Annotated in this window: 104 protein-coding genes and 2 tRNA genes; 46 read left to right on the forward strand and 60 right to left on the reverse strand. The window is 39.4% G+C overall.

The window, feature by feature from the left end:
* Positions 1–119 precede the first annotated feature (119 nt).
* The 4 genes from CL181_RS12585 to CL181_RS12600 form a co-directional block, all read right to left on the reverse strand.
* Positions 120–452 carry a nucleotidyltransferase domain-containing protein gene (locus CL181_RS12585; RefSeq protein WP_097299663.1) on the reverse strand — a complete coding sequence of 111 codons (333 nt, stop codon included), beginning with the start codon at positions 450–452 and terminating at the stop codon, positions 120–122.
* The gene (locus CL181_RS12590) at positions 434–877 is read right to left on the reverse strand and encodes a HEPN domain-containing protein (protein ID WP_217993170.1); all 444 of its coding nucleotides are present in this window, start codon (positions 875–877) and stop codon (positions 434–436) included. The genes CL181_RS12585 and CL181_RS12590 overlap by 19 nt, the downstream gene beginning before the upstream one ends.
* 205 nt (positions 878–1,082) lie before the next feature.
* The gene (locus CL181_RS12595) at positions 1,083–1,430 is read right to left on the reverse strand and encodes a CrcB family protein (RefSeq protein ID WP_176505208.1); all 348 of its coding nucleotides are present in this window, start codon (positions 1,428–1,430) and stop codon (positions 1,083–1,085) included.
* Positions 1,427–1,783: a CrcB family protein gene (locus tag CL181_RS12600; protein ID WP_141398900.1), complete on the reverse strand. Its 357-nt coding sequence runs from the start codon at positions 1,781–1,783 to the stop codon at positions 1,427–1,429. Before CL181_RS12600 ends, CL181_RS12595 begins: the two co-directional genes overlap by 4 nt.
* Positions 1,784–2,173: 390 nt before the next feature.
* On the opposite strand from CL181_RS12600, the gene CL181_RS12605 reads away from it, so the two are divergent.
* The 4 genes from CL181_RS12605 to CL181_RS12620 all read left to right on the forward strand — a co-directional run bounded on the left by CL181_RS12605 (position 2,174) and on the right by CL181_RS12620 (position 9,699).
* Positions 2,174–5,635: a PAS domain S-box protein gene (locus CL181_RS12605; protein ID WP_097299665.1), complete on the forward strand. Its 3,462-nt coding sequence runs from the start codon at positions 2,174–2,176 to the stop codon at positions 5,633–5,635.
* Entirely contained in the window at positions 5,632–6,003 is a 372-nt protein-coding gene (locus CL181_RS12610) for a response regulator (protein ID WP_097299666.1), read from the forward strand. The genes CL181_RS12605 and CL181_RS12610 overlap by 4 nt, the downstream gene beginning before the upstream one ends.
* 119 nt (positions 6,004–6,122) lie before the next feature.
* Positions 6,123–8,975 (forward strand): PAS domain S-box protein, encoded by a 2,853-nt coding sequence (locus tag CL181_RS12615; RefSeq protein WP_097299667.1) that lies wholly within the window; start codon positions 6,123–6,125, stop codon positions 8,973–8,975.
* A gap of 13 nt (positions 8,976–8,988) precedes the next feature.
* Positions 8,989–9,699 carry a gas vesicle protein GvpD gene (locus CL181_RS12620; RefSeq protein WP_097299761.1) on the forward strand — a complete coding sequence of 237 codons (711 nt, stop codon included), beginning with the start codon at positions 8,989–8,991 and terminating at the stop codon, positions 9,697–9,699.
* Here the strand turns inward: CL181_RS12620 and CL181_RS12625 are convergent.
* From CL181_RS12625 to CL181_RS12640, 4 genes are all read right to left on the reverse strand, one after another.
* Entirely contained in the window at positions 9,688–10,362 is a 675-nt protein-coding gene (locus CL181_RS12625) for a hypothetical protein (RefSeq protein WP_097299668.1), read from the reverse strand. The two genes, CL181_RS12620 and CL181_RS12625, sit on opposite strands and share 12 nt — an antisense overlap.
* Positions 10,363–10,548: 186 nt before the next feature.
* The gene (locus CL181_RS12630; RefSeq protein ID WP_141398901.1) at positions 10,549–11,208 is read right to left on the reverse strand and encodes a hypothetical protein; all 660 of its coding nucleotides are present in this window, start codon (positions 11,206–11,208) and stop codon (positions 10,549–10,551) included.
* Between the two features lie 88 nt (positions 11,209–11,296).
* Positions 11,297–12,808, reverse strand: a complete 1,512-nt coding sequence (locus tag CL181_RS12635; RefSeq protein ID WP_097299670.1) for a cohesin domain-containing protein — start codon at positions 12,806–12,808, stop codon at positions 11,297–11,299.
* A gap of 21 nt (positions 12,809–12,829) precedes the next feature.
* Positions 12,830–17,527 (reverse strand): dockerin type I domain-containing protein, encoded by a 4,698-nt coding sequence (locus CL181_RS12640; RefSeq protein WP_097299671.1) that lies wholly within the window; start codon positions 17,525–17,527, stop codon positions 12,830–12,832.
* 313 nt (positions 17,528–17,840) lie between these two features.
* Between CL181_RS12640 and CL181_RS21560 the strand changes: the two genes are divergently transcribed.
* Positions 17,841–18,044: a helix-turn-helix domain-containing protein gene (locus CL181_RS21560; RefSeq protein WP_097299672.1), complete on the forward strand. Its 204-nt coding sequence runs from the start codon at positions 17,841–17,843 to the stop codon at positions 18,042–18,044.
* Here CL181_RS21560 and CL181_RS12650 read toward each other — a convergent pair.
* On the reverse strand, positions 18,027–18,332 hold the full coding sequence (locus tag CL181_RS12650) for a winged helix-turn-helix domain-containing protein (RefSeq protein WP_097299673.1): 306 nt from the start codon (positions 18,330–18,332) through the stop codon (positions 18,027–18,029). The two genes, CL181_RS21560 and CL181_RS12650, sit on opposite strands and share 18 nt — an antisense overlap.
* Before the next feature lie 454 nt (positions 18,333–18,786).
* Here CL181_RS12650 and CL181_RS12655 point away from each other — a divergent pair, with 454 nt between their 5' ends.
* From CL181_RS12655 to CL181_RS12685, 7 genes are all read left to right on the forward strand, one after another.
* The gene (locus tag CL181_RS12655) at positions 18,787–19,596 is read left to right on the forward strand and encodes a glycosyltransferase family 2 protein (RefSeq protein ID WP_097299674.1); all 810 of its coding nucleotides are present in this window, start codon (positions 18,787–18,789) and stop codon (positions 19,594–19,596) included.
* Positions 19,597–19,730: 134 nt separating this feature from the next.
* Positions 19,731–20,945, forward strand: coding sequence for a glycosyltransferase family 4 protein (locus CL181_RS12660; RefSeq protein ID WP_176505209.1), 1,215 nt, complete (start codon positions 19,731–19,733; stop codon positions 20,943–20,945).
* Positions 20,942–22,378 (forward strand): radical SAM protein, encoded by a 1,437-nt coding sequence (locus tag CL181_RS12665; RefSeq protein WP_097299676.1) that lies wholly within the window; start codon positions 20,942–20,944, stop codon positions 22,376–22,378. The genes CL181_RS12660 and CL181_RS12665 overlap by 4 nt, the downstream gene beginning before the upstream one ends.
* Positions 22,379–22,397: 19 nt before the next feature.
* Positions 22,398–23,273 carry a PIG-L family deacetylase gene (locus CL181_RS12670; RefSeq protein ID WP_097299677.1) on the forward strand — a complete coding sequence of 292 codons (876 nt, stop codon included), beginning with the start codon at positions 22,398–22,400 and terminating at the stop codon, positions 23,271–23,273.
* Positions 23,274–23,275: 2 nt separating this feature from the next.
* Complete coding sequence (locus CL181_RS12675) at positions 23,276–24,694, forward strand: radical SAM protein (protein ID WP_097299678.1); 1,419 nt, start codon at positions 23,276–23,278, stop codon at positions 24,692–24,694.
* A 22-nt stretch (positions 24,695–24,716) separates the two neighbouring features.
* The gene (locus tag CL181_RS12680; RefSeq protein ID WP_097299679.1) at positions 24,717–25,973 is read left to right on the forward strand and encodes a glycosyltransferase; all 1,257 of its coding nucleotides are present in this window, start codon (positions 24,717–24,719) and stop codon (positions 25,971–25,973) included.
* 6 nt (positions 25,974–25,979) lie between these two features.
* Positions 25,980–27,683, forward strand: coding sequence for a hypothetical protein (locus CL181_RS12685; protein ID WP_097299680.1), 1,704 nt, complete (start codon positions 25,980–25,982; stop codon positions 27,681–27,683).
* A gap of 17 nt (positions 27,684–27,700) precedes the next feature.
* On the opposite strand, the gene CL181_RS12690 is transcribed toward CL181_RS12685, so the two are convergent.
* From CL181_RS12690 to CL181_RS12730, 9 genes are all read right to left on the reverse strand, one after another.
* Positions 27,701–29,080: a right-handed parallel beta-helix repeat-containing protein gene (locus CL181_RS12690; protein ID WP_097299681.1), complete on the reverse strand. Its 1,380-nt coding sequence runs from the start codon at positions 29,078–29,080 to the stop codon at positions 27,701–27,703.
* Between the two features lie 186 nt (positions 29,081–29,266).
* Positions 29,267–29,797: a metal-dependent hydrolase gene (locus tag CL181_RS12695; protein ID WP_097299682.1), complete on the reverse strand. Its 531-nt coding sequence runs from the start codon at positions 29,795–29,797 to the stop codon at positions 29,267–29,269.
* Positions 29,798–29,803: 6 nt separating this feature from the next.
* Positions 29,804–31,084, reverse strand: a complete 1,281-nt coding sequence (locus tag CL181_RS12700; protein WP_097299683.1) for an oligosaccharide flippase family protein — start codon at positions 31,082–31,084, stop codon at positions 29,804–29,806.
* A gap of 43 nt (positions 31,085–31,127) precedes the next feature.
* The gene (locus tag CL181_RS12705) at positions 31,128–32,132 is read right to left on the reverse strand and encodes a radical SAM/SPASM domain-containing protein (RefSeq protein ID WP_176505212.1); all 1,005 of its coding nucleotides are present in this window, start codon (positions 32,130–32,132) and stop codon (positions 31,128–31,130) included.
* Positions 32,133–32,278: 146 nt separating this feature from the next.
* Positions 32,279–33,460 carry a GNAT family N-acetyltransferase gene (locus CL181_RS12710; RefSeq protein ID WP_097299685.1) on the reverse strand — a complete coding sequence of 394 codons (1,182 nt, stop codon included), beginning with the start codon at positions 33,458–33,460 and terminating at the stop codon, positions 32,279–32,281.
* Between the two features lie 529 nt (positions 33,461–33,989).
* Positions 33,990–36,557 (reverse strand): right-handed parallel beta-helix repeat-containing protein, encoded by a 2,568-nt coding sequence (locus CL181_RS20480; RefSeq protein WP_176505213.1) that lies wholly within the window; start codon positions 36,555–36,557, stop codon positions 33,990–33,992.
* A gap of 636 nt (positions 36,558–37,193) precedes the next feature.
* Complete coding sequence (locus CL181_RS12720; RefSeq protein ID WP_097299687.1) at positions 37,194–37,718, reverse strand: metal-dependent hydrolase; 525 nt, start codon at positions 37,716–37,718, stop codon at positions 37,194–37,196.
* A gap of 26 nt (positions 37,719–37,744) precedes the next feature.
* Positions 37,745–38,998, reverse strand: coding sequence for a lipopolysaccharide biosynthesis protein (locus CL181_RS12725; RefSeq protein WP_097299688.1), 1,254 nt, complete (start codon positions 38,996–38,998; stop codon positions 37,745–37,747).
* 27 nt (positions 38,999–39,025) lie between these two features.
* Positions 39,026–40,195: a GNAT family N-acetyltransferase gene (locus CL181_RS12730; protein ID WP_097299689.1), complete on the reverse strand. Its 1,170-nt coding sequence runs from the start codon at positions 40,193–40,195 to the stop codon at positions 39,026–39,028.
* A gap of 305 nt (positions 40,196–40,500) precedes the next feature.
* Here CL181_RS12730 and CL181_RS12735 point away from each other — a divergent pair, with 305 nt between their 5' ends.
* From CL181_RS12735 to CL181_RS12750, 4 genes are all read left to right on the forward strand, one after another.
* On the forward strand, positions 40,501–41,253 hold the full coding sequence (locus CL181_RS12735) for a CPBP family intramembrane glutamic endopeptidase (protein ID WP_097299690.1): 753 nt from the start codon (positions 40,501–40,503) through the stop codon (positions 41,251–41,253).
* An 11-nt stretch (positions 41,254–41,264) separates the two neighbouring features.
* Positions 41,265–41,474 (forward strand): hypothetical protein, encoded by a 210-nt coding sequence (locus CL181_RS12740; RefSeq protein ID WP_097299691.1) that lies wholly within the window; start codon positions 41,265–41,267, stop codon positions 41,472–41,474.
* Positions 41,475–41,557: 83 nt separating this feature from the next.
* Complete coding sequence (locus CL181_RS12745) at positions 41,558–42,598, forward strand: peptidase U32 family protein (RefSeq protein ID WP_097299692.1); 1,041 nt, start codon at positions 41,558–41,560, stop codon at positions 42,596–42,598.
* Entirely contained in the window at positions 42,595–42,978 is a 384-nt protein-coding gene (locus CL181_RS12750; protein WP_097299693.1) for a DUF5402 family protein, read from the forward strand. The genes CL181_RS12745 and CL181_RS12750 overlap by 4 nt, the downstream gene beginning before the upstream one ends.
* A 2-nt stretch (positions 42,979–42,980) precedes the next feature.
* Here CL181_RS12750 and CL181_RS12755 read toward each other — a convergent pair whose 3' ends face one another.
* The 3 genes from CL181_RS12755 to CL181_RS12765 all read right to left on the reverse strand — a co-directional run bounded on the left by CL181_RS12755 (position 42,981) and on the right by CL181_RS12765 (position 44,316).
* Positions 42,981–43,478, reverse strand: coding sequence for a hypothetical protein (locus CL181_RS12755; protein ID WP_141398902.1), 498 nt, complete (start codon positions 43,476–43,478; stop codon positions 42,981–42,983).
* Positions 43,479–43,666: 188 nt separating this feature from the next.
* Positions 43,667–44,002 (reverse strand): hypothetical protein, encoded by a 336-nt coding sequence (locus tag CL181_RS12760; protein ID WP_097299695.1) that lies wholly within the window; start codon positions 44,000–44,002, stop codon positions 43,667–43,669.
* A complete protein-coding gene (locus CL181_RS12765) occupies positions 43,999–44,316 on the reverse strand; it encodes a hypothetical protein (RefSeq protein WP_097299696.1) in 318 nt (105 codons plus the stop codon). The genes CL181_RS12760 and CL181_RS12765 overlap by 4 nt, the downstream gene beginning before the upstream one ends.
* A 185-nt stretch (positions 44,317–44,501) precedes the next feature.
* Between CL181_RS12765 and CL181_RS12770 the strand changes: the two genes are divergently transcribed.
* Positions 44,502–44,681 carry a hypothetical protein gene (locus CL181_RS12770; protein ID WP_217993171.1) on the forward strand — a complete coding sequence of 60 codons (180 nt, stop codon included), beginning with the start codon at positions 44,502–44,504 and terminating at the stop codon, positions 44,679–44,681.
* 101 nt (positions 44,682–44,782) lie between these two features.
* Complete coding sequence (locus tag CL181_RS12775; RefSeq protein WP_097299698.1) at positions 44,783–45,343, forward strand: TMEM165/GDT1 family protein; 561 nt, start codon at positions 44,783–44,785, stop codon at positions 45,341–45,343.
* Positions 45,344–45,366: 23 nt separating this feature from the next.
* Here the strand turns inward: CL181_RS12775 and CL181_RS12780 are convergent, their stop codons facing one another.
* Positions 45,367–45,981, reverse strand: a complete 615-nt coding sequence (locus tag CL181_RS12780) for a lactate utilization protein (protein WP_176505215.1) — start codon at positions 45,979–45,981, stop codon at positions 45,367–45,369.
* 198 nt (positions 45,982–46,179) lie between these two features.
* Here CL181_RS12780 and mch point away from each other — a divergent pair, with 198 nt between their 5' ends.
* On the forward strand, positions 46,180–47,130 hold the full coding sequence (gene mch, locus CL181_RS12785; protein WP_097299700.1) for a methenyltetrahydromethanopterin cyclohydrolase: 951 nt from the start codon (positions 46,180–46,182) through the stop codon (positions 47,128–47,130).
* Positions 47,131–47,189: 59 nt separating this feature from the next.
* Here the strand turns inward: mch and CL181_RS12790 are convergent, their stop codons facing one another.
* The 4 genes from CL181_RS12790 to CL181_RS12805 form a co-directional block, all read right to left on the reverse strand.
* The gene (locus CL181_RS12790) at positions 47,190–47,597 is read right to left on the reverse strand and encodes a hypothetical protein (RefSeq protein WP_097299701.1); all 408 of its coding nucleotides are present in this window, start codon (positions 47,595–47,597) and stop codon (positions 47,190–47,192) included.
* On the reverse strand, positions 47,598–48,008 hold the full coding sequence (locus tag CL181_RS12795) for a nucleoside 2-deoxyribosyltransferase (RefSeq protein WP_097299702.1): 411 nt from the start codon (positions 48,006–48,008) through the stop codon (positions 47,598–47,600).
* A gap of 137 nt (positions 48,009–48,145) precedes the next feature.
* Complete coding sequence (locus CL181_RS12800) at positions 48,146–48,916, reverse strand: helix-turn-helix domain-containing protein (protein WP_097299703.1); 771 nt, start codon at positions 48,914–48,916, stop codon at positions 48,146–48,148.
* 108 nt (positions 48,917–49,024) lie between these two features.
* The gene (locus CL181_RS12805; protein WP_097299704.1) at positions 49,025–49,387 is read right to left on the reverse strand and encodes a hypothetical protein; all 363 of its coding nucleotides are present in this window, start codon (positions 49,385–49,387) and stop codon (positions 49,025–49,027) included.
* A gap of 125 nt (positions 49,388–49,512) precedes the next feature.
* On the opposite strand from CL181_RS12805, the gene thiI reads away from it, so the two are divergent.
* Entirely contained in the window at positions 49,513–50,679 is a 1,167-nt protein-coding gene (gene thiI / locus CL181_RS12810; protein WP_097299705.1) for a tRNA uracil 4-sulfurtransferase ThiI, read from the forward strand.
* Here thiI and CL181_RS12815 read toward each other — a convergent pair.
* Positions 50,669–51,151, reverse strand: a complete 483-nt coding sequence (locus CL181_RS12815) for a thioredoxin domain-containing protein (protein ID WP_097299706.1) — start codon at positions 51,149–51,151, stop codon at positions 50,669–50,671. The genes thiI and CL181_RS12815 overlap by 11 nt on opposite strands.
* 104 nt (positions 51,152–51,255) lie before the next feature.
* Here CL181_RS12815 and CL181_RS20485 point away from each other — a divergent pair, with 104 nt between their 5' ends.
* Together CL181_RS20485 and CL181_RS12825 are read left to right on the forward strand one after the other, a co-directional pair.
* The gene (locus tag CL181_RS20485) at positions 51,256–52,224 is read left to right on the forward strand and encodes a hypothetical protein (RefSeq protein ID WP_217993172.1); all 969 of its coding nucleotides are present in this window, start codon (positions 51,256–51,258) and stop codon (positions 52,222–52,224) included.
* Between the two features lie 57 nt (positions 52,225–52,281).
* Positions 52,282–53,175, forward strand: coding sequence for a nitrous oxide reductase family maturation protein NosD (locus CL181_RS12825; RefSeq protein WP_097299707.1), 894 nt, complete (start codon positions 52,282–52,284; stop codon positions 53,173–53,175).
* 42 nt (positions 53,176–53,217) lie between these two features.
* Here the strand turns inward: CL181_RS12825 and CL181_RS12830 are convergent, their stop codons facing one another.
* On the reverse strand, positions 53,218–54,048 hold the full coding sequence (locus tag CL181_RS12830; protein ID WP_097299708.1) for a sugar phosphate isomerase/epimerase: 831 nt from the start codon (positions 54,046–54,048) through the stop codon (positions 53,218–53,220).
* A gap of 119 nt (positions 54,049–54,167) precedes the next feature.
* On the opposite strand from CL181_RS12830, the gene CL181_RS20490 reads away from it, so the two are divergent.
* Positions 54,168–54,308, forward strand: coding sequence for a hypothetical protein (locus CL181_RS20490; protein ID WP_176505217.1), 141 nt, complete (start codon positions 54,168–54,170; stop codon positions 54,306–54,308).
* 97 nt (positions 54,309–54,405) lie between these two features.
* On the opposite strand, the gene CL181_RS12840 is transcribed toward CL181_RS20490, so the two are convergent.
* The 4 genes from CL181_RS12840 to CL181_RS12855 all read right to left on the reverse strand — a co-directional run bounded on the left by CL181_RS12840 (position 54,406) and on the right by CL181_RS12855 (position 57,134).
* Positions 54,406–54,693: a winged helix-turn-helix domain-containing protein gene (locus tag CL181_RS12840; RefSeq protein WP_097299710.1), complete on the reverse strand. Its 288-nt coding sequence runs from the start codon at positions 54,691–54,693 to the stop codon at positions 54,406–54,408.
* A gap of 83 nt (positions 54,694–54,776) precedes the next feature.
* A complete protein-coding gene (locus CL181_RS12845) occupies positions 54,777–55,400 on the reverse strand; it encodes a TatD family nuclease-associated radical SAM protein (RefSeq protein WP_097299711.1) in 624 nt (207 codons plus the stop codon).
* 43 nt (positions 55,401–55,443) lie between these two features.
* On the reverse strand, positions 55,444–56,283 hold the full coding sequence (map, locus tag CL181_RS12850; protein WP_097299712.1) for a type II methionyl aminopeptidase: 840 nt from the start codon (positions 56,281–56,283) through the stop codon (positions 55,444–55,446).
* Positions 56,280–57,134: a DMT family transporter gene (locus CL181_RS12855; RefSeq protein WP_097299713.1), complete on the reverse strand. Its 855-nt coding sequence runs from the start codon at positions 57,132–57,134 to the stop codon at positions 56,280–56,282. Before CL181_RS12855 ends, map begins: the two co-directional genes overlap by 4 nt.
* A gap of 89 nt (positions 57,135–57,223) precedes the next feature.
* On the opposite strand from CL181_RS12855, the gene surE reads away from it, so the two are divergent.
* Positions 57,224–58,009: a 5'/3'-nucleotidase SurE gene (surE, locus tag CL181_RS12860; RefSeq protein WP_097299714.1), complete on the forward strand. Its 786-nt coding sequence runs from the start codon at positions 57,224–57,226 to the stop codon at positions 58,007–58,009.
* Here the strand turns inward: surE and CL181_RS12865 are convergent.
* Both CL181_RS12865 and CL181_RS12870 read right to left on the reverse strand, forming a co-directional pair.
* Positions 58,001–58,798: a M48 family metalloprotease gene (locus CL181_RS12865; RefSeq protein WP_097299715.1), complete on the reverse strand. Its 798-nt coding sequence runs from the start codon at positions 58,796–58,798 to the stop codon at positions 58,001–58,003. The two genes, surE and CL181_RS12865, sit on opposite strands and share 9 nt — an antisense overlap.
* On the reverse strand, positions 58,785–59,225 hold the full coding sequence (locus CL181_RS12870) for a BlaI/MecI/CopY family transcriptional regulator (protein ID WP_097299716.1): 441 nt from the start codon (positions 59,223–59,225) through the stop codon (positions 58,785–58,787). The genes CL181_RS12865 and CL181_RS12870 overlap by 14 nt, the downstream gene beginning before the upstream one ends.
* 136 nt (positions 59,226–59,361) lie before the next feature.
* On the opposite strand from CL181_RS12870, the gene CL181_RS12875 reads away from it, so the two are divergent.
* From CL181_RS12875 to CL181_RS12900, 6 genes are read left to right on the forward strand one after another with little or no spacing between them, the layout of a single operon-like run.
* Positions 59,362–60,534, forward strand: coding sequence for a COG1361 S-layer family protein (locus tag CL181_RS12875; RefSeq protein ID WP_097299717.1), 1,173 nt, complete (start codon positions 59,362–59,364; stop codon positions 60,532–60,534).
* 40 nt (positions 60,535–60,574) lie between these two features.
* Entirely contained in the window at positions 60,575–61,777 is a 1,203-nt protein-coding gene (locus CL181_RS12880; RefSeq protein WP_097299718.1) for an ABC transporter permease, read from the forward strand.
* Positions 61,770–62,525, forward strand: a complete 756-nt coding sequence (locus CL181_RS12885; RefSeq protein WP_255251564.1) for an ABC transporter ATP-binding protein — start codon at positions 61,770–61,772, stop codon at positions 62,523–62,525. Before CL181_RS12880 ends, CL181_RS12885 begins: the two co-directional genes overlap by 8 nt.
* A complete protein-coding gene (locus tag CL181_RS12890) occupies positions 62,522–62,788 on the forward strand; it encodes a hypothetical protein (protein WP_097299719.1) in 267 nt (88 codons plus the stop codon). The genes CL181_RS12885 and CL181_RS12890 overlap by 4 nt, the downstream gene beginning before the upstream one ends.
* On the forward strand, positions 62,788–63,930 hold the full coding sequence (locus tag CL181_RS12895; RefSeq protein ID WP_097299720.1) for a DUF362 domain-containing protein: 1,143 nt from the start codon (positions 62,788–62,790) through the stop codon (positions 63,928–63,930). Before CL181_RS12890 ends, CL181_RS12895 begins: the two co-directional genes overlap by 1 nt.
* A 51-nt stretch (positions 63,931–63,981) precedes the next feature.
* Positions 63,982–64,443 (forward strand): hypothetical protein, encoded by a 462-nt coding sequence (locus CL181_RS12900; RefSeq protein ID WP_097299721.1) that lies wholly within the window; start codon positions 63,982–63,984, stop codon positions 64,441–64,443.
* An 80-nt stretch (positions 64,444–64,523) separates the two neighbouring features.
* Here CL181_RS12900 and ltrA read toward each other — a convergent pair whose 3' ends face one another.
* The 8 genes from ltrA to CL181_RS12935 form a co-directional block, all read right to left on the reverse strand.
* On the reverse strand, positions 64,524–65,774 hold the full coding sequence (gene ltrA, locus CL181_RS12905) for a group II intron reverse transcriptase/maturase (protein ID WP_097299722.1): 1,251 nt from the start codon (positions 65,772–65,774) through the stop codon (positions 64,524–64,526).
* 849 nt (positions 65,775–66,623) lie between these two features.
* Positions 66,624–68,177, reverse strand: a complete 1,554-nt coding sequence (locus CL181_RS12910) for a hypothetical protein (protein ID WP_141398904.1) — start codon at positions 68,175–68,177, stop codon at positions 66,624–66,626.
* 60 nt (positions 68,178–68,237) lie between these two features.
* Positions 68,238–68,417, reverse strand: coding sequence for a hypothetical protein (locus CL181_RS19805; protein WP_141398905.1), 180 nt, complete (start codon positions 68,415–68,417; stop codon positions 68,238–68,240).
* A gap of 427 nt (positions 68,418–68,844) precedes the next feature.
* Positions 68,845–69,159: a DUF2551 domain-containing protein gene (locus CL181_RS12915; RefSeq protein WP_097299724.1), complete on the reverse strand. Its 315-nt coding sequence runs from the start codon at positions 69,157–69,159 to the stop codon at positions 68,845–68,847.
* Between the two features lie 44 nt (positions 69,160–69,203).
* Positions 69,204–70,226 (reverse strand): radical SAM protein, encoded by a 1,023-nt coding sequence (locus tag CL181_RS12920; RefSeq protein WP_097299725.1) that lies wholly within the window; start codon positions 70,224–70,226, stop codon positions 69,204–69,206.
* 3 nt (positions 70,227–70,229) lie between these two features.
* Positions 70,230–71,144 (reverse strand): polyprenyl synthetase family protein, encoded by a 915-nt coding sequence (locus tag CL181_RS12925; protein WP_176505218.1) that lies wholly within the window; start codon positions 71,142–71,144, stop codon positions 70,230–70,232.
* Between the two features lie 134 nt (positions 71,145–71,278).
* Positions 71,279–72,436, reverse strand: a complete 1,158-nt coding sequence (locus CL181_RS12930; protein WP_097299727.1) for an LL-diaminopimelate aminotransferase — start codon at positions 72,434–72,436, stop codon at positions 71,279–71,281.
* A gap of 108 nt (positions 72,437–72,544) precedes the next feature.
* Entirely contained in the window at positions 72,545–72,907 is a 363-nt protein-coding gene (locus CL181_RS12935; protein WP_141398906.1) for a hypothetical protein, read from the reverse strand.
* A 53-nt stretch (positions 72,908–72,960) separates the two neighbouring features.
* Between CL181_RS12935 and CL181_RS12940 the strand changes: the two genes are divergently transcribed.
* The 3 genes from CL181_RS12940 to CL181_RS12950 all read left to right on the forward strand — a co-directional run bounded on the left by CL181_RS12940 (position 72,961) and on the right by CL181_RS12950 (position 75,441).
* Complete coding sequence (locus tag CL181_RS12940; protein ID WP_097299729.1) at positions 72,961–73,710, forward strand: tRNA (adenine-N1)-methyltransferase; 750 nt, start codon at positions 72,961–72,963, stop codon at positions 73,708–73,710.
* 142 nt (positions 73,711–73,852) lie between these two features.
* Positions 73,853–75,007: a hypothetical protein gene (locus CL181_RS12945; RefSeq protein ID WP_141398907.1), complete on the forward strand. Its 1,155-nt coding sequence runs from the start codon at positions 73,853–73,855 to the stop codon at positions 75,005–75,007.
* 23 nt (positions 75,008–75,030) lie between these two features.
* Positions 75,031–75,441, forward strand: coding sequence for a nucleoside 2-deoxyribosyltransferase (locus CL181_RS12950; RefSeq protein WP_141398908.1), 411 nt, complete (start codon positions 75,031–75,033; stop codon positions 75,439–75,441).
* Here the strand turns inward: CL181_RS12950 and CL181_RS12955 are convergent.
* Entirely contained in the window at positions 75,438–76,919 is a 1,482-nt protein-coding gene (locus tag CL181_RS12955) for a replication factor C large subunit (RefSeq protein WP_097299732.1), read from the reverse strand. The two genes, CL181_RS12950 and CL181_RS12955, sit on opposite strands and share 4 nt — an antisense overlap.
* A gap of 51 nt (positions 76,920–76,970) precedes the next feature.
* On the opposite strand from CL181_RS12955, the gene CL181_RS12960 reads away from it, so the two are divergent.
* Positions 76,971–78,044 carry an MFS transporter gene (locus tag CL181_RS12960; protein WP_097299733.1) on the forward strand — a complete coding sequence of 358 codons (1,074 nt, stop codon included), beginning with the start codon at positions 76,971–76,973 and terminating at the stop codon, positions 78,042–78,044.
* On the opposite strand, the gene CL181_RS12965 is transcribed toward CL181_RS12960, so the two are convergent.
* Positions 78,010–78,585: a GMP synthase subunit A gene (locus tag CL181_RS12965; RefSeq protein ID WP_097299734.1), complete on the reverse strand. Its 576-nt coding sequence runs from the start codon at positions 78,583–78,585 to the stop codon at positions 78,010–78,012. The genes CL181_RS12960 and CL181_RS12965 overlap by 35 nt on opposite strands.
* 120 nt (positions 78,586–78,705) lie before the next feature.
* Between CL181_RS12965 and CL181_RS12970 the strand changes: the two genes are divergently transcribed.
* Positions 78,706–79,386, forward strand: a complete 681-nt coding sequence (locus CL181_RS12970) for a phosphoribosyltransferase (protein ID WP_097299735.1) — start codon at positions 78,706–78,708, stop codon at positions 79,384–79,386.
* A gap of 8 nt (positions 79,387–79,394) precedes the next feature.
* On the opposite strand, the gene CL181_RS12975 is transcribed toward CL181_RS12970, so the two are convergent.
* Positions 79,395–80,756, reverse strand: coding sequence for an MBL fold metallo-hydrolase (locus tag CL181_RS12975; protein WP_097299736.1), 1,362 nt, complete (start codon positions 80,754–80,756; stop codon positions 79,395–79,397).
* A 140-nt stretch (positions 80,757–80,896) separates the two neighbouring features.
* Here CL181_RS12975 and CL181_RS12980 point away from each other — a divergent pair, with 140 nt between their 5' ends.
* On the forward strand, positions 80,897–81,634 hold the full coding sequence (locus CL181_RS12980) for a M24 family metallopeptidase (RefSeq protein WP_176505219.1): 738 nt from the start codon (positions 80,897–80,899) through the stop codon (positions 81,632–81,634).
* A 5-nt stretch (positions 81,635–81,639) separates the two neighbouring features.
* Positions 81,640–81,777: a hypothetical protein gene (locus CL181_RS20495; protein WP_176505220.1), complete on the forward strand. Its 138-nt coding sequence runs from the start codon at positions 81,640–81,642 to the stop codon at positions 81,775–81,777.
* A gap of 148 nt (positions 81,778–81,925) precedes the next feature.
* Here the strand turns inward: CL181_RS20495 and CL181_RS12985 are convergent, their stop codons facing one another.
* On the reverse strand, positions 81,926–83,419 hold the full coding sequence (locus tag CL181_RS12985) for an HD domain-containing protein (RefSeq protein WP_097299738.1): 1,494 nt from the start codon (positions 83,417–83,419) through the stop codon (positions 81,926–81,928).
* Between the two features lie 17 nt (positions 83,420–83,436).
* On the reverse strand, positions 83,437–83,925 hold the full coding sequence (locus CL181_RS12990) for a hypothetical protein (RefSeq protein ID WP_097299739.1): 489 nt from the start codon (positions 83,923–83,925) through the stop codon (positions 83,437–83,439).
* 488 nt (positions 83,926–84,413) lie between these two features.
* Here CL181_RS12990 and CL181_RS12995 point away from each other — a divergent pair, with 488 nt between their 5' ends.
* Together CL181_RS12995 and CL181_RS13000 are read left to right on the forward strand one after the other, a co-directional pair.
* Entirely contained in the window at positions 84,414–84,722 is a 309-nt protein-coding gene (locus CL181_RS12995) for an MTH1187 family thiamine-binding protein (RefSeq protein WP_097299740.1), read from the forward strand.
* Positions 84,723–84,889: 167 nt separating this feature from the next.
* Positions 84,890–85,822 carry a nucleoside recognition domain-containing protein gene (locus CL181_RS13000; protein ID WP_097299741.1) on the forward strand — a complete coding sequence of 311 codons (933 nt, stop codon included), beginning with the start codon at positions 84,890–84,892 and terminating at the stop codon, positions 85,820–85,822.
* A 43-nt stretch (positions 85,823–85,865) separates the two neighbouring features.
* Here the strand turns inward: CL181_RS13000 and CL181_RS13005 are convergent.
* Positions 85,866–85,973: transfer RNA gene (locus tag CL181_RS13005), tRNA-Glu, on the reverse strand.
* Positions 85,974–86,143: 170 nt separating this feature from the next.
* On the opposite strand from CL181_RS13005, the gene CL181_RS13010 reads away from it, so the two are divergent.
* A complete protein-coding gene (locus CL181_RS13010; RefSeq protein ID WP_097299742.1) occupies positions 86,144–86,869 on the forward strand; it encodes a cupredoxin domain-containing protein in 726 nt (241 codons plus the stop codon).
* Here the strand turns inward: CL181_RS13010 and CL181_RS13015 are convergent.
* Positions 86,866–87,186 carry a hypothetical protein gene (locus tag CL181_RS13015; protein WP_097299743.1) on the reverse strand — a complete coding sequence of 107 codons (321 nt, stop codon included), beginning with the start codon at positions 87,184–87,186 and terminating at the stop codon, positions 86,866–86,868. The genes CL181_RS13010 and CL181_RS13015 overlap by 4 nt on opposite strands.
* Positions 87,187–87,255: 69 nt before the next feature.
* On the opposite strand from CL181_RS13015, the gene CL181_RS13020 reads away from it, so the two are divergent.
* A complete protein-coding gene (locus CL181_RS13020) occupies positions 87,256–87,474 on the forward strand; it encodes a sigma factor-like helix-turn-helix DNA-binding protein (protein ID WP_097299744.1) in 219 nt (72 codons plus the stop codon).
* 13 nt (positions 87,475–87,487) lie between these two features.
* Positions 87,488–89,761, forward strand: coding sequence for a DEAD/DEAH box helicase (locus CL181_RS13025; RefSeq protein ID WP_097299745.1), 2,274 nt, complete (start codon positions 87,488–87,490; stop codon positions 89,759–89,761).
* A gap of 91 nt (positions 89,762–89,852) precedes the next feature.
* Here the strand turns inward: CL181_RS13025 and CL181_RS13030 are convergent, their stop codons facing one another.
* A complete protein-coding gene (locus tag CL181_RS13030; RefSeq protein WP_097299746.1) occupies positions 89,853–90,194 on the reverse strand; it encodes a winged helix-turn-helix domain-containing protein in 342 nt (113 codons plus the stop codon).
* A gap of 156 nt (positions 90,195–90,350) precedes the next feature.
* On the opposite strand from CL181_RS13030, the gene CL181_RS13035 reads away from it, so the two are divergent.
* Complete coding sequence (locus tag CL181_RS13035; protein ID WP_097299747.1) at positions 90,351–90,596, forward strand: hypothetical protein; 246 nt, start codon at positions 90,351–90,353, stop codon at positions 90,594–90,596.
* Positions 90,597–90,626: 30 nt separating this feature from the next.
* Here the strand turns inward: CL181_RS13035 and CL181_RS13040 are convergent, their stop codons facing one another.
* Positions 90,627–91,235: an isoprenylcysteine carboxylmethyltransferase family protein gene (locus CL181_RS13040; RefSeq protein WP_097299748.1), complete on the reverse strand. Its 609-nt coding sequence runs from the start codon at positions 91,233–91,235 to the stop codon at positions 90,627–90,629.
* A gap of 126 nt (positions 91,236–91,361) precedes the next feature.
* Here CL181_RS13040 and CL181_RS13045 point away from each other — a divergent pair, with 126 nt between their 5' ends.
* Both CL181_RS13045 and CL181_RS13050 read left to right on the forward strand, forming a co-directional pair.
* A complete protein-coding gene (locus CL181_RS13045; protein WP_097299763.1) occupies positions 91,362–91,865 on the forward strand; it encodes a gamma carbonic anhydrase family protein in 504 nt (167 codons plus the stop codon).
* 23 nt (positions 91,866–91,888) lie between these two features.
* Positions 91,889–93,088, forward strand: coding sequence for a methionine adenosyltransferase (locus CL181_RS13050; protein ID WP_097299749.1), 1,200 nt, complete (start codon positions 91,889–91,891; stop codon positions 93,086–93,088).
* Here the strand turns inward: CL181_RS13050 and CL181_RS13055 are convergent, their stop codons facing one another.
* The 6 genes from CL181_RS13055 to CL181_RS13080 all read right to left on the reverse strand — a co-directional run bounded on the left by CL181_RS13055 (position 93,089) and on the right by CL181_RS13080 (position 95,182).
* A complete protein-coding gene (locus tag CL181_RS13055; protein ID WP_255251565.1) occupies positions 93,089–93,403 on the reverse strand; it encodes a hypothetical protein in 315 nt (104 codons plus the stop codon).
* Between the two features lie 27 nt (positions 93,404–93,430).
* Entirely contained in the window at positions 93,431–93,811 is a 381-nt protein-coding gene (locus CL181_RS13060) for a PIN domain-containing protein (protein ID WP_097299751.1), read from the reverse strand.
* Positions 93,811–94,026 (reverse strand): DUF2281 domain-containing protein, encoded by a 216-nt coding sequence (locus tag CL181_RS13065; RefSeq protein ID WP_097299752.1) that lies wholly within the window; start codon positions 94,024–94,026, stop codon positions 93,811–93,813. The genes CL181_RS13060 and CL181_RS13065 overlap by 1 nt, the downstream gene beginning before the upstream one ends.
* A 75-nt stretch (positions 94,027–94,101) precedes the next feature.
* The gene (locus tag CL181_RS13070) at positions 94,102–94,476 is read right to left on the reverse strand and encodes a DsrE family protein (protein WP_097299753.1); all 375 of its coding nucleotides are present in this window, start codon (positions 94,474–94,476) and stop codon (positions 94,102–94,104) included.
* 5 nt (positions 94,477–94,481) lie between these two features.
* Positions 94,482–94,850, reverse strand: a complete 369-nt coding sequence (locus CL181_RS13075) for a DsrE/DsrF/TusD sulfur relay family protein (RefSeq protein ID WP_097299754.1) — start codon at positions 94,848–94,850, stop codon at positions 94,482–94,484.
* Between the two features lie 8 nt (positions 94,851–94,858).
* On the reverse strand, positions 94,859–95,182 hold the full coding sequence (locus CL181_RS13080; protein ID WP_176505221.1) for a DsrE family protein: 324 nt from the start codon (positions 95,180–95,182) through the stop codon (positions 94,859–94,861).
* A 111-nt stretch (positions 95,183–95,293) separates the two neighbouring features.
* Here CL181_RS13080 and CL181_RS13085 point away from each other — a divergent pair.
* Positions 95,294–95,378, forward strand: a tRNA-Ser gene (locus CL181_RS13085).
* 9 nt (positions 95,379–95,387) lie between these two features.
* Here CL181_RS13085 and CL181_RS13090 read toward each other — a convergent pair.
* The 3 genes from CL181_RS13090 to CL181_RS13100 all read right to left on the reverse strand — a co-directional run.
* Positions 95,388–95,951, reverse strand: coding sequence for an O-acetyl-ADP-ribose deacetylase (locus CL181_RS13090; protein WP_097299756.1), 564 nt, complete (start codon positions 95,949–95,951; stop codon positions 95,388–95,390).
* 14 nt (positions 95,952–95,965) lie between these two features.
* Positions 95,966–96,304: a P-II family nitrogen regulator gene (locus CL181_RS13095; RefSeq protein ID WP_097299757.1), complete on the reverse strand. Its 339-nt coding sequence runs from the start codon at positions 96,302–96,304 to the stop codon at positions 95,966–95,968.
* A 38-nt stretch (positions 96,305–96,342) separates the two neighbouring features.
* The coding region (locus tag CL181_RS13100) for an ammonium transporter (protein ID WP_141398909.1) at positions 96,343–97,500 on the reverse strand (1,158 nt) is incomplete at its 5' end.

Consider the following 97,500-nt stretch of genomic DNA (forward strand, 5'->3'; position numbering starts at 1 on the left):
TTCCTCATGCTGGATTTGCACCAGCTGGCGAGTATGAGCTTTGCTCGGCGCGCCTGCGCACTCTGTGGTTTTTCAATCGCTAAAATTTTATTTCTATGCGTTATCTCCACCCGCCAGCATCATGCAGCATACATTACTTTCCCTTTTCTCGCAAATTCAGTAATAAGGGATTTCCCGCTTTCAAATTCTTCAGAGGTAAGAGTGATAATATCAAGAGGCACTCTGAATTTTTTTATGGTGTTTATCTCTGCTTCTTTCGTCAATCTTGCCCTTTCAAAAATATCTTTATTTTTAAAATCCTGAGAAATTATCAGAATATCCACATCGCTATCTATAGTCGCTTTTCCCGTGCTATGCGACCCGAATAGAATTATCTTTGAAACTTTCAATCCTTTTTCTTTCAAACAATTCTCAAAGAATTTAATGGCTTCTGCTATTTTGACTTTAACCATTTTAATAACTCCTTCCCTTTTCCAAGCATCTTTTCTGTAATATCCATGTTGTATTCGTTCAGCATTCTTTGCAGATTATCAGGATATCGAGTGAGAACGCTTACTCTGTTCAGAGTGAAGACAAAATCATACATATCTTCAGGTAATTCCAGATCGATAATTTCAATGAGATAAAGCAGATTGTGAGTTTTGGGTGGAGCTTCTTTATTTTTTTGAATGATAAGCCCCTTGAGTGCTTTTTCTATAGATAGATGGCACATGAAGACAGTATAAAAATACCGTTCTCCTTTGAACATGAATTCTGCGGTTTCCATGTCATAATCAGCTTGTTTGAACCATTCATCTTTATCCATGTATTTCGTTTGTAATTGTTTTAATTGCTTATTTGCTTTTCCCGTTACTCCGCCAGCATCCTCTCCCCACAACCGCCTCCATCAGCTTCTCGCTGTCCGCCTGCGATCGCAGGAGTCCGGCTTCAAGCTCATCGCAGAGGGAAAGGCGCTGTTTGTTTCCATAAAATCTCAAATTTTAGGCGCCGATGTTTCCAGAAGACGGAGCAGATTCCGACTTTTCAAGATATGACCTATAACTTAATATATATAAAAGTGTGTGGTTATGATACGATCCAGGTTATGATACTATCCATTTTCCTAAAGCCACACCTGCGCCGCATATAAGCAGGCTCAACAGAATATTAGCTCCAAAAATATTATACTCCCTGCGTTCAAGGAGCTTTAAGCTCTCATAACTGAAAGTGGAGAAGGTAGTAAATCCACCGAGTATTCCTGCATCTGCAAAGTAAGGAAGGGGATTTGTCCCGAATGTGATCACAGAAAGGGTCGTTGAGCCAAGAAAATTCACAAGCAATGTCCCTGTCGGAATATCCCTCCAGACAGGATATATCCCTGAGACCAGATAGCGCAGAACTGCACCAATTGCACCCCCGGCACCTGCTAATAGTATAGGGATCAAGCTCATGCTCCCAGCCCCTTTGCTGCAAATATTTTTCCCAGGAAAACGCTAACCAGGCAAAAACCAATGTTAGCCGTAACATTTAATAAGACAATTGAGCCCTGAAATTGCATTGACTGAACAATGAATGTTGAAAATGTTGTCAGGCCGCCGCAAAAACCAAAACCTATAAGATACCGTTCACGTTCGCTGAAAAAACCAAGTTCTGTTGCATACATCAGGTAGCCCAGGACAAAACTTCCGGTAATATTTACAAATAAAGTGCCGTAAGCACCGGGAAGAGACAATAAGAGGTATTCTCTCAATGCAGAACCAAAAAATCCCCCGATCAAAATATAAACAAACCTGGTTTTTTCCATTTCCTGGTTCAACAGTGGGATTATATAAATATTTTGAGTTCGCCTGAAAGCTTTGAATTTAATAAAAATCAAGTGGTCCGAGGGGGGATTTACACCCCCATATAGCGAACAGAGGAGCTACCCGTTAGGAGGTCGGGCTCGGACACTGATTATTCAATCATCATAATCATATAAATCATATTGTGTTATGTGTATTTAAGGTTATCCGTTGGAGTGGTTTTGTGTGTAGTTTTGGATTTTTTTGTTTAATAATTCCACTGAATTTTAAGATGCAGAAAAAAAACATCATTTTAATATAATAGATATACGTTTTATAATCATAAGTATTGCAAAAAACGTCACAAAAAGTGACCTTTGCTGGCGCAGGGGTTAGCGGAAAGAGGTTCATGAATGACCGTATTGAATGATGCAGAAGAGAATAATAAAAGAAGTATATTAAAATTACAGCGGACTGCACGTTTTTTCGAGGCGCTGCTTCGTGCATCAGCTGATGGCATAGTGATCACTGATGCGGCTAAAAACATCATTTTTGTTAATGATACATTCTGTAAATTTATTTCATGTAACAGGCATAATTTGATCGGAACAAGCATTTTCGTATGGCTTGAAAAGCTCAGTTCCAATGCCAATGAGATATGGAATGAACTGGAAAGCCAGACCAAAAAAAATGGCATAGCCAGAGATGTTGAGTTCCGGATGAATACAGATTCAGATACGAGATACTTTACTGTAAATTCATCTCTTCTTGAACACGTTGACATTGAAGAGACGGGTCTTATTATCAGTATCTGGCAGGATGAGACCGAACGCATACTGACAGAAAAAGCGCTTGCTGGTGCATATGCTGAAAAAATGGAGATTTTCAAAGCTATCGTTCATACAATATCAGATGCGGTATTTTGGCTCGATCCGGAAGGTAATTTCATTTATGTCAATGAATCTGCATGCAAATCTCTGGGTTATGATCATGACGAATTGATGAAGTTAAAGGTATTTGATGTGAATCCACGGGCTGATTCCGCCAGATGGAACGCTGTGGTCAGGCAATTCCGTAAAGAAAAAGTATTCCATGCCGAATCGATACATCGCCGTAAAGATGGCAGTGAGTTCCCGGTGGAGATCGTCTCAAGTTATATCAAGTTAGATAATAAAGAATATTTCTGCGGATTCGGCCGGGATATCACCGAGCGCAAGCATGCCGAGGAATTCATATCCCGGCGGAACATCCAGCTTCGTATCCTGTCAAAGGCGGCACAGAAAATAAATACCGTTCTTGAAATCCCGGTCATCATGCAAAATCTTATAACTTCGGCAATGGAAATTACAGATTCTACAGCCGGAACTGCAGGTTTGATCGTCAACGAAAAAATTGTGTTTTCCGAATATAATGAAAATGGAAAGCTTTTTCCCATAGATTATGTTTTCAAGAAGGGGTACGGTGTCCCGGGGCATGTAATGGAGACTAAATCGCCTTATATTTCCAATGATGCCCGGAATGACCCTTATGTGATCCAGGATATCCGGAAAACTCTTTGTTTTAATAATCTCGCCAATGTTCCTATACTGGACAGGAAAGGCCAGATGCTGGGTTCATTTCAGATCCATAATACAAAAAAACACCGCCAATTCGACCACTCGGATATCGAGATGCTGCAAGGACTTGCTTCAAGTGCAGCGATCGCGCTTGAAAATGCACGGCTGATGGAAGATATCAGAAAAGTGGGGAAAGAAAAGAAGAGTCTCTCATTAATTCTTGATAAAAGCCTTAATGAGATTTATATTTTTGATTCCGAAAAATTCCGGTTCACATATGTGAATTCAGGGGGATGTAAGAATCTGGGTTATTCTCTGAAATCTTTGAGATCCATGACTTTTCTTGACATCACACCCGGATATGATGAAGTGTTATTCCGCAAGTATATTACGCCACTTATCCAGCATAAAAAAAAGAAACTCTTGCTATATACTGACCTTCGAAGGGCGAACGGAAGTCATTATCCGATCGAGTTACATCTGCAATTGATAGAGCAGGAAGGATCACATCTTTTCCTGGCAATCATCATTGACATCACCGAGAGAAAGCGCGCTGAAAAGGCTCTGAGCCTATCAGAGGAGAAGTATCGAACCCTGTATGAAACAATGGCGCAGGGAGTAATTTACCATAATGAATCCGGAACAATAATTTCAGCGAACTTTGCAGCTCAGAAGATACTTGGTTTATCACCGGGCCACTTGATAGGACGGACATCCATTGATCCGATGTGGAAAGCGATCCATGAGGATGGATCTGACTTTCCTGGTGAGAAGCATCCGGCAATGGTGGCTCTTCGGACCAGAAAGGAAGTAAGAAATGTGGTCATGGGTGTATTCAATCCTGAAGTTAAAGAATACCGGTGGATACAGGTAAACGCAATACCTCAAACCAGGTATGCAGAAACAAGGCCATATCAGGTTTATACTACAATTAATGATATTACGGAGCTAAAACGCGCAAAAGACGAGATGCAATTAGCAAATGAGGACCTCAGGATTATCAATAAAATAATCTCAACTGCGACCGGGCTTCTTGACATAAATCAAATACTTGATACAGTCCTTGATGAGTGCATAAAGATCGTCGGGCTTGAAGGAGGAACTATTTGCTTTGTAGAACCGGATGAAACTTTGAAGTTAGGTGCACACAGGAGCACATCAAAAGAGACTATTATTGACCTTACCACAAATAAGATAAGGATAGGTGAATGCCTGTGTGGGGCAGCAGCACGCGACCTTAAGCCGCTTATTCTTCCTGACCGTGAAGCTGTGATCAAATTTGCGACAAGGGAAGCTACACGCAAAGAGGATATACGGTATCATGCAGCATTCCCGCTTATCACAAGAGGAAAGTGCGTGGGAGTACTATGTTTATTCACCCGCACAGATAAAAAACCTGATGTGAAAAAATTGAAAATCATTGAACTTATTTCCTCACAGGTTGCGCTTTCAATCCGGAACGCACAGCTTTACGAAGAAACAAAAGAATATGCATTAACACTCGAGAAAAAAGTAGCACAAAGGACAAAGCAACTGCATGAGAGCCAATTAGGTCTCCTCAATCTCATGGATGATATAAACAAAACGGCGGTTGAACTTGATAAAGCGAACAAGCGCCTTATTGAACTTGATCTCATGAAATCGATGTTCATAGCCAGCACAAGTCATGAGCTCAGGACGCCACTTAACTCCATAATCGGGTTTACAAGCATTCTTCTTGAGGGCTGGTCAGGAGAACTCACACCCGAACAAAGAGAACATATCCAGATAGTCAACACTTCAGGAAAACATCTCCTTTCATTGATAAACGATGTTATTGACATTTCGAAGATAGAAGCAGGGAAACTTGAGGTCCGTGTTTCCAGGTTCAATTTGAAAGAAGTAATAGATGAAGTAGTTTCTACCTTGAAACAAGAACTCAATGGAAAGGGTCTTTTGGTGATTATCGATGTGGCAGACATGGAGTTAAACACTGACCGCAGGCGACTGCTCCAGTGCATAATGAATCTTTTTTCAAATGCAGTGAAATTCACAGAAAAAGGTGAAATCAAAATAATAGCAAAGTCTACTAATAATGAAATAGAAATATCTATTGGAGATTCAGGGATCGGGATAAAGAAAGAAGATATTCCGAAACTTTTTACCCCATTTGTGAGGCTTGATTCACCACTCACGGCCAAAACTTCCGGAACCGGGCTTGGGTTATATCTTAGCAGGAAGCTCACGCAGGAAGTGCTTGGCGGTACGATAAACGTGGAAAGTGAGTATGAAAAGGGCAGTATATTTTCTCTGCGCATACCACGGGAGGTTAAAATTTGAAGATACTGATAATTGAAGACAATCCACAGAATATGAAGTTATTGGCTTTTGTCCTGAAAAAATATGGACATGATGTTATTGAGGCTTTCTGCGGTCTTGAGGGTGTGGAAAAAGCAACTGATTCGCACCCTGAACTCATTCTTATGGATATACAGCTTCCCGACATCGATGGGCTTGAAGTCACAAAGAGGATCCGCGCTAAAGAACCCGTACAAAAGATACCGATAATGGCAATAACTTCATATGCAATGGCAGGAGATCGGGAAAAAGTAATGGAGGCCGGATGCAATGGATATTTTGAAAAACCCATAAATCCTCTTACGATTATGAAAGATATTGAAAAAGTCCTTGAGATGAAAAAACCATGAAAACGCTGGCCATGGAAGATGAATATTATCAAATCCAACACGAAAGGAGGAAAGTAGAAATAGATGCAGGTAGAAAAGATAAATACATTCTTGTTTACGGTTCCAGTGGAGGCTGAGAAATGAAAGTCCTGGTAGTGGATGATAACAGGCTTGACAGGATGATGCTGTCTAAAATGCTCTCATCCAATAACTATGTGGTATTCGAAGCCGGGAACGGGGTCGAGGCATTGAAACTCGCATCATTGGAAAAACCTGACATTGTGGTTTCAGACATCATGATGCCTGAAATGGACGGATTTACACTGCTTCGTGAGATAAGGAAAAGCATATCTTCGAAAGAATTGCCATTTATATTCTACAGCGCATCTTATGTGACTGAAAAAGACAGGGAACTGGCTGAGGCGCTTGGAGTCTGCCGATTCATAATTAAACCTGTTGAACCCAGGGAACTTGTGAATGAAATTACACAAGCTCTTCTTGATATTTCCAGTGGCAAACTGAAAATATCACAACCCACTCCAATAAAAGAAGAAGAGTATCTTGAACGATACAGCCGCCGTATTTTCAATAAGCTTGAGGAAAAAGTGAGCCAGCTTGAAAAGGAAATTGAAAAGCGAAATAGGATTGAAGAAGAGCTTCGAAAAAGCGAGGCGCAATTCAAGGCTACTTTTGAAGAGGCCCCCATCGGTATGTCCCGTGTGGATGCAGAAGGACGAACCCTGGAAACAAACCATATATTGCAGCAGATGCTTGGGTTTATGGATGAAGAACTCAAGGGTAAGCTGTTTACCGGGTTCACTTATCCTGATGACGTGGAACTTGATATAGACCAGTTCAATGAATTGATCCTGGGAAAGAAAGACCAATACATGATAAAGAAACGCTACATCCGGAAGAACGGTACCGTGTTCTGGGCCAGGATGACAGTTTCCCTTGTCCGGGATGCAAAAGGTGATCCGCAATTTGCAATCATTATGGTTGAGGATATCACAGAACGTAAGGAAGCTGAAGAAAAACTCCAGCAATCAGAAGAAAAACACCGGACTTTGATCGAAAATATCCAGGATGGGGTTTTTATTATCTTTGATGGGAAGTTCCAATTCGTAAATGAAGCTTTTGCGAGGTTGTCCGGATATGAAGTGGAAGAAATAATAGGGATGGATTTCAGGCACTTCATTGCGCCTGAGGATTTGGAGAAGGTTTCCGATTATTATGTACGCAGACAGGCCGGTGAAAATGTACCCCATGAATACGAATTCAATGCCCTTCATCGCGACAGGAAAACACGTTTGATCCTGAATATGACTGTGGCGCTTATAAATTTCGGCGGAAAGGTAGCTACCATGGGGACGCTTAAGGATATAACAGAACGCCGGAAGGCAGAAGAAAAGCTTCGCTTGTTCAGAACACTTTTTGAGAACTCAACAGATGCCGTTTTTATTAACGATCCGGAAACAGGACACATCATTGACTGCAATGAAACGGCATGCAAGAGCCTTCAATATTCAATGGAAGAACTGCTGGATATGCATGCTTTTGATTTCGAGGAAACAATCCCGGATAAATTTTCATGGGATGAGCATGTGAAATACATGATGAACAAACGGAATGTGACCATGGAAGGCCTCCATAAACGTAAAGATGGTTCGGTGTTTCCGGTTGAAGTAAATCTCAACATTTTAGTCATCGGGCAAAAAATATATATGATGGCAGTCGTTCGTGACATTACCGAACGTAAGCGCGCTGAGGAAATTATTCGCCAATCAAAAGAATTCTCTGAGACCGTGCTTAACAGCATCAATGATTCAATTTCTATTATTAATACAAAAGATTTCTCAATAATCGACACCAATAAGGCTTTCCTTGACGTCTATGGCCTGAATAAAGAACAGGTGATAGGAAAGCATTGTTATGAAATAACGCATAAAAATGATCATCCCTGTTATTCACCTGAAACATGTCCTTTAATTGAGACGTTGAATACGGGTAAACCTTCTTTGTGTGAGCATGTCCATAGTGCGAAGGGTGGTGTTATTCAAAATGTAGAAGTTTCTGCATATCCGATCAAGAATGAAAATGGAGAAATTGTCAGTGTTGTGCATGTAACAAGGGATATCACTGAGCGTAAGCGTGCGGAAGAAGAATTGAGAATAAAAGCGCAGCTTCTTGATAGCGCTTCTGACTTGATCTATGTCCATGACATGAATGGAAATTTCATTTACCTGAATGAAGCTGCGTATGAATTGCGCGGGCTTACCAGGGATAAGATGATCAGGATGAACCTGCGTGATATTCTGGCTCCCGAATACAGGAATTTTATGGATCAAAGGATGAATGATCTGCTGGAAAAAGGAGAAGCTGTGTTTGAGTCAGTTCAATCAGGAAAAGGTAATACATTGATGCCTGTTGAAGTCCATTCCAGGGTAATAGAATATGGTGGTAAGAAAGTTATCCTGAGCGTGACCCGGGATATAACCTTGCGAAAGCAGGCTGAAAAGCTGCTCAAAGAAAAGGCAAGGGCAGAATTACATGGCTTTATCGTGAGCGCACTTCCTGTTTTTGCATCCGGTGTCCCATCCCAGGTAAGAGATATCCTTATTAAAAATTTTTCTGAAAGATTTGAGATGAATGTAAAGCCCAGGTTTAAGGACGAAATGAAACAAAAGGGTATTAATCATGATCCTGCGCAATTGCTTACAGCATATATGATCTGGGTCTCAGGATTATTTTCAAATTTCGGGATTGAAAATAAAACGACAATAGATGGAAAGAAAGAAGTGCTTGAGTTCAATAATTGCCCCTGGAGAAATGAAGCTCGCGGAAATCCGATATTTTGTTTTATATGCAGGAGTCTTGCAAAACGCAGTTTCACATGGACCGGGCTTAAAGGCAGCGTGGAGCAAAAATCAAGCATTGCCAGCGGTTCAAAGATGTGCAGATTTGAAATTCAAGTCAGGGACGAAAAAAAATGAAGGAGAAATGAACATGGAAAGGATAAAAACAGGTATTTCGGAACTGGATGATATAATAGGAGGATTTCCTGCGGGAAAGACTATTATTATCACGGGTGATCCGGGAAACGGAAAGACTATTTTCGGGCTTCAATTCGCATATACGAATTGCCTGGAAGGCAAAAAGACAGTATATGTTTCCACGGAGGAAGATGCGCCGGAGCTCAGGCAGCAGGGAAAATCATTTGGCTGGAACCTTGAAGCTATCGAGAAAAAAGGATTGTTGAATTTCGTTGAGCTTGCAGGATACAGGGCGATGGAAATAAAGACAGCATTATCCATCAGTCTGGAAGCTGTTAAAGGTGATTTTACACAATTTTTGGATAATCTGCCTGTTGATACCAATATTCTCATTATTGATAGCCTCGGTAGCCATGTATCAAATCTTACTTCATCCGAGTTCCGTGACAGGTTCAATCTTCTTGTTTATAACATGTCACAAAAAGGAATTACTACATTCATCCTTCTTGGTGGAGTTGTTTCCAGGGAATTCGTTGAATTTGCACTTTTCTCGGCTTACGGCGCTATCCAGCTTATGAAACGAGAAAATCCTTACACCGGGCGCAGGGAAAGGGTGATGGATATCGTGAAAATGAGAAATACAAAGACTCCTGTCCAGTTATTATCTTATGAAATCTCATCTAAGGGAATAATTATTACTAGTCCTATTGATTCATCCGATTGATGTATTTACCTTTTCCCGGATATTGCGCTCAATCTCATCAAAAGCTGGCGGCCTGATCTGGAAGATATCAATACCTTCAGGGAATTCTATTGGCCTTCCATCAGTGATGATGAGGATACCGCTTGAATCAGCATGTAATTCTCCAAGTATCCTGGTTGCCGATTTTCCCATTTCATCCTGTATTTCCTGTATCTTTTTTGTCAGGTATTCCCTCCATCTGTCAAAATTGATGTCTTTGCCATAATAACCTTTATGGATTTCTTGTACTTCAGGATAAAAAGATTTTGAGTATTCCTCAAATAGCAGCTTTGACCGCTCCAGCTGGCCGGTTTTTTCAATGCCCTTCACAACTGCTCCATTATCCAGAAGACCTTTTATTAACTTGTAGTGATTATTATCTTTTCCAATTTTTTCGAAATATTCAAGACCTGCTACTTCGTCTTCGTTTACTCCTTCTATATAAATTATACTGATCTTTCCATAGGTTGATATGAAATAATTTATCTTTTCCCTTACTTCTCCCCAGAATCTTTCCACTTTTACCATATCAATATTATATTGTGAAGCGAGTTCTTCAAAAGGAAGTGTGGGGACAACATATAATTTACGTTTTGCCAAAAAGGTTGATGCTTCCGGTTTTTCAATTTTCCCTAACTCTGCCATAATACTCTTCTTATCAGTGAAGAAATATAAACATTACCAACAATTCAAACATTCAAAATTCTTGAGCATGAAACCCTGGTGATGGAGAAACTATGCTGACTTTGAAGAGGCGATCCAATCCCAAAGTCAGCTTAATGCTAAAATTTAAAAATCTGGTCAACATTTTATTTTCATTTTTACATCCGTTCAGATTTTACCCCATTTCTTCAGTGCGACACCTGTCAATCCGATGACTGCAAAAACACCCAAAATCGTATAGAAGTTGAATGCGGATTCAGTTTTTAAAGGTGCTGCGTTGGTAGTAGTCGGGATTTCCTTTGTTATTTCCTTTGTTGTTACTTCCGATGCGGATTTTATGGGTGTAACTGCAGACTGTGGTACAGTTGTTGGTTTAATTCCGCCTCCGGAAACTCCTCCTCCACTTCCGCCACTTGGTCCGTTAGTGGATCCGCCAGGGCTACCTCCAGATTTTTCACTGATAGCATTGAGATTAACACGAATAAGTGTGCCAGCATTCTTTGAATCATACGTGAACTGGGTTGATGGTGTTGCTTTGATGCCATTTACATAAAAATCAACACTAGCTCCATCACTTGCAGCTACTGGAAGCCTGTCGTTCGCTTTTTCTCCATAAGTTCCTCCAGTTAGAACACTAGTAGCTCCAGCCGGGCTAGTTCCTGCTTTTGCGGTTATTGTTGTACCCGCCGGCGCTGGATTTCCGTCAATTTTAACGTCCCCGTACAACATTACAGGTAAACTTGGTGGGCTTTCGGCGCTCGCCATACCAGCCGAGAAAGCGATAGCTATACAAATTATTATTATAGTTAATATTTTTTTACTTGACAAATTGTATCACCTTTTGATAAACAAAAAATTAAGGAATAAACCCTTATAGAAAGTTTATTCCCATTTTACATTTTATTATTCACCTCTTTTAGGGACTATATGCAGGCAATGACGTATTCTGAGTTGCCCAAACCCAGTAACTTATTTTGGGCTGCATCATGAATACATCGGTTCCGACATGTGTTTCGTCAATATTACCACTCTTGCCGTTGATGCCTGCCTTATCATAGCTCTGAGTTGAAACATTAAAGTTCCAGATGCTATAATAGTCAGTATCTATTGCCCCAAGCATCGTTTCAGCATTTCTCGCAGTAGTATCGGTGGTTCCTATAAGGTTCCATCCTTTCTTCACATCGAGAGACGAAGGTACCTGTGGTTGTTCGCCGCTCTTGCGTACAAGATTGGTTATATCCTGCGATGTATCCATATGGATCAGGTAACCTTTCAATGGTTCAAAATTCGTCACTCCGCCAACATATGTCTTAGTAACCGGGTCAAAGCCGAAAAGCCCGTCATACTGAATTCCATTCAATACGTAAGCTACCGTTGAGTTGTTCAATTGGTAGGGTACTGAAATGAACTTCCAATTAAATGCGGGCGTTCCTGATACATTCACTTGTCCATCATTTACCGTAGTGTTGGCAATAGTGGTCGTGGTAGTGTCCATTAAGCTCACATTATCCAGGTCAAGACTATAGATTCCTGATGCGCTGTTCATCGCTGTGAATTGCACGGTTATAAATGTGCCATTTACAGGCGCTGCAGCACTGGATGTTCTGGCAATTCCATATTTTATCCTCCCAGAACTGATTCCACTTCCAGGCTCAGTCAGTGCATCTACACCCAACAGGTTTCCTGCAGTAACTGAATTAGCTGCAAGTTGTGTTGCATCGTAGTTCAGTTCAACATGCGCAAACTGTACATTAGCGCTTCCCGAATCGATATTCACAGTAAAAGTGAATGTTCCGCCAGGCGCCACTACCTGTGTTGAAGGAGACACGAATACTGTGGCTCCTCCAGTACCTGGTGTGGGTGTTGGTGTCGGAGTTGGAGTTGGCGTTGGTGTCGGAGTGGAAGCACCAGGGGTTCCTGATACATTCACTTGTCCATCATTCACCGTAGGGTTGGCTATAGTGGTCGTGGTAGTGTCCATTAAGCTCACATTGTCCAGGTCAAGACTATAGATTCCTGATGCGCTGTTCATCGCTGTGAATTGCACGGTTATAAATGTGCCATTTACAGGCGCTGCAGCACCGGATGTTCTGGCAAGACCGTATATTACTTTCCCTGGGGTTCCGGTTCCACTTCCAGGCTCAGTCAGTGCATCTGCACCCAACAGGTTTCCTGAAGTAACTGAATTGGCTGCAAGTTGTGTTGCATCGTAGTTCAGTTCAACATAAGCATACTGCATATTAGTGGTTCCCGAATCGATATTCACGGTAAAAGTGAATGTCCCGCCGGCTGCCACATTCTGTGTCTGGGGTGACACGCTAACAGTCGCTGCTGATCCTGCGCCTGCAATTGCTAAAATAATAAAAAGGGAAAGAGAATAGACCAGTATTGGTCTATTTCTTTTTTCCTTTTCAATTTTGGTGTTCATAGTTTATACCTCTTTAGCTTGTTACACACTGCAGCTTGTTCCGTAGTTGGCCGCGAACAACACGAAGTCCTGGCTGTTTATTTCACTGTTGTTGTTCATGTCAGCTTTGACGTTGTACCTCGAATCTCCACTCACTGAATTGTATGCACTGGCGAATAATACGAAGTCTGCACTATTTATGGAGCCATCGCCGTTTATATCGCCCTGGCATGTTGTTCCTGGTTGTGGTGTTGTCGTTGTTGGTGTTGGTGTCGGTGTCGTCGGTGTCGGTGTTGATGCTGCTTGACCATTGACATAGATATCTTCTGCATTTGCCGGGTCATGCCAGAACTTGAGTCTATCTCCGATCTTGGTTTCAATTGGTTTCACTGGATCATTGTCCCAGATATGCGTTACCGCTTCTGGTGCAACAAAGCCGGTTGTTACCAGGTATTGCTGTTCTTTCGGTAGAATGAACTCAGTGAACTGATCAGGCTTTGTTTGGAACCATTCGATTGTCCAGTGTTCCTTTAGTGTATTGTTGACAAAGGTCTCCCAATAGATTTCCTTGAGTTCACCTTTGAATCTGGATTCTTTCTCCTCTTTTATCCAGGTAATTCCAAGCGGATTCCTCTCTACCAGTGGGCCCATCTTATCGTGAGTCCATGTATCCTGTACGTCTTTCATCACAGTATGTTTCATGTTGTACTGTGGCATCTCTGGCAGCACTTCTCCATTCTTCCAGTCTCTCAGGTGGACGCCATAGAGTTTGATCGGTTCCTTTGGCAGTTTCTGCCTGAACGTGATGTACTTGAATGTGTCATCTGAGTTACTGTTAGCCTTTATTGCTACGACATTGTAGAACACATTATCCACAATGAATGCTTTCTGGTTCCAGTATTTATTTGCACCGATGTTCGCAGACAATTGGCCGAACAACCTGCCGACCTTTATTGTAATAGTATCCGGGCCATTTCCTCTGGCTACGGCCTCGACCTTTACAAAGAACGGTCCCTGGACTGAAGCACCTGTGTTATCCATACCTCTTGAGAAGAATTTCACTTCACCAGATCCAAGGACGACTTCAGCCGTCTTCAAACCGGTCGGTGTAGACCCTTCTTGTGAGTATATTTCCAGAATAGCTGCATCTATGCCATTTACTTTTGTCGTACTCTTGAAACTCACTTTGTGATCGAAGAACTGGACTTCATCACCAATATTGAGAGTGTTATGGTCGCCTTCCTGTGGATCAGCAAGCAGGAGAACTACACTTTCATCAGAGCTTACCCCTTTGCCGTCCGGATCCATTTTCTCAACTATTCCGTCATTATCTATGTCCATTCCAAGAGTCCTTTCGCTCTCAATCTGTACAAGGTCCGGTACTCCATCGGAATCTGCATCAAAGCTGTCTATGCCATTATCAGCTACTGCGGAAGCCATCGGTATATAGAATCTGCTTCCGTTTGGCACAAGCGTTGGTTGCTTATTGTCATCCAGGAACATGAAAGTGAATTCCTGATTAACGGATGGTCCATATACGTCACCTTCCCCTGAAACATCATTTTCAGGATTGTTGTGCTCTCTGAGCCTCCAGCCGTCGTGGTGAGACTTCGGTAGGTTATCATGGAAGACCGTTTCCCAATCCTTTAAATCTATTGGGTTTTCCAGGGAATTGCCATTCTTATCTTTGGTGACCTTGGTACCATTCTTGTCTTCAACAATAACATCCCATTCTCCATCTTTGTCTTCATCCTTGAACCACTCTTTCTCGTACCACATTCGCTTGAAGAGTTTCTCTGCAGGCGTCTGGATGTTGGCATCCCTTATGAATATTCTGCTGTAAACGTTGTCTATAACACCGTTGTTGTCAAAGTCATTGTCGTTATGCAGCATAATAATCGGATCGAATGTTACGTGATCTTTTCTCGGTGCCTCTCCAGCCTGTGGGAAGAATGGTGCTACTGGATCAGTGTATGGTTTGTTCTCTGGATCTAATCCGGTTAATGGGTCTTCGATTTCAAAGTTACCCGGTCCTTCACCGAAGGTACCGTATAATCTCAGCGAACCAATGGATTGTCCTCCGTTTGTCCCTGTGACCTCATTGACATAAAGACCAAAATTATTCTGGGGTTCATGTCTGAACTTCAAGCGATCACCTGTCCATGTCTTAATTGGAGTCTTCGGGTCATTGTTCCACAGGTGGAATTTTGCCTCCGGTGCTTCGAATCCTGTGGTTACAAGATAGTCCTGCCCTTTTGGCAACACGAATTCTGTGAACTGCTCGGGCATTGTATTGAACCATTCAATTGTCCATATTTCATCTGATCCACCTGGTACTATTGGTGCCTTACATGCCAAAGTGCTTGTAGAGTTAACCATAAGCTCAAACTGAATCATCTTATTCAGTTCTGTTCCATTGCCAAAATTGGCAAAGTCCCAGTCAAGTGCACTATATGTTATGAACCCTTTGCCCTGTGAACCACCAACTCTTGAATACATATGGCCCGGACCACTTACGTTCAATATATTCGTGGCATGCATATCTTCACACCAATCAGTTCCATTAGTTGTCACCACATTAGCATCTCCGACTGCATCGGTTGATGTTGTTAAGGCCAATGTATTAATATATTTTGGAGTTCCATTAACTGAGTTGGAAAGATCATTCTCTTCAGTTATATTGAGTATGCCTCCCCTTGCTCCCGCCTGTCCTGGGACTGATGTTTGGAAGATAAGGTTTGTTGGTAGCCAGTCATAAATGTTTGGTTGTAACGTCGTTGCTCCGGCATCACTATCCCATATTATGATTTTGCCTCCACCATTTACAAAGTTGACAAGTTCTGTTTTCTGGGCCGGGGTCATATCTGCAATGTTCACCTGGAATAGGATCACTGTATCGTTTGATCCGGTACTGACGAAACTGCCTATCGGTACCCTGGTTATGTTTAAGACACCTGCATCAAATGATCCATTTACCATATAGTCGGCAGGATTTAATGCAGTTACACCGCCAATATTTACACCATCTACAATCAACACATTCCGGCTTGATATGAATGTTGAAGGACCAATTGGCCCGGGTGTGCCGCTGCCTGCTTTACGGGTCTCATTGTATATCTCCTTGAGTTCGCCCCTGAATCTTGGTTCTTTTTCTTCTTTGATCCAGGTTATTTCAAGTGGCTCCTTCTGGGCAATTGGGCCCATCTTATCGTGAGTCCATGTATCCTGTACATCTTTCATCACAGTATGTTTCATGTTGAACTGAGGCATCTGTGCTAGCACATCTCCATTTTCCCAGACTCTCATATGTATTCCGTAGAGCTTGATCGTGTCTTTTGGCAGTTTCTGCCTGAACGTGATGTACTTGAAAGTGTCAGTTGTTCTATCACTGTGAGCTTTTATTGCTACAATATTATAGAATACATTATCCACAATGAATCCTTTCTCGTTCCAGTAATTATTTGCTCCAATGTTCGCGGCCAACTCACCGAACAATCTTCCGACCTGTATTGTAACTGTATCCGGGCCATTTCCTCTGGCTACGGCCTCGACCTTTACAAAGAACGGTCCTTGGATTGCCTTCCCTGTATTGTCAATGCCCCTGGAGAAGTACTTTACGTCACCTGATTGCATGATCACCTGTGCGGTAATCTTGCCTGTAGGCGCTGTGTCTTCCTGTGAGGAGATTTCAAGGATAGCTGCATCCACACCATTTACTTTGGTTGTGCCCTTGAAATTTACTTTGTGATCGAAGAATTGTACTTCGCCGCCTATACTGAGAGTATTATGGATACCTTCATTTGGATCGGCAAGTACAAGCACTACATTTTCATCAGAACTTACTTCTTTGCCGTCCGGGTCCATTTCCTGGTTTCTATTGTCAATATTGATCCCAAGGCTCCGCTGGCTCTCTATCTGCACAAGGTCCGGTACTCCATCGGAATCCGCATCAAAGCTGTCTATGCCATTAGTAGCTACTGCGGAAGCCATCGGTATGTAGAACCTGCTACCTGTTGGGGCAAGAGTCGGCTGCTTATTGTCATCAAGGAACATATAGGTGAATTCCTGAATAATAGATGGGCTGTATACATCACCATCTCCTCCATTATTTTCTGGATTGTTGACCTCCCTGAGCCTCCAGCCTTTTTCTTGAGACTCCGGTAGATTGTCATGGAAGAATTTTTTGAAATCATCCAGATGGATTGTTTTTACTAGATTACCGTTCTTGTCTTCAACAATAACATCCCACATTCCATCTTTGTCTTCATCTTTGAACCAGTCTTTCTCGTACCACATCCGCTGAAAGACTTTCTCCGCTGGTGTCTGGCTGTTAGGATTATTTATAATTATCCTGCTGTAAACACTATCATAGACACCATTTTTGTCGAAGTCATTGTCGTTGTGTAACATAATTATTGGATCAAAAGTAATGAAATCCTTAACAGGCGACTGATTCGACTGCGGGAAGAAGGGCGCAATTGGATCCGTATATGGTGGATTCTCAGGTTTCAATTTTGTTAAGGGATCTAAAAGTGTATGATTCCCCGCCCCTTCACCGAACGTGCCGTATATTCTTAAACTATCCGTGGCTGCATTTTCTGTTGCAAATGCAATTCCAGTCAATGCCACCATTACTGCAAGCACAGTAATAATTCCGATTTTTTTCTTTAATTCTACTCTTTGTATACATAAAACTGCAAGCATTGCAGTTAATATTCCTGTTCTATTTTTCTTTTTCATGACACTCCTCCTATACATTTCAGCGATGCGGTGTCCAACGATGCCACTCAAGCCTGGAAGCAATGCGAAACCCAAAATTCAGGCTCCGCCACTACTACACTCCCATTTTTTGTCTTGAATCGCCATTTCCCGATGGCTGCTTTCGTCTGATTTCCCTGATTTGGGGATAGTACCGGAAAGGTACCGTTTAATTATGATATTCGTTATTTAAGAATGTATAAGTAGTTATGACAACTGTTAAAAATATATAGTAAAAGCACATAGTATTAATGCGTTGATGTTTTAAATAACAGTTATATGAATTATAATTATTATGCGATATATAGACAAATTACTTACACTACTTCAGGATTCTAAATGGCATAAGCTTGATGAAATTAGCAAAAATATGCCTGTTTCTGCGTACCAGCTAAATGAAATTATATATTTCCTTCAGGAACAATCATTAATCGAATATGAGAATTCGGAACTGAAAATAACAAGTAAAGGTCTCCTATTTTTAAACCTTCCCATTTAACATTTCATCTACCTGATCCAATCTTCTGATCAATTCCTCTCCTCTTTTTGTGAGTTCATAGCAATTTGTATCACAATTTGTGATGAACCCTTCTTCCAATAAAAAACTAAAATATCTCTGGAAATTTCTCCAATCAAGATATGCTTTTTGCATGATCCTGGTCTTTTTTCCTTTTTTTTCTTCCCTGGTCACCTTGAGCAAATCCTGAACTATCTCCCATCTACTCCTATCTTTTCTTAAATTAGCTCCAATTAAGTTCTTATTGGATATATCAATAAGTTCTCTCATAATCAACGTTTTCTACCACCCAACCAGTATTGAAATTAATATTTTGTTTGCAATCATTCCCATAGAATGCAATTCAGACCATTTTGTCTTCTTAATTCTTAGGTTAATAGTATAATAAGTTTTCTATTTAAACTTGTTCCAAAAATTTATTTGAAACCATTTTACTATCCATTTTACAAAATTCATACTAATAGATTATGGTTTCTGCTAAGATAAATCCTTAAATTGAAGGTTCTGGTGCAATCCACAGAAAGATTTAAGTGTTACAACCAGTATAATACTATACGGGAGTAGAGAAACGATCTGATCTGATTATTTACGATTTCATTTAAATGGAAATTTAAATTGGAAATTCAGCGGGTAAATTAAGTAAATATTTTCATCTAAATGATCTTAAAAATATAATCGCGGATAGGTGCGAAGTTTTTCCTACTCTATCAATGGGGGTATATAAATGAGTCTGATGGATAAGAAAAAGCAGATGAAGAAAATTAGTGTGGTAATACCAACGATGAATGAATCTAAAAATATTAAGGAAGTATTTTCAAATATTCCTGATTTTGTGGATGAGATTGTTGTTGTGGATGGGAACTCAACCGATGGAACAAGAGAAGAGATTAAAAAATACAGGAGTGACACGAAAATCATAACAGAACAACCATCCGGAAAAGGCGCTGCAATGAAAACCGGTTTTGAAATGGCAACAGGCGATTTAATAATTATGATGGATGCAGACGGCAGTCATGACCCGGGAGAAATTCCATTGCTTCTTGACCCCATCCTCGATGGATTCGATGTTGCAAAAGGTTCACGTTTGCTGCCAGGAGGAGGATCTGCGGATTTCACGCCTTTCAGGAGACTGGGCAACAAAATATTTGTGTCAATGGTTAACACCCTGTACAGTACAAATTACACAGACCTCTGCTATGGTTATCGTGCTTTTAAGAAAGAAGCATTGGACCGGATATATTGCAGTTCAAATGGATTTGAGATCGAGACTGAACAATCAATACTTATGAAAAAAGCCGGGCTGAAAATCAAAGAAGTGCCCTCCTTTGAAGCAAAAAGGAAGAATGGGAATTCAAATCTTAATTCCATAAGAGATGGATTCAAGATTCTTAATGTTATATTGAAAGAGTATTTGAAACCATCCGATACAATAAATAAAAAGGATAAACATATTATTAGTTATACTAATAAAGTTAACACTGAATCCAGACAACGAATATCCGCCCCTGACCATCGTCCACTGGATTTCAAATAGTTAAATGATTTATTTTTTCTTTATAAAACCGAAAAAGATAATAAGAAGAAGTTCAATAATAAGAATACGGGGGCAAAGAATATTTCAAAATCGTTATTTGAAAGTATCTTGGTACATAAATGTGGGTGGTCAAGATGAACATTGCACTTTTAGCGCCTGAGTTTATGCCAAACTGGGGGGGAGCTGGAACGTATATAGTTGGACTGGCTAAAAATCTGTCAAAAAAACATAATGTCCATGTTGTGACAGTTAGAAGAAAAATTGATAAGGGTTCTGCTTATACCGATGAAAAAATCCTTGATTTTTTTGAAAATAAAATCCAACTACATACAATTTCAAATGCTAATGATACCTTTCTTTATAATGCTGCCTTCCAATATTCATGTTTTAAGGAACTCCCCATGATATGCAAAGAAAATAAAATAGATATTATCCATGCTGATGTTCCCCATATGTCTGACGTGATATTGAGATTATTAAAATCAAATAAGAACATGGTAACAACAGTACATACTATTATCGAAGGGCATAAAGAGGGGATTCTGGCTTCTGGACTTGATTTCAGTCAGATGGAGGCCTCTGAGAAATATACACTTGAGCTATATCCCCTGCTAAAAATTATTCAGAGACTCTATTTGAAAAGATCTCCTACAATTATAGCGGTTTCAAATTGGATGAAAGGACTACTTGAGCAGAACTATGGAATTAAGGATGTGAATGTGATCCATAACGGGGTAGATCATGAGCAATTTTTACCAAAGAGAAAAAATACTGGAAAAGTATTTGAAACAAATAAACCTGTTGTGTTATTTTCAGGAAGGTTCATTGCATTAAAGGGGATCAATATTCTGGTAAAAGCAATGCGGTATGTGATCAGTGAAACTAAATGTGTTCATTTTGTTTTTGCTGGTCCGGAAGCAGATAGAAAGTGGGTAAGCATGTTTGAAAATGAAGGTATTCCGTCACATTATTATTCTTTGTTAGGATATATTCCACATGCCGGGATGCCTGAAATATATTCAAATTCATCAATTTTTGTTCTTCCAAGTCTAATAGAAAGTTTTCCGTTTAGTGTTCTTGAAGCAATGAGTTCAGGACTTGCTGTAATTGCATCAAATGTTGGTGGTGTTCCTGAACTCATAGAAGATGGGGTTGATGGGTTGCTGGTTCCTCCCGGAAATCCAGAAATATTAGCTAAAAAATTATTATTTTTATTGAACAATGAATCCGAAAGAAACAAAATATCAAAGAAAGCACGTGAAAAAATATTAGAGAAATTTACGTCTGAAATAATGACAAATGAAACAGAGAAAATTTATGAACAAATATTAAAAGGGATTACTACATGAATGTACTATTAGTTAACCCACCCAGATTTAAAAAAATGTCTGTTATCAGGGAAGAGCGGTGTGAGATTATTGAAAGAAACTCAGTTTTACCCCCATATAGTCTTCTCCAGATCGCATCTCTTCTTCGAAAAAAAGGACATAAAGTTAATCTTATTGATGCAAACGGAGAGGATATCGAATATACAGATCTTGAAAAATTGCTTTCTGAAAAAGATTATGAAGCAGTTATCTTCAGGTTCACACCTACAACTTTCGATTGGGACACAAAGGTTGCCACAATTTCAAAAAAGTATTTTGATGCTCCTACAATTGGCATCTGTTACACTCTTGGCAATTTTGCACGGACTGTACTGAATGAAGCGAAAGACCTGGATTTTTATATATGGCATGAATATGAGGTTGTGGCGCCACAGCTTATTGACCAGCTCTCTAAGGGTGAAGATCTCCTAAATGTGGCAGGAATTGCATATCACTGCAATGGTGTAATACAAGTTAACGAAGATGCCCGGCCTATAGAAAATTATGATGATATACCTTTACCTGCATATGATTTGCTAAAGTCTTTTCAATTCTACTATGAGAATACAAAACATGGGCAACCCTTCACAATAATATACACGAGCAAGGGTTGTACATATTCTTGCATTTACTGTACTGTTGCTAAAACAAAATGGAAGGCAAGGTCTGCTGAGAGTGTGATCAGGGAATTGCTGTATCTTAAACAGAATTACAATATTAAAACCGTAATGTTTTTCGATGAAACTTTCACTATGGATAGGAAACGGGTTGAGAAGATTACGCAGGCAATTGTGGATGAAAAGCTGGATATCAAATGGTATTGTAACTCCAGGGTTGATCTTATAGACATGGATCTTCTTCAAAAAATGAAGCAGGCAGGATGTGGTGCGGTTAGCATGGGAATAGAATCCGGGAGTCAGAAGATTATGGCTGGAACGGATAAGAAAGCATCTGTTGAAATGGCGAGTGAAGCAATTAAAATGGTAAAAGATGCGGGGATCAAAGTAAATTGCAGCTTTATTTTTGGATTGCCAGGTGAGAACTGGGAGACTGTGAATGATACAATTAATTTTGTCAGGCAGACTCTTCCCACTGGCGCTCAATTCAATGTAGTGGCGCCTTATCCGGGAACAAAATTGTATGACATTGCTATGGAAAAGGGATGGATAACGAAAAAGACAGATTTCAGGAGCATGTTTCAGCATGAATCGATTATGAGGACAGATGAATTAACAACAGAAGAACTGGAAAGTGCAAGAAAAAAGGCATACAGGGCAATATATTTTTACCCTCGATGGTGGATTCAGAATATTGGATATGTACTTAAGAATCCGGATGATTTGATCCTTGCAAGTAATCACATTATTAAAATACTGAGTAATTATTTAATTAACAAAATGGATTTTGCGCATTAAAAGAGTGAGGCATGAAATCATGGACAATGAGATTAAAACAATATTAGTCTCTCCGCATTCAGATGATATTGCATATTCAATTGGTGGGACCTTGTTACAAAATTTTTTCAATCGACCTATTTTAATGGTGACTATTTTTACAAAATCTAATTATTCACCATGTATTAAAATATCTGGCTCTGAAATAATATCAAAATTAAGGCACCTGGAAGATATTGGATTTACAGATAAATTAGAAATGGGCTACCAGGGTCTCAATTTCAATGAACCACCACTTAGAGGTTACTCACGTATGGGTATATTCACAAACAATAATCCTGATTCAGATCCGATTTATACCGAGGTGCATAATAGTTTATTAAAATTAATAAAATCATATCCATGTGATTTGATAGTATCGCCAATGGGTCTTGGGAACCATATAGACCATATTATGTTATGCGATATTTGCTGCAGGATTGCCAAAGAAAATAATATAAGAATTGTTTTTTATGAGGACCTTCAGTACGCATCGATGTTAACTTTGAAACAAATAAAAATTAGGGCATACTCTATTAATCCAAATCTTAAATATTTTAACATAAATATTAGTCCTATATTTAATAACAAAATTGAAAACATGAAATTTTATAAGACACAGGCACGCAGGACTGTCTTTACATTGATCAAGTCACATGCTCTTCGTCTTGGTATTGAAAATAAAAGTTTAATAGATATGTTCGGACCATATAACTTATATAAATATTTATTATTTTTATTTACTAACAAAAGAGTAAATATTCCATTATACGAACGTATATGGTATGAGAATGGTGGAACAAATGAACATAACACATCTGAAATTAAGATTAATAAAACAGAAAAAATTTATGAACAAATATTGAAAGGGGATTAGATATGAAAGTTTTACTGGTGAACCCACCAAGGTTTAAAAAAATGGCTGTTATCAGGGAAGAGCGGTGTGAAATTATAGAGAAAAATTCAGTATTACCTCCATACAGTTTGCTCCAGATAGCCTCTCTTTTACGAAGACAGGGGCATAAAGTTAGTCTTATTGAAGCGAACGGGGAGAATATCGAATATCCGGATTTTGAGAAATTGCTTTCCGGGGAGGATTATGAAGCAGTTATTATCAAGTTCACTCCTTCAACTTTTGACTGGGATATGAAAGCTGCATCAATTTCAAAAAAGCACTCAGATGCCCCTACAATTGGCATCTGCTGGACTCTTGGAAATTTTGCACGGACTATCCTGAATGAGGCAAAAGATCTTGATATTTACATAAGACATGAATATGAGGTGGTAACGCCGGATCTTATTGACAGGTTAGCTAAAGGACCCGAACTTTCAGATGTGGCCGGGATTGCATACCGTTCTGATGGTGAAATAATAATCAACAGGGACGCTGATCCTATAAATAATTATGACGACATACCTATCCCTGCTTATGATTTATTGAAATCCTTTAATTTATATTATGCGGATACCAAACATGGCCAACCTTTTACGATAATGTATACAAGTAAGGGCTGCCCCAACTCCTGTATATATTGTACAATGGCAAAAACCAAATGGAAAGCAAGATCTGCGCACAGCGTACTTGAGGAACTGAGATATCTTAAGCAGAATTACAATATTAAAACTATAATGTTTTTTGATGAGGTCTTTACTTTAGATAAGAAACGGGTCGAGAAGATTACTCAGACAATTGTAGATGAAAAGCTGGATATCAAATGGTATTGTAATTCCAGGGTTGATCATATAGACATGGATCTTCTTCAAAAAATGAAGCAGGCAGGATGCACGGCCGTTAGCATGGGAATAGAATCCGGGAGTCAAAAGATCATAGGTGGAGCCAATAAAAGAATATCAGTTGAAGAATCAGCTAAAGCAATACAAATGGTCAAAGATGCAGGAATTAAGGCGTATTGCAGTTTCATTTTCGGATTACCGGGTGAAAACAGCACCACTGTCAAAGAAACGATCGAGTTTATTAAACGAACACTTCCCACAGGCGGTGAATTCAATGTTGCAACGCCTTATCCGGGAACCAGGCTTTATGAAATCGCTCTGGAAAAAGGGTGGATAACAGAACAAACGGATTTCAGGAGCTTGCTTCAGAATAAATCGATTATGAGAACTGAGGAATTAACAAGTGAAGAGATAGATAAAGCCAGGGAAATGGCGCATCAGGCGATATTTTTGAATCCTAAGTGGTGGATTCAGAATATCAGATACGTCATCCAGAATCCGGACGATTTCAACCTTGCCAGTAAATACGCCATCGGCGCATTAAAATTAGCTTTCGGACATTAAATAAACCAAAGGACGAATATTTATGGAGAAAAAAATATTTCTTATGACCTCTTCTTACTATCCGCCATACCATATAGGAGGAGACGCTACACATGTAAAATATCTCTCAGAAGAACTGGTGAAGCTTGGACATGAAGTGCATGTTATGTTCAGCCTGGATGCATATAGTTACAAGAAACCAGATTTTAATGGGGATTTTAAAGAAACTGATGAAAGTAATGGTGTTTTTCTTCATCCTCTGAAATCGCCTTTAGGTAAATCAGACTTGTATCTCACCTATCTCACAGGAAAATCAACGTATGTTAAGAAGACATTTGATAATCTGTTAGGTGAAATCAAACCTGATGTCGTCCACCATCATAACATCTTCTTTCTTGGATACAATATCCTGAAAAAGCAGGGAAATTATAACAATCTTTACACTGCCCATGATTATTGGCTGATATGCCAGAGATTCGATTTGATGAAATATGGCCAAAAAGAATGTGAAAATAAAAGTTGCCTTTCATGCACCTTCCATTCAAAAAGGTTACCTCAGACATGGCGGGGAAGTAAAGGATTTATTCAGGCAGTTGGAGATATTAATACTATTATTGCTCCAAGTAACTTTATGAAAAAAAAACTTTCTAAATGGCTGCCTGTAAAGGCTAATATTGTACATATACCCAACTTTGCTCCCGCTCCGCCCAACGATATAAAAGAATCCGGTTATTCAAACTATTTTTTATTTGTTGGAGTGCTTGAAAAGTATAAGGGAATCTGCAATCTCCTCAAAGTATTCATAGAACACGAGAAGGAGATAGATGCAAAGCTTATTATCGTTGGAGAAGGCAGTCTCAGGGAAAAAATCACGGATCACATAGCCAGAAATAAATTGGAGAATAAAATTATTGTTTTGGGGTGGTTAAGTCATCATGATCTCTGGTCGCTTTATAATGGTGCTCGGGCGTTGATAGTTCCTTCAATCAATCTTGAAAATAATCCTCTTGTTGCACTGGAGGCAATGTCAGTGGGCACTCCTGTAACCGGAAAGGATTCTGGGGGGATTGGGGAAATTATCGGAAAAGTGGATAAAGATATAATTTTTAAAGGTGAGGGGATAGAGGAGATTAGACTATTTTTGCAGAATAAAAAATTTTATTCCAAGGAAAAAATCAAGCAAATCTATGCCAGATATTATTCGCTGGAGGGATTTATGAGAGAGTATGTATCGCTTATTAGGAATGATAATGAAGCACAGGTAAAAGCTTCGGGCAGCCCTTCTTTTAAGTATTTGTGAGGAAATATGCCTGCATATATAAGAAAATGGTTTTCTTCTCCCCCTAATTCAAAAACATATATATGTATTGCACTTATCAGTTTCTTATTTTTATTTTATAGTATCTGGGAAATAAAACCTGTTTTAATTGATGTAGGAGATTTTCTCGGATTGTTATCTCACTTAACCTTAGCATATTGGACAGGATATGTCCTGGTGTTGGTGTTCTCTATCAGACTGTTTTTAGACAAACAAATAAAACATGATAGTATATATTTACTATTTCTGATTGCTATTGGATTATTCCTTTTTGGAGTGCCGATATTTGCGGAAGAAAATCCGCGATTCCCTTGGTCTTACTATCCCGCAGGAGAAGTTCAGGCAGTTTTAGATACAAACCATGTGGACATTGCATCAAATTATCCTCTTATGACGTATCGTTCCTGGCCATCTATGCATCTTATTTCCGCAAGCATTTTGTATTTGATGGATATCAAAATAGCTGATTTATTAAAATATATGCCTTTATTTTGGGTTTTCTCAGTAATTTTAATTACTTTCAGTATCGGAAAACGTCTTGGATTGTCACCGAACCAATATTTTGCATCATCTTTTCTCTTCCTGGCATCATTCTGGACGGGTCTTTACTACTATGGACCTCCGTCTCTCGCATATTTGCTATATCTTTTGTTATTTCTGTTTATCGTTGCATTCAGTAGAATTAATCCTAATTCGAGTTTGATAGAACCCCACAAGGATAAAAAAAGTGGCAGAATTGAAAATACAATACTGATAAGTCTGACTTTTGCATCATTGGTAATAACACATATATTGACTCCAATTGCGGTAATACTAGGATTTATTTTTTCATCACCATTTATTAGAGCACTCAATAAACAACGTGTTAAATTCATAATACTTTTTTTTCTAATCTTTATTGTCTGGCATATATACTTTGCACCTGTTATGTTTAAAACCGGCTTAGTAGAGTTCATGAGAATAGTTACTGAATTTGATTTTCTTGGCTTTTTTAAAACTGAAAAGTACAGTCCAGGGGAGTTCTTGACACGGTGGATAGTACATTACAGCCGTCTTTTTTACTTAGTAGTATACGCTATTGCTATGATTGCCGCAACTTTTCTCTACCTAACCCGCCGAATCAAAGAAAATTATATGGAATCAACTAAAATTTGTTTTTTTTGGCTCGTTGGTATTTTGACCCTTTTTGCATTAAGGTATGGTCGAAATGAAATAGATGATAGGATTTTCCTATTTTCATTAGTACCAATGGTGTTTATCATATCCTTTGCATTTGATAGGAAAATCATTGCCGTCATGGCAATTTTGCTGGTACTTTTCCACATGCCAGCGCATTATGGGACTGAAAGTTTTGATTCGATACGAACAACTGAACTAAGCGGTACGAAGTTCTTTGCCACAAACGCGGTATTTGCTGGCACAGAAACATATTTTTCTATGTGGGATACGTTCATAGATTACTATAATCCTGAGATGATTAAAGTATTATACTGGACAATGCCAGTTGCGGACAAACCAGATCCCTCAATTATCGGTAATGCAACTTATATAATAAATAGTATTGGAAGTCATAATTTTATATATTATTCTTTTGGTTCAGACCCACTTGAAGAATGGATACAGGTGAATAGGCAAACCTTAAATGGCCTTTACGATAATGGTTATTATCAGATATACAGAAATAGTAAATGATCAAAATCGAGAATCAGTCATGAGATATATTGAAAAGCTCCGATGTCATAACCCGCATATTGGGAATATATTTTACCATCGAAATCCATGTTTGGAACATTTATGACCGATCCCCTATTTATGGCTGGCGAAGTGTTCATTAGACGGAAGTCTGCATTGGCTTGATTAACGAACTCGGGGTCTCCTTCAACATAATTGCTTCCTTTGGTTTCATCCTGCCTCCCCTTGTAATCATCTATAAGATTGTGATCAATTACTGCATTGACATTATTTACTTTGATCGAATAGTGATTATTCTTGCTGACTATATTATTCCTGATAGTTACATTAACAGCTGAGGAATAATCTAAAGAGATTCCACCTCCCCAATCATCGACCAACCCGTTGTTATACACAGTATTACCTATTATCGATATGTTTTCCATAAGGCCGTTACTATACCATGAAATGTCTATCCCTGTTGCTGCATTGTCATAGATTAAATTGCTGTATGCGTTGACATTTCTGAGGCTGCCTCCATTCTCGATGGCAATAGCTATTCCGCGGCCGCTTCTTCTACCATCATGTACCCTGTTACTAAATATCTCAATGTCACTAGAAGATCTATTCCATGAATCTATATAAATACCTGCACTTTCATGCTGGCTTATATCATTGTGATGTATCCTTCCGTTGCTTGACCCGTCTTTTACGTCTATGCTCTCGGCATTATTCAGGTAAAGTTTATTATTTTTTATTTCGAATCCATTGACATTTGCCAGTGAAATAGTCTCATGCTTCCTCTGGCTTAAACCTTCCAGAGTCTGAGCTTTTGTGATTTCATTCCCATCTATAGTAATGTTCTTCCCGTCTTCTACATATATTGCAGAAGATGCAGTATTCCGAATGTAGTTTTTCTCGATAGTTATGTTTGTTGGAAAATTCGATCCATAATCACTTGTTACTACGATCCCCATGAACATGGAATTTATTATCCTGAATCCTGAAATATTTATATAACTTGAGCCATGGATTTGAACCAAGCCATCCCAATATGATACAGGTATACCCATACCATCAATAGTAACGTTATCGCCCGGATATACGGAAAATGTAATATAATTTCCTTGATCTCCTGAGTTTTTAACGTAAATTCTTTCATTATAAGTCCCATTCTTGATGTAAACAGTATCTCCGGCGACCAAAGTGTCTGTGGCTTTCATAATAGTCTTCCACGGTTGTTGCTCTGTGCCAGGGTTATAATCGTTTCCATTTTTGGCTACAAAATAGGTTTTTGAAGAAACCGGTGTTGGTGGTAAAGGAGTAGGTGACAATATGAGTGATAAAAAGTAGACGAGTATTGACAACATGAGAGTTAAGAATAATATAAGTTTCAAAATGTTCATTTTGGTCATCATTTTTTCCTTGTCACCTTCCTATCTATTCGAAATAATTCAATCCAATAAACGTTATAGAAGCAAAATTTCTATCTAATATACTTATAAAGATTGATTACATATGAGCATATATTGGTTTCCAAAAATAAAAGGTTTGGCTTTGGATAGTAATCTGAAAATTCATAGTTTTCAATTTTCATATCACCACTATCTGGTTTTTCTATTGATTCCACCGGCTGCCATCGCTGCAGAAATAATCAATAATACACTAGCTGCGATATTCTCACTTGATATTGCCGGCTCTCCTATTCCCATGTTCATTATTCTATCACTGATACCGTACTCTAATGCGGGTATGAAACTGCCATCGGTGAATAAAAGTTCTGCATGGACAAAAAATATATCGTGGTAAACAGGATAAAACAGAGATATACCTCCGGTAAAAAGGTCAAGAATAAGATGCGACGTAAGGTAGAAGCAAATTATGCCGGACACTTGCCGTCTTTTTTTTACAAAAATAAGTAACAATAGAGGGATTATTACTATGAATACATTGTGAAATAGTACTCTGTGAAGCGGGGTAGGGCTAAATTTCAGCACGAAAAAAAGGCTATCTGCATCTGGAAGTGCTGCAAAAAAACTAAGGGTAATCACTTCTGTCGGATTCAGTTTAAGCTTCTTTGAAAATAAGAAAAGTATCGCAACCGGAATAAATATATGATTGAACAAAGAGGACATTGTTCATCACTTTGTCACTGTTAATATCGATTTTAGGACAAATCCTGCCATGTTTCTCATTTTATAGACCACAAAAAGCGCAACCAAAGTATTTGCTGCAAGATAAGCAAAGGCTGCACCCTCGATGCCTGAACTCCTTAGAAGAGGCAGGGCAAAGACAAGAGTAAAAACAGCAATTGCAGAATTGATCTTCACCACACTAAATACTCTTTTTTGAGCATTCCTTATTGTGATGAAAATAATGTTCAGAGACATAGGCAGGCTTGCAGCTGCAAGGATCATAAGTGTGGTTGATGAGTTTAAGGCATAGGTTGGATTAAAAAGATTCAGGATAAATTTGCCGAAAAACACAAAAATAAGAATCCCCGGAAAAAGAAGGGCTGCATTTAATTTTATTGCCTTCTTCACTTTCTGCCACAATTCTCCACTATCTGAGGATTCTGCGAGAAGTGAATTTGATATTGCCTGTGGGATTCCATATAGCAAACCTGCAATCATCATTGCGATGTAAAAGAATCCTGTTGATTCAGTAGAAACCATATTAATTATCATTATAGGCAGTATAAGTCGCGGAAGAGTAAAGAATACATCTGCAAGATAGTTCCCTGCCGAGTATCCTGCCATGCTCTTGATTATGGGATCAAGCATAGGAATGGGTAAATATCCTTTCCATAACAAGGACAACAAAAAAAAACCCGTTATCACCGAAAGCAGCACACCTATGCCCCATGCCATAAATATACCCATAGCTCCGAAAACTGAAAAAACCTGGAGGGGAAGAATCTTGAATAAACCGAAAAGCATTTCTTTCGTCATATGAAATGATGATTTTCTTCCTGCTATGAATGCGCTGCTTATGTTCGCTGAAGTAGTGTAAAAGGACGTAACTGCAGCAAAAAGTATGACGTACTTTAAATTACTAAGGATAGATTTCAATGGTGGCGCCCAGATATCAAGCCCAAAAACAAATATGGATGAGAAAACAAGCGATGCAACGATACTTGAAGTCAGGCATGAGTTTATTATCTTGCTGGCATTTTCCCTGTTCCTTGGTAGGTAGAATATGAAAGCCGTTTGGAAGCCCAGGCCGCTTATCATTGAAAGCAGGAGCATGCTTGATAATAATGCCGATATTGTTCCAACTTCATCCGGTGAATAGTATCTGGCAGCTATAATCCAGAAAACGAAGCCAAGGAGGAGGTTCAAAAAATTTGCTCCTATGAGATAGAAAGAATTTTTGAGAAGAGGGTCATTATAGATTTCGCTGAATAAGCGCATATTGTTCATATAGTGCGAAGTGATAAAAACATTCCGAAGGGAAATTCAATTTTCATTCAAAATAACAGCTTTTACAAAATTCAGGTATATTATGGGTTCTAATCCTCTCACGTAATACCATATATTCTCTTGAATTCCAAATATCACTAAAACTTGTTTCAAAAAGATTTCCCATTTTTAACGTATGGGAATCAGCAATATTGCAGCAGGGAATAACGTCACCATTCGCTGCAATATAAGCACTGGTCCAAGGCCAATAACATTTATTCTTTCTTGAAAAACCTGTGCTCATTATTTCCAGAATTATTTTTTCTTTTTCAGCAGCATTTTTTGCTTCTAGCCATATATAGTCAAATTCTTTAGATTTTAAATCTATTCTAATAGTTTTATTATATCGGTCAATGTTGTTTTTTCCCCAATTTACAAGAGTGGTTTGTAAATAAATGGAATCTACGCTTAATAATTTTGACAGTTTGACTATTTGGGTGGCTTCATGAATGTTGTTTTTAGTAATTACAGACCATATTGATAAACGAGGATATATATTCAAACCTCTATGATTAGCCAAATCTCCAATATTCCTAAGGATTTTTTCAAAATTACTCCCTTTTCTAATCTTTTCATGGATTTCCGGGGTTGCCCCATCAATACTAAAACAAATATGAGTATTTTTTAATTGAATCAATTTTTTAGCTAAGTGTTCATCATAAATAGTTCCATTAGTAAAAACTAGCATTGAAATTCCACGCTCTTCTCCTTCTTTCAACATAAAAGGTAATTGTCTGTTAAGAAAAGGTTCTCCCATCCCCTGTAATTTAGCTGATAACAGATAAGGAAATTGGTTTAAGATGTATCGATAAGATTTTATATCTAAATATCTGATGTCTTTTGTCCAATGGCTCACTTGACAGTGCTCACATCTTAAATTACAATTGTTGTTAGGTTCAATATCAATCGTTGCTGGCAAAAAGGGTACTTTCTTTAACTTGAAAAAGTAAGCAACTATTATGCCAACTAAATTAATACTTTTATATATTTCACCACGTTTTATCGCCAAAATAAATAACTTATAGTATTTTGATTTATTTCTAATATATCTGAACCATTTAAATAGCATTTTATACCATCATTTGACAGTGGTTTTTTCCATATATAGTTTTCACATTCTTTTAGTAGCCACATTCGTTAGAATTGACTATATTCCTAAGTAACCTGGGTTACGGTTTTAAATTTTATTTTTTTACTTTCCTCCATTTGTTTTATCCTGTAACAATATAATCTATAATTCTCCAATAAACTATGTTTCTTAATTTCTTCAAATAGAAATAAGTAATTTAACATTTTAAACTTTAACCTGGAAATGGGACCTTTTGTCATCATGACGACCCTGTTGTTGCTCCTTAACTTAGGCTGCCATCTTAGCTTATATGCCTCCTCCCCTCTTAAGAAGTCAAATTCTTTTAAGCCTCTACCGATCAAATCCTTTAGTATATATAAAATATGAATGTTACCAACCGAATTAGAATAATCGGGGTCAAATGCAGTCTGATAATAGTAATATTTCCCATAATATTCAAAACCCAGAACACCGGACGCATGCTGTCCATTTATATCTAAGAAGGAAAGATTCAGCCAGCCATTCTGTGCAAATTTTTTTGCAACTTCAGTCAAAAATCCTTTTTGGGTTGTACTAAAACAGGGTACACCCTGGTAATTCATTTTCTTTTGATGCATTTCCCAGAAGTCAATCAAGTTTTTTTCCAATGAAATTGTTGTTGAGAATTTTTTAAATTGTATATGGCCTATTTTTTTCTCGATTTTTTTCTCACCTTTGCGTAAATTTCCCCTGAACTTAGTACTCAGCATCTTCAGGTGGTCGTCCAATGATGATTGGATAAGTATGTATGGGGAAAAACCTGTATTTTTTTCTCCTATGAACATTGAATCCTGGCTGAAAGATGGGTTTTTCAGTATATTAAAGAACTTTGAATCACCGGGTATCTGATCGAAACGAAGTGTAAGTTTATTATTGTCAAGATAATATTTTATCAGGCTAAACATCTCCTTGAGTTGACCGTCATCAGGGTCGGAATAAATAATACCTCCGTAATCAGATGAATTCAGCCCGATATTTTCAACAACATCATGGCTGAAAAGAAAGGTGCGATAAGTTGAACAGAGCAATGGAATAATTCCAATTATTTCATCCCGATCTTCTATCATTAATATTTTTAACTTTTTGTTATCGCTAAAGTGACCCCACCATTCGAAGAGCCATTCCCATGTTAAAAATATGTTTTTATCTCTACCCTTTGCCAGCACATCATTCCATGTCCCCCTCATAGATTTGAAATCATCAACTCTATTTATTTCTCTTATTCTCATTCGATCCCCCTTTTTTAGAATAATCCCATTGGTTGAATCCCATAACTTAACCCCATCGCCTGTAAAAGGAAAGCTTTAAATGTTTAATCAAAAACAAAGTTTAAATTGTAATTTTTCCAATATTCAAATTTAATATTATTCGGCATGATTGAAATAGATTACGGTTTTTTGGTTCTGTCAAGTTGTCGGTTGTTAATATTATAATATCAAGTAAATCATATATGGTTGCCATTCTTAAAGTAGCGATTTCCTTCTAACAACCGAAGACTTGACAGTACCCGGTTTTTTCCATGTGTGTAGTCCCGAAACCTTTGGCTTTATATACCCATCTTCTCAGCATGGGAAATCAAAATAAGACTGTTTGCAATTTTTATTTAACTTTCTAAAAGTCCCTTAAAAAGGAATCGTTGCAAGGATTCTCGCCAGGAATAGAAAAAAATAATGTTTAAAAAGGCAGAAGCCAGGCGAGATAATCTATCACGCCCAGCATATCGGTTTATGGATTATCTACTTCGCGGGAAGTTCACGGTCAATATTCATATGCTCCGATATCGTAATCTCCTCCCTGTGGTCTCGATTTTCCGTCAAAGTCCACAATAGCTATCTTGGGAGTCGCCCCTTTATTTATTGCGGGAGAAGTGGATTGGATGCGGAAATCCCCCGATGAAGGATTGACGAATTGTGGACTTCCTGTTATGTAACTGGTGCCAGTCGTACCAGTTGAGCCGTCGATAAGATTGTTTTGAATTGTGTTGCTTCCTACGACCCATATTTGATTGCCATAATTCTGGCTGACTATATTATTACTTATGACCACATTGGTGGATTTACTATATTTATTTATAATTCCGCCGTCCCATCCTATTGCGTTGTTTTGGTATACGGTGTTTCCTTCTATTAATATGTTGTCTATAGTCCCGCTGAGGCAGAGAGTACCAGGATCGTTGCCACAGTCAGCATAATAATCTACGACTATTCCATTTGCCCCGTTTCTATATACTAGATTGTTGTATATCTTGACATTTTTAATAGTGCCGCCTCCTTCAACAGCAACGGCTATTCCTCGAGAAGCACCCGGACCATCATGGATTATATTGTCATATACTTCCACGTTTTCCTGGTACTCGGTAAAAGGATCCATATAAACACCTGCGCTTGAAGTCGGTTTTATGTTGTTATGATGAATGCGCCCGTTGCTCGATCCCATTTTTGCGTTAATGCTCTCGGTATTGATATTATCATGGATCTTATTGTTTTTTACATCAAAACCATTGACATGAACAAGACTGACAATCTCGTTTTCAGTTCCTGCTCCTGCAGTATGAGCTCCTGTTACCTCATTATTGTCTATGGTAATGCTTGAGGCCCTCTCTACATATATTCCGGAAGAATATGCACCATTAATATAATTGTTCTGGATATTAATATTCGAAGGGCTTCCGCCTGATACCATGATTCCTACGTATGAGGATTTTAGCACCCTGAATCCTGAGATTTGTATATAACTTGCACCATTTATACGGATCAGTCCGTCCCATGATCCTAAAGATATACCGGTGCCATCAATCGAAACAGTTTGCCCCGGATACGCTGCAAATATGATGTAATTTCCTGGGCTTCCTGATCTCGTTATTGTAACTTTCTCATTGTACGTTCCGCCCATGACATAAACCATATCTCCTGCAGACACCGTGTCTGCTGCGTGTTGAATAGTTCTCCATGGAGACGAAGATGAGCCAGAGTTGCCATCATTACCATTAGTGGCTACATAATATTTAGGGCCATTTGAAACTGGAGCAGGCACGCTCGCAGGAGATGGGGTTGCAGTTGGCGTCGCCGTAGGATCCGGTGTTGTGATTGGTGCTGGTGCTAGTTTTAGTGCTGGTGCTGGTGTTAGTGCTGGTGCTGGTGCTGGTGCTGGTGCTGGTGCTGGTGCTGGTGTTAGTGCTGGTGTTAGTGCTGGTGTTAGTGCTGGTGCTGGTGTTGGTGCTGGGATAACTGCGTTTTTCAGGCTTAATGAAACATCATCCACCCAGAAAGTCCCATAACCATTCCAGATATTTGCATAGATAAAAAGATATACTGTATTGGAACCTGTCCTAAAATCCATACTATTCTTTGTCCAGTCATTCGTACCCTTGTTGAAATAAAGGTTTGTCTGTTTGATCCAATTCATGTTTGCATCAAGTTCAGCTACCCTGACCGCAGGGGGATTAGTGCCGCCTGCAGCGTTGGTTTTACCCTGAGCAGATACCGTGTAATCTGTAAGAGGTTTAGCAATTATTAAATCAGAGTGTGGAGACCCTGATATAGAATTGGTTGTTCCTGGTAGACTAATTTTAATCGATCTTGCTCCAGTCGCTGATATGCTGTCCGATACAGGGGTGTTTCCATTGTTTGTCACAAATGCCCAATTGTCAGGTGTGTTGATTCCTTTTTCAAAGCTTGGGTTAGCAACAAGACTGGAAACTATTGGTGTTGGTGCAGGTGTGGAAGTTGGTGTTAGTGTTGGGATAACTGCGTTTTTCAGACTTAATGAAACATCATCCACCCAGAAAGTCCCATAACCATTCCAGATATTTGCATAGATAAAAATATATGCTGTATTGGAACCTGTCCTAAAATCCATACTATTCTTTGTCCAGTCATTCGTACCCTTGTTGAAATAAAGGTTTGTCTGCTTGATCCAATTATTGTTTGCATCAAGTTCAACTAACCTGACCGCAGGGGGATTAGTGCCGCCTGCAGCATTGGTTTTACCCTGAGCAGATAACGTGTAATCTGTAAGAGGTTTAGCAATTATTAAATCAGACTGTGGAGATCCTGATATAGAATTGGTTGTTCCTGGTAGACTAATTTTAATCGATCTTGCTCCAGTCGCTGATATGCTGTCCGATACAGGGGTGTTTCCATTGTTTGTCACAAATGCCCAATTGTCAGGTGTGTTGATTCCTTTTTCAAAGCTTGGGTTAGCAACAAGGTTCACATCTAAAGTAGCTGCCGACGATATTGATATGGAAAGCAAGATTAGATTAATAATAATAAATCCTGCATTTATATATCTTATCGCTTTTAATTCTATTTTTTTTTTGTTCATATTTAATCCCATCGTTTTATTGTTCATAGTTGATTTTTCATTATTATCATTAGAATAATGAAATATTTTTATTATTTGAATGATATTTGTTCTTATACTTAAACATTATGATAATCACGATACTTATTATAATTAAAATTCGTGTCGCTCTAAATTGTTTTTGTATGTATAATCCCGACTTATTCGATAATAAAATTGAGATTTCTTTGATATGTCACATTTTTTATTAATTTCAATACTAATTGTTTCGTCGATATACACTTATTTATTATGTTTTTATTTAATATTTTCATTGAAATCACCGATTCATTCCACATTTTTATAGAATAAAAGTAAATCGATAGTTTTATACGGTTTTTAAAGTTTTTAAAGATTTATTGGATTTTTTCTTTATTTTTAATTCTTCAATATACCTTATTTTTGTTTTTAATTTAATAACAATTATTATTTAACTATTTTATATATTTATGCCTATTGTTGGCTTTATGCAAAAATGTATTGGGCATACTTATTTCTTGTAGCAATATTTAAATCCCACATGTATGGCGGCAACTTCACAATGTCACTTAAGAATAGCGTAGGGATGGGATAAATGGTAACCAAATTCTTAAGATCGAATCTCTTATAAGTATTACTTTACTCTGTTTTTCTATGGAATGCGATAGCTGATATTGCTGCACAAATAGCCAATAATATAACGAATGCGACATTCTCACTTGATACTGCTGGCGCTCCTATACCATTGTTCATAATTCTATTGCTAATACCATATTCCAGCGCTGGTACAAAACTACCATGGCTTAACAAAAGTTCTACATGGGCAAAAAATACTTTGTTGTAAACAGGATAAAACAGGAATATACCGCCGGTAAACAGGTCTAGAATCAGATGGGACGTAAGGTAGAAGATAATTATGCCGAAAACTTCCCGCTTGCTCTTTGCGAACATAAAAAACAAGAGAGGAATGATTACTATAAAAATATTATGAAATAGTACTCTATGAAGCGGGATACCATTTGAGCTGAAAAAAATGCTGTCTATATCCGGAAGCATTGCAAAAAAACTAAGAGCAATTACTTCTCTTTGATTCAATTTGAGCTTCTTTGAAAATAAGAGAAGTATCGCAACCGGGATAAAAATATGGTCAAGAGGAGAGGACATAAATTATTACTTTTTATTTGCATTCATTAACTGTTTTCATTATTATGCACGAGGTTTTTCATCTTGTATATCACAACAATCGCAGCAAGAGAATTTGCTGCAAGAAATGCAAAGGCTGCCCCCTCTATACCTGAACTTCTTGAAAGAGGAAAAGCGAAGGCAAGTGTAAGAACAGCAATTCCAGCATTTATCTTTATCACGCTAGAAACTCTTTTTTGAACGTTTCTGACGGCTGTAAACAACGTGTTAATAGAAACGGGAAGACTTGCAATTGTAAGTATTAATAGAGTAGTGGATGCATTCTCGGCATAGAGCGGATTAAAAATATTCAGTACAAATTTACCAAAAAATACGAAAAATATAACTCCTGGAAAAAGAATAACGGCATTTAATTTTATTGATTTTTTCACTTTATGCCATAATTCCCCACCGTCTGAGGATTCTGCGAGAAGTGAATTTGATATCGATTGTGGGATCCCATAGAGAAGACCTCCTACCATCATTGCGATATAGAAGAAACCTGTGGATTCTGCAGAAACCAAATTAACTATCATTATAGGTAGGACAAGACGTGGAAGAGTATAAAAAATTTCTGCAAGATAGTTCCCTACTGAATATCCTGCCATGCTTTTAATTATTGAATCCAGCATGAGGGCAGGCAAATATCCTTTCCATACCAAAGATAACAAAAAAAATCCAACAGCTACTGCAATCATTACTCCTATACCCCATGCCATAAATATACCTATAGCTCCGAAAACTGAAAACATCTGGAGGGGAAGAATCTTAAAAAAACCAAACAGTATCTCTTTTGTCATGTGAAATGAAGATCTCCTTCCTGCTATGAAAGCACTGCTTATATGCGCTGATATAGTCGTAACAGTCGTAACTGTAGCAAAAAGTATGACAAATTTCAAATCATTAAAAATAGATCTCAATACCGGCGCCCAGATATTAATTCCCAAAATAAAAATAAATGAAAAAACAAGCGATGCAACGATACTTGAAGTTATGCATGAGTTTATAATTCTATTGGCGTTTATTCGGTCTCTTGGCAGATAGAATATAAAAGCTGTGTGAAAACCTAAGGTGCTTATCATTGAAATCAGGGACATACTTGATAATATTGCCGAAGTTGTTCCAACTTCATCCGGTGAATAGTATCTGGCAACTATAATCCAGAAAAAGAAACCGAGGATCAGATTTAAAAGATTGGTCATCATGAGGTAAAAAAAATTTTTAACGAGTGAGTCGTTATAAATTTTCTTGAGAAAACGCATAATTCAGTCTCGTTTCAAAATTTATGATTATATTTTATTTTTTAGTTTTTCATTTTCATTTATTTGTTTAATTTTATATTTATATAATTTATAATTTTCTATCAGATTATGCTTTTTAATTTCATCATATAGAAATATCCAATTTAGAATTTTAAATTGGAACTTAGAAATGTAACTTTTTGGCATCATCACAATCCTATTATTACTCCTTAATAGAGACTGCCATCTAAGTTTATATGCTTCATCTCCTCTTAAAAAATCAAATTCTTTTAAACCTCTGGAAATTAAATCTTCTAATATGTAGAGTATATGAATGTTACCAATGGAATAGGATGAATAATTTGGGTCAGATCCTGTCTGGTAATAATAGTATCTATCTTCGTATTCAAAACCTAAGACAACGGATGCATGTTGTCCATTTACATCCAGAAAGGAGAGATTTAACCATCCGTTGTTTGCCAGTTCTTTTGATACCTCAGTCAAAAATTCCATTTGAGTTTTAGTAAAATATGGTAAATTTTGGTGATTCACTTTTTTTTGATTCAAACTCCAAAAGTCTTTTAAATTTTTATCTAAAGAATTTAGTGTTAAAATTTTTTTAAATTCTATTTTACCATAATTTTTTTCAATATCTTTCTCTCCTCTTCGCAGATTTTTCCTGAATTTTTTACTCAGTTTATTTAAGTGATCATTCAATGACGATTGAACTGGTAAATATGAAGAAACACCTGTTTTCTTCTCTCCTACAAATAATGAATCGCAGAATGATTGGTTATGCAATATCTTAAAGAACTTTGAATTATCAGGCAGCTGGTCAAAACGAATAATAATTTTATTATAGTTAAGATAATATTTTATCAAATTAAACATCTTATTAATTTGATTATCATCCATATCAGAATAAATAATACCTCCTCCATAATCAGATAGATTTATTCCAATATTTTCGACAACATTATAGCTAAAAAGAAAAGTATGATAAGTTGAACAAAGCAATGGCATAATCCCAATTATATCATCCTGATCTTCAATTACCAATATTTGCATCTTTTTGTTATTGCTAAAGTATTCCCACCACTTGAAAAGCCATTCCCAGGTTAAAAATATGTTTTTATCACGGCTCTTTCCAAGAAGATCATTCCACGTTTCTCTTATAGATTTGAATTCATCAACACAATTTATTTCTCTTATTTTCATTGTATCCCCATTATATCCCCTTTAAAGAGTTTTTCTAAGCTTATCCCACATAAGCAGCTCATAAATGGAAAAAATATAAATTTTCCAACAGGCAATATAGTATTGATATATTAGATTGAAATAGATTATGGTTGTTTATACTTACCTTCTCAACTTACGGTATTACTGTAAATAAAGACACATGGAGGGTGTAAGTAATTGTCTCAAATTGACAAGAAAACAAAACATAACCTTTATACCTATCACTATGGTTATTTAATGAAGATAAAATAACGACTGAATAAATAGGGGTTTGATTTAATAAAATGAAAAGAGAGATCTATTTTCCTGCATTGGGAATAGTGGTCGGCGAACTAATGATGTTTTTTGGCCAGGTGAATATTGGCTTGCCAATACATATAATAAACCTTCAGTTAATAAGTCTGGTCTTAATTCTCAGCAATATCCGACCAGATATCAAAAAAGTTCTCCAGAGTATGATATTATTGATCCTGATGCGGATTATAAGTCTTGTAATGCCCCAATTCTTTACATTTACTATGCTCTGGTATGTCTTAATATATGGTGTCATGTTCATACCAATTTATATTATAATAAAAAACCAGAATATTTCATTAAGTGAAATCGGAATAAATTTCAAACGTCTCCATATTTACCTCCCCATTGCTCTTGTTATCGGTATAGATTTTGCAGTACTTGAGTACCGCATTCTTGACCCTTCCGCCCTGATCGGAAATGTCCAGCCTTCTAACCTTGTACAGATCGCTATTGTAATGTTTGTTTTCATAGGACTGGCGGAAGAACTTATATTCAGATCAATACTCCAGACCAGGCTTGAAAAAGTAATTGGCTTGAAGAAGGGACTTTTCTTGACCGCTATTTTGTTCGGAGTAATGCATTCTGTTTATGGGCAAATCAACGAAATATTATTAGCGACCTTATTTGGAGTTGTCATAGGTTATATATTCCAGAAGACAAGGAGCTTTCCCTTTATCCTGGCCATCAACGGTATTACAAATATGCTTCTTTTTGGTATATTGCCTATACTATTAAAATGATTCTATAAATAATGATACCTGCGAAAGTAATCAGCATAGGAATTGAAATCGCATCAAGGGTGCTTGAAACACATCTGTTCAAATATTTAGAATCCAAAACCAATAACGTGATAAAAACCGAAACAATAAGGGAAATAACTGCGAGAGCCTCCAAATTAGCATTTAAAGGAAAGGATGTTTGCATATTTGATACTGCAATTATAATACCCATATATATCTAAATTACCTTTCAGTATTAAGTTCTTTTCGTTTTCAAAATAATCCTGCAAAACATTTATCATGACTGGAGATAAGAGGGAAAATCATGAAGCTTTTCGTCCCATCCCCAGGACATATCGACAGTCTCAAGGAATTATTGACCCGGAAGGAGAAGATATACTCTATTTTCATGGCAGGTTCCCCTGATTATATTGGCACGGGAAGGAGCAATCTTGCCTCCCCCCAGCTTGAGGAAATAAAAGAACAGACTGAGTACGCTCATAAAAACGGGGTTAAGATGGAACTTGTGCTGAATTCAAGCTGCATGGGAGGGCGCCAGCTTACGCCTGAAGGATACAGGACAAACCACTGGTATGTTGAAAAACTTGTGGATATCGGGATCGATTCCATTGTTGTTGCGGATCCTTATCTTGTTGAGACCATTTCAAGGGATTTTGATGTGGATGTTGTAGTATCAGTGCTTGCTTTTGTGGATTCCCCGCAAAAGGCCGAGTTCTTCGAGGACCTTGGCGCAAAATCAATAGTGATTGATTCAAATGTAAACAGGCATTTCGATGTTCTTCATGCAATCAGGGATTCTGTGGATTGCGAATTAAAGCTCCTTGTCAATGAAGGATGCCTTTACCGCTGCCCATTCAGATATGCGCATTTTAACTTCTTTTCTCATGCTTTCGGGCCTGAACCAAGACCCAATGTGCTTGATGATTATTATTACTTAAAATGCCTTGAATTAAGGATTGAAAATCCCGAACTGATCATAAAATCCCCATGGATAAGACCTGAGGATATCAAGCTCTACAGAGATATCACCGATGTGTATAAGATCGGGGGCAGGACGCATTTTGTGGACTGGATCCTGAATTGTGTGAATGCATACTATAATGAAAGTTATGACGGGAATCTTATGGACATTCTGGATTGTCCCAAGGATTTGAAAGACCTGTATAATATTCCAAATAAAAGCCTGGATGGTATCCTGGAGAAACAGTGGACTAACTGCAAAAAAGTTTGCAACAAATGCGGTTATTGCAGGACACTTACAAAGAAGGTCACGCAGGTTTATTCAAATGGGGGAACAGAACACCAGATGTGTCTGCCGTGGGATACGATAGCGGTGAAAACATGATTTTAGAAGAAATTTTGAAAAACAGGGCAGGTTTTGAAGAAAAGTTAAGAAAACTGATAGGCAGGCCAGTACTTTTAATAGAGCTTGATATGTTCGCCCTGCCCTGCGGATGTTCAGGTATTACAGCAAATATGAGAGGGCTTGAATTTGATGACCTGGAGGTTTTTGAGCAGCAAGTCCTGCCATTGGTCAAAGAAATGGCCGAAAACCTTGGAGTCAAGCCAACAGTGACATTTGCGCGTCTTGTGCCTGGAAGCTCCATCGTTGCATCGCTTAACTGGCGTACGCTATGCCCACGATGCTATCCGGAATTTGCAAGAGGCGCGGGGAAAATGCCAAGACCGGATCTGTATATGCTGGTGTTTGAAAGACGAAAGTAATTTTAAATTCTTTTTGTAAACCCATCAATATTACCTATAAATTCCGAAATTGAATTGGCAATCGATATTTTTTTCATATTATCGAGTGGATTAGTACCAATCGTGCCATTCAAATCTATGAACTCTTTTTTACAGCTATCGTATATGTTTTTAATGATTTTTATATGATTATTATCGTTTGAATAAATCCTTTCTAATGTCATTATAATTGATGAACCGATTTCAAGGAAAGACTGAAATGACATATTAAACTCTTGTTTATCACCAACCATGATATTCTCTCTAATTTCTTGCAATTTTTCCAATTGTTCACTGAATGGAGAAATAGATATTGGTATCGCTTTTGGCAAGAAATATTTGTTTAAAATATTAGATATCCAAGTGCCAATACATGTACCTTCTGTAGTGTGCTGAAATATAACCAACAGAGTGATTAAAACTCCTATTCCCAAAAGAATTTTATGAAGCCATGATAAGGAGCTGGGTAATGAATCTGTCAATAAAAATATGAAAATGTATTCAGCTGAGATTGTAAAGGAGAATATACCGAAGATTTGAGTGCTCAAGACTAAAAAATTCTTATTACCCCTCTCAGACCATTGAACATATAAAATTACTACTGCAAAAAGAAAGGGGATGACATAGTATGGATTGAAGAAAAAAAGCTGATTGAAATAATCAGAAAAGTTCACCATGAGCTATTGAACCTCTCAACGGCTTTTCTATCCAGTTCATCTGTGTTAGAGCCAGCTTTCGATCCGATAAGACCACCAATCACTGCTCCAATTGGCCCTGCAACCAGTGCTCCAAGTGCTCCTAAAACTATAGCGCCACTTACTGCACCACCTACATTAGTCTCAGCAAAAACTTCATTCCGGGTATAAAATGCATCCCTTCCATAAACGGAACATCCTATTTGTTGGCATCGTAAAACAAATTGGAATGGCAGTTCTCCTCTAAGTTGGGCTGGGCTATTAATATATATTTTATTTCTGCAATATTGACATTGCACATACAGCCTCATTTTATCTCCAAGGCATACTTTGTCAGTAGGTTTGTTATTGTATCAAACATTGTCTTAACATTTTCCTCGCTTTTACCCCAATCAAAGATCTGAAAATTTGGATTTGAGGTTACTTTTACTTTAGTATAGTTTGAATCAGAAGAAATTACGATCTCTATAGTTTCCCCCCACGATACAAAAGTAATAGGTGTAGATGCATTTATTTTATCTTTTGATTCTTCTATTATTTTCCATTCAAGCTCTTTAAAGGCTTTCTTGATAGCGTCATATATTATTGGTTGTGGAAATTGAAATAATTGATTTGCTGAAGCCATGATTATAGAGTAATTTATGCAATATTTTTTATCATTATATAACTTTTAATTATGTACTGGTCAAATAAATACTTATTTGGATGAAGTTATTGTTTTATCCCTTTTACTGTATGCATATAAATGTAAACTATATCAACAAATCTACCATAGTAACATTAATGACAATGAGTGTTCACTTGCGAAAAGTGAATGAAAAACAATACAGGCTTTTGAAAAGTGCCGTTGCAAAAAAAAGATGTCATCTTGAGCAGTGCATTATCATTGCCGATGGAAAATTATTGGGGGCTGAGGACTGTCTGGAAAATGCATGGGCTCTTGCATCTCCTTATGAGACTGCATTGGTGACAAGAATTTCAAAAAAATAATGCATGCAAAAATATTTGTTAGTTCAATGTGAATACCAGCAAGAAGAAGTCTAAAAAATGATCAAAAACTATATGAAAAATATATAATAAGTGATATAATTATGGAGCTTACACCCCTTTTAACAACATTTGGCCTTATTGCTCTTGCCGAGCTTGGCGATAAAACCCAGCTTACAGTGATCGCATTATCTGCAAGATATGACAGGAAGAAAGTCTTTTCAGGCGTCGTACTTGCCTTTATTCTCGTAACCGGGCTGGGCGTTCTTGTCGGGGAAGGACTATTGCGATTGATCCCGGAAAATATTATCAAGATAATAGCCGGCCTCATGTTCATTATTTTTGGGATAATGATGCTAAGATCGAAAGAAGATTGCGAAGAAGACAATAATTCGCCGGTAATCAATCCGTTTATTTCAACGTTTAGCATGATAGCTCTTGCTGAAATGGGGGATAAAACCCAGCTTTCTGCTATCACACTTTCAGCAAAATATAATTCGCCATATCTTGTTTTTACAGGCGCGGTTCTTGCCCTTGCGGCAATAAGCCTTCTGGGGATACTTGCTGGCAAAAAACTATGTGAAATCGTGCCGCTATCAAAAATAAAGCTGGGCGCAGGCGCGTTGTTTATCCTGTTCGGGATATTGTTTATAGCAGGATTTTAGGTAAAAAAGAAATAAAAGCGGACTTAGAAACCCAGCTTTTCATTTACGAAAATAAGATTAATTTTCCTGTTCTTGTTTATTTCCCTCTCAAAGATCAGGTATTTCCCGAGTGTGGTGCCCGTACTACCGATGCTTTTCATTCTCTTATCTTCGAGGGGAAAGCAATATTCACGAATACGGTTGAATCCTTCTTCCAATGTTGGTACAATTTTTTGCGTTCCCACGATCCATATAACATTATCCGAGGAGTAAGAATAGGATGGGATCGAGCTCCCTGTCGCATTCACGATAAGAACCTCCCCTGTTTCCACAACAGCATGAACACTTCCAAGGAAGTATTCAGATATGACACTTTTCTTGCGCAGTTCCATTTGTTTGCCAGGATCTTTTTCCGAAAGGATCTGTCCTTTCAGGTTTTTCCAGGGGTGTTTCCCGGATTTAAGAAGATCAGTAAAACCGATTTCGTTAAGTGTTGTTGAGCTGCCGGTCATTACCTCTTTTCCCGGTGGTATAAGAGCATTGATTTTCGTAAGTGCTTCTTCTTTAGTGTTTACCAGCTCGGCATTGACATTGCGTGTTTTCAAGGCTTCCATTGTTCTTTTAACTACGTCTTTTGAGGCTAATGTTTCATATTTCATAGATGTCCCCCATATAAATAAGATATTCAATCTATATAAATAGATAATCCTGTTCATGTCCAATCTATATAAACAGATAATCCAAAGAGACCAATGTGAACAATCGTTATCAATAATTGCCTGTAAAAATAATAATTCAAAAACCTTATAAACTTGTTTTTCCTACTAACTAGGTGTACTATTAGGCGGTGAATTATTTTGTTAAGTGTCAATGAAAAAGCAATGGAAATTGCAGAAGAAATGATGGATTGGTCCGAGGAGTTAAAAATCAAAGCCATGGAACTGAAAAATGGCGGCAAAGTGATAGATTGCGGAATAAACGTACCCGGGGGGTATGAAGCCGGTCTTTTGTTTACTGAAATCTGTATGGGGGGATTTGGAGGTTGTTCGGTATCAGTACATAAAATAAGTGATATACCGCTTGCGTTCATAGATGTTACAACGGATCATCCTGCGATTTCATGCCTCGGAGCGCAAAAAGCAGGGTGGAGGATAAGTGTGGATAAATATTTCGCCATGGGTTCAGGCCCTGCAAGAGCTCTTGCGTTAAAACCTAAAAAAACCTATGAGCGGATAAAATATGAAGATGATTACGAGTATGCAGTTATCGCTCTTGAATCAAACCAGCTTCCTGATGAAAAGGTAATTGACACAATAGCAGAGGCATGCCATGTTGACTCTGAGAATGTGATCGCACTCGTTGCTCCCACAGCCAGCATTGTTGGTTCGGTACAGGTTTCAGGACGCGTTGTTGAGACAGCTATATTCAAGCTTAATGAACTGGGATATGATACCACAAAAATAATAAGCGGCACAGGATGCGCACCTATTGCGCCAGTCGTCAAGGATGATCTTATGGCCATGGGAAGCACCAATGACAGCGTGATATATTATGGTTCTGTATTTCTGACTGTCAGGGGATTTGAAGAGGAGAAATTCAAAATGGTGCCGTCCAGTACATCAAAGGATTACGGTAAACCATTCTACAAGACTTTCAAGGATGCAGGATATGACTTCTTTAAGATCGATGCAAATGTGTTCGCTCCTGCTGAAATTACGGTAAATGACCTGGAAACGGGTAAGACATACCATGCAGGCCACCTGAATAGTGAAGTTATTCTGGAATCTTACGGCATAAGCGGGATATAGAAATAGAATGCAGGCAGCATGAATGATCCTGCCCGGACTGCAAAATTTATTCCTATAAGCTATAACATATCAGATAACAGATTTTTCTCAGGTATATCCCTTACTTTTTCTTCGAGTTCTTTTAATTCAAAAAAGGCAATAATTTTTGCGCAAATTTTTTTCCGGGTATACATCAGCTGGCCCCCTTTTTTAAGGAATGAACTATATACTTCATCAAACTGTGCTTTTTCCTCATCATTAAGCTCGATAGAAGATAATTTCCCGGATAAATGATTGATCACGATCATCAAATTTATCTCTCTCACCCTTTTTAGCTTTGCTTTTTCCTCCTCGTTCTCTATATAGACACTTCTTTTTAGTTCTGGCGACCAGCCAACGAGTTTTCGTTTGAACTCGATAAAAGTGACAGGAACAAATTCCCCTTCCCGGGGTTTGGAAAATTGTTTTATTAAATGATATTCGTCCATTTATCTGAATCTCGATTTCAAATGATTTAATAACTCCGGAACACTCATGCAAATAACCACAGACCGTTCTATCATCAGATTCACAGTTCCCTCAATACCCAGCGTCCTGAAATCCGTCCTGAGGCCAAGAACGGGCTTGGCTTTCGCGAACGCAAAACCTATTTCCCATGCAGTTCCCGAATCAACATCAGCTCCATCTATAACTGCAATGATTATGTCCGAATTCTCAATCCCCTTCAGGTTCTTACTGAAAATTATTTTCTGCCGGTCTAACATGTCTTTTACATTGTTGGAATCCTCTTGCGGCAGGAATACAGTAAAGCCGGCGCTTATTAACTCATCCCTGAGTTTGCGGTTAAAATCACACTCAGCCTCTGAAAAAAGCGGCGCTGCAAGATAAACGGTTTTCATAATATATACACCACTTGTTAGTTAAATAAGATTTGTGAACCACTCCGGGCTAAAGCCACGGAGCGTCCCGCTGCATCGACCCTCTATTGAGTAGTCCTTGACGGGCGTTAATTCCGGTAGTTCCTACCGTACTTGGTCTATTTTTGATCAATCGTGAAATTCATCAACTGATTCCAGCCAGCATCAGATATTGATTTGGCAAGATGATGATTCCGAACCATGTTCTTGATCTGCAAATCCTCAATCCTGATTTTTCTATGGGTTTTTGAAACAATGATTCGCTGTTTATTCCTTTTCCCTGACCCTTTCCTTTTCCGGCTTAACCGCTTCTGTTCCAGTGTCAGTTTTCCTTCCGATTTTCGCAGGAATTTTGGCGGTTCAATCTCTTCCCCGCTGCTCAGGGTTATCAGTGAAATTAACCCGGCATCAATATCTTTTTTGATCGTACAGGTCTTGATTTTGCCTTCAATTTCTCTATGCTGGATTATCTTGATATTCCCTATTTTCGAGAGGTTGAGTTTTCCATCTTCAAGTCCAAAACCTGGGGGATACGTGAAACTGTTGTACCTGTTCCTTCCCTGAAACCGTGGATAGCCAAAGCCATTAAACAAATTCTTGAAACTCTTATCGACTCTTTTTATCACATCTTGAAGTACCTGAGAATAGACATCTTTCTGAAATAATGTTTTTGTGACTGCCAATTCTCTTTTCTGTTCGTAATAGTTAACCCATTCGGGTTTGCCCCACGAAAATACATCAAAATCCTTTTTCAATCTGTTAAGCTCAGCCTGTCGTTTTCGTTTTTCAAGACAATCGTTATAAAGATGTCTGCAAGTAGCAAGAGTCCTGTTCAATTTAACCTCTTGATTCTTGTTTGGATAGATTCGGAACTTGCAGGATTTTTTCATTTAGTGATTGCATTCGTTTCATGATAGATATTACTGATGTTAGTAGTGTGAAAGTATTGATATTCTTTTTCCCGGTATCCAATTCATTTCTCAGTGGTGAAAAACCACCTATTTACTACTTATATCCAATTTTGGTGGATCCATGAGTTTTAACCATTTATATAATAATAAGATGAGGCATATAAGTATCCCCAGGACTATGATCTCATCGAGAACCTCAGCATTCTTTTCATCCATTATCCCTTCGAATACTTCTTCCAGTTCCACAATGGCACGGATTATGAAAAGTATCAATGACATAAGGATCAATTTCCAGTTTTCCTTGAGGAATGACTCATTAAGAAAAGCGCGCGCCCTGAGGGTGGCAGGGTCGATCTTCTTCCGGGCTATATAGATCCTGGCTGCAAGATAAACACCAATAAGCGCGAAAAATATTGTAAGGATCAATACAGGGATCTTTAATGTCAGCATAATCTTCCTCATCATGTATATGATGGATGGTATATATACGAAGGTGTGAAATTCGTGTGAAGTTAGTGTGATATTATGAATTCTTATGCGTTAGTCTTAAATCATGCAAGTACAATGGTGTCGGCGTGAAACAAACAGACGTTATCATAGTCAGATATGATGAACTTGCACTGAAGAGTAAGAACGTTCGGACAAGATTTGAGCAGATACTAGTCAGGAATTTAAAATCAATGCTCAAATCAGAAGGCTGCAGTTTTTCCAATATAACACGTGAAATGGGGCGGATCTTCATACATTCCGAGGACCCGAAGGCTATAAAAAGCGCTTCAAGAGTATTTGGTGTTGTTTCAGTTAGCCCTGCTTATACATGTGAAGCTACACTTTCATCCGCAGCAGGATCATGCGCAGGAATTGCATCTGATGTTCTAAAAGAAGGCCAATCATTTGCAATCAGGGCTCGAAGAGCGGGGAACCATGATTTTACATCCAGGCATATAGGTATTGCCTGCGGTGATGCTGTATTTGAGAAAATGAACAGTAATGTTACGGTTGATCTTGAAAATCCTGATGTTGAAATTTTCGTGGAATTAAGGCAGGAAAAAGGTTATGTGTTCACAGGATCGGTTAAAGGCGTGGGAGGTCTGCCGCTTGGAACCCAGGGAAAGATGGTAGCTCTTGTTTCAGGAGGTATTGATTCACCTGTTGCTGCATGGCTAATGATGAAACGGGGTTGCGATATAATACCCCTGTATTTGAATAATGATCCGTTTTCCGATGAGAGCACGCGCGAAAGAGCAATGAACTGCATTGATGTTTTACAGAAATGGTCGCCGCATAAGAAACTTACAATTTACGAAGCGCCGCATGGTGAAAACCTCCTGGCATTCCTGAGTAATTGCAGTAACAGGCTCAATTGTGTACTGTGCAGGCGCATGATGTACAGGATCGCTGGCGAGGTACTGAAAATAGAAGATGCGCACGGGATAATCACGGGTTCATCCCTTGGCCAGGTAGCTTCCCAGACATCAGAAAATATGCTCGCCGAGATGTATGGCATGGAATACCCGATCTATCATCCCCTTATCGGGCTTGATAAGCTTGAGATAACCAACATGGCAAGAAATATCGGCACATTAGAACCCTCAACAAAACCTGCGACATGCTGCATGGCAGTCCCGGAATATCCATCAACAGCATCTAAACCAAAAGAAGTCGTAGAAGCTGAGAAACTTATAGATGTCCCCTTGCTGGTTGATAACATGTTAAAAAATATTAAGAAGTTCACCCGGTGATTCTTTTTTTTATAATCAGCAGCAAGACCGCTAATAGCAAGTATAATGCCTGAAATCCCGCGGCTTCCTCTGGTAATTTTAATTTACCGCGTGACTCCTGTATAGTTTGTACCATATCTTCAGGTCCGAGGTATCCGACATGGCGTGAGATCTCACTGCCTTCCGTATCAAGGAATACGATTGTAGGATAATATGCTATATTATATTTATTTTCGATATCGATCCTTATCTGCGTATCCACTTTTATAGCAACAAAATCCTTCAGTTCTGAAACAACACGCGGATCCGGATAAGTGCTTTTTTCCATTTCTATGCACGGGCCGCACCAATCTGCATAAAAATCAAGAATTACGGGTTTTTCCATTGAACTTGCAGCATCCATGCCTTTCTCATAAGTGTACCATTGTGTTGTTTCGGCATTTGCAGGAATGATTATTAATACTATTAAAAATAATATTACTAATTTGCGCATCAGAATAGAATTAGCTTTATAGGTATAAAATTATTCGCAAAAATACCCGTAGATTATTATACAACATCATGTATCATTATTATAATGAGAAAACTTTTTAAGCAATGAACGCAAATTCTATAATGGTAACAATGAACAAATATATTTCCATTATATTAATAATCCTAATTGCCACAGCGTTATCCGGTTGTACAGATGAGGGTGCTACGAAAGGAACACCCATCGAAGTCCAGAAATTCGATCGGGCCAATCCAAATCTTGATGCTAAAATAGTTGATGTAAAGTTTGATAAGAACGACATAAGAGCAGGAGAAACTGTAACAGCAGAATTATTTATTGCCAACACAGGCTCTGAAAAAATCACAAATGAAACCATAGAAATAAAAGCCAAGCTTAAGACGCTTGATGATTCTCTCGCGAATCTTTATTTAAAGACAATGAGCGAGGAAAAGAAAACAAGGATTATTGACCCGATAGAATTTGGAACCGGGATTGAACCCGGAACAGTAAAATCAATCAGTGCAAAATTCCATACCATCAAAGAGATGGAAGGAAGAAGCCTTGCAGGTACTTATGATATAACTATAACTTTAACAGTTAATGGGCAAAAGATCGAAGCAAGGGTAATTCCGATAACACTTTATCCCGGGGATGTAAGGGAATTTACCCCAGCTCCGACACCCGGTCCATCACCAACACCTGCGCCGACTCCAACACGCACTCCCACTCCAGAGATCATCGAGACGCAAACGCCGACACCTGCCCCTACACCTGAGCCTGTTGTTGTAGCAACTCCTACTGGAAAGAACTTTACAACATTTGTTAAAGATGACAAGTACTTCCCCAATAATCTCAATATAGAGCCAGGAGACATGGTTCTCTGGGTTAATAAGATGGATTCCGACTATACAATTGTTGAAATGGATAAGAAAATCCCGGACATGGTTCTCAGGGCAAGAAATAGTTATATTTTTAACACTACAGGAGAATACAGGCTTGGATTGTATTTCAAACCGATGCGTGGGGAGCCAGCAATCCAGACAATCAATGTAAGAGTTAATGCAACTAAATAACTTGCATTAATTCATAATCTTTTTAAAGTCATAAGACGATACCATATCGGTGAAATTATGGTATTAAAAAATGTTATTCTCTTTATTTGTCTTGTATTATTAATCACCGGTTCTGCGACAGCATCAACTCTTGAGGTTGGACAGGGCAAGACCTATACAACTATTCAATCGGCTATCGATGCTGCAAAAACAGGCGATACAATTCTTGTCAGTGAGGGCACATACAATGAAAATCCTCTTATCAAAACGAACGAGATTTCAGTAATGGGAAAGAACAGGGAAAAAACTATTATTGAAGGCAGAAAGACCAGCAGCGGGATCAGGATAGATGAAGTGAACAATGTAGTAATAAGCGGATTTACCATAAAGAACAGCGGTGGTGGGGGACAGGAAGATGCCGGAGTTGCTATTTATAAAGGGAATGGAAACACTGTTTCAAACTTGATCATCACTGGTAACTCAGTGGGTATTTCGATATACCAGGGAAGCAATAATAACATCGTTTCAGGAAATATTATCGAATCAAATTCAGGATATGGTATTAATATTTATGCTTCAAATGATAATAAGATTTTCAATAACAACATAAAGAGCAATAAAATCGGAATTTATTCATATTCTTCAAAAACAAATCGCATATACCAGAATAATTTCATAGAAAACAAAGATCAGGCCTATGATAATAGCGGCCTGAATTCATGGGATCTGGACAAAATGGGAAATTACTGGAGTGATAATAAAGAAAGCACGGAGTATATTATTAGCCTTGGCGGAGGAAAAGCAAAGGACAATTTCCCCCAGGCTCAGGCTTTTTCAGTAAGATCTGAGCCCATCCCCACACAGCCCCCGCAAAAAACAGATGAAGCCGGGAAATCTATACCAGGGTTTACAGCCATAGCAGCAATTGTTTTATTAATTGTAACAGGGATATTCTGGAGGAAAACCGGATAATTTTTGTTGAGTGATATACATAAACATTATTATTTAAGTATATTAATCTATATCATTAAATATGGATTCCAGATATTTTCTTTCACTTTTTAATTCCTTAATTTTTTCCTCTCTCGTCAATTGTCCTGGATATATCTTATCATCGATCTCAATAGTAAGGTCGCCTTTATATCCGGAATCACGCAAGCGCTGTAATATAATATCCATCTTCTTTTCATAATGTGATGGAAAATGAGGTTTTCCATTGTGCGGTGCCCCGATATGAACGTTTATGATCCTATCGCCAAGCTCGCTGATGAAAGATAAGGCCGTCTGCGGCGAATTCAAACAAGCATGGACTACATCGAATGTGAAAAACAGACCCGGGAATTGATCCAGCACTTCTTTCATTTCCCCGGGATCAGAACACATCGATTGAACACCAGGCATGCTGTTTTCAAGTGAAAGATTTACACCGCTACCTTTCGCTTTTTTAAAGGAAATTTCAAGATACTTCATGAATTTCTCCCGGTCCTCGTTTGTGGGTTTGCGGTGGGCTGTCCTCTTGCCAGGGTGTATAGTAACAACCCGGGCATTAAGAATACTGGCAAGCTCAATAGACCATAACGTTTCCTTTATCGTAGCTTCATGGACAAGGTCATTATAAGAGGAAGGATTCAGGTCCATGACAGGCGCGTGTAAAGTACAACCCTGTGTCATAACTGAAATTGCCTCTATCAACTGCGCAACAGTGGTTTCGTTATTCCGGTCCATCCAGAAAAAAGGTGTTTCCGCCCAGAATTCGACGCTATTTATGCCTGCTTTTTGCAGGATATCCATGATATCGTATAAAGGATATTCCCAGAGAAAGAGAGATGAACAGGATAAATGCATCTGTCACCTGTGATTTTTCTTATTCCCGGGTGAAATACAGCAATATGCTTAAAGCTACAAATTCAAGAATATCCGGGATCACTACGTATATGGGGTTATAGCCCAGCAGATTTATTATTATGGGATACACGTGTTCCGGGGGCGGGCTGTTCATTATCAAGAGCAGCATGATCGCCCGTGAAAAACTCTGTAATAATAGCGCGACCGTAAATATAATAAGACCCAGGGTAAAGTTAGACTTGATCTTATTATATATCTGAAAATATGAAACCAGAAGCACTAAAAGTAATACGATATTTCCTGCCGAAACGTAATAAGCGATTTCAGTAATCTGAATAGAATTTCCTCCTGTTATGTTCAGTGGCTTTGTTTATCAATTTTTTCCCAAATTTGATTAAATTCATTTATATTAGCCTCCATTGTTTTGGAGATAAAATACATAGCGCCATATTTGTCACCTTCCATAGTTACTACACCGTTTTTGGTAAGGACATCAAGATGATGCCTTATGGTCTTATAATCCATGTTCATAGCCTCAGCTAGCTGGTTTGCATTATAAGGCCTGTCAATGAGCAGTTTCAACATTAATGCACGGGTTTGCCCTCCACGTGTTCCTGCGATCAGATACCATAGCAGCTTCTTCAGAAAATTCTATCTCCTGTCAACACAAATAGATGATTAATATAATAATTATACCTTGTGGTTACAACAGTTCAAACATTCAACGTTCAAACAGAACCACCATAATGTCGTACTTTGAACTGCGCACAATACTTATCTGCGATCTTCTTGCATTTTTCGATATCCACTATTGGCAGATCAACCACTGTGAACCTCAGTTCAATTCCGGAGCTTGAAATGTCTTTTGCGAACTCAAGCATTTTATCGTATGCCTTTATGTATCTGGGATCGCATAATTGGTTATAAGTATTAGCATCCTGGGCATTCAGGCTGAGGGATATAACTTTCATACCCGATTCAGCTAACTCTTCTGCAACATTCCTGTCAGGATACAGGAGTTTTGCATGCCCGCTCGTATCAAGCCTCACCGAAATCCCACGGGTAGTAAGCCATTTTGTGATCTCAAGCACATCATCCAGACGCACAAGAGGTTCACCAAAGCCTGTGAAAACTACTTCTTCGTATTTTGAGAGATCGTGTTCAGAAAGCTGCTTTATTATTTCGGAAAGTGAGGGTTCCTTCAAGAGACGGAGATTATAACCATATATACCATCAGAGTAGCGCTTAAGGCAGAAAATACAATCAGCAGTACATCTATTTGTTATGTTCAGGTAAAGGTTGCCATGTGCCTCGTAAACGATGGTATCTTTATTGTTATTGCTATTGTTCATCTTGCTTTGTTTATATTTGTGGCTCCTAGCTCATATTACTTTCTCATCTTGTGATTACTTCACATCCTTCTTCGTTGACTATAACAGTATGTTCGGACTGGGCGACAATTTCACCGTTCTTTTCTATTAATTCATAATATTCTCTTGCTCCTTTCAGTTCATTGAGGTCTGTTACAGGGACCCATCTTGGGGCAAAAGGAAGCGAACCGAACCTGTTCCTGAGATCATCAGCTATATTTCCCTTAAACCTGTTGGTTATTGCAAAAATAAAGGGGTCGCCGATTCTTATATCTCCCTTTCCATATGTTGCGAAGGGTTCGATCGCAAAAACCATATCTTTCTTGATAGTATGGCTAAAAAAGCTTTTGTAATTTGGAATTGTGACGCCCGCATGCAGTTGATATTGTTCGATGGTATGACCGGTCAGAGATTTTACGGGATTAAAACCACGTTTCTTGATCGTATCTTCAATTATCTTCCCTATATGATTCGTTTCAACCCCATCCCTTGTGGAGGCAATTGCTCTTTCAAGCGCTTCTTCGCATGCACGGATCAACAGGCTGTGGTTATTTGTCCCGACTTCAACAGTAGCAGCTGTATCTGCAATATAGCCTTCAATGTGAGCCCCCAGGTCTAATTTTACGACATCTCCTCTCCGAAAGCATGACTGGTGATCCTGCGGAGTATAATGGGAGGCAATTTCATTTATTGAAATATTGCAGGGAAATGCAGGTTTTGCGCCCAGTTCTTCTATCCTTTTTTCAACATATTCCGCGATCTCAAGGAGAGGGGTATCTTCCTTTATCCTGGAAAGAGCATCAGTTCGGACTTTTGCAGCAATTCTTCCGGCTTCAACATAGTAATCGTGGATATAATGGTTCATTTTTCTGTAGTAACTAATGCAACTCCTGTCAATATAAGTGCGCCTCCGATCATTTCAAGTGCTGATATCTGCTCATGAAGGAGGAGGACAGACAAAATAACAGCACTTACAGGTTCAATTAATCCGAGTATGCTGGCGCTGTGTATCTTCACTTTTTTTAACCCGTTAAAATACAGTGAGACAGCCAGGATGGTGGGAAATATTGACAGGAGTATTAAATAAACCAGATTATCAAGAACTATATCTAAAGGGGCAATACCAACAGGAAGAAGGATTATGGCCGCTACCGGAAAACTCCAGAAAGCCTGGGTGTAGCCTGAATAAGTTGAACCTGCATATTTTGAGATCATTATCTGGAAAGCATATATGATACCGGATACAATCCCTGCAAGTATTCCTGCAGGATAATGTGCAAGATCAAGCTTTTGGGGATCAACTATCAGTAGAATGCCAATTATTGACAGAACAAGGGCGATAAGCCCTTTTTTTGTGGATTTTTCTTTTAAAAGCCATGGGGATAATATGGTAATATAAACCGGGGCTGTATATAATAACAATACTGCGATTGAAACTGATCCTTCTAATATGGATATAAAAAATGCCAGCATTGTCCCGGCCTGCATTATGCCAAATAACAGTAAATAGATTTTTTTGTCTTTTAGCTTAATTATCTTGAGGTTTCCGGAAATGAGAATAAATATGAAAAATATCGCAAAAGCAAGTATTACCCTGTAAAAAATAATACTCTGGGCTGACATCCCGTGTATCTGTTTTGCAAATATCCCGGCAAGGCTCCACAATACCGCTGCAATGATTATTTCCCCGTATCCGGAAAAGCGCTTTTTATCCATTGGGTTCTGGATAGCTCATAAGACAAAAAAGATTGTGGAAAAAATCAAGAAACCACATATTTATTTTATCATGAGCCTATCTGTTAACAATGAAAAATATCCTCTTGACCAATGATGATGGTGTGTATTCGACCGGGCTTAAAGCGGCTTATGATAGTGTGTGCGACCTTGGAGAAGTAACGGTCGTTGCACCCTCTACCCAGAAAAGCGGCGTAGGGCGGGGCATATCTATTTTTGAACCACTCAGGGTTTCACTTGCACCTGTGAACGGTTTCAAAGCATACGCTGTTGCGGGAACACCCACTGATTCAGTAATAATCGGTTTATTCTCCATACTAAAGAAACAACCTGACCTTGTTCTCTCAGGTTTCAATATCGGTGAGAACATCAGTACGGATACCGTAACGACAAGCGGAACGATCGGCGCAGCACTTGAAGCCGCAAGCTATGGAATTCCTGCGCTTGCTGCATCCATACAGGTGCTGGATGAGGGAGATAAGTTTGATGATCACCGCACATATTGTTACGACTTTGGGATAGGTATGAAAATAGTTAACAGGATAGCACGTAAAGTGATAAGCAAAGGCCTTCCCGCTGGCGTGGACCTGCTGAATATCAATATACCAAAACATGTGAATATGGATACAGAGATCGAGATAACCCGCCTTGCCAGGAAAATATTCCTGACAGGTGTGGAGGAAAGGTTTGATCCCAGGGGCAGGCCGTACTACTGGATTAACGGGGAGCTTATCAGGGATGCAGAAGAAGGAACTGATGTTAAGGCTGTTATGAAAAACGGACATATTTCAGTGACGCCGCTTTCACTTGATGCGACTGCGCGTATTGATTTTAAGGATATTGAAGCCCTATTGTAACATTTTAGATAAGGACATCAATCTTTTAACCCTGCTCTCAGTTGAAGGGCACCTTCTGAATATGTAAGGTGGGCAAGAATAACATTCAAAAAAGAAAACATCCGGCGGTGTTGAAGTTGTGAATTTCGTATTATGATACGAATTTGTATAATCTTCTACTTTTAGCAGCGCTGAGGCAAGTTTATTCGGCGCGCTGGTGATCCATGCGGCGGTTTCATCAGCCAGGTACTCCCGGCTTCTTGAAATAAAAGGTTCTATCAGGTGAACGAGGGGATTCAGGAAAAACGCAAATCTGATTAGCAGGCCAAATTTGCGAATTTCAAGGTCACAATTCTTGATATGGGTGAGTTCATGAGCAAGTACGGTCTCAAGCTCTTTACTATCTAATATCTCAATAAGCGGAATGGTCAGGACCAGGACAGGTTTTTTATTGCGCTTGTACACAAAAGCATTCGGGATACTTGATTCCAGGAAGCCGACTTCAGGAACATCCATTTTGAGTTTTTTGCTTAGATTTTCTATAATTGTGAAAACCTCCAAGAATTCCATGCGGCTTGTGATTTTAGCAGTCATATCGTTGAATTTGGTGTATTTCATCAAAAAAAATAATATACCCACGATTGTTCCTGCGGCCATTACCAATATTTTCAAGTAACCGGGGAATATTTCAAAATCTTTTTCCACAATAAGTTCGTGCCCGGACAATTTATACACAGTTATAAGAATTGGTATTGCCAGCAGTATAACAGCTTTAAAATCATAACAAAATTTCCTCTTATCTGGATTCATATCCTTTCAATGATTCCTCAATTTTTTTCCGCAGTTCCTGTAATTTTATAGGGTCGCTCTTTGCGAGTTCCTCGATAAGGTATGCAGTCATAGGCTCCCGGAAATCTTTCAGGAGTTTATCCATGACTTTGACAGTTATTATATTATTAAATTCCTCCTTATTTAAGAGAGGAGCATAATAATAACAGAGCCCCCTTACACCTTTATCACTCCTTCTTTTCAAAAGGTTCTTATCATATAACCTGTTCAGGGTACTGCTTACTGTCGTCATCGCAATATCCCTCTTTTTTCGTAATTCTTCAAGAACATCATGGGTTGATGTTTCTGTCCTGCTCCAGACTATCTCCATGATCTCCTTCTCAAGCGGCCCCAATACCTCCAATAATTCATTCATATTAAGCGCATTTTTCTTATTAACATCAATCATTAGTTATTATCTTAAGCTACTATTCATAATAAAAGTTTCGTAATACAATAAAACTTAAATACTTTTAATACTATTTCAAATAAAAGCTACTATTCACAATAGTAGCAATTATAATTAAAATCAAAAAGAGGAAAATATGGTGGATATCAAATCTATATTTAATATAAAATATGTTATTGCAGCAGCACTGGCTTTTATTTTGATCATTACCCCTGTAAATGCTGAACTTGGGATCGTTCTTGATAGTCTTTCGCCCCAGCCAGTGGAACCTGGCCAGGATTTTGTGCTTTCAGTAACTCTTTCCAATGAAAATAGCGATGCAAGTGATGTTATGCTTACTCTACTTCCTGATTCGTATATTATATTAAAAAACGAACACGACCGGGTCACTACTATTGGAAATATAATCAAATACGGCGCCTTCACAAAAACCTATCAGCTGCATGCTAATTCTAATGCAGTTTCCGGATCTTATGAAATTGATTTAAGCACCCGCTGGTTGAATAATGGCCAGTTGCGCATATCCAATAAAACCATCAATGTCATTGTAAGGGGGACGCCACAGCTTGCGATCTCAAATATCACAATCACTCCGGAACTGATAAGCCCGCTGGATACGTTTGACATTGCATTTGTAGTTTCAAACGAAGGGGCCGGTATCTCACATGACGTTATAGTCAGTACTGTTACAGAAGGACTGCCTTTTGTTACAGCAGGAACTGATACAAAGGTCATAAAAACACTCGACAGGGGTGAGCAAATTCAGCTGGGATTTCGGATTATGGTTAAAGATAAGGCAGATATCTCATCTTACTCGATCCCTGTAAAGATGGAATATAAAGATGAAAATGGGAAAAATATCAGTTCTCAAAGCACGGTTGGCGTAAAAGTTCTTGGCAGGGCAAAACTTTCCGTCGCAAACATCAAGACCGAACCTCAAAACCCGTCACAGGGTGAACATTTCACAGTTACAATGCGGATTGAGAATTCAGGAACAGGCGATGCTAAATCCTCAAAGATAACGTTTACTACTCCTCTTGAGGGAAATAAAACAGCGTTTCTTGGTAAAATAAAGCCCAATGATGATGCCCCTGCCATATTCACTTTCATCGCATCCGAAAGCGGCAATATTCCATATTCTGCTTCTGTGGAGTTTGAAGATGACTTGGGGATCCACACCCAGACATGGGAACTTAACCAGTATGTGTCCGGCAAAGAAGGGAATAGCCTGATGGCGCCGGTCAGTATTGTTGCAGTCGTTGTTGCAGCGATATTTTATCGATTCAGATGGAAAAAAAGGGCTAATTGACAGGGATAGTAGTAAATCCGCAGTTTAAATAAAGAGGATTATGTTAAGTGACCATAAACTGGCTCTGTTCCTGGCGCAAAAGTCAATAATAAAGGGCAATAAAGGCACATTGGGGTTGACAATATTTATTATGTCCCTCGTTTTTGTAAATTCGGTTTTTGTCTCCTCCCTTTTTCTCGGGCTTACCAATACGATCAACGATCAGATAATCAATACTGTGTATGGAACTGTTGTGATCGAACCGAAGAAAGATGAAAAATTCATCGATGATGTTTATTCCCTGAAACAGAAAATAAGCAGAGTTCCGGGTGTAAAAGGTGTTTCAGCCCAATATATCATGGGGTCTGTGATGTCATATAAGGATAAAAACGGAGCATGGAGCGTGTATTCGATCAATCCGGATGATGAGGTCACAGTTACAACTACACATAATTTTATAATCGATGGTGAATACTTAAGCAAGCTGGATGAAAATGATATCCTGCTGGGAAAAGAGATCGCAGGCGGGTATGGCGGGGATGATGAATCCCGGTCGCTTGGCGGGGTCAAAACAGGTGATTCAATTGACGTATTATTCAATAACGGTGTTAAGCGCACTTACCGCGTAAAAGGCATTTTCGGCGTTAACTTCCAGCGATCAGACAATATTGCATATATAAGCCAAAAAGAGATGACTTCCGTGACAGGTATGGAAGATAAGGCTTCGCAGATACTGATACGGACTGAGGATGTCGGAAATGAGGGACAATTCATTAAACAGTTCCTGGAGCTTGGTATAAATGAAAAAATAAAACCCTGGCAGGATTATGCTTCCATGGTAAAAGAAATAACGCAAAGTTTTGATATAATTTCCATGTTGATATCAGGAATAGGTTTGTTTGTTGCAGGAGTAACGATATTTATTATTATTTATATGAACACTATCAGCAAGCGAAGGCAGATAGGGATATCGCGTGCGGTTGGAATTAAAGAGTCAGTGATAATAAATTCATATTTCATCCAGGCTCTTTTTATAGTGATGAGTGGAATTATTGTGGGATTACTTATCGTGTTTTACATTGTAGCGCCCTGGTTCATCGCACATCCATTGGATTTCCCGATGGGGCCTGTTTCATTATTAATACTTCCTGAAAACGTTTTTATAAATGCGATAAGCCTGGTAATAGCGGCATCGGCTGCCGGGCTGATACCATCAATGATGGCTGTGCGTGAAACCATAATAGAATCGATGTGGGGTGATTAATATAGCAAAAGAGGATCATATCGCAAATGAATATCCGGATGGAACAGGCAAACAAGCCCTTCTCAGGATCCGGAACCTGTGCAGGACTTATATTATGGGTGAAGTGCGGGTCCCTGCGCTCCAGAATGTCTCATTTGATATTGGAAGGGAAGATCCGGAATTTGTGGCCATTATGGGAAAAAGCGGAAGCGGTAAATCAACATTGCTGCACCAGCTCGGATTGCTTGATACACCAACATCCGGCGAGATCATTATAGGCGGTGAGAATGTTTTAAAGATGTCAGAAGCACAAAAGGCAAGATTCAGGCTTGAGCGTTTCGGTTATGTCTTCCAGGAGTATGCGCTGCTGCCCGAACTTACCGCACTTGAGAATGTATATTTACCCGCGATGGCGCTTGGCAGGAAAAAAAAGGAGTGTTTTAAGGCCGCAAGGGAAGTGCTTGGACAGGTAGGGCTTGGTGAAAGGCTGGATCACCGCCCGCGTGAGATGTCAGGAGGAGAACAGCAGCGGGTCGCAATCGCAAGGGCGCTTATAAATAAGCCGGATATACTCTTTGCCGATGAACCTGCTGCAAACCTGGACAGCGTCTCGTCAAAACAGGTCCTTGAACTTTTCAGGAAGCTCAATCGCGAGATGGGGCTTACGATATTGATGGTAACGCATGAGCCTGAAGATAGAAATTACGTTGACAGGGTTATATGGCTTAAGGATGGAGAGCTTGAACAGCATATGGAGATGTTGAAATGAAAATGATAAAACCAGGAAAATATACATGGCCTGTCCTTTTCGGTTTATCAATATTCCTGATGCTGGATGCATCCCTGGCAATCATTGTGGGAGAGCGTTATAGGTATTGGGGATTGGAGAACATGCCTGTATGGTATAGAAATTTTATATTGAATATTTATGAGTCACCCCGACCTGTATTATGGTTGTTAATGTTAACTGAATTCATGGTTGGGTCCGGGCTGTTTTTGATGGTTCGAAAGTTAATAAAAAGGGAGAAATAATGAGGGTTTCGATCGTAAAATGTGAAAACTACGAGCACCAGAAAGTTAAAAGCGCGATTATAAAGAGCCTTGAACTGATAGGCGGCATCGAGGAAATAGTAAAACCCGGCAACACTGTGCTGCTCAAAGTAAATGTTATCATAGGCTTTCCACCTGAGCGCGCCGCGACCACTCATCCCTCAATTGTCGGGGCAATGACAGAAATTGTAAAAGAGGCAGGCGGCATCCCCTGGGTAGGGGACAGCTCGGGCGCATACGGCTACACTGCAAAATCGCTTGAGCTATCGGGAATAAAAAAAGCCTGTGAAGAATACGGTGGCAAGCTCATTAATTTTGAGTCAACAGGCGTGTATTCCATGAATATCGATGGCCAGATATTGAAAACAGCCAACATCGCAAAATCTGCTATCGATTGCGATGTGCTTGTTTCCATGCCAAAAATGAAAACTCACCAGCTTACAAAATATACAGGTGCAGTCAAGAATTTTTACGGCGTAATCCCGGGGTCGGGGAAGGCCGCCATACACAGGCAGGCGCCGACCGAGGAGAGACTTAGCCAGGCTGTGGTCGATATTTATTCTGCCCTGAAGCCGCAGCTTGCAGTAATGGACGGCGTCGTGGGTATGGAGGGGGAAGGCGCAACGAACGGGACGCCGGTAGCCTCCAACGTAATACTCTCAAGCAAAGATTGCGTAGCACTGGATGCAGTGGCCTCTGAGATCATGGGATTCCCGCATAAGGATATACTGACTACGCGTTTCACGAACGAGAGGGGGCTGGGGATCGGGGAACTTGATAAAATCGAGGTGATGGGTGAAAAAATAAATGACGTCAGGCTGGATTTTAAGAAATCGAGATATCTGTACTATAAATTGCCAGCATTCATGGGAAAATTCATGTTTAAATCTGCTGAAAATATTTCAAAAGTAGCAATTTCTGAAAAGGATTGCAAGCGATGTGGGATTTGTCTTGAAAGTTGTCCGGCCTCTGCAATCACACTTGAACCGCGGCCATTGATCGACCAGGAAAAATGCATAAAATGCTATTGCTGCCATGAGCTGTGCAGGAATGGCGCTGTTAAATTGAAAACCTCTTTCCTGGGCAGGCAATTATTGAAAAGCATGAAATATAGCCAGCCATGATCAATAGGAATAATTTATTATCTCAAGAAAGTATAATTAACATGAGAAAACATGATTTTAAACTTCCAGCTTACAAATGTGGAATCGAAAGTTTATTCAACTGCTGATGATATCCGAAAATACAAGAATATCAATATAAATTATGATGTAAATCTTAAAAATCCGTCATTAGTTGTCCAGAATACCCCATTTGGGGAAAAATCAGTATTAAGGATTGAGTACACTTTTGCCATCAATTATCTTAGCCCCAATATCGGTCACATCAGGTTTGAGGGTATGACGGATTATTACAGTGATGAGGATTTAAAAGCCCTGAAGGAAAAATGGGACTCAGGAAAAGCGCCGGGGGACATACAGAACGAGCTGGCAAACACAATGGTTGCAAATCTTGCGCCTCTTGCGTTACTGCTCTCAAAATCACTTGGTCTTCCGCCATCTATGCCTATTCCGGTAATTAATTTCCAGCAGCAAGCACAAAAGAAAAAGGAAGAGCCGACTTTTTATCACGGTTAACAGTCCTTTATTGCACTCATTTCAATTAGTGGATTTGATTTGCAGAGTAAAGCAGTGCCCTTTCAGGCACCACCTCCTCATCAAACTGCACGGACGGATTTCCCGTATGCAGCTTTCGTCCGGCGTATCCCGTTGCAGGAAATGTTTTCATCCAGCATTGAAGAAAGCGAAACCAGTCCCATCTTAGAAAACTCAGCAGGATGTATCCCGAAAACAAGTATCTTCAGAGTACGCCTCTTAGCTACAAAGCTCCTTAAGCGTCCCCTGATATATCCATCAAGCTCCTCGAACGATTTCTTCACAGTGCCGCCCTTGAAATAGTTCCCCCAACCCCGGATAACCGGGTTGATGGATTCTATCACCGTCTCAAGGTTCTTAGGCTGCTTCCGACGTGTTCTAAGTTTTATCTCTTCCTTGAACCTCTTCCTCGTCTTATCCCTCGGTCTTCTCCATCTTCCATTGAAGTGAAAACCAAGGAATTCAACCCCTTTCTTTCTTGCATGTATGATCTTTGTCTTCTCAGGACTGGGTTTCAACTTCAACTCTCCCTCAAGGATTTCCTTTGCCCGCTTCAGTGCATCTTTTGCATCCGATTCGAACTTGCAGAAAATAACGATGTCATCGGCGTACCTGAGGAGCAGATAACCATAATCTCCCATTCTCCTGTCAAAGTGATTCAGATAAATGTTCGACAGCAGGGGACTGAGGTTTCCACCCTGAGGAGTGCCTTCAAGGCTCTCCTCAAAAATGCCTTCGTTCATTATTCCGCTCTTAAGGAACGATTCTACAAGAGAAAGAACTCTCCCGTCTGCGATCTTCTCACATACAAGATCCATCATTATCTGATGGTCAACATGGTCGAAGAATCCCTCGACATCTGCATCCACTACCCAGTGGTAGCCTTTCTCAAGGTATGCTTCACTCTTCTTGACTGCCGCATGGGCATCAGTATTGGGTCTGTAACCATGGCTCTGGGGAAGGAATATTTCTTCAAAGATCGGTTCGAATACGTTCTTCAGTGCCTGCTGGACTACTCTGTCTCTTACTGTAGGAATCCCAAGTTTCCTCATCTTCCAGTTGTCCTTCGGGATCAACACTCTTAAGACCGGGCTTGGTTCATAGCGTTTCTCTTTGAGCAGTCTCTGTATCTCGGCTAAATTCTGTGATAGATTCTGTTCAAATTGTTCAATGGTTATGTTATCGATTCCTGCACTTCCTTTGTTTGCTTTTACGCTTTTCCATGCTTGCTCAAGGTTCTTTTGATCCCATACTTTGTGTATCAGGGCAAATGTCTTGAACTTGTCATGGTATTGCTGATTCCATTTTTTCATTTACTGTCTCCATCGGTTTTGGTTTCCAGCAGTTGTTCCACTATCTTCATATACTGTCACCAGAGAGCGTTTTATTGCCGTTTCGGCTATGCTTACCGTTCTGGTATCTTCTCTTAATCTGATCGGTGTTATCGTGCTGTTCACCTCTACTCTGTCCAGACTGGAACCCCTTCACTCGGCAGGTTTTTCCCTTGACAGAGTCGCCCCCTGCATCCATCGATGCAGGTTCTCTGTCTCATTGGCTCTGCCGTCATCGCTACTATGGGTTCTTCCGACTTCTTGCAGCGCATCACTTTGGTTTTCCCATAAGGTTATGCCTCTGTTACCTGTATCCCTTCAGTTGGATTCAGTTACCCAGAAACGTGTAGGGTGTTAATCCAGCTTCATGGAGGACACTGCAAGACCTCCCCTGGTCACGATAGAAAGCATTCGCAGCCATCCCTGCCATAGCACCCTAATGTTCATTACTCTGTCCAAGCTTCCGCATGTGACTGGAACGTCGCATCGCATTAAGGCCAATATTGGTTCACTGGTGTTCAGGGCTGTGGTTGCCGATACGGGAACTCCGAACAATACATCACTGTACCGCTCCTCCCTTCTCTTCATCCGGGGACAGACCCGGAAGGTGGGATTTTAACCCTTTGGACATAACACCCCAAGGGGTGTCTTTTTTTTTTTCAGATGTCCTGTTTGTTAGACTTTCTTTCTATCGTTTCAAGGCACGAAGTCACGAACCTCGTGATGAATCACGAGGCATCAAGGCGTAGGTGCAGGTGTTTTCTATCGTTTATGTTTTTCTTGCTTTTAGCGACAAAAATGGGGGGACAAAATATGCTGTACAAATTCTTATTAATTCTTAAAATCTATAGATTTTTCTTTTAGATAAACAGATGTTCCATCGTAGATATAATCTTGAGTTGGTGTGTTACGGAAAAGTAATCTGATAATCCATACAAACCTCGGAAAAGGTCTCTTAAGGATATCTATTTTATTATTGAAAGTTTTTTTTAATAAAAATTTTTTATATTTCTTTACTTGCATTAAGTATAGCTGAGGGATCAACCCTTCTTGTCTTTTCTCTAATTTTCTCTTTTTTTTCAGAAACCCTTGGTATACTGAAATAAAACTCATCCTAATCTTTGGGTAGATGGGAACCATCAACTTATACACTAACACATCACTGCATCCATATAATTCAGTCCACTCGTTTCTCCATTGAGTAAAATTCCCAACAGGCAATACTCGGCTATAAGGACCAATTTGATCGTCATGGATATATAACTCTTTTATGATACCTTCTTCTTGGTTATAACCACTTATTACCGCTGCGTGTTTACCATGTAAGTTCTTTTTGTATATATTTACCTTGCCATATTCTATCTTAGTATGGAATTCAGCTATTGTACTTTCGTTGATCTTTAATTCTACTTTGCTAATCTCATTGTTAAGTTTTAGCGAAAGAAAATTATTTTCATAACTTAATTTAATACTCCTATTGTCATCGGTTTTCGCAATTTCTGCAAATTCTACCCAATTAATACCAAAATTCCGTATCAGGAATTCTATGAGTCTCCTGTTATCGTTTCCTGGAATTTCATCCCAGCCAAACAAAAACTCATCTGTAAATAATATTAGGGCGGCAATAACAGGTAATCCCATGCCAGTAAAAGCTCTCACAGCATCTATAACAATATCATCCTTAGAAGTATAATCTTTTAATTTTTTGATTTTTTCTATGTCAATGAATTCAGTTTCCAAATTAATTGAATTAAAGTAACTTTTCATTTGGAGCAATGTAAGGCCTGTAGAGGGAAAATTACGCTCTTCAAGCGATGGAAAAGAAACAGATTTTTCGGTTACTTCGAACGGCGAATACTTTTGTACTCCAAAAAGGGTATTCAATGGGTGAAGCGCAGTCCAACATGCCGCCGTAGCGCAAGCACCAACTGCCCTATCTTGTGGCTGGAAAGGTAATGAATCGATTTCCAGTGGAATACCAAAAAGTGACACATTGTATTTATCACTTATATGAAATAAGTCTTCATTTTCTTTATTATCATCAGCGGGATATTTTTTCAAAATAGTACGTCCTATCAGTGGATCACCAATCGAGTTTTCAATAGGTTTTTTTACAACAAAACCAAGATAGGATTTTCTCAATTTTTCAAAAAATATTTCATCGCCCTTTATCAACGCATTTTCAAAAACATCATCGGAAAAGGCTTCAGAGAAAAAGTGCAAACGAGTTGTAAACTTATCATATTCTTTGAATGATCGGGCATAAAATTTAGAGTAGTCGATTATATAATCTTTATCAATATATCTCTTTTCAACAACACATGTACTTGCCCCCCATTTATCGAGATAGCGAAATATATACTTACTTTGATTTGAATCGCCCAATATGTTACGAACTTGATCGATAGTGAATACTAATTTGGAAGAATCATCGGATATATTCATTTAAATCGTAAAGGGGCTTAACAGATCTTCAGTAGATAAAATGCTAAATTCCCGGCGTGTATTCTCTATTTCCTCCACTGTTTCCTTGTCAAATATGCTCCTTAACTCATTCCTTATTTCATCAAGTTTTGGTTCAATTTTTGTCCTAATTATTTCCAAGTCTTTTTGATCTCCAGCCAAAACAAATTCCTCCCAAATTTTTAATTGTTCTCTCAACGTATATTAATTTAATGTTATTTTCCAAAAGGAAAAGAATTGTAGATATATGCATATTTTTAAATCCAAACCGCTTTATGCTTATCATTGAATCCACATCTACAATCTTATTAAACTAAGTTTCGACTCGTATGATTATATGATATATAAACTTTTCTTTATTTATATTTTGTGGTAATAATTATGATGGGGTAGAAAAAACTCATATTCATAATACATGCTATTTCTTAAATCTCAATTGCTTTTTATGTCATCTTCAGGTTCTTACTGTCCCCTTATTACTGCTCCATAAATCATATTGTTTTCAGTCTTTTGGATGCACATAGTGCCTATCGTTTTCAGTCACTACAAACCCCGGACTTAAGGCCGAGCCTCCAGCTTACGTTTTTGGCTAATAGTTATCCATCGTGGCTTTAACGCTATTTTTATACTCATCTTTGAGCGAATAGACGTTATGGTCTCCTTTTACATCTATTCTCAAAATGCCAAGTCTTGTATTCATAAGACCGACCATCGCTGAAATCCCCCTGTAGTTGACATCAAATCCCTGTTGCTTAAGAAGATCAAATACATTCTGTGTAGTGTAAGGTTTCTCATTGAGAAACAATTTCAAGACTGACTTCCTGATTCCGGTTTCATCTCGTGCCAGATATTTTGTAAGTCTTGTTTTCAGGTCATCATTTTCTTTTCTGGTCAGTGAAACCACCAATTCCCATTATTCGATTTTTAGAGTTTATACCTTTCCATGTATCAAAGCGGAGTCTTTTCCACGACCATCCCGTTTTTCATGGGATATCTCTCAATTACTGACACTTTGCATCCGATTTTTTTCAAATCATCTGCAAGGTTCCGGGCTATCCACCAGGCTGTATCAACAGTACCATGTTTTTCAATGAACATTTCCTCCTGTGCTCCTGCCTCTTTCAGGAAAGACACGCAATCCCCTTCGATAATGCCATAGACAAGTGTCCCATCATCAGTGATCTCATCAAAACACCGTGCGGATTTTTTTGCTATCCGCTTAAATCTTTCCCGGAGCTGTACTGCGTCCTTGAATCTTGAAGAACAAAAATGCAGCTTATCAAAATCCAGGGATTCTGCAACTTCTTTACTTCCAAGTGCTGCACAGGAAGTATCATTAACAGGCACATATCCTCTGTTCTTAAGTTCAGCCAGGTTTGTTTCTGAAAATTCAAGCTCGTTTAAGTTCAAGAAACCATCGACTTCCTTTAATAATGAAATTACTCCGCTAAAGTCGCAGGTTATTGACGGGATCTCGATCCCTGCTGACATACCCATTTTATGTGCTTCAATGACCGAGGCCCTGTAATAAATGCCAATATTTTGAAGCATATTCCGGGGAGGATGAAACCTGATTTCGTCAAGACCTGCTTTTCTTAACGATTCAAGTACTGTTTTATCCGGGGCAAGGGCTGTATATAAATGAATATGATGCGATTCCCCAAACTTATTTTTCAGTAACTTAATATAATGAACCACCCGGTCTAACCTTAAGAGCGGCTCCCCGCCTGTAATCCCGGTACCGAGGGCATCCATTGAAATGGCCTCTTCTATCAGGTCTTCATCCCTGTTAACAGGTCTTTCATTTGCAAATATTTTATCATTCTCGCGCCGTTCATTTGAAACCGGACAATAAAAGCAATTCTTCCCGCATACTCCTGTAACAAACAGGACCATTTTTGCCCCTTTATAACATAAGCGGCATCCTTCGGGAAGGTAATTGAAAAAAGAACCACTGTTATCTTTTTCCATGTGTTACTTACTGCGGGTTATTATATAATCACCCATTTCATTGAGCTTTGTTTTGGCGTAGCTGTCATCAAAGCTCTCGATCTGGCATTTTGCAATATCTATCTCTTCTATTGCTACGTTCTTTGCGTTTTCAATCGACTCAGAAACAAGATGCATGAGTTCCCCATTATTGCATTTCATCATTCTTTCGATCGATATCCCTGAATTAATCGCATCAAGCAGTACAATGGATGGCCTTCCCATAAAAAGATCTTTCTTCACAGGCTTACCCAGGTCATCTTCCTTTGAAATACAATCCAGTATATCATCACGTATCTGGAAAGCAAGACCAATGTGATTTCCGAATTCCTTGAGCTTTTTTATCTGGGTCTTGTCTCCCCCGCCAACAAGAGCACCAACTTCTGCTGCCGAACTGAAAAGCGACCCGGTTTTCCTGAAAGCAAGGTCAAGATAGCCTTTCTTATCCTTTGCAAATTCCACAAGTTCCATTGCTTCGCCTTCTCCCATATAGAACAGTGAATCCGCAATAGCATGGATGAGCCTCGGATCCCTGGCTGCGATCCTGAGTGAGAGCGCTGCAAGGATCTGTACTGTCAGCAAAGCCATATCGGTGCCCCACAAAGTATGGACTGTGGATCGGCCGCGTCTTTTTTCAGATTTATCGATCACATCATCCAGTACGAGCGATGAGGAATGAATCAATTCAATAGATGCTGCTGCAAAGCAGGCTTTTTCGGCTGTACCGCCAACTGCTTCACTGGCAAGTGTCACAAGAGCCGGCCTGATGCGTTTTCCTTTTGATAATATGGCATAACTGACTGCTGCGGCAAGTTCAGGAGGTTTTATATCCATAAGCAGGTTTGGCATTTCTCCGTCCACCAATCTTGCGCGCTGTGCCAAAAGTTGCTCAATGTCCATTATTACACCCATACCTTGAATACATAAAAAGGATTTCTATTTCGAAGCATATTTCTTCATAACTTACATTACTCATAAATAGATTTTATCTTTTATTTTGAGAATCCCGATTGATTTATGATGATAATTCTTTCTCATATATCCAGCTTACGCATCCTATTAACGGCTTCATTTATCCTGTCCACCGATTGCGTTAAAGCGAATCGTACATACCCTTCGCCATATTCTCCGAACCCGATGCCAGGTGTTGCCACAATTCCTGCTTTTTCAAGAAGCATCTTTGAAAAATCAGCTGCTTTTCCATTTACATGCGCCCATACATAGAAAGTAGCTCTGGGCGGTTTTACATCAAGCCCCAGTTCCTTCAAGCCGGTAAGGAGAGCATCACGCCTTTCCTTATAAATGTTATTCATATCACGCACACAATCCTGAGGTCCGGTGAGCGCTGCAACCCCTGCTTCCTGGATAACTTCAAATGCACCTGAATCCACATTCGTTTTGACCTTTCCAAGACCAGCCAGTATTTCGCTGTTCCCGACCGCAAAACCAAGTCTCCATCCGGTCATATTATATGTTTTTGAAAGGGAATGCATCTCGATCCCGACATCCTTTGCACCGCTGGCATTCAGGAAACTTGGAGCCTTATATCCATCATAAGTCATTTCCGAATAGGCATCATCGTGTACTACTATGATCTCAAATTCATTTGCAAAATCCACAACTTCTTCAAAGAATTTTATGGATGCAGTTGCAGATGTAGGATTATTGGGATAATTCAGGAACATGAGCTTTGCCTTTTTTGCTACATCTTTTGGTATTGCATCAAGGTCTGGCAGGAACTCATTCCCGGCAAGTAAGGGCATCTTAAAAGGTTTAGCGCTTGCAAGGATAGAACCGATATTATAAACAGGATAACCGGGATCCGGAACTAAAGACACATCCCCGGGGTTCAGGAAAGCGAGCGGGATATGGGCTATGCCTTCCTTTGAACCGATAAGTGTGAGAACTTCGTCCTCAGAGTTTAAGGTCACGTTCATCGTTCTCCTGTACCAATCTGCTGCTGCTGTCCTGAAAGACAACATGCCTTCATAAGATGGATACTTGTGCCTGGCCGGATTATCAATGGATTTTTTCATCGCATCAACAATATGCGGCGGAGTAGGCATGTCCGGGTCGCCTATTCCAAGGTTAATGACATCAACGCCTTTTTTTATGATTTCGGCTTTTGCTTTATCGATAGCGGCAAATAAATAAGGTGGTAATGAATTGATCCTTTCAGCGTACTTAATCATGGGGCTTTTTGATGTGTTTAAGGTATATAATATATGAGCTTTTTATTTTTAGGCTGAAAAACGAAGCAAAAGCAAAAAATTTTTATTCCGGATTGGATTAATTAAATCTCAATCCTCTTTATCATCCTCTTCGTCTTCTTTTCCTGCCTCAAGCAGCAATTCACCATATATTAATTTTTCAATGATCTGGGAAACAAAAAGACGCTTATGATATTTTTCTATATTTTCATTCAGATGAAGCTGTGAATCGATCTGGACCCTTAGCAATATGAACCTGAATTTTTCAAGGTCGTCGATTTCAAGAGATTTTATGGTTTCCAGAAAATATGGCAATTTATCGGGATCATCCACGACCTGTGCTATAATCAGGATGCTATCATGGATTTTTTCAATATCCACATCCATCTGGCCTGTTAGAAGTTCCAATGTCTTTAATGAATATTTCTTATCCTTGAAAAAAATAATATCCATAATAACCATGTATTCTATATCTAATAAGTCCTATATTACCCCAGCGGAGAAAAATGGATACACCCGTAATTTTAAAAATATTCAGTAAAGGAAAGATGAAAGATTATTTTGTTAAGCCTGAGGGCGAAATGCATACTGACCTCGGGATTATAAAACTTGATGAACTTAAAACGAAAAACTTCGGGGATAAGATAAGTTCTCATCTGGGTGAGGAATTTATCATCCAGAAACCCCGTGCACCTGATTTTTTTATTCATGCTAAACGCAGTGGAGCCCCCATGATGCCAAAAGATATCGGAGTGATTATTTCAAATACAGGCCTTTGCTCTTCGGATCAAGTACTGGATGCAGGAACCGGTTCCGGGATACTTGCAATATATCTTGGAGGCATTGCAAAAAAGGTCATAACATATGAAGTAAGAGAAGAGTTCGTGGAAATAGCCAGGAATAATATTGCTCTCACAGGTCTTTCAAACATAGAATGCAGGCATGGAGATATTGTAGAAGAGATCTGTAAATTAGATGAGAATGAAAAATTTGATGTTATAACACTTGATACTATTGCTGCTGCCCGGGTAATTCCATATGTCCCGGATGTCATTTATCCGGGTGGTTTTCTTGTCACATATTCACCTTTTTTTGAGCAGGCAAAAGAGATCAGGGAAGCCATTGGAAAAACGAATTATATAGATGTCACGACTATAGAGACTCTGGAACGGGAGATTTCCTTCACGGACAGGGGAACACGACCCGCAACCGCAAGAGTAGGCCATACAGGTTTTATTACAATAGCCAGATATTAATTATATCAGGAAAAACTGAAATAAACAATAATAAAGCTTAAACTCATTTTTTCTTTTATGATAGCCCCTCTGCTACCAAATTTCAAATTGAATAAGGTAATGGAATAGTAAATCTTATTACCTATGTAATTGTTTCATACAAATGATGAGACTTGTCTTTATCTGCATATTTTTAATTTTAGGAGCAAATATAGTAGCGGCGCAGCCTGTGCCGTCTGCTCAGTCCATAATAACAGTTAATATTAATGAAAGTGGAGATGCGGTATGGACCATGGAAAAGTTCTTTCCTCTTTCACAATCAGATTTAAACCAATGGGAAAGTGCCATAAAAACCGGCCAGAACATGTCCAATTATAGAAATATTCCGGATTACGAGATTATTATCAAATCATTTCAGGATTCGGCAGTTAATTTCTCAAACCGCACGATGGAAGTTGAACCCTTCAATATTTCATATGATACGAGGAAAACACTTTCAGAGGGACTCGGAATTATAAGATATACCTTTAAATGGACAAATTTTTCTTACAATGATTCAGAAAAAATATATATAGGGGATGCCTTCCCGGGTGGTCTCCTTCTCCTTTCACCAGATAACCAGCTGATAATCAAGATACCTGATGGATATAATGTTACAAACGTGACACCTGCTTATGATAAAAAGAATGGGAACCGTTTGATATGGGATGGGACTCTTTATAGTAATCTCAGTAGCGGAGAACCATTTATTGTAATTTCTCGCCAGAACGTAACAAGTCAGAACGTAACAGGTGCAGGGAATGAAAATGAATCATGGCTGGGAAAATGGCCAATCCTGGAGATCGTTATAATTTTCCTTTCTATTATAGCAGTATTAGCTTTTATCAGATTATGGAAAAAAAGGCGTTCAGGAAATGTATCCACAGCAGAAATGGTATCACAGATGCCAAAAGAAATGCTTCATGAAATCTCTGAGATCCCTGGAGCATGGACAACAATTGTAGAATCTGTTCAAAATCAATTTGGAAATGAATCCATAGAAGAATTAGAGAAGGCTGCAAGAGAACAGAGAATGAAAAACATGGGGCTTGATCCCAGTATTCCACTTTCCGAATTGGCAAAAGAAGATCTGGAGGATGAGGAAATGGTAAAGCAATTCCTCATCAGGTCAGGTGGACAGGCGTATCAAACCGATATTGTTGAACACAGCGGACTATCAAAATCCAAGATCAGCATGGTTCTTTCCAAAATGAAAGACGATGGTATGATAATAAAGATAAGAAAAGGTAAAGAGAATCTGATAAGGCTGGTTCAGTGAACCATAAATTAAGGATAAATAAAATGAAAATATTCTTTGCTGGTTCCATCAGGGGAGGCCGGGGTATGCTGCCAGCTTATATCCAGATAATCGAAAAGCTCAAAATGCAGGGACACACGGTCGTAAGCGAACACGTAGCATCTGAAGTCCTTGAGGAAACTGAAGCAAAAATAACTGATGAAGAAATATTCAAAAATGATTTAGGATATATTGATAGGTGTGAATGCCTTGTTGCTGAAGTAACGGTTTCCTCGATCGGTGTTGGTTACGAGATCGGTTATGCAGTATCAAAAGGCAAACTTGTCCTTTGCATTTACAGGGAGGAGGCGAATGTTTCAGCCATGGTGCGGGGAAACAGGCAAATCATATCTGTTCCATATACGAATATGGAAGAATTGGGACATATCTTCACGATGCATTTACCAAGCAATTAAAAATCAAACAACGAACTCTGGGCTTTAACTTCCTTCTTTACAGGAATCTCCAGGCGCTCATTTTCCAGTTCTTTCTTTCCTTGTTCTCTATTTTCTGATTTTTTCTTTTCCGATTCAGGATTTTGATTTTCCGGTTCAGTATTTTCATTTTTCTGTTCCCTGGCTCCGAATCCTCCGAATAGCTCAACCTCATGCTCCGTTTCTTTTTCAATCAATAATTGAGCGCTTTCATATATTTTCTGGATCTTCTTTGTAACAGTCTTTGATTCGATTAGATATGCAATTTCTTCTGGTTCAAGTCCCAGTAAAGCAGTGATATGGGGCGCGTATTCATCATCTTTCATCATGATCCTGAAAAACGGGAATAACTGTGATCTGGTAAAACTCATAGAAACATGGCAGTGCATGCCAATTTTTTTTGCAGTAGAATCCCGGACCATCCTCATCCCTTTAGTCTGCCCCAGCTTTCTCCATAACGACGGCGGCTGGTATTTTATAAAACCGCTGTTTCGATGAGACCTTGCGACCATAACGCCGGCTGTCATCAGTACCCCTGCATATCTCCACATATTGTAATTCTGCCTTCTTTTCACCCTGCCAAGAAAAACTGTTGATTTTCCAAGATAATGATATCCCTGCGCAAGGTCATGTGGTGAGGTATATTCAAGATGAAGATTCTCATCCATCCACTGTATCAGATCATCCGGGTTCTCATCAAGATGAAAAGCTGCATCATGAGCCTCACGGATATTTGTGCTTTTAAAGATTTTTGCAAGAAACTTGAAGATGTTTTCCTTACTATCCCTTTCACCTGTAATTATATCCTCGATCTGGATCGAGGGCTTACCCTGGGCAATAGCCTGAAGATCATTTATCGCGCTTCTAATATCCCCGTTCGCATTCTCGGCAATTTTCTCAATAACTCCCGGACCGTATTTTATTCCTTCAGCCTCAACGATTCTTTTTAGCGCCGGGATCATGGAACGCGACATCACGGAATTGAATTGTATGGGTTTACACGCAGTCCTGAGGCCGGGAGACATATCATAAAGTTCATTTGCTATAAGAATGATGGGCTGGCTTGTTTTCTTGATCAGTTCCACTATTGCCCGCTCACCTCCACGGTCAGCTGTGCCGTGGATATTGTCTGCTTCGTCCATGATGATCAACCGTTTTACTCCTGTTCCATCCAGTGTTCCCATCCTGGAAGCAGATCCTGCAACCTTATCAATGATATCCGCTGTGCGCTGGTCGCTTGCATTTAGCTCAATGACTTCCCAGCCCATCTCCCTGGCAAGAGCATGAGCTGTCGTAGTTTTACCTATTCCTGCCCTGCCGTATAACACAACAGCCCTGTTTTCGGGAATACCGCACATCCAGGACTTAGCCCATGCTTTTAGCTCCTCTACCGGTTTATTGTGTCCAACAATGGCAGATAAGGTCTGCGGGCGGTATTTTTCAGTCCAGTCAAGAGTCATGGTTTACCTGTAGTTCAACTTATATTGCTTAAATACATATCTCTTCATCGAATGAGACTTAATGTTATCCAGCTTTTTATTAATTCCTCTATAATGATGTCAAGTCTATTTATTCCGATCTTTGCAAGTGAATTACATGCAACAGGGACTCAGATAGGGATTATAGGAGCATGTTATGGGCTTGCGCTTTTCCTTTCAACGTATATATTCAGCAGGGCCGCAGATAATTATCCCCCAAAGATGCTTCTATATATCGGTTTTGTAAGTTCATCCATAACTTTTTTTATCCAGATGTTTGCATACGACCCGGTCAGCCTTGCGATTTTACGCGCTCTTGCAGGATTTAGCATCGGTATTTACCCGGCAGTGCTTTTGCTTTATGTTTATAACCTGAAACGAAGCATCGGGAAATTCAGTTCATTCATGCCTCTTGGCTGGGCGCTTGGTAATCTGATGGCAGGAGTTATAGCTGTATACTCAGAGATTTTCACTATTGCATCTCTTTTGTTTGCAGCATCGTTCCTTATTACATTAACACTTCCTGCAACCCGGGCCGGTACAAAAAAGAAAACAAATTTTTTCTCAGTTGAACTCCTTAAAAAAAACTGGTATATTTATTTTCCATTTTTCTTGCGACAAATTGGGGCAAATGCTGTCTGGTTAATCTTCCCCTTATATCTTGCCAGTCTTCATGCCAATAAATTCTGGATAGGAATAATATATATGTTGAATCCCGGGCTTCAATTCTTTATAATGAGGCGGCTTGACAGATATGATAATAAGTTCCTGATCCATGCAGGCGATCTGCTTTCTGCGGCAGCATTTATTGCTTTGATACCATTAACGATTTTTTACCAGGCTGTTCCTGGTCTTGCCCTGATCGCTTTTTCATATTCATTTCTGTATGTTGGCTCAACGAACGAGCTAATAAAGAATAACGAAGAAAAAGGAGCTGCTGCCGGGCTGCTTAATTCATCCATAGCCCTTGCCTCTATTATTGGCTCCTTAACAGGCGGAATTGTTCTTCAATATTTTGGATTCAGGGGTGTTATGGCAACAGGTGCTTTATTTGCTTTAATCGGTTATGCGGTCATGTTGTTGGCCGATAGGTCTCACATACCCTAAAAAAGTTCATGAGAAGCTCGTTTCCTTTTTCAGTATGAGAGACTTCAGGATGCCACTGGACACCATATAAGGGCTTTGTCCTGTGTTTCATAGCTTCTACTTCGCATATCCGGGAATGGGCAAGCCGGATAAAATCAGGCGGAAGTACGGATACTTCATCTGCATGTGATGCCCATACGTTCGTCCTCGGCCCAAGTCCTTTTAAGATATCGTTTTCTTCAATGATCTCTATTTCAATTGCAGCATATCCACCCGCAGAGCCTGTTCTCACTGCCCCGCCATAAGCCTGCGCCATGACCTGGTGACCCAGGCAAATGCCAAGTATGGGAAGGTCAAGTTCTTTAACATAGACGCTGCAATTTCCCGCGCGCATAAGTGTGGGGCCGCCGCTGAGTATCAATCCATCCGGTTTTTTTTCAAGGATCTCTTCTATGGAAGAAGTATTTTTCATTAGCTCTACTTCCTGGTCAAGATCTCGTGCAGCACGATGTATCAGGTGGCAGGTCTGGCCATAGTTATTGATAACGATGATTTTTACCATTTTATGTGAAATTGTTGTTTGGGTTATTAAATAATACTGCAAGCTCACCTATATACGCTGCATAGAGAATATCTATATTAGGTGCAAGAATTGCATAAATCGATCCTGGTGGGAAATCCAATGGGAAAAATAATCGAAATGAAAGAATTGAGAAATAAAAATTATGTCTTCAGAGATAGGGTACATGCAGGGGAACTACTTGCCAGCAGACTGAAACCGTACATCGGAAAAGATTCTAAAGATTCCATAGTGCTGGCCATACCATCAGGAGGTGTCCCTGTAGGAAATACTATTGCAAAAAAACTTGGACTTCAGATGGATTTAATAATCGTCAGGAAGCTTCCCATTCCTTACAACACTGAAGCCGGGTTTGGCTCTATGAGCTGGAATGGAGAGGTAAAGCTCAATGAGAAATTAGTGCACCAGCTTCAATTGAGCGATTCTGATATTGATCCGATTATCGCAGATGTCAAACGTGAGCTTGATAAAAGGATGGAAATATTCAGAGGAAAAAGACCTTTTCCGGAATTAAAAAACAAGACAGCGATAATCGTGGATGACGGGCTGGCTTCAGGTTACACCCTTCTGGCAGCCATAAGTTCCGTAAAAAGACTATCTTCTGCAAAGATCATTGTCGCAGTTCCAACTGCATCGAAAAACGCAATCGATCTTGTTGCTCCCTATGTTGATGAAATTTTCTGCCTGAACATCCGGGAAACAAGCATATTCGCTGTGGCTGATGCATATAAGGAGTGGCACGACCTTACAGAGCAGGAAGTATTGAAAATATTAAGAAAATGATATATTACTCATGATCTTGTAGAATAACCTTTTTCCTTCCATGCTGTCATACCTCCCATAAGGTTATGCACTTTCTTTAAACCCCCGCGCGCCAGAATGCTCGCTCCAAGCCCTGACCTGTTTCCTGTGGAGCATACAGAAACAACAGGACGGTCTGATGGAAGCTCAGACAGCCTTTTCTCAAGCTCTCCCACATAAATATTCACAGCGCCCGGAATGTGACCCTGTGCATATTCCTCCTTATCGCGTACATCCACCACAAATAAATCCTCTTCTTTCAGTTTCTCATTAAGACCTTCCACAGTATACAGGCCGCTCTGTTCCAGCGGCATTCCATGATTCATCCAGTCACCAATCCCTTCGCAGAGATACCCTTTGACTTTATCAAGGCCAACCCGTGAAAGATATCGTTGCGCGGCCTCAACATCTCCCTGCCTCTCGGTCACAAGCAGGACATCCCTTTCATAACCAATAATCCAGCCTGCAAACTGAGGCAATCCTCCGAGCCATATATTATACGAACCCTTGATATGCCCGCCTGCAAAGGAGAAAGGAGAGCGGGTATCCACTATAATGGAGTTGTCCATGCCCATAACGCCTGCAAAAGCGGGAGCATCCATGGGCTCGACCTGACCGGGCTCAAGCAAACGCGGACCGTTCAGGTTGTGATTCGCCATTCTGGCGAAATAAGGAGGCAGCGGAATATTTTCTTTCTTTTTTCTTTCGATGAATTCCTCACGAGTGAGTCCAAGCATGGGATTAGCAGCCCGCTCGTAGCCGATTGTGCTTATTGCAATATCTGACATTGTGCCGCCGCAAGCCGAGCCTGCTCCATGTGCGGGATACACGATTGTTCCATCACCCAGAGAAAGGAGCTTCCCATGCACAGAGTCGTAAAGTATAGACGCATATTCAGCGATCTTCTCCCTGCCAGAAAGATCTGTCCGCCCCACATTGCCATAAAAAAGTGCATCTCCGGTAAAAACAGCAAGGGGTATTTCTCCGGAGGGTGCATATAGCACAAAGCTCAGGCTTTCCCGGGAATGGCCCGGAGTCTCAATAACCCTGATCCTTATGCCGCCGATATCGAAGGTATCAGTCTCAGTTGCAGGCTCACCATAGCCAAAATTAAGTCTGTAGCTATGGATAATCCTGCAACCGGTTCGCTTTTCAAGTTCCAGCGACCCTATCAGGTAATCCTCATTGCAGTGAGTCTCAAAAACATACCGTATCCTGCAGCAGTTGCTTTTCGCGATCTTAATATACGAATCCACATCTCTTTTAGGATCGACTACGAATGCATTATTATCATTCCCTGCAATATAAGAGAAATGAGAAAGCCCTTTAGAAACAAGTCTCTCAATGAACATCCACTCTCACCTCAAGAAGAAATGATCACCACTGATATTAAATGTTGTCCTCTTTCGTATGCTTGTGCAAATCGATAATAAACAATAGACTTTTATTATTCCAGACCAGTATTAATTATCATCAAAAGGGGAGAAAAATCATGAATGAAATCGAAGTTTCGGATGAGGATCTGGAAGGATACCTTGCAGCGAGAAGTTTTACCAGAACAATTGGTGAGGAGATAGTGAACAATATCAAAGTCGGCATGACTGAAAAGGAAGTAGGGGATGTTGCCTCTCTGGTTTTCAATAAGAATGGCGTGAAACAGCACTGGCACATGCCTATCATTGGTGTGGGAGAGGGAAGCACAAAATTGAGAAGTATGTATGCTCTTGTATCGAGCTATTTTACCGGACATAAGCGTATTTTGCAGGAGCACGATATTATTTTGATAGACATAGCACCGATATACAACGGTTATCCGGGAGATTACACAATAAACCATGTAATAGGGAGCAATCCTGACCTTGAGGCTCTGGCTGTATATGCGCGTGATGTTTCGATCAAGATTGCCGGGTATATAAAAGAGGGAATGATCGTAGCAGATGTGTTCCACCGGGCACAGGAACTTACAGGCAAAAACCCTGACTATACTTTAGCATACCCTCCCTTTATTTCCATGGGACATCGTTTGTGCAGGATACCTCCACTATGGCAGATATTTCCTGAAGCCGGTCTTAATTATTTGCTCTTCAGAACCAATGGACCTTTTATTACATCAAGTAATAACACCCTGATGAATGGACTCTGGGTCATCGAACCTTACTTTATATATAAAGGGCGGGCCGCTAAATTCGAACAGCTTGTATTAATTGGAAAGGAGACGAGGATTCTATAAAAACTGTGATAACGGATGCTCTTTGCCCTTTTTGCGGTTGTTTATGCGACGATATCACAATTGTAGTTGAGGATAATAATCCGGGCGAGACAGCAGCCAATGATGTACTTTACCTGAATGAGGTGGAGATATTAAATTATTAGCTACTGAGGGTACAAAATTTCCTCTTATCCAGCTTTGCACCTAAAGGACTGTTTTTGAGCGACTTTAGATGCAGGCAACATACTTTAAGGGGCAGATTAGTTTTAAATGCTTATGATGAACAGTCTTTATATAATTAGAGAACTTCAATTAATCCTTCAAATTAGCATTTATTCGTTCTTTATATTCTTCATTTTTTGTATATAATCGGTTGATTTTTAACTTATAGTTACTTAGAATATGTATTATCGACGTATTATCATCAACTAAATACTCTGTTCTTTTTTTACCTGTATCATAATCAGGATTCTTAATGATCTTAATACTTTGATCCTTATCTGCGAACGGATAGTCAGGTTCGCCTAATCCTCTGTACGGGCTAAGCTCGGTAATAGGGAGATTTTTCTCAAATGGAATATACCAACACTCCTCAATTTTAGCTGCTTTGACAATAGATTCCCCAACGATCGGATATAAAAATTCAGATGGAAACTTATCATTTAGTCCAATTAATTTTTGTTCCTCTTTAGCTTGTTTCAGAGTTTTACGCTTTAATATATTATCTATAAGTTCAATTAAATAATCATCTTGTATATTATAATCCGTATCAGAATTCCAATCTCTTTTGGCATGGGCTACATCATTTAGTGTGTTAAAAAAATACGAATCATTGTACTCCAAAAATTTTTTCGACGATTCAATGTCTTTGAATAAATCAATTAAATCGAAATAAGAGGATACTACTTTTCTTTCCATTAATCCCCTATATACTTCCTTGGCCATCCACTCAAATGCAACTGTCGCTTTGTGGTAGATTACAGTGCTGTAAAAGAAGTATCTGCACATTAGATAGTGCTCTACGGCTTTTCGAGCCTTTTCATTGACAGCAAATCGATTCTCTTCTGGCACATATACAAGATTTCGTATGATTTGATCCATATCAAAGATGCCGTATATAACCCCTGTTTCTTGAGAATCCCGCAATAGATAATCAAACCTATCTGCGTCTAATTCTGAATGAATTATCAACCCTTCAGGGCCGGGATAAGTTCCCGCAATAATTTGCGCTATATATCGTATCTTATCTTCAGAAAATCCCCCATCTTTCAGAATATTAAAAATTTCGGTCTGAAAAATCACTATAGATGCCATCCTCTCGTGGTGGGCAAAATCGGCAGAGGCGTTTCTATTGATGTGAAGTTCACAATTTAAATCATGAACTTTATGGCCAGTTAAAACAATGTTACCACTTTTTTCGATATTTATTGAGACTTCACTAGTTTTTATCTTTGATTTTGCATCTTCTTTAACAACACTTTCCACAATATGAGATAAAGGATAGTGACCAATATCGTGAAGCAATGCTGCCATTCTGATTAATTCACGTTTCTTAGAAAATATATCATTTTCTTCTTGAAGGCTAATTACTATCTTGTCTGCTATCTGTAATACACCTAAAGAATGGTTAAATCTATTATGCAAAGCACCAGGGAAAACATAGTCTACGAATCCCAATTGTCTTATATTACGCAATCTTTGAAAAAATGGTGAATCGATAATTTTACTTTCTAATTCTGTTACTTTTATAAATCCATGAACATTATCATAAAATTCCCTAAACGGCTTAATTTTATCTATAGCCATGACCGATTTTAACCATTTTAATTAAATTTGGATAGATGGTCATATGCCTTTTTGATGAGGGATTCTATATTATCGATTTCATTCAAAACAGGTTTTGCCTCTAATAGTCTCCTTCTTAAATCAGGAAACCTACCTTTTCCAGAAAAATTTGCTTTGTTGATATAATGTAATGATGCCAATACTTCTAAATAATTTACGTTATTTATATCGTCTCCTAATTTATTCCTAAAATCGTTTAGTTCCTTAACAATACGCTCGTTGTCAATAAATACTAGATTTTTATTCTCCTCATACACCGCATCGTCTATTTCATATAATACGTGTGCCAATGGAGATGAATATGGGCCCTTGATATACCAATTGAAACCATAACCTAAAGAAATACCTGAAGATTGTAATAGATAAATAATCTTTTGGTATTGGATACGTCTATCGAATTGTGACATATTGGGTTTCCCTAATCCTATAACATCTAATACTTTACACAATACCTCCTTTTGTGTCATTTTTTTAATATCTCCTATTTTCCTACAATATACCTCTTAAATCAATTTTATCGGACGTTGAAGGACCAATTTGATGAAATAAGGTGATGGAATTGACGCAATTATAAGCCTTCCCTGCTTGATTTTTATCATTGTATACGTGCCTAATTTGCCCTGTATCTTTTTGCCCTTCACCTTTTATAAGAGTCATTGATACGTTAGTATCAATGATGCTAATTATGTATAAAACTATCCATATAGAAATATCTTGCGTAACGGATTTCTGGATAGATATACCAGAACTAAAATCGTTCTAATTCTTTTCTGAACCAATATGAAATAGTGGGATAGAAGACTTTAGGGGCAGGCATCATACTTCATGTGCAAGTGGGACTTTAAGTGCAAAGCTCTCTCATCCACAACATATTTATGTCTCAAAATCCATAATACTTTTGCGGTTAGTTATTGGTTAAAAGATTAATTATAATCATATATTCAGGAGGTTAGATATGAAACCGATTATCACAGCAGAACTTGAGGTTGTCGCCCTGGGGACTGGAAGCACAAGTATGAGCCCTTATATTTCCGAGGCTGTAAGAGCTATCGAAAAGTTAGGTATTAAATACCAGTTAACTCCGATGGGGACGGTAATAGAGGTATCTTCTATCGATGAAGCTTTCAATACAGCAAGAGCAGCACACGAAGCGGTTATGAAAAAAGGCGCACAGAGGGTTGTCATACATCTTACAATCGATGACAGAAGGGATACTCCAAAGGATATGGACGAGAAAATAGAATCTGTGGAAAGTAAAATTTAGTCCACTTTTGTTTTTGTCCAAGCTCCACCTTCAACACAGCTATAAATTCCACCAGTGTGCCTCCTAAAATCAGGCATGTATTTATGCCATATAGTTATCCATGAGCTGCGCCTTTTGAAGACAAACCTGTATCATCTTTATTAAAACTCAGATCCAATTAATCCATTATGTGGTTCGACGCATTCCTCCTGGCTTTACAGTATCTTTTATCAGTAATACCTGCAACGATCGCAGGTATTATCCTGATGGAGCTGTTGATAGAAATGGGGTGGGTCCAGAAACTTGGCTTCATAACTGCGCCCTTCATGCGCTTCGGGCATCTCCGGGAAGAAGTCGGCGTGGGCTTCTTTGTGTCCTTTGGGTCCCCAACAGCCGGGAATTCAATGGTGGCAGATCTTAACAAAAAAGGATTGATAGACGATAAAGAAACCCTGATTGCATCTCTTGTAACATCTTTTCCTGCAACATTCATCTTTGTAAGGGATCTTACTCCTGTACTTGTAATATTGCTTGGGACTACAGGAATCATATACCTTGGCATAGTTGTGGGAGTTGGACTTCTTCGAACAGCGATATCCCTTGCTCTTGGCCGCTTTCTATTGCCCCCTAAAAAGACTGCAATTATACAACGAGATATAAAGACGAAAAAATTCAAAGATGCGCTGCAAAGTGCAATCTTATCATCATGGGTTCCCCTGCGCAGAATTATCCCAATGATGATAATCGCTGCAATAATCGTGTTTCAGCTTATCGATATAGGTTTTTTCGATATGCTATCTGCATATCTGAAGGACCTGCCTGTTCTGAAATCTCTTCCTGTGCAAGCTCTCCCCATCATTGCAGCATGGTTTGCAAGTAATGTCGCGGCATATACGATAGCAGGTAAGCTTTTAACTGATGGCATGATGACATCAAAAGAAATCGTGATAACGTTGCTCCTGGGCCGGGTGCTTTCAAGCATGGTGCGCCTGCGATTCACCATTCCTTATTATACAGGGATTTTCTCTCCTAAATTGGGAATGCAAATAATGCTTCTTGCCACACTGATGCAAGAAGGATTAACCATAATTGTCATCGCCTTTCTTTCAGTCTTCTGGTAATCGACGATTATATGACACAAAAGGAGTATCAAAAGAATTTAAGTGCTCCGATCGGGATTTGAACCCGAGTCACTGGCTATCTTTATTTCAGCACCTGTTGGCGCTTAAAACTTGAAAGGCCAGAATGATTGGCCTGCTACACTATCGGAGCATAGTAGGCCTAATAATACACCAGTCTATTTAACGGTTTGGTAGAAAAAAAATATTGTGCAGTCCCGAGAAAATTATAAGAAAGATTAAAAGTCTAAAATGCTGCTAATTTTCAAATTTCAGTCGATATATTTATATAGTGCAAAGAAGGGTTTTTAGTATGGTGTCGAAATGGAAGATAAATGTCCGAAATGCGGTGAAACTCTCATAACCAGGACCATTAAGAAAAAAATAGGTCCTGGCAGTATTGAATATCCGGTTGCCCAGACATGTCCGAAATGCAATTGGAACAAAGACCTGACAGGTGCAGGAGATGTAGTTGCAAAACCTGTGATGCAAGATGCAGATGAAGCTAAAAAAGAGAAAAAAGAAGAGAAAAAAGTGCAAATAACATCCCAGGTAAAACCACTGGATTTGACTGGCACTGGCACATCTAAACCAGCAGCTTCTCCATCCAGTATCAATTCGCTGATCATGATTGTTCTGGCAATCCTCGTTGTAGGTGCTATTGCATGGGTATTTTTCGTGGATCCGACTGAAGAAAAACAGGATGATCCGGTTGCGACCCCAACGCCAATAATTACCAGTACTCCTGTTCTGACTCCGGCAGCTACAGTTGTTCCGGAAGTTAAGGCATCAGGAAAGCAGATATCAGTGAGACTGGAAACAAATAGAGGTATTAATCCAAAATCAGTCACAATAAAAGCCGGCGATGAAGTTGTATGGATAAATGATGGAACATACGCAGTTACTCTCGTAAGTTCCGATGATCTTTTTGAAGATAAACTCCTGAATAATGACAAACGCACAAATTATACATTCAAGACATCCGGAAATTTCAGTTTCTATCTTAAAAATGATAAAAACCTGGCCGGAACTATAATAGTTGAAACTTAAACCATAGTCCAGTCAAGCTGGAATCCATCAAGGGTCATGAGGATTATCTTCTGCTTCAGGCCAGGCAGATCATAAGGTAACTCTTCAAACCCTACATATAATTCATCACCCGGATTTATTTCCGGGGGTGCATTGGGTGTTTTGCCGAAAAAGTATTTCTTGTCTGCCTTTCCATCTAATACAACTACATTTCTCCAGCCTTTTGCCTGTGCTACCCGTACAACAGTACATTTCCTTTTGAATTTCTTTAAAGTTTTTTTCACTCCACCGATCTCGGTTTCAGTAGTCTGGATCACATCAGTATCATTTTCTGCCATTTTTATCACACCATAAGAACCTTGATATACCAGCTTATGTATTAAACCATACTATTAAAGGTGATACTTATGGGACTTCCAGCAACCAAACGTTATCTGATCGAATTATTGCACATGCATAAACTTACTTATGAACAAGTAGCTAAATATGCGGATTTACCTGTTGAAAGGGTAAAAGCCATAAAGAAGGGTGAAGAACCCACGGATATAGAACAATACAAATTAAAACAGGTAGCTTTTTCCTTATCCGAGCTTCGTTCGAAAGATACAGGCGAAACGATGGATTAAATAAAATATAAGAATGAATGATGTTGAATTCATTAAACATCCCCTCATAAAATCTGACACTGTCGAGCAGAGATTATACCAGCTCTCCCTTGCAGGGGAAGCTATTAAGAAATCAAGTCTTATAGTGCTTCCTACAGGTCTTGGAAAAACCATAGTAGCATTACTCGTGATGGTATCACGTCTCCCGAAAGGGAAAGTATTGCTTCTTTCCCCGACAAAACCGCTTGTGGAACAGCATGCATCTTTTTTCAAGGATACCCTTAATATTTCTCCTGAAAACGTTGTATTGTTTACTGGAAATACAAATCCTGGCAAGCGGGAAAGTATGTATGAGAAAGCACAGCTGATCATCTCCACACCCCAGGTCATAGAGAATGACCTGCTCGGGAAAAAAATAAGCCTTGAAAACGTTTCCTGCATCATTTTTGACGAAGCGCACAGGGCAACCGGAAATTATTCCTATGTTTATATCGCGAAAAAGTATATAGAGCAAAACCCCGACCCTCTCGTCCTTGGAATTACAGCAAGCCCCGGAAGTAATACTGAGAAGATACAGGAGGTTTGTGCAAATCTCCGTTTAAAATCAGTTGAGATAAGGACTGATTCAGACCCGGATGTTAAACCATATATTTTTGATAAGGACATCGAAAGGATATATGTTTCCGTACCTGTCGAAATGAAAGGTCTGAAGGGATTAATGGATAAAGTCCTGAATGACAGGCTGACAAAATTACAGGAACTCGGGCTTTTATCTAATTTCCAGAAACGGCTCTCAAAAAGGGAAATGCTTGATCTCCAGGTGCGTTTGCAGGCGCAGGTTCGTTCTTTTCCCGACCAGAAGATCTACCAGGGGATATCTCTTCTTGCCGAGATCTTCAAGGTCAGCCATGCTATAGAGATATCAGAAACACAGGGGTCATCCGCCCTATCAAAATATTTTGAGCGTCTTGAGAATGAGGCATTGTCCAGAGGGGGAAGTAAAGCTGCAAAACGCCTCATGGACGACCTGAGCATGCGCCAGGCCGTACATCATCTTGGGGGCTGTGACGGCAATAACCCGAAATTGAATTTAGTAAAAGAACTTGTTGAAAAGCAAATTACGGATGCGCCTCAATCGCGTGTTATCGTATTCACCAATTACAGGGATACAGCAGAACTTGTCGCAAATTCGCTTAAAGAGATACCGGGTATCAAGCCTGTAAGGTTCGTCGGGCAGGCAAGTAAATATAAGGATACGGGTCTTACCCAGAAACAACAGGTAGACATTATCCAGAAATTCAAGGACGGGGAGTATAATACCCTGGTTGCAACTTCTGTTGCCGAGGAAGGGCTGGATATACCTGCCACCGACCTTGTGGTATTTTTTGAACCCGTACCATCTGAAATAAGGAGCATACAGCGAAAAGGAAGAACAGGAAGAAAGCACGCCGGAAGAGTTGTTGTCCTGATGGCAAAAGGATCAAAAGATGAGGCATACCACTGGAGCAGTAATTATAAAGAGAGACAGATGGTCAAGACCATGAAAAATCTGGATATTGACCTTGATGCTCAGGAAAAAGATAAAACAGACGAATCACAATCAGACGGGCAAACAAAATTAATGGATTTTTCAACTGCCCGGGTATCAAATTCCGAAGTCCACAGGGTGAAGGTCTATGTTGATAAGAGGGAAATCCGTTCCCATGTTGCACATTCTCTTGAAAATATGGGTGCGGAAGTGATCTTAAGAACACTTGAAGTGGGAGATTACGTAGTGAGCGACCGTGTTGGCATAGAGAGAAAAACTACAGAAGATTTCCTTAGCACTTTCCTTGATGGGGGCCTCTTTGGCCAGATATCAGACCTTGCGCGTGCTTACAGGTGCCCCCTCCTCATAATTGAAGGTGAGGGGCTTTATTCAAAGCGCCAGATCAATCCCAATGCAATTCGCGGCGCGCTTTCAACTGTAGCGATTGATTTCGGGGTTCCGGTGTTATTCAGCAAGGATGAAGAAGATACTGCGGCATTGATAAGTGTAATTGCAAAAAGGGAACAGGCAGACGAACCGAAAAAGGAAATAAACCTTCATGGGACGAAATCTGCCTCAACGCTTCCTGAACAGCAGGAATATCTGGTGTCTGCTATCTCGGAAATAGGGCCAGTCGTTGCAAAAAACCTGCTGCGGCACTTTGGCAGCGTAGAGAGGATCATGACAGCATCACGCGAGGAATTGATGGCTGTGGAACTTGTGGGACCAAAGACAGCAGACAGGATAAGGGAAGTTGTGAGCGGGGAGTATAAAGGTTAAAGGTTATGTTAATTTACGCCAACTATTTGATATATGCCTCATAATTTAAGGGGTACATAAGATCGTAGCATGTTGGATGTACCTGAAAATTTCAAGCACATATGGGATCTTCTTTAAGTTTTTGATGCTGTAATTTTTGCTGAGTGATTTCCTGCTCTGCAAAGCGGATATTAAGCGAGTTTAAGAATTTGACGAGCTTTTTGACTACAATATCGTCTCTGTTTATTTGATATAACTTAGCATTTCCCACTTGCCTTGTCATTGTAACCAACCCAAGTTTTTCCAGTTCAGGCAAGGCTTTCATAAGGGTTGTATAATGTATACCAGCCTCATCTGAGATATCGGTGAGTGTTAAGTCCATATCTTGATATTCCCAGAGAATATCAATTATCTTGGCAGTTGCAGACCCTGTAAAGAGTTTTTCTAATGACATATTTTTCCTTTTCCACAAATTTTAGTCAAGCACATATGAATGGTTAGTTAGTTATTTAGTGTGCAGATTAGTGCGTATTAAGTATTATATATTCTAAGTATATATACCTACTCATTGTGGGTAATTATTTATAGTTTCTAAACTATAATCTACTAAATGCAAAAAAGGCAAATCGATATTGTCAAGAACCATATCCTCAGACGTTTTCTTAATAAAACTATGATTGGAATGAACTACGTCAATAGACAAAATATCCATGTCAAAAAAATTGGTGGTGATATAGTTCAAAAAGCTATTGATGAACTGATTAAAGATGGTTTTTTAGAAACACACCATAAAGACTGTATCAGCATAAATCCAAGAATGTTAAAATCAATAGGCGAACACCTGGAAAAAAGTTGATAGGCCAAAAAACGCTAATAAGCCCTGTACCTAGAAGATTTTATTCCTTGATATCTTTTTTATAAACCATTTAACCGGGATGAACATAGACACTTCCTCCTGATATTTCCTGTATTTATCCCCGAATTTTGAAAGCAGCCTTTTCTCTTCGATGAACGCGCCTATAACTAAATAACCTGTTATCAGCAGCACTGCTGTTAAATCAAGGAGAGTCATTCGCATTTTAGTTATCAGAAGAAGAATTCCCGATGTGTAAAGCGGATGGCGGACTAATGCATAAGCTCCACCTGTAACAAGTACATCTTTCTTCTGACGCTTTATGCCGATAAATTCAAGGATATCTATCTGCAACAAGGCATATCCGAACATACCGATAGCGCCCAGGCGCACAAAGACAATAACAGGATAGAAATTCTGCGGGATCGCATAAATTGGAGGGGTGGAATTTGAATACGTTATCCACACAATCAAAGCAGGAGCAAATAAGGGAACGCTGATCAAAGAATATAGCAGCCTGTAATACCGGAATCTTTTTCCAAGCAGCTTTTCTGCCTGGTTTTTGGCACGATCCGTAGCAAGAAGGCTGTGAATGACCGTAAAAAAAAGAAAATATAAAAAGAACTTTATTATGTTGTCCATTGTGTATCATTTTATTGTGGTTAAACTATTTAATTGCTTTGTGTCTTATATCTGAAAATCTATTTATGCAAACAGGTTCTTATTATATGCGGGAGAATGCAAAAAGGGAAAAATCGCAAAAGGAGCATGTTATACAAGTTTGAAGATAAAGAGCCCGTTATTGCAAAAAATGCTTTTATCGCAGATACTGCATGTCTTATCGGAGATGTATCAATAGGTGAAGGAACAAGCGTGTGGTTCAATACCGTCATCCGCGCTGACAGGGCAAAAATAAGTATAGGTAAAAATTGCAGTATCCAGGATAACACTGTAATACATTCTGATGAAACCGATGTTGAAATTGGCGACGGGGTTATCATAGGTCACTCTTGCGTGATGCATGGGCGGCTTATAGAAAACAATGCCCTTATTGGCATGAATGCCACAATACTTCATGGGGCTCAAATAGGGGAATCAGCAATAATCGGAGCAGGTGCATTAGTGCCTTCGGATTATAAAATACCTGCCCACAGTGTGGCTCTGGGTGTGCCATGTAAAATTGTCAGGATGACTTCAGAAGAAGACCTTGCAATGATAAGAAATACGCAGAACAATTATAAAAAATTGACCAGGCAATATTTGAAAATTTGAAATCAACAAAATAAGGTGAATACTTGCGAAACATCGAAATCGAAGAATTTAGGGCAACCCCGATAACTGAGCGAAAAGTCGAAGTTGTAGAGCGAAAAGGACTTGGACATCCTGATTATATCTGTGATTCCATAATGAACGAGGTTTCCATTCGCCTGTGTAAGGAATATATGGAGAGGTTTGGAGCTATCATGCACCATAATATCGATAAGGGAATGCTTGTTGCAGGCGAGGTGAAAACAAAATTCGGAGGCGGGGTGATATTAAAGCCGATGCGCATCATTTTCGGGGACAGGGCTACTTTTGAAGTTGAAAATGAGTTTATAGATGTCAATACTATTGCTATTGGCGCTGCAAAAGAATGGATTAAGAAGAACTTGCGCTTTGTAAACAGTGATTCTATTTATTATCAGGTTGAACTTGCCAGGGGTTCGGCAGAACTTACTGATATATTCAAGAGAAAAGATGCAATACTTGGGGCTAATGATACTTCGGCGGCTGTTGGATATGCACCCATGACACCCACAGAAACCATGGTACTTCAGACCGAGCAGTATTTGAACTCCCCGGATTTTAAGAAAAGATTTCCTGAATCTGGCGAGGATATTAAGGTCATGGGCTTGCGGGAAAAGAATAAACTCAGTTTGACCATTGCAGATCCACTTATCGATATGTTCATCGAGTCAGAAAGCGGGTATTTCAAGAAAAAGGCAGAACTGGCAGAAGAGATAAGAACATATGTTATCGAGAGGACGGAATTTGAACCTTCCATTTCCCTGAATACTCTTGACAGGGAAGGGCGGGGCATGGGAGGGATTTACCTCACAGTAACCGGAACTTCTGCTGAGGATGCGGATTCCGGCCAGGTGGGGCGCGGGAACCGCGTGAACGGCATCATTCCACTGAACCGTCCGGTAAGCAGCGAAGCAGCGGCCGGGAAAAACCCTGTAAGCCATGTGGGAAAAATTTACAATGTCCTGAGCCACAGGATCGCAAATGAGATCTATGTCAATGTCCCGGACATAAAAGAAGTCTATGTATGGCTTTTGAGCCAGATAGGAGAGCCAATCGACCAGCCAAGGATCGCGGCTGCGCAGGTCATCATGGAAAGGGGAACGGTTGAAAGCGTGGAAAAAGAGATGAATGAGGTTATTGACAGGGAGCTTGCCAACATCCAGGAATTCTGCATGGAGCTGGCGTACGGGAAGATCCCGGTGAACTGATCAGAGATCTTTCAATTCTTTTGCCTTTTGTGGCAGCCTCTTTTCGATCATTTCAAGAAGCGCATCGTAATCCCCTTCTGCAAGCGAGCGAACGTCCTCGTCTCCTCGCAAAATAAGATCGACAAGGTAAACAAGCTCTTCATCTGTCAACCTGTTAGCCCTGTTCGCAAAGTCAACAGGTGATTCTGATAACTTATGAGAGACCGGAAGCAGGATGAATTTGTAGTCATGTCCAGGCGCGGGACCTGTTGCGCCTTCGAGTTCCGGCGCAAGTTTATTGAGGATTTTTTTGTCAAGATCTGATAATTGTCTCATGAGATTCTCCATTCATTAAATAGTGCATCATAAAAACATCACGATCAAATCATTCTTAATTTTTTCAAAATCTCTATCCAGAGTAACTAATTCAAGACCACTATCTTTCGCAATTTTATACTGGTAAGCATCATCAAAATCCAGCCCGAATTTTCTTTTTATATCAGACAGATTTTGATATGATCGTTTTGATAAGGTAATAATTTTCACATTCGGAAGAATATCTTTTACAAATTTCTGGAAAATTTTTTCTTTTTTATTCCTGAATAATATTACTCCAATCGAATGCAAAGAAAAGTCAGAAATGCATAGGTTCCCAATGTTTTTTTCGAGAAATTCTTTGCAGGCTTCCTGTCTTTCTTGTGTTAGCAGAACTTCCAAAAAAATATTTGTGTCGATGAGGTACATTACCTCCACTCCAATGCTTTATGTTGGAGTGATACTGAGGTATATTTTTTTTTTAGGTCTGACAAACCTCCTTCCCAGTCAAATTTAAACTTATTTTTTTTTGCTCTTTGTTGATATGTTCCTTTTTGCAATAAAAATTCTATATAATCTAAAACTTCTTCTTTCAGGTCTTCTGGCAATTGATCTAATTTTGACGTGATAACTTGTGTTTCCATTTCATCACCGAGTGCGTTTACACATTTATCATAGTCCTATTATAAGATGATTGGGTATCTATATCTATCGGATATTTAAAATACCAGATTTACATCCGCTTCAAGTATCATATCGGTCAATTCCGGAAGCGTTATCTTTTTTATCCCGCTTATGATCTCAGTATCGGCAATATTGCGTTTGGCAATATCCCTGTCAAGTGCATAGAAACTTACAAGTTCTATGTTCTTTGTGATTTCAGATTCCACGGTCGGGACATCCTTGAACCAGGTTGCCTGATCTCCATATCCTGTCTTCTGTCCTTTCACTATTGAATGAACGCCGCCGCTAACGAAGATCATTGAAGCTTCATTTCCTGCCGCGACCTGTGAAGCAGCCATCGGGACTGCTGAAAATGCATCTTCTTTTCCGTAAGGAGGCTGTGTTACGATTACATTTACTTTCTTGCTCATGTTGATCACCCTATCAGTATTGTCTTGTCAGATTCTGCTGTCCATTCGCCAAGGTCATAAAGTCCGCCGATCAATACGCCTTCTGTCTGCTGTTTTGTTACGCCTCTGGCATCCGTGCACTTTATGCAGGCGATAGCATCTGCTTTTGGCTGTTTTATCCCTTTTTTGACCATTATCCCAAAAATTGTCTCTACGGGAGGGAACTCTTTTGGCGCCTGGTCCCTGTGGGCGATTATTGTTGCATCAAGGTAGTTAAAGAAGTTGACAGTTATGCCTTTTTCTTTAGCCGCGTGTGCAAGTCTTATCATCGTAAATACTCCTTCATCCCTGTATGGGCCGTTTATTGAAACAATCGTAAGCTGTTTTCCTGTCATTTTATCACCTAAAACCAGACTACTCTGTCATATTCCATTATATAATCAAGAAGTGTGCCTATTTCTTTTATTTCCACACCGCCAATTAATTTGTTAGTAAGCGATCTTGAAAGTACTGCTTTATCGTCAGCATATATCTTGATGCCCTTCTTCTGGGCTGCTGCGAGTTTATTACCAAACTCGGACTTTCTTGCAGCGGTTATGCCGTCTTCAATGAGATATAATGAGACATCATTTCCTTTTTCCTTTGCATTCAACCCGATATCAAGCACAAGGTCGGGTGTTTCCGTAGTATACGGGTCTTTTGATAGGACGAGTAACAGGTTTGTCATTTTCTTTCCTCTGTAAGATTCTCTGATAGGGTTAATAATCATTGATTGAGTTTTAAATGTTTCCATGTAGGCAATGTTAATAAACCATGCCGACCATTTCGCAGGAAGTATGCCGAGGTAGCCCAGCGGCCTAAGGCGCCGGTTTTGAAAACCGGTTGTGCACCGCACAGCGGGAGTTCAAATCTCCCCCTCGGCGTTTGATTTTTTATCCGGCTTTGCGGATAATTCCGGTTAATGCCCATTCATAAATCGCAAGGTCATGAGAGCTGTGAAGTATGAATCGCACTTCTTCAATTCCATCAAATTTTTCCAGGAATCCAATGACAGCGTTGAGAGCTACAACACTTGCTTTTTCAACAGGATATCCATAGGCGCCTGTGCTTATTGAAGGAAAAGATATTGTTTTGATCCCGTTTTCAATCGCAACCTTAAGACTGTTCTTATATGCATCTGCAAGCAGTTGCGGTTCTTTATCATTTCCGCCATGCCAGACAGGGCCCACAGTATGTATCACTTTTTTTGCTTTCAGTGCTCCGCCTGTTGTGATCACTGCCTGACCCGCTGGCAATCCATCGGGATATCTCTTCCGTATTATTTTGCATTCATTCAAAATATCAGGCCCGCCCTTCCTGTGTATGGCGCCGTCCACCCCGCCACCTCCCATAAGGCCAGGATTTGCGGCATTGACAATAGCTTCAGTTTCCTGTTCTGTGATATCCCCGCATACAAGGATAAGTCTGATGCTTCCGAGTCCGAGTGTCGTTTCCATGAGAAAACATCTTTTTATATCGCTTCTTTTCCTCTTTCTCCAGTCCTTACCCGGACTATTTCTTCTATCGGCAGGATAAAGATTTTACCATCACCAATATTACCCGTCCTTCCGGATTCACAGATTATTTTTATAACCTTTTCGACGCCCGCATCATCCACAACAAGCTCGATCTTTGTCTTGGCAAGCATATCTACCCTGTATTCTTGCGTGCGATATTGCAATACAACTCCTTTTTGCCGCCCCCGTCCTTTTACTTCATATGTGGTAAGACCGATAAAACCAGCGATAGCAAGCGCTTTCTTGATTTCTCCAAGCTTTTCTGACCGTATTATCGCTTCGATTTTTTTCATGAGATCACCAGCCTATTTCGCATAAGTCATCCTGCTTTTTAAACATATGCCTTCTCTCCATGCTGTGTTATATCAAGGCCTTCTATCTCTTCATCATCGCGGACACGAAGACCCATGGTCGCATTAAGTATCTTCAATATAATAACTGTCATCACAAATGAATAAACGCCAGTCACGACGACTGCGATAAATTGGGATATGATTAAACCGAAACTACCAAAAACCAGGCCATTTGCCCCGGCATGATTAATCGCAACCGATGCGAAAATCCCGGTTGCAAGGACCCCCCATGCGCTTCCAACTCCGTGACAGGCAAATACATCAAGCGAATCGTCGATATTGGTTTTGTGATTCTTGAAGTGCATTGCAAAATAGCATAAGATCCCGGCTGCGCCTCCTATGATCATTGCGGAAAGCGGCCCTACGTATCCTGATGCAGGTGTAATTGCGGCAAGACCTGCGACTCCGCCTGTGACAATTCCAAGGGCATTGGGTTTTCCGCCATGCTTCCAGCTTATTGCCATCCAGGTGAGAGCTTCTGCCGCTGCGGATGTATTTGTCACGATGAAAGCGTTTGCGGCAAGGCTTCCGGCAGAAAGTGCGCTTCCAGCGTTGAACCCGAACCAGCCGAACCACAGGAGAATCCCGCCCAGTATTGTCATCGGAACATTATGCGGCGCCATGTTATCGCTCTTAAAACCAATGCGTTTTCCAATAATGATCGCTGCAGCAAGCGCTGATAACCCGGCGCTTATATGTACAACGAGGCCGCCTGCAAAATCAAGGGCGCCAAGTTCCCGCAGCCAGCCCCCGATTCCCCAGACCCAGTGCGCTATCGGATCATATACAATTGTAGTCCAGATTAGAGTGAAAACAATGAAGGTGCTGAATTTCATCCTGTCTGCAAAAGCGCCGGTGATGAGGACCGGGGTTATGATTGCGAACATCGCCTGGTATATCATGAATACGGATGCTGGTATCGTAGGGGCGTAATCAGGATTTGGAGCGGCCCCAACGCCGTTTAGCCCGATCCACTGGAGTCCGCCGATCAGGCCGTGCCCGCCAGCGTCAGTACCAAATGCAAGACTGTACCCCAAAAGTATCCACTGGATGCTGATAAGTGCAAGAACGATGAAGCTCTGAGAGCTTGTCTGAAAATTAGATAAACCTTGAGTAATATATTGTTCGTATATGAA

This window comes from Candidatus Methanoperedens sp. BLZ2, from assembly GCF_002487355.1.
GTDB lineage: Archaea > Halobacteriota > Methanosarcinia > Methanosarcinales > Methanoperedenaceae > Methanoperedens.

What these genes read in the sequence shown, in the direction of transcription:
- ltrA (WP_097299722.1), bottom strand. Translation starts at nt 65,774, where the DNA reads ATGAAAAAATGGAATCAGCAATACCATGACAAGTTCAAGACATTTGCC.
- CL181_RS12780 (WP_176505215.1), bottom strand. Translation starts at nt 45,981, where the DNA reads ATGAAATATGAAACATTAGCCTCAAAAGACGTAGTTAAAAGAACAATG.
- CL181_RS12710 (WP_097299685.1), bottom strand. Translation starts at nt 33,460, where the DNA reads ATGAGAATAAGAGAAATAAATAGAGTTGATGATTTCAAATCTATGAGG.
- CL181_RS12685 (WP_097299680.1), top strand. Translation starts at nt 25,980, where the DNA reads ATGCCTGCATATATAAGAAAATGGTTTTCTTCTCCCCCTAATTCAAAA.
- CL181_RS12985 (WP_097299738.1), bottom strand. Translation starts at nt 83,419, where the DNA reads ATGGCTATAGATAAAATTAAGCCGTTTAGGGAATTTTATGATAATGTT.
- CL181_RS12695 (WP_097299682.1), bottom strand. Translation starts at nt 29,797, where the DNA reads ATGTCCTCTTTGTTCAATCATATATTTATTCCGGTTGCGATACTTTTC.
- CL181_RS12890 (WP_097299719.1), top strand. Translation starts at nt 62,522, where the DNA reads ATGAAAATGATAAAACCAGGAAAATATACATGGCCTGTCCTTTTCGGT.
- CL181_RS21560 (WP_097299672.1), top strand. Translation starts at nt 17,841, where the DNA reads ATGCGATATATAGACAAATTACTTACACTACTTCAGGATTCTAAATGG.
- CL181_RS12895 (WP_097299720.1), top strand. Translation starts at nt 62,788, where the DNA reads ATGAGGGTTTCGATCGTAAAATGTGAAAACTACGAGCACCAGAAAGTT.
- CL181_RS12940 (WP_097299729.1), top strand. Translation starts at nt 72,961, where the DNA reads ATGGATACACCCGTAATTTTAAAAATATTCAGTAAAGGAAAGATGAAA.
- CL181_RS13070 (WP_097299753.1), bottom strand. Translation starts at nt 94,476, where the DNA reads ATGAGCAAGAAAGTAAATGTAATCGTAACACAGCCTCCTTACGGAAAA.
- CL181_RS13075 (WP_097299754.1), bottom strand. Translation starts at nt 94,850, where the DNA reads ATGACAGGAAAACAGCTTACGATTGTTTCAATAAACGGCCCATACAGG.
- CL181_RS13065 (WP_097299752.1), bottom strand. Translation starts at nt 94,026, where the DNA reads ATGGAAACACAAGTTATCACGTCAAAATTAGATCAATTGCCAGAAGAC.
- CL181_RS12650 (WP_097299673.1), bottom strand. Translation starts at nt 18,332, where the DNA reads ATGAGAGAACTTATTGATATATCCAATAAGAACTTAATTGGAGCTAAT.
- CL181_RS12635 (WP_097299670.1), bottom strand. Translation starts at nt 12,808, where the DNA reads ATGAACACCAAAATTGAAAAGGAAAAAAGAAATAGACCAATACTGGTC.
- CL181_RS12735 (WP_097299690.1), top strand. Translation starts at nt 40,501, where the DNA reads ATGAAAAGAGAGATCTATTTTCCTGCATTGGGAATAGTGGTCGGCGAA.
- CL181_RS12975 (WP_097299736.1), bottom strand. Translation starts at nt 80,756, where the DNA reads ATGTTCATTGAGAGACTTGTTTCTAAAGGGCTTTCTCATTTCTCTTAT.
- CL181_RS12660 (WP_176505209.1), top strand. Translation starts at nt 19,731, where the DNA reads ATGAACATTGCACTTTTAGCGCCTGAGTTTATGCCAAACTGGGGGGGA.
- CL181_RS12800 (WP_097299703.1), bottom strand. Translation starts at nt 48,916, where the DNA reads ATGAAAAAATCCTGCAAGTTCCGAATCTATCCAAACAAGAATCAAGAG.
- CL181_RS12665 (WP_097299676.1), top strand. Translation starts at nt 20,942, where the DNA reads ATGAATGTACTATTAGTTAACCCACCCAGATTTAAAAAAATGTCTGTT.
- CL181_RS12790 (WP_097299701.1), bottom strand. Translation starts at nt 47,597, where the DNA reads ATGGACGAATATCATTTAATAAAACAATTTTCCAAACCCCGGGAAGGG.
- CL181_RS13095 (WP_097299757.1), bottom strand. Translation starts at nt 96,304, where the DNA reads ATGAAAAAAATCGAAGCGATAATACGGTCAGAAAAGCTTGGAGAAATC.
- CL181_RS12730 (WP_097299689.1), bottom strand. Translation starts at nt 40,195, where the DNA reads ATGAAAATAAGAGAAATAAATTGTGTTGATGAATTCAAATCTATAAGA.
- CL181_RS13055 (WP_255251565.1), bottom strand. Translation starts at nt 93,403, where the DNA reads ATGAGACAATTATCAGATCTTGACAAAAAAATCCTCAATAAACTTGCG.
- CL181_RS13090 (WP_097299756.1), bottom strand. Translation starts at nt 95,951, where the DNA reads ATGGAAACGACACTCGGACTCGGAAGCATCAGACTTATCCTTGTATGC.
- CL181_RS12865 (WP_097299715.1), bottom strand. Translation starts at nt 58,798, where the DNA reads ATGAATCCAGATAAGAGGAAATTTTGTTATGATTTTAAAGCTGTTATA.
- CL181_RS13000 (WP_097299741.1), top strand. Translation starts at nt 84,890, where the DNA reads ATGTGGTTCGACGCATTCCTCCTGGCTTTACAGTATCTTTTATCAGTA.
- CL181_RS13035 (WP_097299747.1), top strand. Translation starts at nt 90,351, where the DNA reads ATGCAAAAAAGGCAAATCGATATTGTCAAGAACCATATCCTCAGACGT.
- CL181_RS12805 (WP_097299704.1), bottom strand. Translation starts at nt 49,387, where the DNA reads ATGCTGACATTAAAGATCCCTGTATTGATCCTTACAATATTTTTCGCG.
- CL181_RS12925 (WP_176505218.1), bottom strand. Translation starts at nt 71,144, where the DNA reads ATGGACATTGAGCAACTTTTGGCACAGCGCGCAAGATTGGTGGACGGA.
- CL181_RS12760 (WP_097299695.1), bottom strand. Translation starts at nt 44,002, where the DNA reads ATGAGGCTGTATGTGCAATGTCAATATTGCAGAAATAAAATATATATT.
- CL181_RS12775 (WP_097299698.1), top strand. Translation starts at nt 44,783, where the DNA reads ATGGAGCTTACACCCCTTTTAACAACATTTGGCCTTATTGCTCTTGCC.
- CL181_RS13060 (WP_097299751.1), bottom strand. Translation starts at nt 93,811, where the DNA reads ATGTACCTCATCGACACAAATATTTTTTTGGAAGTTCTGCTAACACAA.
- CL181_RS12680 (WP_097299679.1), top strand. Translation starts at nt 24,717, where the DNA reads ATGGAGAAAAAAATATTTCTTATGACCTCTTCTTACTATCCGCCATAC.
- CL181_RS13030 (WP_097299746.1), bottom strand. Translation starts at nt 90,194, where the DNA reads ATGTCATTAGAAAAACTCTTTACAGGGTCTGCAACTGCCAAGATAATT.
- CL181_RS12620 (WP_097299761.1), top strand. Translation starts at nt 8,989, where the DNA reads ATGGAAAGGATAAAAACAGGTATTTCGGAACTGGATGATATAATAGGA.
- CL181_RS12825 (WP_097299707.1), top strand. Translation starts at nt 52,282, where the DNA reads ATGGTATTAAAAAATGTTATTCTCTTTATTTGTCTTGTATTATTAATC.
- CL181_RS12725 (WP_097299688.1), bottom strand. Translation starts at nt 38,998, where the DNA reads ATGCGTTTTCTCAAGAAAATTTATAACGACTCACTCGTTAAAAATTTT.
- CL181_RS12935 (WP_141398906.1), bottom strand. Translation starts at nt 72,907, where the DNA reads ATGGATATTATTTTTTTCAAGGATAAGAAATATTCATTAAAGACATTG.
- CL181_RS13025 (WP_097299745.1), top strand. Translation starts at nt 87,488, where the DNA reads ATGAATGATGTTGAATTCATTAAACATCCCCTCATAAAATCTGACACT.
- CL181_RS12920 (WP_097299725.1), bottom strand. Translation starts at nt 70,226, where the DNA reads ATGGAAAAAGATAACAGTGGTTCTTTTTTCAATTACCTTCCCGAAGGA.
- CL181_RS12675 (WP_097299678.1), top strand. Translation starts at nt 23,276, where the DNA reads ATGAAAGTTTTACTGGTGAACCCACCAAGGTTTAAAAAAATGGCTGTT.
- CL181_RS12640 (WP_097299671.1), bottom strand. Translation starts at nt 17,527, where the DNA reads ATGAAAAAGAAAAATAGAACAGGAATATTAACTGCAATGCTTGCAGTT.
- CL181_RS12870 (WP_097299716.1), bottom strand. Translation starts at nt 59,225, where the DNA reads ATGATTGATGTTAATAAGAAAAATGCGCTTAATATGAATGAATTATTG.
- CL181_RS12845 (WP_097299711.1), bottom strand. Translation starts at nt 55,400, where the DNA reads ATGAACAATAGCAATAACAATAAAGATACCATCGTTTACGAGGCACAT.
- CL181_RS12955 (WP_097299732.1), bottom strand. Translation starts at nt 76,919, where the DNA reads ATGACTCTTGACTGGACTGAAAAATACCGCCCGCAGACCTTATCTGCC.
- CL181_RS13010 (WP_097299742.1), top strand. Translation starts at nt 86,144, where the DNA reads ATGGAAGATAAATGTCCGAAATGCGGTGAAACTCTCATAACCAGGACC.
- CL181_RS12670 (WP_097299677.1), top strand. Translation starts at nt 22,398, where the DNA reads ATGGACAATGAGATTAAAACAATATTAGTCTCTCCGCATTCAGATGAT.
- CL181_RS12765 (WP_097299696.1), bottom strand. Translation starts at nt 44,316, where the DNA reads ATGGCTTCAGCAAATCAATTATTTCAATTTCCACAACCAATAATATAT.
- CL181_RS20485 (WP_217993172.1), top strand. Translation starts at nt 51,256, where the DNA reads ATGAACGCAAATTCTATAATGGTAACAATGAACAAATATATTTCCATT.
- CL181_RS12980 (WP_176505219.1), top strand. Translation starts at nt 80,897, where the DNA reads ATGAATGAAATCGAAGTTTCGGATGAGGATCTGGAAGGATACCTTGCA.
- CL181_RS12600 (WP_141398900.1), bottom strand. Translation starts at nt 1,783, where the DNA reads ATGGAAAAAACCAGGTTTGTTTATATTTTGATCGGGGGATTTTTTGGT.
- CL181_RS12795 (WP_097299702.1), bottom strand. Translation starts at nt 48,008, where the DNA reads ATGAAAACCGTTTATCTTGCAGCGCCGCTTTTTTCAGAGGCTGAGTGT.
- CL181_RS12960 (WP_097299733.1), top strand. Translation starts at nt 76,971, where the DNA reads ATGAGACTTAATGTTATCCAGCTTTTTATTAATTCCTCTATAATGATG.
- CL181_RS12995 (WP_097299740.1), top strand. Translation starts at nt 84,414, where the DNA reads ATGAAACCGATTATCACAGCAGAACTTGAGGTTGTCGCCCTGGGGACT.
- CL181_RS12880 (WP_097299718.1), top strand. Translation starts at nt 60,575, where the DNA reads ATGTTAAGTGACCATAAACTGGCTCTGTTCCTGGCGCAAAAGTCAATA.
- CL181_RS12655 (WP_097299674.1), top strand. Translation starts at nt 18,787, where the DNA reads ATGAGTCTGATGGATAAGAAAAAGCAGATGAAGAAAATTAGTGTGGTA.
- CL181_RS12965 (WP_097299734.1), bottom strand. Translation starts at nt 78,585, where the DNA reads ATGGTAAAAATCATCGTTATCAATAACTATGGCCAGACCTGCCACCTG.
- CL181_RS12745 (WP_097299692.1), top strand. Translation starts at nt 41,558, where the DNA reads ATGAAGCTTTTCGTCCCATCCCCAGGACATATCGACAGTCTCAAGGAA.
- map (WP_097299712.1), bottom strand. Translation starts at nt 56,283, where the DNA reads ATGAACCATTATATCCACGATTACTATGTTGAAGCCGGAAGAATTGCT.
- CL181_RS12615 (WP_097299667.1), top strand. Translation starts at nt 6,123, where the DNA reads ATGAAAGTCCTGGTAGTGGATGATAACAGGCTTGACAGGATGATGCTG.
- CL181_RS13080 (WP_176505221.1), bottom strand. Translation starts at nt 95,182, where the DNA reads ATGACAAACCTGTTACTCGTCCTATCAAAAGACCCGTATACTACGGAA.
- surE (WP_097299714.1), top strand. Translation starts at nt 57,224, where the DNA reads ATGAAAAATATCCTCTTGACCAATGATGATGGTGTGTATTCGACCGGG.
- CL181_RS12815 (WP_097299706.1), bottom strand. Translation starts at nt 51,151, where the DNA reads ATGCGCAAATTAGTAATATTATTTTTAATAGTATTAATAATCATTCCT.
- CL181_RS12700 (WP_097299683.1), bottom strand. Translation starts at nt 31,084, where the DNA reads ATGAACAATATGCGCTTATTCAGCGAAATCTATAATGACCCTCTTCTC.
- CL181_RS12990 (WP_097299739.1), bottom strand. Translation starts at nt 83,925, where the DNA reads ATGACACAAAAGGAGGTATTGTGTAAAGTATTAGATGTTATAGGATTA.
- CL181_RS12855 (WP_097299713.1), bottom strand. Translation starts at nt 57,134, where the DNA reads ATGGATAAAAAGCGCTTTTCCGGATACGGGGAAATAATCATTGCAGCG.
- CL181_RS12875 (WP_097299717.1), top strand. Translation starts at nt 59,362, where the DNA reads ATGGTGGATATCAAATCTATATTTAATATAAAATATGTTATTGCAGCA.
- CL181_RS20480 (WP_176505213.1), bottom strand. Translation starts at nt 36,557, where the DNA reads ATGAACAAAAAAAAAATAGAATTAAAAGCGATAAGATATATAAATGCA.
- CL181_RS12690 (WP_097299681.1), bottom strand. Translation starts at nt 29,080, where the DNA reads ATGATGACCAAAATGAACATTTTGAAACTTATATTATTCTTAACTCTC.
- CL181_RS12625 (WP_097299668.1), bottom strand. Translation starts at nt 10,362, where the DNA reads ATGGCAGAGTTAGGGAAAATTGAAAAACCGGAAGCATCAACCTTTTTG.
- CL181_RS12900 (WP_097299721.1), top strand. Translation starts at nt 63,982, where the DNA reads ATGATTTTAAACTTCCAGCTTACAAATGTGGAATCGAAAGTTTATTCA.
- CL181_RS12585 (WP_097299663.1), bottom strand. Translation starts at nt 452, where the DNA reads ATGGTTAAAGTCAAAATAGCAGAAGCCATTAAATTCTTTGAGAATTGT.
- CL181_RS12605 (WP_097299665.1), top strand. Translation starts at nt 2,174, where the DNA reads ATGACCGTATTGAATGATGCAGAAGAGAATAATAAAAGAAGTATATTA.
- CL181_RS12945 (WP_141398907.1), top strand. Translation starts at nt 73,853, where the DNA reads ATGATGAGACTTGTCTTTATCTGCATATTTTTAATTTTAGGAGCAAAT.
- CL181_RS13040 (WP_097299748.1), bottom strand. Translation starts at nt 91,235, where the DNA reads ATGGACAACATAATAAAGTTCTTTTTATATTTTCTTTTTTTTACGGTC.
- CL181_RS12970 (WP_097299735.1), top strand. Translation starts at nt 78,706, where the DNA reads ATGGGAAAAATAATCGAAATGAAAGAATTGAGAAATAAAAATTATGTC.
- CL181_RS12740 (WP_097299691.1), top strand. Translation starts at nt 41,265, where the DNA reads ATGATACCTGCGAAAGTAATCAGCATAGGAATTGAAATCGCATCAAGG.
- CL181_RS12720 (WP_097299687.1), bottom strand. Translation starts at nt 37,718, where the DNA reads ATGTCCTCTCCTCTTGACCATATTTTTATCCCGGTTGCGATACTTCTC.
- CL181_RS12950 (WP_141398908.1), top strand. Translation starts at nt 75,031, where the DNA reads ATGAAAATATTCTTTGCTGGTTCCATCAGGGGAGGCCGGGGTATGCTG.
- CL181_RS13015 (WP_097299743.1), bottom strand. Translation starts at nt 87,186, where the DNA reads ATGGCAGAAAATGATACTGATGTGATCCAGACTACTGAAACCGAGATC.
- CL181_RS12930 (WP_097299727.1), bottom strand. Translation starts at nt 72,436, where the DNA reads ATGATTAAGTACGCTGAAAGGATCAATTCATTACCACCTTATTTATTT.
- CL181_RS12595 (WP_176505208.1), bottom strand. Translation starts at nt 1,430, where the DNA reads ATGAGCTTGATCCCTATACTATTAGCAGGTGCCGGGGGTGCAATTGGT.
- CL181_RS12750 (WP_097299693.1), top strand. Translation starts at nt 42,595, where the DNA reads ATGATTTTAGAAGAAATTTTGAAAAACAGGGCAGGTTTTGAAGAAAAG.
- CL181_RS13045 (WP_097299763.1), top strand. Translation starts at nt 91,362, where the DNA reads ATGTTATACAAGTTTGAAGATAAAGAGCCCGTTATTGCAAAAAATGCT.
- CL181_RS12830 (WP_097299708.1), bottom strand. Translation starts at nt 54,048, where the DNA reads ATGCATTTATCCTGTTCATCTCTCTTTCTCTGGGAATATCCTTTATAC.
- CL181_RS20490 (WP_176505217.1), top strand. Translation starts at nt 54,168, where the DNA reads ATGGGATACACGTGTTCCGGGGGCGGGCTGTTCATTATCAAGAGCAGC.
- CL181_RS13020 (WP_097299744.1), top strand. Translation starts at nt 87,256, where the DNA reads ATGGGACTTCCAGCAACCAAACGTTATCTGATCGAATTATTGCACATG.